111 protein-coding genes and 1 pseudogene (2 of these 112 cut by a window edge) are annotated in these 114,293 nt (G+C 69.1%); 30 read left to right on the top strand and 82 right to left on the bottom strand.

The window, feature by feature from the left end:
- From BJ972_RS01900 to BJ972_RS01890, 3 genes are all read left to right on the top strand, one after another.
- A protein-coding gene (locus BJ972_RS01900; RefSeq protein WP_129174912.1) for a thiolase family protein crosses the window boundary here: on the top strand, positions 1-522 show its end. It extends 681 nt beyond the left edge of the window; the window shows 522 of its 1,203 coding nt (coding positions 682-1,203); the start codon falls outside the window, past its left edge; it ends in the stop codon at positions 520-522.
- Between the two features lie 2 nt (positions 523-524).
- Entirely contained in the window at positions 525-2,663 is a 2,139-nt protein-coding gene (locus BJ972_RS01895) for a 3-hydroxyacyl-CoA dehydrogenase NAD-binding domain-containing protein (RefSeq protein WP_129174910.1), read from the top strand.
- A gap of 96 nt (positions 2,664-2,759) precedes the next feature.
- On the top strand, positions 2,760-3,305 hold the full coding sequence (locus BJ972_RS01890; protein WP_129174908.1) for a dihydrofolate reductase family protein: 546 nt from the start codon (positions 2,760-2,762) through the stop codon (positions 3,303-3,305).
- Between the two features lie 38 nt (positions 3,306-3,343).
- Here BJ972_RS01890 and dxs read toward each other — a convergent pair whose 3' ends face one another.
- From dxs to dut, 5 genes are all read right to left on the bottom strand, one after another.
- On the bottom strand, positions 3,344-5,290 hold the full coding sequence (dxs, locus tag BJ972_RS01885; protein WP_129174906.1) for a 1-deoxy-D-xylulose-5-phosphate synthase: 1,947 nt from the start codon (positions 5,288-5,290) through the stop codon (positions 3,344-3,346).
- 123 nt (positions 5,291-5,413) lie between these two features.
- Complete coding sequence (gene acnA / locus BJ972_RS01880) at positions 5,414-8,224, bottom strand: aconitate hydratase AcnA (protein ID WP_129174904.1); 2,811 nt, start codon at positions 8,222-8,224, stop codon at positions 5,414-5,416.
- A gap of 156 nt (positions 8,225-8,380) precedes the next feature.
- Complete coding sequence (locus tag BJ972_RS01875) at positions 8,381-9,136, bottom strand: DUF3159 domain-containing protein (RefSeq protein WP_129175330.1); 756 nt, start codon at positions 9,134-9,136, stop codon at positions 8,381-8,383.
- 4 nt (positions 9,137-9,140) lie between these two features.
- Entirely contained in the window at positions 9,141-9,773 is a 633-nt protein-coding gene (locus BJ972_RS01870) for a DUF3710 domain-containing protein (RefSeq protein WP_241830805.1), read from the bottom strand.
- Positions 9,770-10,228 (bottom strand): dUTP diphosphatase, encoded by a 459-nt coding sequence (dut, locus tag BJ972_RS01865; RefSeq protein ID WP_129174902.1) that lies wholly within the window; start codon positions 10,226-10,228, stop codon positions 9,770-9,772. Before dut ends, BJ972_RS01870 begins: the two co-directional genes overlap by 4 nt.
- Positions 10,229-10,266: 38 nt before the next feature.
- Between dut and BJ972_RS01860 the strand changes: the two genes are divergently transcribed.
- Complete coding sequence (locus BJ972_RS01860) at positions 10,267-10,731, top strand: DUF3093 domain-containing protein (protein WP_129174900.1); 465 nt, start codon at positions 10,267-10,269, stop codon at positions 10,729-10,731.
- Here the strand turns inward: BJ972_RS01860 and BJ972_RS01855 are convergent.
- A complete protein-coding gene (locus tag BJ972_RS01855) occupies positions 10,728-11,021 on the bottom strand; it encodes a DUF4193 domain-containing protein (RefSeq protein ID WP_129174898.1) in 294 nt (97 codons plus the stop codon). The genes BJ972_RS01860 and BJ972_RS01855 overlap by 4 nt on opposite strands.
- A 179-nt stretch (positions 11,022-11,200) precedes the next feature.
- On the opposite strand from BJ972_RS01855, the gene sepH reads away from it, so the two are divergent.
- Complete coding sequence (gene sepH / locus BJ972_RS01850; RefSeq protein ID WP_129174896.1) at positions 11,201-12,304, top strand: septation protein SepH; 1,104 nt, start codon at positions 11,201-11,203, stop codon at positions 12,302-12,304.
- Between the two features lie 101 nt (positions 12,305-12,405).
- Here the strand turns inward: sepH and BJ972_RS01845 are convergent, their stop codons facing one another.
- The 6 genes from BJ972_RS01845 to dapB form a co-directional block, all read right to left on the bottom strand.
- Positions 12,406-13,557 (bottom strand): benzoate/H(+) symporter BenE family transporter, encoded by a 1,152-nt coding sequence (locus BJ972_RS01845; protein ID WP_241830818.1) that lies wholly within the window; start codon positions 13,555-13,557, stop codon positions 12,406-12,408.
- Between the two features lie 38 nt (positions 13,558-13,595).
- Complete coding sequence (clpX, locus tag BJ972_RS01840; RefSeq protein WP_129174891.1) at positions 13,596-14,873, bottom strand: ATP-dependent Clp protease ATP-binding subunit ClpX; 1,278 nt, start codon at positions 14,871-14,873, stop codon at positions 13,596-13,598.
- Positions 14,874-15,006: 133 nt separating this feature from the next.
- Positions 15,007-15,675 carry an ATP-dependent Clp protease proteolytic subunit gene (locus tag BJ972_RS01835; protein ID WP_129174889.1) on the bottom strand — a complete coding sequence of 223 codons (669 nt, stop codon included), beginning with the start codon at positions 15,673-15,675 and terminating at the stop codon, positions 15,007-15,009.
- Between the two features lie 26 nt (positions 15,676-15,701).
- Positions 15,702-16,289 carry an ATP-dependent Clp protease proteolytic subunit gene (locus BJ972_RS01830; protein WP_129174887.1) on the bottom strand — a complete coding sequence of 196 codons (588 nt, stop codon included), beginning with the start codon at positions 16,287-16,289 and terminating at the stop codon, positions 15,702-15,704.
- A gap of 81 nt (positions 16,290-16,370) precedes the next feature.
- Positions 16,371-16,814 carry a hypothetical protein gene (locus tag BJ972_RS01825; RefSeq protein ID WP_164989932.1) on the bottom strand — a complete coding sequence of 148 codons (444 nt, stop codon included), beginning with the start codon at positions 16,812-16,814 and terminating at the stop codon, positions 16,371-16,373.
- The gene (gene dapB / locus BJ972_RS01820) at positions 16,811-17,575 is read right to left on the bottom strand and encodes a 4-hydroxy-tetrahydrodipicolinate reductase (protein ID WP_129174885.1); all 765 of its coding nucleotides are present in this window, start codon (positions 17,573-17,575) and stop codon (positions 16,811-16,813) included. Before dapB ends, BJ972_RS01825 begins: the two co-directional genes overlap by 4 nt.
- A 41-nt stretch (positions 17,576-17,616) precedes the next feature.
- On the opposite strand from dapB, the gene BJ972_RS01815 reads away from it, so the two are divergent.
- Positions 17,617-18,102, top strand: a complete 486-nt coding sequence (locus BJ972_RS01815; protein ID WP_129174883.1) for a GNAT family N-acetyltransferase — start codon at positions 17,617-17,619, stop codon at positions 18,100-18,102.
- Between the two features lie 7 nt (positions 18,103-18,109).
- Here the strand turns inward: BJ972_RS01815 and BJ972_RS01810 are convergent, their stop codons facing one another.
- The 8 genes from BJ972_RS01810 to BJ972_RS01775 form a co-directional block, all read right to left on the bottom strand.
- Positions 18,110-18,712: a histidine phosphatase family protein gene (locus tag BJ972_RS01810; protein WP_129174881.1), complete on the bottom strand. Its 603-nt coding sequence runs from the start codon at positions 18,710-18,712 to the stop codon at positions 18,110-18,112.
- Positions 18,713-18,742: 30 nt separating this feature from the next.
- Positions 18,743-20,128: a M16 family metallopeptidase gene (locus BJ972_RS01805; RefSeq protein ID WP_129174879.1), complete on the bottom strand. Its 1,386-nt coding sequence runs from the start codon at positions 20,126-20,128 to the stop codon at positions 18,743-18,745.
- Between the two features lie 366 nt (positions 20,129-20,494).
- The gene (locus tag BJ972_RS01800; RefSeq protein ID WP_129174877.1) at positions 20,495-21,487 is read right to left on the bottom strand and encodes an aldo/keto reductase; all 993 of its coding nucleotides are present in this window, start codon (positions 21,485-21,487) and stop codon (positions 20,495-20,497) included.
- 75 nt (positions 21,488-21,562) lie between these two features.
- On the bottom strand, positions 21,563-22,387 hold the full coding sequence (locus BJ972_RS01795) for an HpcH/HpaI aldolase/citrate lyase family protein (protein WP_129174875.1): 825 nt from the start codon (positions 22,385-22,387) through the stop codon (positions 21,563-21,565).
- Positions 22,384-22,872, bottom strand: coding sequence for a MaoC family dehydratase (locus tag BJ972_RS01790; RefSeq protein ID WP_129174873.1), 489 nt, complete (start codon positions 22,870-22,872; stop codon positions 22,384-22,386). The genes BJ972_RS01795 and BJ972_RS01790 overlap by 4 nt, the downstream gene beginning before the upstream one ends.
- Positions 22,873-22,883: 11 nt before the next feature.
- Positions 22,884-24,050 (bottom strand): acyl-CoA dehydrogenase family protein, encoded by a 1,167-nt coding sequence (locus tag BJ972_RS01785; protein WP_129174871.1) that lies wholly within the window; start codon positions 24,048-24,050, stop codon positions 22,884-22,886.
- Between the two features lie 2 nt (positions 24,051-24,052).
- Complete coding sequence (locus BJ972_RS01780; RefSeq protein ID WP_129174869.1) at positions 24,053-26,047, bottom strand: acetyl/propionyl/methylcrotonyl-CoA carboxylase subunit alpha; 1,995 nt, start codon at positions 26,045-26,047, stop codon at positions 24,053-24,055.
- Positions 26,048-26,052: 5 nt separating this feature from the next.
- The gene (locus tag BJ972_RS01775; RefSeq protein ID WP_129174867.1) at positions 26,053-27,660 is read right to left on the bottom strand and encodes a carboxyl transferase domain-containing protein; all 1,608 of its coding nucleotides are present in this window, start codon (positions 27,658-27,660) and stop codon (positions 26,053-26,055) included.
- A gap of 175 nt (positions 27,661-27,835) precedes the next feature.
- Here BJ972_RS01775 and BJ972_RS01770 point away from each other — a divergent pair, with 175 nt between their 5' ends.
- Together BJ972_RS01770 and BJ972_RS01765 are read left to right on the top strand one after the other, a co-directional pair.
- Positions 27,836-28,432: a TetR/AcrR family transcriptional regulator gene (locus BJ972_RS01770; protein WP_129174865.1), complete on the top strand. Its 597-nt coding sequence runs from the start codon at positions 27,836-27,838 to the stop codon at positions 28,430-28,432.
- Entirely contained in the window at positions 28,411-28,893 is a 483-nt protein-coding gene (locus BJ972_RS01765) for a GNAT family N-acetyltransferase (protein ID WP_129174863.1), read from the top strand. Before BJ972_RS01770 ends, BJ972_RS01765 begins: the two co-directional genes overlap by 22 nt.
- Positions 28,894-28,916: 23 nt before the next feature.
- On the opposite strand, the gene BJ972_RS01760 is transcribed toward BJ972_RS01765, so the two are convergent.
- Genes BJ972_RS01760 through pdhA form a run of 4 tightly spaced genes read right to left on the bottom strand, consistent with a single transcriptional unit; the run spans position 28,917 to position 32,745 of the window.
- On the bottom strand, positions 28,917-29,210 hold the full coding sequence (locus tag BJ972_RS01760; protein ID WP_129174861.1) for a 4a-hydroxytetrahydrobiopterin dehydratase: 294 nt from the start codon (positions 29,208-29,210) through the stop codon (positions 28,917-28,919).
- 60 nt (positions 29,211-29,270) lie between these two features.
- Positions 29,271-30,620 carry a dihydrolipoamide acetyltransferase family protein gene (locus tag BJ972_RS01755; RefSeq protein WP_129174859.1) on the bottom strand — a complete coding sequence of 450 codons (1,350 nt, stop codon included), beginning with the start codon at positions 30,618-30,620 and terminating at the stop codon, positions 29,271-29,273.
- Positions 30,620-31,630, bottom strand: coding sequence for an alpha-ketoacid dehydrogenase subunit beta (locus BJ972_RS01750; RefSeq protein WP_129174857.1), 1,011 nt, complete (start codon positions 31,628-31,630; stop codon positions 30,620-30,622). Before BJ972_RS01750 ends, BJ972_RS01755 begins: the two co-directional genes overlap by 1 nt.
- Positions 31,627-32,745, bottom strand: a complete 1,119-nt coding sequence (gene pdhA, locus BJ972_RS01745; RefSeq protein WP_129174856.1) for a pyruvate dehydrogenase (acetyl-transferring) E1 component subunit alpha — start codon at positions 32,743-32,745, stop codon at positions 31,627-31,629. Before pdhA ends, BJ972_RS01750 begins: the two co-directional genes overlap by 4 nt.
- Positions 32,746-32,910: 165 nt before the next feature.
- Here pdhA and BJ972_RS01740 point away from each other — a divergent pair, with 165 nt between their 5' ends.
- Complete coding sequence (locus BJ972_RS01740; protein ID WP_129174855.1) at positions 32,911-33,372, top strand: Lrp/AsnC family transcriptional regulator; 462 nt, start codon at positions 32,911-32,913, stop codon at positions 33,370-33,372.
- A gap of 74 nt (positions 33,373-33,446) precedes the next feature.
- Here the strand turns inward: BJ972_RS01740 and BJ972_RS01735 are convergent, their stop codons facing one another.
- Together BJ972_RS01735 and BJ972_RS01730 are read right to left on the bottom strand one after the other, a co-directional pair.
- Positions 33,447-35,744 carry a polyribonucleotide nucleotidyltransferase gene (locus tag BJ972_RS01735; protein WP_129174854.1) on the bottom strand — a complete coding sequence of 766 codons (2,298 nt, stop codon included), beginning with the start codon at positions 35,742-35,744 and terminating at the stop codon, positions 33,447-33,449.
- Between the two features lie 282 nt (positions 35,745-36,026).
- Positions 36,027-38,033 carry a glycosyltransferase gene (locus BJ972_RS01730; RefSeq protein ID WP_129174853.1) on the bottom strand — a complete coding sequence of 669 codons (2,007 nt, stop codon included), beginning with the start codon at positions 38,031-38,033 and terminating at the stop codon, positions 36,027-36,029.
- Between the two features lie 168 nt (positions 38,034-38,201).
- On the opposite strand from BJ972_RS01730, the gene BJ972_RS01725 reads away from it, so the two are divergent.
- Complete coding sequence (locus BJ972_RS01725) at positions 38,202-38,390, top strand: DUF5302 domain-containing protein (RefSeq protein WP_129174852.1); 189 nt, start codon at positions 38,202-38,204, stop codon at positions 38,388-38,390.
- Between the two features lie 62 nt (positions 38,391-38,452).
- On the opposite strand, the gene BJ972_RS01720 is transcribed toward BJ972_RS01725, so the two are convergent.
- Both BJ972_RS01720 and BJ972_RS01715 read right to left on the bottom strand, forming a co-directional pair.
- Positions 38,453-39,076, bottom strand: a complete 624-nt coding sequence (locus tag BJ972_RS01720; protein ID WP_129174851.1) for an FMN reductase — start codon at positions 39,074-39,076, stop codon at positions 38,453-38,455.
- A complete protein-coding gene (locus tag BJ972_RS01715) occupies positions 39,073-40,236 on the bottom strand; it encodes an LLM class flavin-dependent oxidoreductase (RefSeq protein ID WP_129174850.1) in 1,164 nt (387 codons plus the stop codon). Before BJ972_RS01715 ends, BJ972_RS01720 begins: the two co-directional genes overlap by 4 nt.
- A 129-nt stretch (positions 40,237-40,365) precedes the next feature.
- Here BJ972_RS01715 and BJ972_RS01710 point away from each other — a divergent pair, with 129 nt between their 5' ends.
- On the top strand, positions 40,366-40,788 hold the full coding sequence (locus BJ972_RS01710; protein ID WP_129174849.1) for a thioredoxin family protein: 423 nt from the start codon (positions 40,366-40,368) through the stop codon (positions 40,786-40,788).
- Here BJ972_RS01710 and BJ972_RS01705 read toward each other — a convergent pair.
- Positions 40,775-41,383 (bottom strand): hypothetical protein, encoded by a 609-nt coding sequence (locus tag BJ972_RS01705; RefSeq protein ID WP_129174848.1) that lies wholly within the window; start codon positions 41,381-41,383, stop codon positions 40,775-40,777. The two genes, BJ972_RS01710 and BJ972_RS01705, sit on opposite strands and share 14 nt — an antisense overlap.
- Before the next feature lie 9 nt (positions 41,384-41,392).
- Entirely contained in the window at positions 41,393-42,394 is a 1,002-nt protein-coding gene (locus BJ972_RS01700) for an EamA family transporter (protein WP_129174846.1), read from the bottom strand.
- A gap of 53 nt (positions 42,395-42,447) precedes the next feature.
- On the opposite strand from BJ972_RS01700, the gene BJ972_RS01695 reads away from it, so the two are divergent.
- Positions 42,448-42,993 (top strand): CGNR zinc finger domain-containing protein, encoded by a 546-nt coding sequence (locus BJ972_RS01695; RefSeq protein ID WP_129174844.1) that lies wholly within the window; start codon positions 42,448-42,450, stop codon positions 42,991-42,993.
- Positions 42,994-42,997: 4 nt separating this feature from the next.
- Here BJ972_RS01695 and BJ972_RS01690 read toward each other — a convergent pair whose 3' ends face one another.
- The 4 genes from BJ972_RS01690 to BJ972_RS01675 all read right to left on the bottom strand — a co-directional run bounded on the left by BJ972_RS01690 (position 42,998) and on the right by BJ972_RS01675 (position 45,872).
- Positions 42,998-44,185 (bottom strand): trans-sulfuration enzyme family protein, encoded by a 1,188-nt coding sequence (locus BJ972_RS01690; RefSeq protein ID WP_129174842.1) that lies wholly within the window; start codon positions 44,183-44,185, stop codon positions 42,998-43,000.
- Between the two features lie 161 nt (positions 44,186-44,346).
- Complete coding sequence (gene rpsO / locus BJ972_RS01685; RefSeq protein ID WP_129174840.1) at positions 44,347-44,616, bottom strand: 30S ribosomal protein S15; 270 nt, start codon at positions 44,614-44,616, stop codon at positions 44,347-44,349.
- 127 nt (positions 44,617-44,743) lie between these two features.
- Positions 44,744-44,974, bottom strand: coding sequence for a hypothetical protein (locus BJ972_RS01680; RefSeq protein ID WP_129174838.1), 231 nt, complete (start codon positions 44,972-44,974; stop codon positions 44,744-44,746).
- A gap of 55 nt (positions 44,975-45,029) precedes the next feature.
- On the bottom strand, positions 45,030-45,872 hold the full coding sequence (locus tag BJ972_RS01675) for a CPBP family glutamic-type intramembrane protease (protein ID WP_129174836.1): 843 nt from the start codon (positions 45,870-45,872) through the stop codon (positions 45,030-45,032).
- Between the two features lie 49 nt (positions 45,873-45,921).
- Here BJ972_RS01675 and BJ972_RS01670 point away from each other — a divergent pair, with 49 nt between their 5' ends.
- Both BJ972_RS01670 and BJ972_RS01665 read left to right on the top strand, forming a co-directional pair.
- The gene (locus BJ972_RS01670) at positions 45,922-47,049 is read left to right on the top strand and encodes a M4 family metallopeptidase (protein ID WP_129174834.1); all 1,128 of its coding nucleotides are present in this window, start codon (positions 45,922-45,924) and stop codon (positions 47,047-47,049) included.
- Positions 47,050-47,058: 9 nt separating this feature from the next.
- The gene (locus BJ972_RS01665) at positions 47,059-47,364 is read left to right on the top strand and encodes a protealysin inhibitor emfourin (protein WP_129174832.1); all 306 of its coding nucleotides are present in this window, start codon (positions 47,059-47,061) and stop codon (positions 47,362-47,364) included.
- On the opposite strand, the gene BJ972_RS01660 is transcribed toward BJ972_RS01665, so the two are convergent.
- From BJ972_RS01660 to BJ972_RS01645, 4 genes are all read right to left on the bottom strand, one after another.
- The gene (locus BJ972_RS01660) at positions 47,270-47,995 is read right to left on the bottom strand and encodes a lysoplasmalogenase (RefSeq protein WP_129174830.1); all 726 of its coding nucleotides are present in this window, start codon (positions 47,993-47,995) and stop codon (positions 47,270-47,272) included. The genes BJ972_RS01665 and BJ972_RS01660 overlap by 95 nt on opposite strands.
- A gap of 11 nt (positions 47,996-48,006) precedes the next feature.
- On the bottom strand, positions 48,007-48,378 hold the full coding sequence (locus tag BJ972_RS01655; RefSeq protein ID WP_179419909.1) for an FKBP-type peptidyl-prolyl cis-trans isomerase: 372 nt from the start codon (positions 48,376-48,378) through the stop codon (positions 48,007-48,009).
- A gap of 182 nt (positions 48,379-48,560) precedes the next feature.
- On the bottom strand, positions 48,561-49,709 hold the full coding sequence (locus tag BJ972_RS01650; protein WP_164989931.1) for a PrsW family intramembrane metalloprotease: 1,149 nt from the start codon (positions 49,707-49,709) through the stop codon (positions 48,561-48,563).
- The gene (locus tag BJ972_RS01645; protein WP_129174826.1) at positions 49,706-51,112 is read right to left on the bottom strand and encodes an FAD-binding oxidoreductase; all 1,407 of its coding nucleotides are present in this window, start codon (positions 51,110-51,112) and stop codon (positions 49,706-49,708) included. The genes BJ972_RS01650 and BJ972_RS01645 overlap by 4 nt, the downstream gene beginning before the upstream one ends.
- Before the next feature lie 73 nt (positions 51,113-51,185).
- Between BJ972_RS01645 and BJ972_RS01640 the strand changes: the two genes are divergently transcribed.
- On the top strand, positions 51,186-52,667 hold the full coding sequence (locus BJ972_RS01640; protein WP_129174824.1) for a DNA-3-methyladenine glycosylase 2 family protein: 1,482 nt from the start codon (positions 51,186-51,188) through the stop codon (positions 52,665-52,667).
- A 9-nt stretch (positions 52,668-52,676) separates the two neighbouring features.
- Positions 52,677-53,552: a fumarylacetoacetate hydrolase family protein gene (locus tag BJ972_RS01635; RefSeq protein ID WP_129174822.1), complete on the top strand. Its 876-nt coding sequence runs from the start codon at positions 52,677-52,679 to the stop codon at positions 53,550-53,552.
- Positions 53,553-53,561: 9 nt separating this feature from the next.
- On the opposite strand, the gene BJ972_RS01630 is transcribed toward BJ972_RS01635, so the two are convergent.
- From BJ972_RS01630 to BJ972_RS01620, 3 genes are all read right to left on the bottom strand, one after another.
- Positions 53,562-55,034, bottom strand: coding sequence for an aspartate ammonia-lyase (locus BJ972_RS01630; RefSeq protein WP_129174820.1), 1,473 nt, complete (start codon positions 55,032-55,034; stop codon positions 53,562-53,564).
- A gap of 202 nt (positions 55,035-55,236) precedes the next feature.
- A complete protein-coding gene (locus BJ972_RS01625; protein WP_129174818.1) occupies positions 55,237-55,539 on the bottom strand; it encodes a DUF4190 domain-containing protein in 303 nt (100 codons plus the stop codon).
- 103 nt (positions 55,540-55,642) lie between these two features.
- Positions 55,643-57,100, bottom strand: a complete 1,458-nt coding sequence (locus BJ972_RS01620; protein WP_241830804.1) for an NCS2 family permease — start codon at positions 57,098-57,100, stop codon at positions 55,643-55,645.
- A gap of 119 nt (positions 57,101-57,219) precedes the next feature.
- On the opposite strand from BJ972_RS01620, the gene BJ972_RS01615 reads away from it, so the two are divergent.
- The gene (locus BJ972_RS01615) at positions 57,220-58,494 is read left to right on the top strand and encodes a uracil-xanthine permease family protein (RefSeq protein WP_129174814.1); all 1,275 of its coding nucleotides are present in this window, start codon (positions 57,220-57,222) and stop codon (positions 58,492-58,494) included.
- Positions 58,495-58,644: 150 nt separating this feature from the next.
- Here the strand turns inward: BJ972_RS01615 and BJ972_RS01610 are convergent, their stop codons facing one another.
- The 4 genes from BJ972_RS01610 to BJ972_RS01595 form a co-directional block, all read right to left on the bottom strand.
- Positions 58,645-58,983 (bottom strand): peptidase, encoded by a 339-nt coding sequence (locus BJ972_RS01610; protein WP_129174812.1) that lies wholly within the window; start codon positions 58,981-58,983, stop codon positions 58,645-58,647.
- Complete coding sequence (locus BJ972_RS01605; protein ID WP_129174810.1) at positions 58,980-60,179, bottom strand: inorganic phosphate transporter; 1,200 nt, start codon at positions 60,177-60,179, stop codon at positions 58,980-58,982. The genes BJ972_RS01610 and BJ972_RS01605 overlap by 4 nt, the downstream gene beginning before the upstream one ends.
- A 299-nt stretch (positions 60,180-60,478) precedes the next feature.
- A complete protein-coding gene (locus tag BJ972_RS01600; RefSeq protein WP_129174808.1) occupies positions 60,479-61,507 on the bottom strand; it encodes a 6-phosphofructokinase in 1,029 nt (342 codons plus the stop codon).
- A 71-nt stretch (positions 61,508-61,578) separates the two neighbouring features.
- A complete protein-coding gene (locus BJ972_RS01595) occupies positions 61,579-63,696 on the bottom strand; it encodes a DEAD/DEAH box helicase (protein ID WP_129174806.1) in 2,118 nt (705 codons plus the stop codon).
- A 340-nt stretch (positions 63,697-64,036) separates the two neighbouring features.
- Here BJ972_RS01595 and BJ972_RS01590 point away from each other — a divergent pair, with 340 nt between their 5' ends.
- Positions 64,037-64,315, top strand: a complete 279-nt coding sequence (locus BJ972_RS01590) for a metal-sensitive transcriptional regulator (RefSeq protein WP_129174804.1) — start codon at positions 64,037-64,039, stop codon at positions 64,313-64,315.
- A 9-nt stretch (positions 64,316-64,324) separates the two neighbouring features.
- Here BJ972_RS01590 and BJ972_RS01585 read toward each other — a convergent pair whose 3' ends face one another.
- The 12 genes from BJ972_RS01585 to truB all read right to left on the bottom strand — a co-directional run bounded on the left by BJ972_RS01585 (position 64,325) and on the right by truB (position 75,604).
- Positions 64,325-65,254 carry a glycerophosphodiester phosphodiesterase gene (locus BJ972_RS01585; protein WP_129174802.1) on the bottom strand — a complete coding sequence of 310 codons (930 nt, stop codon included), beginning with the start codon at positions 65,252-65,254 and terminating at the stop codon, positions 64,325-64,327.
- Between the two features lie 46 nt (positions 65,255-65,300).
- Positions 65,301-66,809, bottom strand: coding sequence for an SDR family oxidoreductase (locus BJ972_RS01580; RefSeq protein WP_129174800.1), 1,509 nt, complete (start codon positions 66,807-66,809; stop codon positions 65,301-65,303).
- Positions 66,810-66,853: 44 nt separating this feature from the next.
- Positions 66,854-67,078, bottom strand: a complete 225-nt coding sequence (locus BJ972_RS01575) for a hypothetical protein (RefSeq protein ID WP_241830803.1) — start codon at positions 67,076-67,078, stop codon at positions 66,854-66,856.
- Between the two features lie 4 nt (positions 67,079-67,082).
- Positions 67,083-67,943 (bottom strand): aldehyde dehydrogenase family protein, encoded by an 861-nt coding sequence (locus tag BJ972_RS01570; protein WP_129174798.1) that lies wholly within the window; start codon positions 67,941-67,943, stop codon positions 67,083-67,085.
- The gene (locus BJ972_RS01565) at positions 67,940-69,499 is read right to left on the bottom strand and encodes an aldehyde dehydrogenase family protein (protein WP_129174796.1); all 1,560 of its coding nucleotides are present in this window, start codon (positions 69,497-69,499) and stop codon (positions 67,940-67,942) included. Before BJ972_RS01565 ends, BJ972_RS01570 begins: the two co-directional genes overlap by 4 nt.
- 7 nt (positions 69,500-69,506) lie before the next feature.
- Positions 69,507-70,514 (bottom strand): deoxyribose-phosphate aldolase, encoded by a 1,008-nt coding sequence (gene deoC / locus BJ972_RS01560; protein ID WP_129174794.1) that lies wholly within the window; start codon positions 70,512-70,514, stop codon positions 69,507-69,509.
- 19 nt (positions 70,515-70,533) lie between these two features.
- Positions 70,534-71,478, bottom strand: a complete 945-nt coding sequence (locus tag BJ972_RS01555) for a sugar-binding transcriptional regulator (RefSeq protein ID WP_129174792.1) — start codon at positions 71,476-71,478, stop codon at positions 70,534-70,536.
- Positions 71,479-71,726: 248 nt separating this feature from the next.
- Positions 71,727-72,935 (bottom strand): CynX/NimT family MFS transporter, encoded by a 1,209-nt coding sequence (locus BJ972_RS01550; protein ID WP_129174790.1) that lies wholly within the window; start codon positions 72,933-72,935, stop codon positions 71,727-71,729.
- Positions 72,932-73,861, bottom strand: a complete 930-nt coding sequence (locus tag BJ972_RS01545; RefSeq protein WP_129174788.1) for a bifunctional riboflavin kinase/FAD synthetase — start codon at positions 73,859-73,861, stop codon at positions 72,932-72,934. The genes BJ972_RS01550 and BJ972_RS01545 overlap by 4 nt, the downstream gene beginning before the upstream one ends.
- Complete coding sequence (locus tag BJ972_RS01540) at positions 73,858-74,313, bottom strand: hypothetical protein (RefSeq protein ID WP_129174786.1); 456 nt, start codon at positions 74,311-74,313, stop codon at positions 73,858-73,860. The genes BJ972_RS01545 and BJ972_RS01540 overlap by 4 nt, the downstream gene beginning before the upstream one ends.
- 29 nt (positions 74,314-74,342) lie before the next feature.
- Positions 74,343-74,711, bottom strand: coding sequence for a hypothetical protein (locus BJ972_RS01535; protein ID WP_129174784.1), 369 nt, complete (start codon positions 74,709-74,711; stop codon positions 74,343-74,345).
- Complete coding sequence (gene truB, locus BJ972_RS01530) at positions 74,708-75,604, bottom strand: tRNA pseudouridine(55) synthase TruB (protein ID WP_129174782.1); 897 nt, start codon at positions 75,602-75,604, stop codon at positions 74,708-74,710. The genes BJ972_RS01535 and truB overlap by 4 nt, the downstream gene beginning before the upstream one ends.
- 64 nt (positions 75,605-75,668) lie before the next feature.
- Here truB and BJ972_RS01525 point away from each other — a divergent pair, with 64 nt between their 5' ends.
- Positions 75,669-76,682 carry a ketopantoate reductase family protein gene (locus BJ972_RS01525; protein WP_129174780.1) on the top strand — a complete coding sequence of 338 codons (1,014 nt, stop codon included), beginning with the start codon at positions 75,669-75,671 and terminating at the stop codon, positions 76,680-76,682.
- Here BJ972_RS01525 and BJ972_RS01520 read toward each other — a convergent pair.
- Entirely contained in the window at positions 76,673-77,323 is a 651-nt protein-coding gene (locus BJ972_RS01520; RefSeq protein ID WP_129174778.1) for a nucleoside/nucleotide kinase family protein, read from the bottom strand. The genes BJ972_RS01525 and BJ972_RS01520 overlap by 10 nt on opposite strands.
- Before the next feature lie 33 nt (positions 77,324-77,356).
- Here BJ972_RS01520 and BJ972_RS01515 point away from each other — a divergent pair, with 33 nt between their 5' ends.
- Both BJ972_RS01515 and BJ972_RS01510 read left to right on the top strand, forming a co-directional pair.
- Entirely contained in the window at positions 77,357-78,235 is an 879-nt protein-coding gene (locus tag BJ972_RS01515) for an iron-sulfur binding domain-containing protein (RefSeq protein WP_129174776.1), read from the top strand.
- A 19-nt stretch (positions 78,236-78,254) separates the two neighbouring features.
- Positions 78,255-79,490, top strand: coding sequence for a hypothetical protein (locus tag BJ972_RS01510; RefSeq protein ID WP_129174774.1), 1,236 nt, complete (start codon positions 78,255-78,257; stop codon positions 79,488-79,490).
- 69 nt (positions 79,491-79,559) lie between these two features.
- Here the strand turns inward: BJ972_RS01510 and rbfA are convergent, their stop codons facing one another.
- The 5 genes from rbfA to BJ972_RS01485 all read right to left on the bottom strand — a co-directional run bounded on the left by rbfA (position 79,560) and on the right by BJ972_RS01485 (position 86,204).
- Positions 79,560-80,018: a 30S ribosome-binding factor RbfA gene (rbfA, locus tag BJ972_RS01505; RefSeq protein WP_129174772.1), complete on the bottom strand. Its 459-nt coding sequence runs from the start codon at positions 80,016-80,018 to the stop codon at positions 79,560-79,562.
- Positions 80,019-80,088: 70 nt separating this feature from the next.
- Positions 80,089-82,950 (bottom strand): translation initiation factor IF-2, encoded by a 2,862-nt coding sequence (infB, locus tag BJ972_RS01500; protein ID WP_179419908.1) that lies wholly within the window; start codon positions 82,948-82,950, stop codon positions 80,089-80,091.
- A gap of 40 nt (positions 82,951-82,990) precedes the next feature.
- Entirely contained in the window at positions 82,991-83,254 is a 264-nt protein-coding gene (locus tag BJ972_RS01495) for a YlxR family protein (RefSeq protein ID WP_129176727.1), read from the bottom strand.
- Positions 83,255-83,326: 72 nt separating this feature from the next.
- On the bottom strand, positions 83,327-84,322 hold the full coding sequence (nusA, locus tag BJ972_RS01490; RefSeq protein WP_129176725.1) for a transcription termination factor NusA: 996 nt from the start codon (positions 84,320-84,322) through the stop codon (positions 83,327-83,329).
- Between the two features lie 121 nt (positions 84,323-84,443).
- Entirely contained in the window at positions 84,444-86,204 is a 1,761-nt protein-coding gene (locus tag BJ972_RS01485; RefSeq protein WP_129176723.1) for a proline--tRNA ligase, read from the bottom strand.
- A gap of 48 nt (positions 86,205-86,252) precedes the next feature.
- Between BJ972_RS01485 and pcp the strand changes: the two genes are divergently transcribed.
- Positions 86,253-86,891 (top strand): pyroglutamyl-peptidase I, encoded by a 639-nt coding sequence (gene pcp / locus BJ972_RS01480; protein ID WP_129176721.1) that lies wholly within the window; start codon positions 86,253-86,255, stop codon positions 86,889-86,891.
- A gap of 36 nt (positions 86,892-86,927) precedes the next feature.
- On the opposite strand, the gene ispG is transcribed toward pcp, so the two are convergent.
- The 4 genes from ispG to BJ972_RS01460 form a co-directional block, all read right to left on the bottom strand.
- Positions 86,928-88,058, bottom strand: a complete 1,131-nt coding sequence (gene ispG / locus BJ972_RS01475; protein WP_129176753.1) for a flavodoxin-dependent (E)-4-hydroxy-3-methylbut-2-enyl-diphosphate synthase — start codon at positions 88,056-88,058, stop codon at positions 86,928-86,930.
- A gap of 69 nt (positions 88,059-88,127) precedes the next feature.
- Complete coding sequence (locus tag BJ972_RS01470; protein WP_129176719.1) at positions 88,128-88,865, bottom strand: hypothetical protein; 738 nt, start codon at positions 88,863-88,865, stop codon at positions 88,128-88,130.
- A 113-nt stretch (positions 88,866-88,978) separates the two neighbouring features.
- Positions 88,979-89,623, bottom strand: coding sequence for a CoA transferase subunit B (locus tag BJ972_RS01465; protein WP_129176717.1), 645 nt, complete (start codon positions 89,621-89,623; stop codon positions 88,979-88,981).
- 1 nt (position 89,624) lies between these two features.
- Positions 89,625-90,398 carry a CoA transferase subunit A gene (locus tag BJ972_RS01460; RefSeq protein WP_129176715.1) on the bottom strand — a complete coding sequence of 258 codons (774 nt, stop codon included), beginning with the start codon at positions 90,396-90,398 and terminating at the stop codon, positions 89,625-89,627.
- Positions 90,399-90,571: 173 nt separating this feature from the next.
- Here BJ972_RS01460 and BJ972_RS01455 point away from each other — a divergent pair, with 173 nt between their 5' ends.
- Positions 90,572-91,756: an acetyl-CoA C-acetyltransferase gene (locus BJ972_RS01455; protein ID WP_129176713.1), complete on the top strand. Its 1,185-nt coding sequence runs from the start codon at positions 90,572-90,574 to the stop codon at positions 91,754-91,756.
- A gap of 43 nt (positions 91,757-91,799) precedes the next feature.
- Here the strand turns inward: BJ972_RS01455 and BJ972_RS01450 are convergent, their stop codons facing one another.
- Entirely contained in the window at positions 91,800-93,200 is a 1,401-nt protein-coding gene (locus BJ972_RS01450) for a M50 family metallopeptidase (protein WP_129176711.1), read from the bottom strand.
- Positions 93,201-93,248: 48 nt separating this feature from the next.
- Entirely contained in the window at positions 93,249-94,331 is a 1,083-nt protein-coding gene (locus BJ972_RS01445; protein ID WP_129176709.1) for a 1-deoxy-D-xylulose-5-phosphate reductoisomerase, read from the bottom strand.
- A gap of 78 nt (positions 94,332-94,409) precedes the next feature.
- Between BJ972_RS01445 and BJ972_RS01440 the strand changes: the two genes are divergently transcribed.
- The 3 genes from BJ972_RS01440 (at position 94,410) to BJ972_RS01430 (ending at position 97,213) form a co-directional block, all read left to right on the top strand.
- Positions 94,410-95,195 carry a lysophospholipid acyltransferase family protein gene (locus BJ972_RS01440; RefSeq protein ID WP_129176707.1) on the top strand — a complete coding sequence of 262 codons (786 nt, stop codon included), beginning with the start codon at positions 94,410-94,412 and terminating at the stop codon, positions 95,193-95,195.
- Between the two features lie 35 nt (positions 95,196-95,230).
- Positions 95,231-96,124 carry a hypothetical protein gene (locus BJ972_RS01435; RefSeq protein WP_129176705.1) on the top strand — a complete coding sequence of 298 codons (894 nt, stop codon included), beginning with the start codon at positions 95,231-95,233 and terminating at the stop codon, positions 96,122-96,124.
- A 114-nt stretch (positions 96,125-96,238) separates the two neighbouring features.
- Positions 96,239-97,213: an acetylxylan esterase gene (locus tag BJ972_RS01430; RefSeq protein WP_129176703.1), complete on the top strand. Its 975-nt coding sequence runs from the start codon at positions 96,239-96,241 to the stop codon at positions 97,211-97,213.
- Here BJ972_RS01430 and BJ972_RS01425 read toward each other — a convergent pair.
- Entirely contained in the window at positions 97,180-97,689 is a 510-nt protein-coding gene (locus tag BJ972_RS01425) for an OsmC family protein (RefSeq protein WP_129176701.1), read from the bottom strand. The two genes, BJ972_RS01430 and BJ972_RS01425, sit on opposite strands and share 34 nt — an antisense overlap.
- A 52-nt stretch (positions 97,690-97,741) precedes the next feature.
- Here BJ972_RS01425 and gabT point away from each other — a divergent pair.
- Positions 97,742-99,120, top strand: a pseudogene (gene gabT / locus BJ972_RS01420) (4-aminobutyrate--2-oxoglutarate transaminase).
- Positions 99,117-100,112, top strand: a complete 996-nt coding sequence (locus tag BJ972_RS01415) for an asparaginase (protein WP_129176699.1) — start codon at positions 99,117-99,119, stop codon at positions 100,110-100,112. The pseudogene gabT and the gene BJ972_RS01415 overlap by 4 nt, the downstream one beginning before the upstream one ends.
- A 14-nt stretch (positions 100,113-100,126) precedes the next feature.
- On the opposite strand, the gene BJ972_RS01410 is transcribed toward BJ972_RS01415, so the two are convergent.
- The 6 genes from BJ972_RS01410 to BJ972_RS01385 all read right to left on the bottom strand — a co-directional run bounded on the left by BJ972_RS01410 (position 100,127) and on the right by BJ972_RS01385 (position 107,740).
- Complete coding sequence (locus tag BJ972_RS01410; protein ID WP_129176697.1) at positions 100,127-102,994, bottom strand: FtsK/SpoIIIE domain-containing protein; 2,868 nt, start codon at positions 102,992-102,994, stop codon at positions 100,127-100,129.
- A gap of 93 nt (positions 102,995-103,087) precedes the next feature.
- On the bottom strand, positions 103,088-103,663 hold the full coding sequence (locus BJ972_RS01405) for a zinc ribbon domain-containing protein (RefSeq protein WP_129176695.1): 576 nt from the start codon (positions 103,661-103,663) through the stop codon (positions 103,088-103,090).
- Between the two features lie 53 nt (positions 103,664-103,716).
- Positions 103,717-104,553: a PP2C family protein-serine/threonine phosphatase gene (locus BJ972_RS01400; protein WP_129176693.1), complete on the bottom strand. Its 837-nt coding sequence runs from the start codon at positions 104,551-104,553 to the stop codon at positions 103,717-103,719.
- Between the two features lie 3 nt (positions 104,554-104,556).
- A complete protein-coding gene (locus tag BJ972_RS01395; RefSeq protein WP_129176691.1) occupies positions 104,557-105,483 on the bottom strand; it encodes an FHA domain-containing protein in 927 nt (308 codons plus the stop codon).
- Positions 105,484-105,547: 64 nt separating this feature from the next.
- Positions 105,548-106,693: a DUF4192 domain-containing protein gene (locus BJ972_RS01390; RefSeq protein WP_129176689.1), complete on the bottom strand. Its 1,146-nt coding sequence runs from the start codon at positions 106,691-106,693 to the stop codon at positions 105,548-105,550.
- 84 nt (positions 106,694-106,777) lie between these two features.
- The gene (locus BJ972_RS01385) at positions 106,778-107,740 is read right to left on the bottom strand and encodes an aldo/keto reductase (protein WP_129176687.1); all 963 of its coding nucleotides are present in this window, start codon (positions 107,738-107,740) and stop codon (positions 106,778-106,780) included.
- A 119-nt stretch (positions 107,741-107,859) separates the two neighbouring features.
- Here BJ972_RS01385 and BJ972_RS01380 point away from each other — a divergent pair, with 119 nt between their 5' ends.
- Positions 107,860-108,354, top strand: a complete 495-nt coding sequence (locus BJ972_RS01380; protein WP_129176685.1) for a methylated-DNA--[protein]-cysteine S-methyltransferase — start codon at positions 107,860-107,862, stop codon at positions 108,352-108,354.
- Positions 108,351-108,992 carry a DNA-3-methyladenine glycosylase I gene (locus BJ972_RS01375; protein ID WP_129176684.1) on the top strand — a complete coding sequence of 214 codons (642 nt, stop codon included), beginning with the start codon at positions 108,351-108,353 and terminating at the stop codon, positions 108,990-108,992. Before BJ972_RS01380 ends, BJ972_RS01375 begins: the two co-directional genes overlap by 4 nt.
- A 26-nt stretch (positions 108,993-109,018) precedes the next feature.
- Here the strand turns inward: BJ972_RS01375 and BJ972_RS01370 are convergent, their stop codons facing one another.
- The 6 genes in view from BJ972_RS01370 to atpA are tightly spaced (at most 55 nt apart) and all read right to left on the bottom strand, a layout consistent with a single transcriptional unit that may run on beyond the window.
- The gene (locus BJ972_RS01370; protein ID WP_129176682.1) at positions 109,019-109,774 is read right to left on the bottom strand and encodes a YaaA family protein; all 756 of its coding nucleotides are present in this window, start codon (positions 109,772-109,774) and stop codon (positions 109,019-109,021) included.
- Positions 109,775-110,302 carry a P-loop nucleotide/nucleoside kinase family protein gene (locus BJ972_RS01365; RefSeq protein WP_241830888.1) on the bottom strand — a complete coding sequence of 176 codons (528 nt, stop codon included), beginning with the start codon at positions 110,300-110,302 and terminating at the stop codon, positions 109,775-109,777.
- Positions 110,303-110,357: 55 nt separating this feature from the next.
- Positions 110,358-110,618 carry a F0F1 ATP synthase subunit epsilon gene (locus tag BJ972_RS01360; protein WP_129176680.1) on the bottom strand — a complete coding sequence of 87 codons (261 nt, stop codon included), beginning with the start codon at positions 110,616-110,618 and terminating at the stop codon, positions 110,358-110,360.
- A gap of 2 nt (positions 110,619-110,620) precedes the next feature.
- Complete coding sequence (gene atpD, locus BJ972_RS01355; RefSeq protein WP_129176678.1) at positions 110,621-112,084, bottom strand: F0F1 ATP synthase subunit beta; 1,464 nt, start codon at positions 112,082-112,084, stop codon at positions 110,621-110,623.
- Positions 112,085-112,114: 30 nt separating this feature from the next.
- On the bottom strand, positions 112,115-113,011 hold the full coding sequence (locus BJ972_RS01350; RefSeq protein WP_129176676.1) for a F0F1 ATP synthase subunit gamma: 897 nt from the start codon (positions 113,009-113,011) through the stop codon (positions 112,115-112,117).
- 41 nt (positions 113,012-113,052) lie between these two features.
- Positions 113,053-114,293, bottom strand: the 3' portion of a protein-coding gene (atpA, locus tag BJ972_RS01345; protein WP_129176674.1) for a F0F1 ATP synthase subunit alpha. The gene runs 397 nt beyond the window's last position; 1,241 of the gene's 1,638 nt are visible here — the last part of the coding sequence; the start codon falls outside the window, past its right edge — the gene reads right to left on this strand; it ends in the stop codon at positions 113,053-113,055.

Here is a 114,293-nt window from a genome sequence, read left to right as displayed (position 1 = left end):
CTCAAGACCCCGTTCCGCCCGCACGGCCGGGTCACCGCGGGCAACGCGTCCGGCCTCAACGACGGTGCGACCGCGGCGCTCCTCGCGAGCGGCGACGCCGTCAAGGAACTCGGCCTGCAGAAGAAGATGCGGCTCGTGAGCTTCGCCTTCGTGGGTGTCGAGCCCGAGATCATGGGCATCGGCCCCGTGCCGTCGACCGAGAAGGCGCTCCGCAAGGCCGGTCTCTCGATCACCGACATCGGACTCTTCGAGCTCAACGAGGCCTTCGCCGTGCAGGTGCTCTCGTTCCTCGACCACTTCGGGATCGACGACGACGACCCGCGCGTGAACCCGTGGGGCGGCGCCATCGCGATCGGACACCCGCTCGCGTCGTCCGGTGTGCGGCTCATGAACCAGCTCGCCCGCCACTTCGAAGAGCGCCCCGCCGTGCGCTACGGCCTCACGGCGATGTGCATCGGCCTCGGCCAGGGCGGAACCGTCATCTGGGAGAACCCCCACCACAAGAAGTTCGGAAAGGCGTAGAGATGACCGACTACACGACGATCGATTTCAGCGACCTCGCCGAAGCCTCCGCCGACGAGGTCATCACCCACTCCTTCGTGCGCGACATCCCGCTTCCGAGCGGCAAGACGCTCGCGCTCGTGACCCTCGACAACGGTCGCGACCACACGAGGCCGAACACCCTCGGACCGAACACGCTCCTCGAGTACGCCTCGGTGCTCGACACCCTCGCCGTACGCGCCGCCGCCGGTGAGATCGACGGCGTCGCGGTGACCGGCAAGCCGTTCATCCTCGCGGCCGGCGCCGACCTCAGCAAGGTCGGCGACATCACCGGCGTCGACCTCGCGCGCAAGATGGGCCAGCTCGGCCACTACGCGCTCGGCAAGATCTCCGAGGTCGGCGTGCCGTCCTTCGCGTTCATCAACGGGCTCGCGCTCGGCGGCGGCCTCGAGGTCGCCCTCAACGCCGACTACCGCACGGTCGACGCGGGCGTTCCCGCCGTCGCCCTTCCCGAGGTCTTCCTCGGCCTCATCCCCGGCTGGGGCGGCGCGTACCTGCTGCCGAACCTCATCGGCATCGAGAACGCGCTCAAGGTCGTCATCGAGAACCCGCTCAAGCAGAACCGCACACTCAAGGGCAAGGACGTGCTCGAGCTCGGCATCGCCGACGCGATGTTCGACTCGGTGAACTACCTCGAGGACTCGATCCGCTGGGCCGACGGCGTGCTCTCGGGCACCGTCACGGTCAAGCGCCCGCACGCCCCCGGCAAGCTCGAGAAGCTCGCGAAGTGGGACGTCGCCATCGGCATCGCGACGAAGACGCTCAAGAGCCGCATCGGCGAGGTCGCGCGTGCGCCCTACCTCGCCCTCGAGCTGCTCAAGGCCGCGAAGAGCGGCACGAAGGCCGAGGCCTTCGAGCGTGAGGACGACGCCCTCACCGAGCTCATCTCGGGCGACCAGTTCCAGGCGAGCGTCTATGCGTTCAACCTCGTGCAGAAGCGCGCGAAGCGGCCGGCCGGAGCCCCCGACAAGGCGCTCGCGAAGCCCGTCACGAAGGTCGGCGTCATCGGCGCCGGCCTCATGGCGAGCCAGTTCGCACTCCTCTTCGTGCGTCGCCTGCGCGTGCCCGTCGTCATCACCGACCTCGATCAGGCCCGCGTCGACAAGGGACTCGCCTACATTCGCGACGAGATCGCGGCGCTCGAGTCGAAGGGCCGCATCTCGCCCGACGAGGCGAACCGACTGCGTGCGCTCGTCTCGGGAACGACCGACAAGGCCGACTTCGCCGACTGCGACTGGGTCATCGAGGCCGTCTTCGAAGAGCTCGGCATCAAGCAGGACGTCTTCGCCGAGATCGAGAAGCACATCTCCCCCGAGGCCGTGCTCGCGACGAACACGTCCTCGCTCTCGGTCGAGAAGATCGGCGCGAAGCTCGAACACCCCGAGCGACTCGTCGGCTTCCACTTCTTCAACCCGGTCGCGGTCATGCCCCTCATCGAGGTCGTGAACACCCCCGCGACGAACGACGAGACGCTGTCGACCGCGATGGTGGTCGCCGGCAAGCTCAAGAAGACGGCCGTCATCACGCGGGACACCCCCGGCTTCGTGGTGAACCGCGTCCTCGCGAAGGTGCTCGGCGAGACGATGCACGCCGTCGACGAGGGAACCCCCTTCGAGGTCGTGGATGACGCCGTCAAGCCGTTCGGCCTGCCCATGGGCCCCTTCGAGCTGCTGGAGCTCGTCGGCCTGAAGGTCGGCGCGCACGTGCTCGACACGCACCACGCGGCCTTCCCCGACCGCTTCTTCGAGAGCAAGAACCTGCACGCCCTCGCCGAGCACGGCCGCATCCTCGACCGCGACGGCAAGGGCCGCATCACGGGCTTCGACAAGGGTGCGCTGAAGATCGTGAAGGGCGGCACCAACCCGCAGACCGCCGAAGAGATCCGAACGCGCCTCGAGACCGGGCTCGCCGATGAGATCCACCGCATGCTCGAGGATGACGTCGTGCACGCCGCGGAGGACATCGACCTCTGCATGGTGCTCGGTGCCGGCTGGCCCTTCCAGATGGGCGGCGCGACGCCCTACCTCGACCGCGTCGGCGCGAGCGAGCGTGCGTTCGGCGACACGTTCCACCACCCGCGCATCGCGGGAGCGGGCGACTGAGCCCGACTCCGCACTGACCGGGGGCCTCCGACGCAGTCGGGGGCCCTCGGTGTCGGTGGGCGCTCGGTGTCGGTGGCCCCTCCTACCGTGGAGGGTATGACCGACTCCACCGCTCCCCTGTTCCAGTACTACGTCGCCGCGAGCGTCGACGGATTCATCGCCGACCGCGACGGATCGATCGACTGGCTCCTCGCCTTCGGGATGGACGAGTTCACCGCGGGGTACGAGTCCTTCATCGCCGGGGTCGGCGCGGTGGTCATGGGGTCGTCGACCTACGAATTCCTGCTCGGCGAGGGTCCCGACGCGTGGAGCTACGACATCCCGGCATGGGTGCTCACGACGCGCGAGCTCGAGACGATCCCGGGCCGCGACATCCGGTTCCTCTCGGGCGACGTCGCGACGCACCGCGACGACATCGTGGGGTCGGCTGCCGGCAAGAACGTGTGGATCGTGGGCGGCGGCGACGTGGCCGCCCAGTTCTCTCGCGCGGGTCTCCTCGACGAGCTGCAGCTGACCGTCATGCCGCTCGTGCTCGGCGCCGGGGCGCCGCTCCTCTCCGTCGATTCACTGCGCTCGCTCGAACTCACGGGATCGACTCCGTTCCCGAGCGGAGCGATCGAACTCCGCTACCGCGTGCGCTGAGGAAGGCGTCCCGGCGGGGCCGCTACCTCGGGCGGGGCTCAGCTGTCGATGCTGCGGAGATCGACCGGGGTATCGGCGTCGCTCGCGGCGGGGCGGGCGTGCGGCAGCTTCGAACCGAGCACCATCGCGGTGACGTCACGGGCGATCTGCTGCGGCGTGAGCCCGACGCTCTCGAGGATGTCGGCGCGCGAGCCGTGGTCGAGGAACTCGTCCGGCAGGCCGATCTCGGTCACCGCGGTATCGACGCCAGCCTCGCGGAGGTCTTGACGCACCCGGGTGCCGATGCCTCCCACGCGGATTCCGTCCTCGATGCACACGACGATGCGGTAGTCGGCCGCGAAGTCGATGACGCTGCGTGGCACGGGAACCACCCAGCGGGGGTCGACGACGGTCGCACCGATGCCCTGGGCTTCGAGGCGCGCGGCGACGTCGAGGCCGAGCGTCGCCATCGCGCCCACGGTGATGATGAGCACGTCTTCCCGGGGTGACTCGCGCAACACGTCGACGCCGTCGTCGGTACGCCGCTCAGCGACGATCTCCGGGCCGACGTTGCCCTTCGGGAACCGGACGACGGTCGGAGCATCGGTGACGGCGACGGCCTCACCCAGCTCCTCGACGAGTCGCTCGGCGTCGCGCGGGGCGGCCAGACGGATGCCGGGGACGACCTGCAGGATCGCGAGGTCCCAGACTCCGTGGTGACTCGGACCGTCGGGCCCCGTCACTCCCGCCCGATCGAGTACGAACGTGACGCCGGCGCGGTGCAGCGCGACATCCATGAGAACCTGGTCGAAAGCCCGGTTGATGAAGGTCGCATAGACGGCGACGACGGGGTGCAGCCCACCGAACGCGAGGCCCGCCGCCGAGGCGACGGCGTGCTGCTCGGCGATGCCCACATCGAGCACGCGGGAGGGAAAGCGCTCGGCCATCTTGTGGAGGCCGGTGGGGCGGAGCATCGCCGCCGTGATTCCGACGAGGGTCTCGTCGACGGCGGCGAGGCGCACGAGCTCGTCGGCGAAGACGCCCGTCCATGACTGCTGCGCCGAACGGTCGAGGGACTGACCGGTCTCGGGGTCGATCTGGCCGACGGCGTGGAACTGATCGGCGACGTCGAGGAGGGCGGGCGCATAGCCACGGCCCTTCTCGGTGATCGCGTGCACGATGGCCGGCGCGCCGTAGCCCTTCGCCTGCCGCAGCGCCTCTTCGAGTGCGGCTTCGTCATGGCCGTCGATCGGGCCGATGTACTTGATGTCGAGGTTCGAGTAGAGCGCGTCGTTGTTGGTGAAGCGGCTGAGGAAGCCGTGCGTGCCGCCGCGCACTCCGCGGTAGAAGGCACGCGCCGGAGCGCCGAGTCGATCGAACGCGCGCCAGCTCGACTGCTGCAGGGTGCGGTACGACTCCTTCGTGCGCACGTTGTTGAGGAACCGCGCCATCCCGCCGATCGTCGGCGCGTACGAGCGTCCGTTGTCGTTCACGACGACGACGAGCCGGCGATTGTTGTCGTCGGAGATGTTGTTGAGGGCCTCCCACGTCATCCCTCCCGTCAGGGCCCCGTCGCCGACGACGGCGACGACCGTGCGGTCGCTCTGCCCCGTCATCGAGAAGGCGCGGGAGATGCCGTCGGCCCACGAGAGCGAGCTCGACGCGTGGGAGCTCTCGACGATGTCGTGGACCGACTCGCCCCGCTGCGGGTAGCCCGCGAGGCCGCCCGTCTGCCGGAGCGTCGAGAAGTCCTGTCGCCCCGTGAGGAGCTTGTGCACGTAGGACTGGTGACCCGTGTCGAAGATGATCGCGTCGCGCGGAGAGTCGAAGACGCGGTGGATGGCGAGGGTGAGCTCGACGACGCCGAGGTTCGGCCCGAGGTGACCACCCGTCTTCGCGATGTTCGCGACGAGATGCTCGCGGATCTCGGCGGCGAGCTGCTCGACCTCGTCGCTCGAGAGCGCATCGAGATCTCGGGGGCCGTGGATCGTCTCGAGAACAGTCATCCGAACCGCCTTTCCTACTTCGTCGAGTCTACGTCGGAGGGCCGGAGCCGCGATCCGCCGCGCGGTACGCGAACGGGCGGCGCACCCGGAGGTGTCGCCGCCCGTTCAGGCGTCATGCAGTGCTCAGACGAGCGAACGCAGCACGTACTGCAGGATTCCGCCGTTGCGGTAGTAGTCCGCTTCACCCGGGGTGTCGATGCGGACGACCGCGTCGAACTCGACCGTCTGCTTGCCGGCGGCGGAGTGCTCGCTCGGCGTCGCGACGACGTGCACCGTCTTCGGGGTGCGGCCCTCGTTGAGCTCTTCGATGCCCGTGATCGAGACGATCTCGGTTCCGTCGAGTCCGAGTGAGTCGGCGCTCTGGCCCGCGGGGAACTGGAGCGGGACGACACCCATGCCGATGAGGTTCGAGCGGTGGATGCGCTCGAAGCTCTCGGTGATGACGGCCTTGACGCCGAGCAGGTTAGTGCCCTTCGCCGCCCAGTCGCGGCTCGAACCCGAACCGTATTCCTTGCCACCGAAGATGACGAGCGGGATGCCGGCGTCCTGGTAGTTCTGCGAGGCGTCGTAGATGAACGCCTGGGGAGCGTCGGCCTGCGTGAAGTCGCGCGTGTAGCCGCCCTCGACGCCGTCGAGGAGCTGGTTCTTCAGGCGGATGTTCGCGAACGTTCCGCGGATCATGACCTCGTGGTTGCCGCGACGCGAGCCGTAGGAGTTGAAGTCCTTGCGGTCGACGCCGTGGTCGGCGAGGTAGCGGCCCGCGGGGCTGTCGGCCTTGATGTTTCCGGCAGGGCTGATGTGATCGGTCGTGACCGAGTCGCCGAGCTTCGCGAGGACGCGAGCGCCCTGGATGTCGGTGACGGGGGTCGTCTCCATCGTCATGCCGTCGAAGTACGGGGGCTTCCGCACGTAGGTCGACTTCTCGTCCCACTCGAAGATCGCGCCCGTGGGCGTCGGAAGCGTCTGCCAGCGCTCGTCGCCGTCGAAGACGCCGGCGTACTGCGTGGTGAACATGCCCTCGTTGATCGACGAGTCGATCGTCGACTGGACCTCGGCCGCGTCGGGCCAGATGTCCTTGAGGAACACGTCGTTGCCCTCGGTGTCGGTGCCGAGCGCGTCGGTCTCGAAGTCGAAGTTCATCGAACCGGCGAGCGAGTACGCGATCACGAGCGGGGGGCTCGCGAGGTAGTTCATCTTCACGTCGGGGTTGATGCGGCCCTCGAAGTTGCGGTTTCCGGAGAGGACGGCGGTGACGGCGAGGTCGTTCTCCTGGATCGCGGCCGAGACCTCTTCGATCAGGGGGCCCGAGTTGCCGATGCACGTGGTGCAGCCGTAGCCGACGGTGTAGAAACCGAGGGCCTCGAGGTCGTCGGTGAGGCCGGCCTTCTCGTAGTAGTCGGTGACGACCTTCGAGCCCGGCGCGAGGGTCGTCTTGACCCACGGCTTGGCCTTGAGGCCCTTCTTGACCGCATTGCGGGCGAGGAGGCCGGCGGCGAGCATGACCGACGGGTTCGACGTGTTGGTGCACGACGTGATCGCGGCGATCGTCACGGCACCGTGGTCGAGCGTGAACTTCGCGCCGTCGGCGAGCTCGACCTTAGTCGGCTTGGACGCCGAACGCGGAGCGTGGCTCAGGTGGTGGTGCTCGTGGTGGTTGTTCTCGTCCTCCGGCGTCGATCCGGGCGGGTCGGACGCGGGGAACGACTCGCTCGTCATGAGGTCGACGAGGTCGTGGTCGATCGAGGTGTAGTTCGTGAGGTCGCTCTCGAACTGCTCCTTGGCCTCGGTCAGCACGATGCGGTCCTGCGGACGCTTCGGGCCGGCGATCGAGGGGACGACCGTCGAGAGGTCGAGCTCGAGGTATTCGCTGAACTCGGGCTCGACGTCGGCGTCGTGCCAGAGCTTCTGCGTCTTCGAGTACGCCTCGACGAGGGCGATCTGCTCGTCGCTGCGGCCCGTGAGGCGCAGGTAGTCGAGGGTGACGTCGTCGATCGGGAACATGGCGGCCGTCGAGCCGAACTCGGGGCTCATGTTGCCGATGGTGGCACGGTTCGCGAGCGGCACGGACGCAACACCCGAGCCGTAGAACTCGACGAACTTGCCGACGACACCGTGCTTGCGCAGCATGTCGGTGATCGTGAGGACGACGTCGGTCGCGGTCACACCCGTGGGGATGGCGCCGGAGAGCTTGAAGCCGACGACCTTGGGGATGAGCATCGACACGGGCTGGCCGAGCATCGCGGCCTCGGCCTCGATGCCTCCGACGCCCCAGCCGAGCACGCCGAGGCCGTTGACCATCGTCGTGTGCGAGTCGGTGCCGACGCACGTGTCGGGGTAGGCGCGGAGCACGCCGTTGACCTCGCGCGTGAAGGTGACCTTCGCGAGGTACTCGATGTTGACCTGGTGGACGATGCCCGTTCCCGGGGGGACGACCTTGAAGTCCTCGAACGCCGTCTGGCCCCAGCGGAGGAACTGGTACCGCTCGCCGTTGCGCTCGTACTCGATCTCGACGTTGCGCTCGAGGGCGTTCTCGGTGCCGAAGAGGTCGGCGATGACCGAGTGGTCGATGACCATCTCGGCGGGAGCGAGGGGGTTGATCTTGTTGGGGTCTCCGCCGAGCGACTCGACGGCCTCACGCATGGTGGCGAGGTCAACGATGCACGGGACACCCGTGAAGTCCTGCATCACGACGCGAGCCGGCGTGTACTGGATCTCGGTGTCGGGCTCGGCCTTCGGGTCCCACGAGCCGAGTGCGCGGATGTGCGACTCGGTGATGTTCGCGCCGTCCTCGGTGCGAAGCAGGTTCTCGAGCAGCACCTTGAGGCTGAACGGAAGCTTCTCGTGACCCTCGACGGAGTCGATGCGGAAGATCTCGTAGTCCTTCTCGCCGACGCGGAGCGTGTCCTTCGCTCCGAAACTGTTCACTTGAGACACGGGGTCCTCTCCTTCGCCGGTGCGACCGCGGCACAGCGGTACGCCCCATTCTGCTGCGCGGGCACCCGCTCGCTCCAGCAAGGCTCACCTAAGTGGACGGGTCGCGCACCGCCCGCGGTGGCGGGCTCAAACTATCTTGATGTCGAGATAACTCTATCACTCGGCCGTGGCGGGGCGAGACGGGTAGACCGCCCGCACGATGAGCCACGAGACCACGAGGAGGATGGCGTAGAGCGGCACGCCCATGATGAGCTTCGTCGCCGCGAGCGCTTCGACGTTGTTCGCGAAGTAGAGCGGGGCCTGCACGGCGAGGCGCGCGACGAAGAGGCCGAGCCAGGAGATCGTGAGGATCTGCATGGCGCGGTAGCGCCGCCGGTCGTTCCGCCACTTCACGCCGTCGTTCATGAGGAAGCCGACGGCGAGACCGATGACCGGCCAGCGCACGAGGAGCGAGATGAGGATCGCGACGGCGTAGGCGACGTTCGTCCACAGGCCGATCACGAAGTTGTCGCGCCCGTTGCCCGTCCACAGCGCGAGCGCGGCCGACGCGCCGACCGCGACGAGACCGGCGATCGCCTGCGAGGGCTGGCTGCGGGTGACGAGGCGGATGACGGTGAAGACGACAGCGAGACCGACGGATGCCGCGAGGGCGACGAAGAGCCCCTGGTCGGTCTTCGGGCTCAGCGTGTAGACGACGAGGAAGACGAGGCCCGGCACGATGGCCTCGGCGAGGCCGCGGAAGCCTCCGAGAGCACCGAGCAGCTCGCCCGGCTTCAGCTCGTCGCCGCGGGCGATCGCACCGAGTCCGGCACGATCGGCCGCACCGGCCAATCCCGTTCCGAGAGCGGTCGCGGGATCGACCTCGGGGGTCGTCGTCTCGTCGCGGCGCTCCGCACCGTCATCCGTCGCCATCGGCTCAGGCCGGTGCCGCTTCGGCACTGCCCGCAGCGGCGGGCATGCGCAGGGGGATGAGGTCGCGCGGCGGCATCGGGGTCGAGCCGCGCACGACGACGATCGAACGGAAGAGGTCTTCGATCTTCTCGGCCGCGGACGGCTCGACAGCGGCTGCTCCGGCGATCACGCCGCGGAGGAACCAGCGGGGGCCGTCGACGCCGATGAAGCGCGCGAGGCGCATGTGGCCGGCCGAACCATCGGTCGACGCCACGGGGATCTGCGCGAGCAGCTCGGGGCCGAAGGCTCCCTCGCGCACCGTCGTCGTTCCGCCCTGACGCGAGATCTGCTCCGCGATCTGGTCGCGGATCTCGTGCCACAGCCCGCTCGAGCGCGGCGCGGCGAACGGCTGCACCTGCAGGGTCGAGTTCGCGTAGTCGAGGCCCACGGCGACGACACGCTTGGAGCCCTCTTCGACCTCGAGGCGGAGGTGCAGGCCCTCGCGCGGGAGGACCTTCACTCCGCCGAGGTCGACGTACGGGCGGACCGGGTTCGCCTCGGAATCGTCGAGCGGACCGGCGGTCTCGCGGTCTTCGGGGGCCGACTTCGGGTACTCGACGGGCGCGTCGGACACGCCCTCGTTCTCAATCTCGCTCACGCTGAAACTCCTGACTTGCTCTCACTGAATCCGGTGGAGCCGAATCCGCCCTCGCCGCGCTCACTGCCCGGCAGGCGATCGACGGGCACGAAGCGTGCGCGGCTCACCGGCATGACGATGACCTGGGCGATGCGGTCGCCGACGCTGATCGAGTAGGCCTCACGCGCATCGGTGTTGAGCAGCGAGACCTTGATCTCACCGCGATAGCCGGCATCGACCGTGCCCGGCGCGTTCACGATCGTGATGCCGTGCTTGAACGCGAGGCCGCTCCGCGGGACGACGAACGCGACATAGCCGTCGGGGAGGGCGATCGAGACGCCCGTTCCGACGGTCGCGCGCTCACCGGGCTCGAGCACGAGCGACTCCGCGGCGTGCAGGTCGGCCCCGGCATCACCGGGGTGCGCATAAGAAGGGAGGCGGTCGGCCGTGATGAGGACGTCGACGGATTCGGTCACGTGACGAGGTTAGTGCAGAAGTCTGATCGAATAGACCCATGCCTGATTACCGCGAGCGACTCTGGGCGACGCCCTGGATGTTCATCATCACCGGACTCCTCATCCCTGCGAGCATCCTCGTCCTCGCCCCCATCAGCCTGCCCGCGGGCATCATCACGGGGGTCGTGCTGTACCTCGGCGTGGCCGGGCTGCTGCTCCTCGCCTCCCCCGTCGTCGAGGTGTCGGGCGGTGAACTGCGTGCCGCGAAAGCGAGCATCCCGCTCGAGTTCACGGGCGAGGCCGTGGGCTTCGCTGGCACCGAGGCGAGCGCCGAACGCGGACGCCGTCTCGACGTCCGCGCCTTCCTGATGATCAGGGGCTGGGTGAGCGACGTCGTGCGGGTGGAGATCGTCGACCCGAAGGATCCGACGCCCTACTGGCTCATCTCGTCGCGGAAGCCCAACGAATTGGCCGCCGCGATCAATGGATCGCGACGGCCAGAGTCGAGTGCGGGGAACGCCTAGGCGGCGCACTCCAGGCAGATCGCCCCGAGCTTCGTCTCGTGGTCGATCTGCGAGCGGTGCTTCACGAGGAAGCAGTTCACGCAGGTGAACTCGTCGGCCTGCGGGGGCAGCACCACGACGTCGAGCTCGACGTCGGAGAGATCTGCGCCCGGAAGGTCGAATCCACCCGGGTTGTCGGCGTCGTCGACATCGACCACACCCGACATCTTGTCGGGAACACGCTCCTTCAGAGCCTCGATCGACTCGGAGTCGTCGTCGGTCTTACGGGGGGCGTCATAGTCGGTTGCCATTACCATCCATTCCATCTGAGCCGAAGATCGGCGGCCATAGTCTGCATCAATCACCGGGGAATAGCAAACCCCGTCGACCGCGCTCACATGCAACTTCCGGCGCGCCCGGTCTATTCCCCGTCCGGGGGCGTTCGGCATGACATCCTGGCGGCAGAAGAGACCGAGAAGGGGCTTCCGCGATGCAGGAGTTGAAGGTAATCGGAGTCGAAAACGGCGCGCTCGTCGCGGCGTCCGATGAAGGCGCGCGATTCCGGATCGCCATCGATGAAGTGCTGCAGTCGCGGCTTCGTCAGGCGAAGACGGACAAGAGCCATGGGCCGCGGCTCTCACCGCGTGAGATCCAGGCGCACATCCGCGCCGGACTCTCCGCCGAGGAGGTCGCAGCGGTGACGGGAGCGGATGTCGAGGACATCGAACGCTTCGAGGGCCCGGTGCTCGCCGAACGCGAACACATGGTGACCTCGGCGCTCGGCGTGCCCGTGCACGTCGGCCACGACATCGACCCGGCCGACGACTCGTCGACGTTCGGCACCGTCATCCGCGAACGACTGGCCCGTCTCGACGCGTCGGGCGAGCGCTGGGCGAGCTGGAAGGACGAGGAGCGCGGCTGGATCATCAAGCTCGAGTTCACGGCCGACGAGATCGACCACGACGCACGCTGGGGCTTCGAGCCGCGGAAGAACGCCCTCCAGCCCATCAACTCCGAGGCGATCACGCTCTCTCAGCAGGGCGACGTCAAAGGAGGACTGATCCCCCGCCTGCGCGCGGTGGGCTCCGACGGATCGTCGGACGAGTCGCGTTTCGACAGCGGCGCGTTCACCTTCGCCGACGATGAGAGCTCCGCCTCCGACACGGCGCCCCAGTTCGAGCCGATCCCCTACGGCCGCAGCTCGACCAACGCCGCATCGGATGCCGCGATCAAGCGCGCCGAAGAGCCCAAGCAGAACCTGAGCGAGACCGCCGACCTGCTCGAGGCGCTCCGCCGTCGCCGCGGTGAGCGCGAGGCCCTCACGCCCGCCGTGCACACGCCCGCCACGCCTGCCCAGACCACGACCGAGGTGCCGCTCGACACGTTCGACGACGAGACTCCGTCGACCGAGGAACAGGCTCCGACGGCTCGCCAGGCGTCTGCCGCGCTCTGGGGCGGCAAGGGCGTCTCGGCGAGCTCGACCGACCCGGCGGCGTCGTCCTCGCCTCGCGCAGCGGCACGCAAGGGTCGCGCCTCGATGCCGAGCTGGGACGAGATCGTCTTCGGCGCTCGCACCGACGACGACCTCGCCTGAGCATTCGCTTCACCGACGATCGCCGTTCGTGTCGAGAGTCGCCACTCTGACGGCGATTCTCGACACGAACGGCGATTGTCGATGCGTCGAGGGTCGACGCGTCAGGCGTCTGGCTCTGTACGGGGGCGTCGCGTCGTCCACAGCATGACGATCCCGCCGACGACGAGGCCCCAGAACGCCGAACCGATGCCCGCCACGGCGACGCCGGACGCCGTGACGAGGAACGTCGCGATCGCCGTCAGACGGTGGCGGGCGTCATCGAGCGCGGCACCGATCGAGGTCGTGAGCGCGCCGAGCAGGGCGAGACCCGCGACCGCCGTGATGATGATCGGCGGCGACGCGGTCACGAGGGCCGTCGCGACGCCGGCGCCGAGCCCCAGCACGATGTAGCCGACGCCGCTCGTCAGGGTTGCGACCCAGCGCTTCGCCGGATCGGGATTCGCCTCGGGGCTCGCCATGATCGCCGCCGTGATCGCGGCGAGGTTCACCGCGTGGCCGCCGAAGAGGGCACCGCCGACGGTCGCCGCGCCCGACGCGAGGAGCACGGGTCGCGGAGCGGGCGAGTAGCCGAACGTCGAGAGGACGGCGAAGCCCGGCACGTTCTGCCCCGCCATCGTCACGATGAAGAGCGGAACACCGAGGCTGACGATCACGAACGGGTCGAAGACCGGTGCGACGAACTCGAGTCGCGGCACGATGGCGTCGCCCGTGAAGGCCGAGGGGCCGGCGATCACGCCGATGCCGATCGCGGCGACGAGCATTGCGGCGGGGACCGCCCACCGCGGCGCGAGCCGGACGAGCAGGAGCCACACCAGGATCATCGGGACCGCGACCCACGGCTGCTCGATCGCCGCCGTCACCGGCGCGAGGCAGATCGGGAAGAGGATGCCGGCGAGCATGGCACTCGCGATGGGCTTCGGGATGCGCGTGATGGCCCGCCCGAGGGCCGGCCACAGCGCACACACGACGATGAGGGCGCCGCAGACGAGGAAGGCGCCGATAGCGGCTCCGAAGTCGCCCGTCGTGCCGGCCGCCGCGACGAGGAGCGCGGCACCGGGCGTCGACCAGGCGAACGAGACGGGCACACGCAGCCACAGGGGCAGCACGATGCAGACGACACCCACGACGAGGCACAGGGCGAAGAGCCCCGAGGAGGCCTGGGCGTCGGTCGCGCCGACGGCGTGCAGGCCCGCGATGACGAGTGCGAACGAGCTCGCGAAGCCGGTGATCGCGGCGATGACGCCGGCGACGATGGTCTGGAGGATGGTCGGGACCGGGAGTGCGGCGGCGCTTAGGCCGACTTCTCTTCTCGACGCTGCTGGATCGGCACGATCGTCGGCGCGGCGTTGTCGAGCACGCTCGCCCGCGTCACGACGACGCGAGCGACGTCGTCACTCGACGGCACCTCGAACATGATCGGTCCGAGCACCTCTTCCATGATCGCTCGGAGACCGCGGGCACCCGTCTGGCGTAGCACCGCGAGGTCGGCGATTGCCTCGATCGCCTCACGATCGAACTCGAGCTCGACGCCGTCGATCTCGAACATGCGCTGGTACTGCTTGATGAGGGCGTTCTTCGGCTCGGTCAGGATCTCCATGAGAGCCTCCTGGTCGAGCGGTGTGACGGTCGTGACGACGGGAAGGCGACCGATGAACTCGGGGATGAGACCGAACTTGTGCAGGTCTTCCGGGAGGACCTCGCTGAAGATGGTCGCCTCGTCTTCTTTGTTGTGCAGGGGGGCACCGAAGCCGATGCCGCGCTTGCCCGCCCGCGACGAGATGATGTCTTCGAGACCCGCGAACGCACCGGCGACGATGAACAGCACGTTCGTCGTGTCGATCTGGATGAACTCCTGATGCGGGTGCTTGCGACCGCCCTGCGGCGGCACCGAGGCGACCGTTCCCTCGAGGATCTTGAGCAGCGCCTGCTGCACGCCCTCGCCCGAGACGTCGCGAGTGATCGACGGGTTCTCGGCCTTGCGGGCGATCTTGTCGACCTCGTCGATGTAGATGATGCCCGTCTCGGCACGCTTGACGTCGTAGTCGGCGGCCTGGATGAGCTTCAGGAGGATGTTCTCGACGTCTTCACCGACGTACCCGGCCTCGGTGAGCGCCGTCGCGTCAGCGACGGCGAACGGCACGTTGAGTCGCTTCGCGAGCGTCTGGGCGAGATACGTCTTGCCGCACCCCGTCGGCCCGATGAGGAGGATGTTCGACTTCGCGATCTCGATGTCGTCGCGCACCGCTTCGGCGGGGCCGAGCGCTGCGCGAGCGCGAACACGCTTGTAGTGGTTGTAGACCGCGACGGCGAGAGCGCGCTTCGCGGCCTCCTGGCCGATGACGTACTCGCCGAGGAAGGAGAAGATCTCTTTCGGCTTAGGAAGGTCGAACTCGCTCGTCGCCTCTTCGCCGGCTTCGGCGAGTCGCTCTTCGATGATCTCGTTGCACAGTTCGACGCACTCGTCGCAGATGTACACGCCGGGCCCGGCAATGAGTTGTTGCACCTGCTTCTGGCTCTTTCCGCAGAACGAGCACTTGAGCAGGTCGGCGCTCTCACCGATTCGAGCCATCTGAGCCTCCCAGGATGTGCAGTACTCCGAGCCTAACCCGTGATACCGACACCGGGGCGTGATGGGCGGCTACCGGCGCGGCGGACGACGAAGGCGGATGCCGCAGTAAGCGACATCCGCCTTCGACGAGGACCTACTTGACGAGGGCCGGGACGCTCTTACGCGACGAGAGGACCTGGTCGATCAGACCGTACTCGAGCGCCTCCTGAGCGGAGAGGATCTTGTCGCGATCGATGTCGGAGTTGACCTGTTCGACCGAGCGGTTCGAGTGATTCGAGAGCGTCTGCTCGAGCCATCCGCGCATGCGCATGATCTCGGCCGCCTGGATCTCGATGTCGGAGGCCTGGCCGCGCCCCGCCTCGCCCACCGCGGGCTGGTGGATGAGGATGCGGGCGTTCGGGAGAGCGAGACGCTTGCCCGGCGTGCCCGCGGCGGCGAGCACGGCTGCAGCGGAGGCGGCCTGTCCGAGCACGACCGTCATGACGTGCGGGCGGATGTACTGCATCGTGTCGTAGATCGCCGTCATCGCGGTGAACGAACCACCGGGCGAGTTGATGTACATGATGATGTCGCGGTCGGGGTCCATCGACTCGAGCACGAGCAGCTGAGCCATGATGTCATCGGCCGACGCGTCGTCGACCTGCACACCGAGGAAGATGATGCGGTCTTCGAAGAGCTTCGCGTAGGGGTCCTGGCGCTTGTATCCGTAGGCCGTGCGCTCTTCGAAGCTCGGCAGGATGTACCGCGAGCTTGGTGCCTCGGCGCCGTTGAAGGCGGTGCCACCGAAGGAGGGGATGTTCATTCTCTGTCTTCTCTCTTCTCTCGCGCCTACGCCTGCTCGGTTCCGCCGCCGCCGGCGACGTCGCTCGCCGACTCGCGGATGTGGTCGACGAAGCCGTACTCGAGCGCCTCCTGCGCGGTGAACCAGCGGTCGCGGTCACCGTCGGCGTTGACCTGCTCGACCGACTTGCCGGTCTGAGCCGCGGTGATCTCGGCGAGCCTCTTCTTCATGTCGAGGATGAGCTGCGCCTGGGTCTGGATGTCGCTCGCGGTTCCACCGAAGCCACCGTGCGGCTGGTGGAGGAGGACGCGTGCGTTCGGGGTGATGTATCGCTTGCCCTTCGTGCCGGCCGTGAGGAGCAGCTGCCCCATCGAGGCCGCCATGCCGATGCCCACGGTGACGATGTCGTTCGGGACGAACTGCATCGTGTCGTAGATCGCCATGCCCGCGGTGATCGAGCCACCGGGCGAGTTGATGTAGAGGTAGATGTCACGCTCCGAGTCCTCGGCGGCGAGGAGGAGGAGCTTCGCCGCGATCTCGTTCGCGTTGTCGTCGCGCACCTCGGAACCGAGCCAGATGATGCGGTCCTTCAGCAGGCGGTCAAAAACACTGGGCGTCAGTGTCGGTTCGGCCATGTCGTGCTCCGTTTCGTTGTCGCGTTGTGACGAATCTATCCGAGCAGAGCAGCCCGAATGCCGGTGTTCGCCCTGGGCAGATCAGGCCGACGCGCGGTCGAGTTGGATCGCACGCCGAACGGCGGCGCGAGCACGACGGCGGTCGCCCGACGCGTCGTAGGCCAGACCGAGGCGGAGCCAGGCCCGCCAGTCGTCGGGGTGCTCCTCGACATCCGCTCGTCGAGCCGGGAACGCGGCGTCCGATGCCGCGCGCTCGGGTCGCCCGCTCGGCAGTCGCGGGAGGTCGGCGAGGGCCGGACCTTCCTCGGCCTCGAGGCGACGGACGAGCCTCGTCGACGACATGCCGAAGATGATCTCGCGGCCCACGAACCAGACGGCGATGACGGGCAGCACGACGAGGGCGACGCCCATGCCGATCGCGACGGGCTCACCGGTCGCGACGAGCTGCACGGCGCGCCATCCGACGAGGACGAGGTAGATGCCGAGGAGCGCCGCCATGACGGCGACGAGGATGCGAGTCGTCACGCGGGGTCCGAGCCTCGGGGGCCGATCGCGTCGAGGCCGAGCAGCCGGTCGAGGCCGACGACGACCCCCGTCTCGTTCCGCGCCGCTGCGAGGGCGAGGAGGATGCCGGACTCGTACGAACTCGCCGAGAGCGTCGAGTGCGTGATCGTGAGGGTCTCCCCCGTGCCGCCGAAGACGACGTCCTGCCGGGCGAGCACGCCCGCGAGCCGCATGCTGTGCACGGGTACGCCCGACACCTGCTGACCGCGAGCGCGCTGGTCGGTGTGCGGCGCCGCGACGGGGCCGACCCCGGAGCGGGCCTCGCCGATGCGCTCGGCCGTGCGCACGGCCGTGCCCGAGGGAGAGTCGATCTTGCCGGCGTGATGCGCCTCGAGGATCTCGATCGAGTCGAAGTAGGGGGCGGCGAGTGCCGAGAGGGTCGTGCCGAGCACGCTGCCGACCGAGAAGTTCGGGATGAACAGCACCCCGGCCGAGGACTCGGCAGCACGACGACGCGCTTCGATCGTCGCGATGCGGTCACGCGACCAGCCCGACGTGCCGACCACGAGGGGGATGTCGTGGTCGACCGCGAACTCGACGACGGCCTGACTCGCGCCGGGGTGGGTCAGATCGATGACCACATCGGCACCGAGCATCTCGTCGAGAGAGCTCGTCGACCGCAGTCCGGCGTGGAGGGAGAGGTCGTCCGACCTCTCGATGAGGGCCTCGACGAGGCGGCCCATGGTGCCGGTGATGCCGACGACGGCGATGGAGGTGGTCACCTGGAAACCCTAGCAACCGCGCCGCGGCCTAGGCTGTCGGCATGCTGCGATTCGAGAACCGACCAGTCGACGACCCGGTCGTGCAGGAGCTGCTGGGCGCCTACTTCGCCGAACGCGCGGCGGGCTTCCCGGCGTCCCAGGGCGCCTACTCCCCCACCTACCCGGCGCCCGCGCAGTTCGTCCCTCCCGCCGGGGTCTTCCTCGTGGCATCGGACGACGACTCACCGACGGCCGGGTGCGGCGGCGTGCGCCGCGTGCAGCGCGCCGACGACTTGCTCGTGCGCTTCGAGGTCAAGCACCTCTGGGTGCACCCCGACTCGCGCGGCCGCGGCTACGGCCGCCTGCTGCTCGCCGAACTCGAGCGTCGCGCGCGATCGCTCGGCGCCGAGTTCGTCGTGCTCGACACCAACGAGAGCCTCGCCGCGGCGGGAGGGCTCTACCGCTCGACCGGCTACGCCGAGATCGAGCCGTACAACGCCAACCCCAACGCCACCCACTGGTACGGCAAGCGGCTCGCGGCGGACTGAGGCCCGATCAGAAGGCGAGCTTCTCCGGCATGCCCGTCCGCATCTCGGGCGGAAGGTGCGCGAGGTCGTTGTGCACGACGAGGTTCCACGGGCGGCCCGGCTTCTGGTGGAGCACCGTGAGTCCGCAGTTCGCCTGATTGATCGATACCCAACGCCAGGCGGGCGCTCCGAGCATCTCGCGCACGAACCACGCGATGACGAAGTTGTGGGTGATGAGGAGGTCGTGGCGCTCCTCACGGTGCGATCGGAGGAACTCGCCGACGGCGTCCTCCATCTGCGCACGACCGGCCTCGAACTCCTCCTCCGTGAAGGAACCGAAGAAGGGGTCGTAGACCGATGGCGTCTCCGGGGCGGGCCCGGAGGGGATGCAGTCGAAGAGCAGAGCCGACGGCTCGGGTGTGAGCGCGGGCATCTTCTCGGCGATGATCGCCGCCGTCTCGCTCGCCCGCTGCAGGGGCGAGTGGTAGGCCGCGTCGAAGGGCACGCCGCCGAGTCGTTCGGCGAGGTACTGCGCCTGGCGTCGCCCGCGGGGCGAGAGCGGTCCGTCGGGCAGGCCGTGCTCGGCGTCGAGCTGCTCGCCGTGACGGACGAGGTAGAGGTAGTGGGGCACGATGACCCTTTCCTGTCGTTCGACGCCCGGTCAGGCGGCGTCGTCTGTCGGCGTCGCAACGTCGACGACGTTCGCGAAGACGTCGGCGCTCGTGGCACCGACTGCGGCGAGGGAGAACGGTCGGTCGACGATGCTCTGCGCGAGCGCACGCACGTCGTCGGGGGTGACGCGAGCGATCCGGCGGAGTCCTTCGTCGAGATCGGCGAACTCGCCGAGCGTGATCTCGGCGCGGCCGAGCCGAGACATGCGCGTGTCGCTGTCTTCGAGGGCGAGGGCGGATGCGCCTCCGAGTTGCCCCGCTGCTCGCTCGATCTCGAGGGGCGTCACTCCGTCGCGGGCGAGGGTGCGCAGCTCGTCGAGCATGAGTTCGGCGACCTGCCCGGCCTTCGCCGGGGCACACCCCGCGTAGAGACCGAAGAGCCCCGCATCGGAGTAGGCCGGGGCGAAGGAATAGACCGAGTACGCGAGACCGCGCCGCTCGCGGATCTCCTGGAAGAGGCGCGACGACATGCCCGCGCCGAAGATGGCGTTGAGGACGCTCATCGTGACGCGACGTTCGTCGGTCGCGACGAGACCCGTCGTACCGAGATAGAGGTTGACCTGCTCGATGGGCTTCTGCGTGATCGAGATGGCCGAGCCGCGCACGATGTCGGCGGGCTGGTTGTTGCGGCGGGGCACGGGCGAGGCCGCGATGCCGAGGTCCCAGCCGGCCCCCTCGAGGTGCGTGGTCACGGCGGCGACGAGCGCATCGTGGTCGACGGCGCCCGCGACCGTGACGACGAGGTCGTTGGGTCGGTAGTTCTCGCCGTAGTGGTCCCACACGGCGTCGCGCGTGACCGCGCGGATGGTCTCGGGACTGCCGCCGATCGGGCGCCCGAGCGGGTGGCCGCCCAGCACGGCTTCGAAGAAGCGCTCGTTGGCGGCATCGGCGGGGTCGTCGCCCGCCATGGCGATCTCTTCGAGGATGACGTCGCGCTCGTTCTCGAACTCGTCGCGATCGAGGAGCGACGATGTGAACATGTCAGCGAGCACCTCGACGGCCATCGGGAGGTCGCGGTCCTGCACCTTCGCGTAGTAGCAGGTGTACTCCTTGGCCGTCATCGCGTTGTGTTCGCCACCCACGGCGTCGAACGAGACGGCGATGTCGAGCGCGGTGCGCTTCTGCGTGCCCTTGAAGAGGAGGTGCTCGAGGAAGTGCGTCGAACCGAAGGTCGACGGGTGTCGCGCGTCGGCCGGCTGCTCGTCGCGGGAGCCCACGGCGACCCAGAAACCGATGGTCGCGCTCCTCGCGCCGGGCACCTGCTCACTGAGGATACGGACCCCGCTCGGGAGGACGCTGCGACGAACGAGCGAATCGCCCGCCGCACGGAAGGAGAGCTCTGCTCTCTCGAGTGGAAAGTCGACGGCGCCGTTCATCCTGTCCACCCTATGCCAGCCCGACAGGAGAGGCGCCGAGGCAGTGAAATCCGAAGTCGATACTTCCTCAGAAATGCTGGACAGCCCCTCATATGCCGGTGCTATAGTCGGCATGTCGTTACCCGTGACGTCCCCAAAACACTGGTAATGACACCGGGGGCTGCAGGGCTCGCATGGGCCTGACCCCTCCTCCCCGGTTGGCACGACGGAGTTCATCTCCGGTCGGTCGGCCGGTGAAAAAACAGCCGGTGAACCCTAGCACCGACGATCCCGAAGGCGCTCAGCGCCCGTCGGAGTTGGCCGGATGGTCGTCAAGAAGGATTCGACTATCCGGCCAACACTGTCGGAGCCGGAATTCGTGCCGCGCTAAGCCGAGGCGCGATCCAGGTCGACCATGTCGCCACGCGTCAGTCGGATCATCGCAGCGCCGAGCAGTGCGTCGGCGTGCGCGGGTCGCGTGGCGTTCATGACGGGCGCGTAGACCGCGCGGCGGGCCAGGAGCCACGCGAGAGCGATGGATGCCGGCGCGACACCGCGATCGTCGGCGATACGAGCCACGGCGGCCCGCACGCGGTGACCGCGGCGCCCCGGGTGCCGGGCGAGTCGTTCGGCGTTCGGGTCGATGCGAGCGGCGACGCGGTCGCGTTCCGGGCCGGCGAGATATCCCCCGGCGAGCGGGAAGCTCGCGAACACGGGCAGGTCCTGACCGCGCGCGACGAGTTCGAGCTCGCCCTCGAAAGCCCGACGCTGGACGAGGTTGTACCGCGTGCGCAGTGCGTGGAATCGCGGGAGGCCGACCGACGCCAGGATGCGTGCCTCCAACAGACGGTCGGCCGTGAAGTCGGCCGCCGCGATCAGTCCGACCTTGCCGGCGGAGATCAGCCGCTCGGCCTCGCCGAGGCTGTCTTCCAGCGGGACGTTCACGTCGTCGCCGAGGAAGAGGATGTCGATGCGGGAGACACCGAGGCGCGCGAGCGAGCCGTCGACGGCGCTGCGGAGCGCGGCGGGGGTCGCGGCACCGTTGCGGCCGGCGCGCGTCGAGACGATGACGTGATCGCGGCGCTCTCGCGAGCGGAGCCACGCTCCGACGATGAGTTCGGCGCGCCCGGCGACGCTGTCGTGGGCGATGTCGATCGCGCTTCCGCCGTTGGAGAGGAAGCGGTCGAGGATGTCGACGGCCGCGTGCGAGTCGAGTGCGGTTCCGAACATGTTCGTGCCGAGCACGAGCGGCGCGAGGAGCGGGGGCAGATCGCCGCGTCGGCGCGGCGCGGGCACGGAGATCGGACCCGAGAGGGGGTTGGTCTCGACGAGGACGGTGTCGCGAGTGCTCGCGGACTGCACGGTGCGCGATTCCGTCATCGATCCACTCCTTCCCCCCGGATGTGTCGAGAGTAGAACCGCGAAGCGACCGGTTCGGAACGGCGCGGTGAACCGTTACCGAATCGTTGGGGTTCCTGCCCGATGCACGACCGTGTGCGCGTGGCGGAGCACGGGCGCGTCGACCATCGTTCCCCGGAATCGGAAGGCGCCCGTCATGCCCTCGGCCGCGGCGAGGAGCTCTCTCGCGCGTTCGATCTCGTCGACGCTCGGACGATACGCGTCACGGATGATCCCGACCTGGGCGGGATGGATGCACGCCGTCGCGACGAACCCGAGCGCCGCGGCGTCGGCGGCTTCGGCGGCGAGCCCGTCCGCGTCGTCGATGTCGAGGTGCACGGTGTCGATCATTCCGACACCGTGCGCGGCTGCGGCGAGCGCGACCGCCGATCGTGCGTGACGGACGACGTCGCGGTACGCGCCGTCGCCCGTGCGACTCGATGTGCCGCCGAGGGAGACCACGAGGTCTTCCGCTCCCCACATGAGGGCGACGACAGCGGGCGTGCTCGCGATCTCGGCCGCGGCGAGCACACCGGCGGCCGTCTCGCAGAGGGCGATCGTGGGCCAGGGCGACAGCAGCTCGAGGTCGGCTCGGGACTCGGCCTTCGCGAGCATGGCGTATCGGTAGTGGCTCCGAGCGAGAGCGTCGACGTCGGCAGAGTGGTCGGGGCTCGTCGCGGGGTTCACCCGCACAATCACCCGGTCGGGGTCGAGGCGCGATCGGACGACCTCCTTTCTCGCCTCGGCGCGACGGCTCGGCTCGACGGCGTCCTCCAGGTCGAGGATGACGGCATCGGCACGCTCGAGCGCCGTGGCGTATCGGTCGGGTCGATCCGCCGGGCAGAAGAGCAGAGCCGGTCCCAGAGCGAATGCGGCCGTCATCCGTTCTCTCCCTCCACCCGCACGAGCACCGCGCGACGTGCGACGACGACGACGTCGCCGTGCTGGTTGCGCCCCGTGTGCTCGAGAGTGACGACGCCCTCACCGGGTCGAGAGGACGACAGGCGCTTCTCGACGACGGTCGACTCGGAGTAGAGGGTGTCGCCGTGCAGGAGGGGGTGAGGGAATCGCACGTCGCTGAACCCCAGGTTCGCGACGATCGTCCCTTGGGTCAGCTGGGCGACGGAGGAGCCCACGACGGTCGACAGCGTGAACATCGAGTTGACGAGCCTCTCGCCGAAGGGCTGCGTCTCGGCCCACGCCGCGTCGAGGTGCAGGGCCTGCGTGTTCATCGTGAGCGTCGTGAAGAGCACGTTGTCGGCTTCGGTCACGGTGCGCCCGGGCCGATGCACGTAGACGACGTCGCTCTCGAACTCGTCGAACCACAGACCGCGCTGAACGACGCGGCGTCGGCTGTCGTCACTCATCTCTCGTCTCCCTACGCCGCGAAGCCGAGTTCGCGCGCGATGATCATGAGCTGCACCTCGGTCGTGCCCTCGCCGATCTCGAGGATCTTCGAGTCGCGGTAGTGGCGGGCGACCGCGTTCTCGTTGAGGAACCCGTAGCCGCCCCAGATCTGCGTCGCGGCACGCGCGTTCTCCATGGCCGCCTCCCCCGCGACGAGCTTCGCGATCGACGCCTCGGTCTTGAAGGGGCGCCCGGCGACGAGCTTGCGCGCGGCGTCGTGCCACGTGAGCCTGGCGCTCTGCACGCGCGCCTGCATGCGCGAGATCGTGAAGGCGATGTGCTGGTGCGACCCGATGGGTGATCCGAAGACGTTGCGCGTCTTGGCGTAGCGCACGGCCTCGTCGAGGCAGCCCTGTGCGGCGCCCGTCGCGAGGGCCGCGAACGCGATGCGTCCCTCGTCGAGGGACTGGAGGAAGTCGGCGTAGCCGCGCCCGCGCTGGCCGAGCAGGTTGCTCGCCGGCACGCGCACGTCGGTCAGCGTGAGCGGATGCGTGTCGGACGTGTGCCAACCGACCTTGTCGTAGGGGGCGCCGACGGTGAACCCCGGGGTGCCCGTCGGAACGATGATGCTCGAGAGCTCCTTCTTCGTGCTGCCGTCGGCTCGCGTCGACTCCCCCGTCACCGCGGTGATCGTCACGAGACTCGTGATGGGCGTTCCGGAGTTCGTGATGAACTGCTTCGAGCCGTTGATGACCCACTCGTCGCCGTCGAGCACGGCGGTCGTCTTCGTCGCGCCGGCGTCGGAACCGGCCTCGGCCTCGGTGAGCCCGAAGCCCGCGAGTGCGCGACCCGCGACGAGGTCGGGCAGCCACTCGGCGCGCTGCTCGTCGGTGCCGTTCCGGTAGATCGGCATGATACCGAGACCGACGCCCGCTTCGAGCGTCACGCCGATCGACTGGTCGACGCGGCCGAGCGCTTCGACGGCGAGGCAGAGCTGCATGTAGTCCTTGCCCTGACCGCCGTACTCGACGGGGTAGGGCAGACCGAAGAGCCCCATCTCGCCCATCTGCGCGATGATCTCCATCGGCAGGCGGCGCTCGGTGTCGTAGTCGTAGGCGGCGGGCGCGACGACGGTGTCGGCGAAGTGGCAGACGTCGTCGTAGAGCCGCTGCTCGTCGTCGCTCAGCAGATAGTCCATGGTCAGCTCCCTGTATCGGTGGTCGGTGAGTCGGGTGTCGGCGGGGTGGGCGATGGTTCGATCTCGGCGACGATCTGCGCGCGGTCGACGCGATCGCCGACGGCGACGCGCAGACGGATGACGCCGGAGATGCTCGCACGCACGGGGTGCTCCATCTTCATCGCCTCGATGGCGAGGACGGTGTCGCCGGTCTCGACCCGTGCACCGTCGGCGACGAGGAGGGCGACGACGGTTCCCGGCATCGACGAGCGCAGTGCCGGATCGGCGAGGACGTCCTCCGGGGCACGGGCGGCCAGTTCGCGGGCGAGTCGTGCCTCGCGGGTAAGCGGTTCGAGTCGGGCGGTCGTGCCCTCGGCGTGAACCCAGATCGCTCCGTCGGGCGAGCGCACGGCGATGACGGAGGTTCCGCTCTCAGCGGTTCGATCAGAGGCGGTGCGATCGGAGAGCACCCTGCCGGAGACGACGCGACCCGCGGCGTCGACGAAGTCGTGGTGCACGGGGCGGTGTTCGCCCACGCGCCACCCCGATCGCGACGACCACAGTGCGGATGCCGGTCGGCGATGCTCCGGCGAGACCGCGCCTGCCGTCGTGCGTTCGGCCTCGAGCCACGTCGCCGCGGCATCGACGACGCTCGCGGGCACGGCGGCGACCTCGCGGCGCTCGAGGCGACGACCGATGAGGCCCGTGTCGAGGCGCCCCTCACGGACGTCGGGGTCGGCGAGCAGCTCACGGAGGAAGCCGACGTTCGTGGTGACTCCCGCGAGGACGGTCTCGGCGAGCGCGACGTCGAGTCGCTCGATCGCCTCGGCCCGCGTCGAGCCGTGAGCGATGATCTTCGCGAGCATCGGGTCGTACGACGTCGAGACGACCCCGCCCGTGGCGATACCGGAGTCGACGCGGATTCCGGCGCCCTCGGGCTCGTGCCACAGCAGGATCTCGCCCGCGGACGGCAGGAAGTCGTCATCCGGGTCCTCGGCGTACACGCGCGCCTCGATGGCGTGCCCCGTGACCGTGGGCGAGCCGATCGCGAGCGCCTCGCCCGCGGCGATGCGCACCTGCTGCTCGACGAGGTCGACGCCCGTGACGAGCTCCGTCACGGGGTGCTCGACCTGCAGTCGGGTGTTCATCTCGATGAAGAAGAAGTCGTCGGGCGCGTCGGCCGAGACGAGGAACTCGACCGTTCCGGCCCCACGGTAGTCGACGCTCCGCGCGACCTCGACGGCGGCTGCACCGAGACGCGCGCGGGTGTCATCGTCGAGAGCCGGCGACGGCGCCTCCTCGATGACCTTCTGGTGCCGGCGCTGCAGCGTGCACTCGCGTTCGCCGAGGGCGACGGTCGTGCCGACGGCGTCGGCGAGGACCTGCACCTCGATGTGGCGCGGTCGGTCGATGAGACGTTCGAGGAGCAGCGAGTCGTCTCCGAAGGCGGCGCTCGCGATGCGACGCGCGGCCCGCAACGCCTCGGGAAGGCCAGCGGTGTCGCGGACGATCTGCATACCCTTGCCGCCTCCCCCGGCGGCGGGCTTCACGAGGAGGGGGAACCCGACCTCGTGCACTCGCGCGAGGAGGTCGTCATCGCTGCCGCCCTCGATGCCCGGGACGACCCGCACACCCGACCCGGCGACGTGCGCCTTCGCGCGGATCTTGTCGCCCATGACGTCGAGCGCGAGTGCGCCCGGCCCGATGAGGACGATGCCCGCCGCGTCGCACGCCCTCAGCAGCTCGATGCTCTCGGAGAGAAAGCCGTAGCCGGGGTGCACGGCGGAAGCGCCCGTCTGGGTCGCGGCCCGCACGATGCGCGCCGGGTCGAGGTAGCTCTCGCGCGCATCGGCGGGGCCGATCCTCACGGCGACGTCGGCGAGCGAGACATGCGGAGAGTCGATGTCGGCATCGCTGTAGACGGCGATCGATCGGATTCCGAGTCGGCGGAGGGTGCGGATGATGCGCACGGCGATCTCGCCGCGATTGGCGACGAGCACGGAGTCGAAGAGGGGCATCGCGCTCACATCCGGAAGAGGCCGAAGGCCGGGTCGGGAAGAGGTGCGCGGGAACACACGTCGAGGGTCAGCCCGAGGACGGTGCGGGTGTCGGCGGGGTCGATGACTCCGTCATCCCACAGCCGTGCGGAGGAGTAGTACGGGCTGCCCTGGTGCTCGTAGCGCTCGCGGATGGGAGCGCGGAAGGCGGCTTCGTCGGCGGCGCTCCACTCGTCTCCCCGCGCCTCGATCTGATCGCGCTTGACCGTCGCGAGAACGGATGCGGCCTGCTCGCCGCCCATCACCGACGTACGCGCACCGGGCCAGAGGAACAGGAACCGCGGCGAATAGGCACGCCCCGACATCGAGTAGTTGCCGGCTCCGAACGATCCGCCGATGACGATCGTGATCTTCGGTACGCGCGTCGTCGCCACTGCCGTGACCATCTTCGCGCCGTGCTTGGCGATACCGCCCGCCTCGGCTTCGCTGCCGACCATGAACCCCGAGATGTTCTGGAGGAACACGAGCGGGATGCCGCGCTGATCGCAGAGTTCGATGAAATGGGCGCCCTTCATCGCCGACTCGCTGAAGAGCACGCCGTTGTTAGCAACGATGCCCACGGGGTGGCCGTGGACGTGGGCGAAGCCCGTGACGAGGGTCGTTCCGTACTCGCTCTTGAACTCGTGGAACTCGCTGCCGTCGACGATGCGCGCGATGACCTCTCGCACGTCGTACGGCTGCTGGACGTCGACCGGCACGGCACCGTACAGGGTGGACTCGTCGACGGCGGGCGCGACGACGTCGGCGACATCCCAGGCCGGCTCCTCGGGCGACGGGAGCGTCTGGACGATGTCGCGGACGATCTGCAGGGCGTGCACGTCGTTCTCCGCGAGGTGGTCGGCGACGCCCGAGATGCGGGCGTGCACGTCGCCGCCGCCGAGCTCCTCGGGCGAGACGATCTCACCGATCGCGGCCTTCACGAGGGGCGGGCCCCCGAGGAAGATTGTGCCCTGACCGCGCACGATGACCGATTCGTCGCTCATGGCGGGCACGTAGGCGCCACCCGCTGTGCAGGAGCCGAGCACCGCGGCGATCTGCGGGATGCGCTCGGCCGACAGCCGCGCCTGGTTGTAGAAGATGCGCCCGAAGTGGTCGCGGTCGGGGAACACCTCGTCCTGCATCGGCAGGTACGCGCCGCCGGAGTCGACGAGATAGACGCACGGCAGCCGGTTCTCGCGCGCGATCTCTTGTGCGCGCAGGTGCTTCTTGACCGTGAGCGGATAATACGTGCCGCCCTTGACCGTGGCGTCGTTGCAGACGACCATGACGGCGCGCCCGTGCACGAGACCGATGCCCGCGATGGCACCCGCGCCCGGGGTGTCGTCGTCGTAGACGCCGTCGGCGGCGAGAGGAGCGATCTCGAGGAACGGGCTGCCCTCGTCGAGCAGTCGGTCGACCCGATCACGCGGCAGCAGCTTGCCCCGCGCGACGTGACGTTCGCGCGAGGCCTCGGGCCCGCCGCGCACGACGCGAGCGAGACGCTCGCGGAGGTCGGCGACGAGCGCGGCCTGATCGCGGTCGTTGTCGCGGAAGGCCTCGCTCGACGGCGAGATCGCGCTCGTCAGCGTCGGCATGGTTCGGTCTCCATCGGTCGCCCCTTCGTCGCGGCGGAGTTCGTCACTTCAGTGAGTGATTCGTAACTGGAAGCAATGTTAGTGATCACTAACTCGAAAAACAACGAGCGCCGACGTATTGCCGCTCGGCATCAGCTCGGTTAGCATGCACTAACCGTGATCGAAAGAAGCTCCCGTGCCCGAAGTGCTCACCGAACGCAGTCGAGCGAAAGCCGACCGACGTGACGCGCTCTTGACGGCGGCCACCCGCCTCTTCGCCGAACGCGGCTTCGCGAGCGTCTCGATCGAAGACCTCGGCGCATCCGTCGGAGTGAGCGGGCCCGCCGTCTACCGGCACTTCGCCGGCAAGCAGGCCGTACTCGCCGCGATCCTGCGAGACGCGAGCACGGGGTTGCTCGACGGGGGTACCCGAGTCGTCGACGACGCGGCCGACACCGATTCGGCCCTCGCCGCGCTCATCCGCTTCCACGTCGACTTCGCACTCGCCAACGCCGACGTGATCCTCGTGCAGGATCGCGACATGTCGAGCCTCTCCGAGACCGACCGGCATGACATCCGGCGGCTGCAGCGGCGCTACGTCGAGACGTGGGTGGGTGTGCTCGCCCGCCTCCGACCCGACCAGGCCGAGTCGGAGCTGCGCATCCGCGCCCACGCCGCCTTCGGTCTGCTCAACTCGACCCCCCACAGCGCGCGCGTGCACGGGCGCGCACCGGCCGACCGCGTGGTCCGGAAGATCTTGGAGGACATGGCATGGAGAAGCCTGACGTCGTGACGCTACGGGCGACGACGCCCGCCGACCTCGACGACCTCTTCCGCTTCGGGCAGGACCCCGAATCGATCCGCCTCGCCGCGTTCACCGCGGCCGATCCGGGCGACCGTGACGCGTTCGACGTCCACTGGGCGCGGCTCCTCGCCGATCCTCGTGTCGACGCGCGCACGATCCGGGCCGACGGCGCACTCGTCGGGAGCATCGCGCGCTGGTTCGAGGACGGCGATCCGGAGATCACGTACTGGATCGACCGACGGCACTGGGGCCGAGGGATCGCCACTCGCGCCGCCCGCCTGTTCATCGCCTCGGTTCCCGAGAGGCCCCTCCGAGCACGAGTGGCGGTCGACAACGAGCGATCGATCCGCGTGCTCGAACGGCTCGGGTTCCGGGCCGGGTCGACGTCGCGAGACTTCGCTGCGGGCCGCGGCGCCGAGACCGAGGAGCGCCTGTACCGCCTCGAGTGAGGCCCGTGGCCCGCTGCCGTGACTCAGCCGGCTTCGGCGATCTCCTGGATCCGGCGGGCCAGCTGGAGGTCGCGTGCCGTCACGCCACCGACGTCGTGGGAGGACACGAAGAAGGTGATCGAACCGTAGCCGAGACGCACGTCGGGGTGGTGGTTCATCTCCTCGGCGATGGGGGCGACGGTGTCGAGCACGCGGACGGCACCGAGGAAGTCACCCGTGTCGAACGTCGCGACGAGGTGGTCGCCCGCGTACTCGAACGCGGTTCCCGCGAGGTCGCCCGCCGTCTCGTCGGCTGTGAGGATCGTCGAATCAGACATCTCTGTCTCGCTTTCCGGCGGACGCGGCGCCCGCTCGCGGCCGATCCTACCCACCGTGCTTCACATCATCGTGAGTGCGAGGCCCGGCTCCCGCAGGAGCGCTCCGACGTCGGCGAGGAAGCGGGACCCCTCGGCGCCGTCGACGACCCGATGGTCGAAGGAGAGACTGAGCGTGCAGACGGACCGGAGGGCGACGGCGTCCTGGTGCTCCCACGGTCGACGCTGCACGGCGCCGACGGCGAGGATCGCCGCCTCACCCGGGTTGAGGATCGGCGTTCCGGCATCGATGCCGAAGACCCCGATGTTCGTGATCGAGATCGTGCCGCCGGTGAGTCGGGCGGGGCTCGTCTTCCCCGAGCGCGCCGTCACGGCGAGGTCGCGGATCGCCTCGGCGAGCTCGCCGAGCGTCATCGTGTCGGCCCGCGGGATGTTCGGGACGAGGAGACCGCGTTCCGTCGCGGCCGCGATGCCCAGGGTGACGTAGTCGAACTCGATGATCTCGCCCGACTCCTCGTCCCACCGCGCGTTGACGGCGGGCGTGCGGCGCACGGCGATGCAGACGGCCTTGGCGACCACGGCGAGTGGGCTGATCTTCACGTCCGACGCCGCGAGCGTGTCGATCAGTCGCATCGTCTCGGTGACGTCGACCGTCAGGAACTCGGTGACGTGGGGTGCGGTGAACGCGCTCTGCACCATGGCGGCCGCCGTCGCCCGCCGGACGCCGCGGACGGGGATGCGCCGCTGCCCGTCGCCCGTGGGCGTCTCCGAGCCGCTCGAATCCGACGTCTCGATGGCGGGCCGAGCCGCGGCCTCGACGTCGGAGCGCGTGATGAGTCCGCGCTCCCCCGTGCCCTCGATGCTCTCGAGGTCGACGCCGAGCTCGCGCGCGAGTCGCCGCACGGGTGGCGTCGAGCGCGGCCGCTCGGTGCGCGGAGTCGAGCCCGTCGAGGATGCCGCGGGCGGCTCGCTCGCGGAGGGCCGGGGCGGCTCCCCGGCGAGCGTGGCGGCATCGGCATCGGCATCGGCATCGGCGACCGTGGCGCGCCGCGCTCGGCGGCGCGGGCCGACGACATCCTCGGCCGCACCGTACCCGACGAGGGTCGGCCCGCGTTCCTCGGTGACGGGCTCGGGTGCGGGCTCGGGTGCGGTCGTGGCGTCGCCCGCGTTATCCGTGTCGACCGAGAGGAGGGTCGCTCCGACGTCGACGGTCTCGCCCTCGGCCGCATGGAGGGCGGTGACGAGCCCCGCGAACGGCGACGGCAGCTCGACGACGGCCTTGGCCGTCTCGACGTCGGCGATGATCTGGTTGAGGGTCACGCGATCGCCGACCGCGACGCGCCAGGCGACGACCTCCGACTCGGTGAGTCCCTCACCGAGATCGGGCAGGACGAACTCTTCGATGTGCGACATCAGAGCTCCACCCCCGACAACGAGTTCGGCCGGCCGAGCGCTCGATCGACGCCGTCGAGGATGCGATCGAGGTCGGGGAGGTGGTGCTTCTCGAGCTTGGCGGCGGGGTACGGGATGTCGTGACCCGTGATGCGCACGGGAGCCGCCTCGAGGAACTCAAAGCACCGCTCGACGACCGACGCCACGATTTCGGCGCCCAGTCCGCCCTGCTGCTGAGCCTCGTGCGCGATCACGAGACGACCGGTGCGGCGCACCGACGCGGCGACCGTCGCGTAGTCCACGGGTGCGAGCGAACGCAGGTCGATCACCTCGATCGACACCCCGTCCTCCTGGGCAGCAGCAGCCGCATCGCGCGCCGTCTGCACAAGCGCCCCGTAGGTGACGAGCGTCACGTCGGAACCGGCCACGACGGTCTCGGCGACCGTCAGCGGTCGGGCGTCGGCCAGGTCGCTCGACTCGTCGACGTCGCCCTTCACGTGGTAGCGGCGCTTCGGCTCGAAGAACAGCACGGGGTCGTCGCACGCGATCGCCTGTTGAATGCTCACGTAGGCGTCGGCCGGGTTGGAGCAGGCGAACACGCGGAGACCCGCCGTGTGCGCGAAGTACGCCTCGGGAGATTCCGAGTGGTGCTCGGCCGCTCCGATGCCGCCTCCGAAGGGCACACGGATGGTGATGGGCAGCCTCACGCGGCCGCGAGAACGGTAGTGCAGCTTCGCGAGCTGCGTCACGATCTGATCGAACGCGGGATAGATGAACCCGTCGAACTGGATCTCGACGACGGGACGGAAGCCGCGGTACGCGAGCCCGATCGCCGTGCCCACGATGCCGGCCTCCGCGAGGGGCGTGTCGATGACACGCTGGGCGCCGAACTCGGCCTGCAGCCCGTCGGTGACTCGGAACACTCCCCCCAGCGCGCCGATGTCCTCGCCGAGCAGCACGACCTTCTCGTCGTTCGCGAGCGATGCTCGGAGCCCTGCGTTGAGGGACTTCGCGAGGGTCAGTGTCGTCATGATCCGACCTCCTCGAAACCGTCGAGATAGCGGCGGTAGTGATCGCGCTGACGTTCGAGGGTCGCGTGCGGTTCGGCGTAGACGTGATCGAACACGCTGAGCGGTTCGGGGTCGGCGAGTTCGATGCACGCCGACCGGAGCTCGGCGGCCTCGGCATCGGCACGTGCGGCGACCGCAGCCGCATCGGACTCGCCGAAGTGGCCGAGCGCCGTGAGGTGGGCCTCGAGCCGCGAGATCGGATCGCGTTCGCGCCACAGCGCGAGCTCGTCCTCCGAGCGATAGCGGGTGGGATCGTCGGCCGTCGTGTGCGGACCCATGCGGTACGTGACGGCCTCGATGAACGTCGGCCCGCCGCCCGTTCGTGCCCGTTCGAGTGCGATGCGCGTCGCCGCCATGACCGCGAGGACGTCGTTTCCGTCGACGCGCATCGACGGCACGCCGAAACCGCTCGCGCGATCGGCGAGGGCGTGGCGCGATTGGACGCGCACGGGCTCGGAGATCGCGTACTGGTTGTTCTGGCAGAAGAACACGACGGGCGCACGGAAACTCGCGGCAAAGACGAGGGCCTCACTGACGTCGCCCTCGCTCGTCGCGCCGTCGCCGAAGTAGGCGACCGAGACGTCGTCGCCGCCGTCGGCCGTGACCCCCATCGCGTAGCCGACCGCGTGGAGCGTCTGCGAGCCGATGATGATCTGGAGAGGAGCCATGGTGATCTCGTACGGGTCCCAGCCCGAGAGCCCCGTGCCGCGCCACATGCGCAGGACGTCGACGGCCCGCACCCCCTTGCACCAGGCGACGGCGTGCTCGCGGTAGCTCGAGAAGACGAAATCGCCGGGGCGGAGCGAACGAGCCGACCCGATCTGCGCGGCCTCCTGGCCGAGGAGCGGGGGCCAGAGACCCAACTGGCCCTGGCGCTGCAGGGCCGTGGCCTCGGCGTCGATGCGCCGCACGACGCTCATGTCGGAGTGGAGGGCGAGGAGCTCGGCGGGGCCGATGTCGGCGACCCACTGGTCGTAGCCGGGAGCGCTCCGGCGCCGCCCGTCGGAACTCAGGAGTTGGATGAGCTCGCCCGTCTCGGTCAGAACGGCGGCTTCGGAATCGTTGGTGGGCGTCATCGCCGACCTCCACGTGTTCGTGCCGGTCGGCCTCGTGAGCGTAGCGGCGGAGCGTCTTTGCTTACCTGGAGGGTACGCGACGGCAGCAGCCCGCTCAAGCATTCACCCGCGCACTGAGCATGTTGCACAACACCGGCCATCGGCACGCGACTACCATCGAGCGGTATGAGCAGCTACGACGCCCTCGACCGTGAACTCCTCGTCGCCCTCGCCGACGACCCGCGAGCCACGGTCGTCGCTCTCGCCGACCGACTCGGCCTCTCGCGCAACACGGTGCAGGCGCGCATGAGCCGCCTCGAGGCATCCGGCGCTTTTCTGAGCTTCGCCCGCAGCATCGACCCCGGCCCGCTCGGATTCCCCCTCGAAGCGTTCGTCTCGGTGCACGTGCAACAGAAACGGCTCTCGGCCGCCGTCGCCGAGATCGCCGAGATCCCCGAGGTCATCCAGGCGCACGGCCTGAGCGGCCCCGTCGACCTCCTCGTGCGCGTCGTCTGTCGCGACGCCCACGACCTCTTCCGCATCGACGGACGCATCCTCGCCGTCGAGGGCGTCGAACGCACCGAGACCGCTCTGTCGATGGGCGAACTCATCCCCTATCGACTCGCACCGCTGCTCGCGGAGCGCTGATCGCGGCGCCTGCCGAGGAGACGACGAATGCCCGCCCCGAACGAATCGGGACGGGCATTCGGTCACTGATCAGATCAGATGTCGGCGCCTTCGGCGGGGGCCTCAGGGCCCTCGCTCGCGGCGTCGCGTCCGTGCGTGTCGGCCTCATCAGCCACGACCGGAGCGAGCGAGAGCTTGCCGCGGTCGTCGATCTTCGTGATCTCGACGAGGATCTTCTGGCCGACTCCGAGCACGTCTTCGACGTTCTCGACGCGCTTTCCACCGGCGAGCTTGCGCACCTCCGAGATGTGGAGGAGGCCGTCCTTGCCAGGGAGGAGCGAGACGAACGCACCGAACGTCGCGATCTTGACGACGGTTCCGAGGAACTGCTCGCCGATCTCGGGGTTGGTCGGGTTGGCGATCGCGTTGACCTGCGCGCGAGCGGCCTCGGCCGAGGGGCCGTCGACAGCGCCGATGTAGACGGTGCCGTCTTCCTCGATCGAGATGTCGGCGCCGGTCTCGTCCTGGATCGCGTTGATCGTCTTGCCCTTCGGGCCGATCAGCTCGCCGATCTTGTCGACGGGGATCTGGACGCTGATCACGCGGGGCGCGGTCGGTGCCATCTCGTCGGGAGCGTCGATCGCGGCGTTCAGCACGGCGAGGATCGTCGTGCGGGCGTCCTTGGCCTGGTTGAGCGCGCCGGCGAGGACCGAGGCGGGGATGCCGTCGAGCTTCGTGTCGAGCTGGATGGCCGTGACGAAGTCGCTCGTACCGGCGACCTTGAAGTCCATGTCACCGAGCGCGTCTTCGGCACCGAGGATGTCGGTGAGGGCCGCGTAGCGCGTCTCGCCGTTCACGGTGTCGGAGATGAGGCCCATGGCGATACCCGCGACGGGTGCGCGCAGCGGCACACCGGCGTTGAGCAGCGACAGGGTCGACGCGCAGACGGAGCCCATCGACGTCGAACCGTTGGAGCCGAGAGCCTCGGACACCTGGCGGATCGCGTAGGGGAACTCTTCACGCGTGGGCAGCACCGGCACAAGAGCGCGCTCGGCGAGTGCGCCGTGCCCGATCTCGCGACGCTTCGGCGACCCGACGCGACCGGTCTCACCGGTCGAGTAGGGCGGGAAGTTGTAGTTGTGCATGTAGCGCTTCTTGGTGACCGGGCTCAGCGAGTCGATCGACTGCTCGAGCTTCAGCATGTTGAGCGTCGTGATGCCCATGATCTGCGTCTCGCCGCGCTGGAAGATCGCGGAGCCGTGGACGCGCGGGACGACCTGGACCTCGGCGTCGAGCGGGCGGATGTCAGCGAGACCGCGGCCGTCGATGCGCACGCCCTCGTCGAGGACGCGCGAGCGCACGACGAGCTTGGTGACCGACTTGTACGCGGCCGACACCTGGCCGAGAGCCGACTCGGGAAGCTCGCCGGCGGCGACCTTCTCGGCGACGGCATCCTTGACGCGAGCCTTGAGCGCGTCGTCGGCGTCCTGACGGGCGACCTTCTCGGCGATCTGGTAGACGCCCTTGAGCTCGTCGTAGGCGAGGCCGGCGACGACGTCGTAGGTCTCCTGCGCGTACGCGGGGAAGACCTTGTAGTCACCGGTCGGCTTCGACGCCGACGCAGCGACCTGCTTCTGCGCCTCGACGAGCTGCTTGATGAACGGCTTCGACGCCTCGATGCCCTGCGCGATGACCTCTTCGTTGGGCTTGATGGCGCCGCCCTGGATGAGCGTCCACACGTTGTCGGTGGCCTCGGCCTCGATCATCATGATCGCGACGTCGTCGGCACCCGACGCGTCGGTCACGACGCGTCCCGCGACGACCATGCTGAACACGGCGTCGTCGAGCTGCGAGTGCTTCGGGAAGGCGACCCACTGGCCACCGCCGTTGCTCTCGGGAAGGAGGGCGACGCGGACGCCGCCGATCGGGCCCGAGAAGGGGAGGCCGGCGATCTGGGTCGACATCGACGCGGCGTTGATCGCGAGGACGTCGTAGAGCTCGTCGGGCTCGATCGCGAGGACGGTCACGACGACCTGGATCTCGTTGCGGAGACCGTCGACGAACGACGGGCGCAGGGGACGGTCGATGAGGCGGCACGTGAGGATCGCCTCGGTCGAGGGACGACCCTCGCGACGGAAGAACGAGCCCGGGATGCGACCCGCGGCGTACATGCGCTCTTCGACGTCGATCGTGAGGGGGAAGAAGTCGAAGTGGTCCTTCGGCTGCTTGGAGGCGCTCGTCGCGGAGAGAAGCATCGTCTCTTCGTCGATGTAGGCGACGGCAGAGCCCTGGGCCTGCTGAGCGAGACGGCCGGTCTCGAAGCGGATGGTGCGGGTGCCGTACTTGCCATTGTCGATGACGGTTTCGGCGAAAATGATTTCAGGACCTTCCAAGAGGTCTGTCTCCTTTGTTTTACGTCGCACCCCGTGTGGGCACGACTCGTACAGAGGAGCAGGGAACAGGCAGTTTCGACCGCATCAGGATGACGCGTTCACGCTGGCCACCAGTAGAAGCCCACCACTCGCTCGTGCGATTGGTGATCCACCACAGGGGACCAGCTTCCTGCCGGCCTGCTCCGTGCGCTCACAGAAATGAGCAGTCACAGTCATGTGACGATGCCGATACTACCAGTCCACCCTGCGGAAGCCCGGTGAGAGGCGGAATCGACACGCGGATCAGTCGAGCACCCCCTGTCTCGAGCGCCGCTCGCCCGGGCCGACGGGCACGAGGGAGTCGTGCTTCGCGACGCGGCCGTGACCGGCCGTGCGCCCACGCATCCGGCGCCCGAGCCACGGCAGAGCGTGGATACGCACCCAGGCCGAGGTCGACAGGGTCGGCGCCGCGGCCTCCGCCTCCTCCTCGTGCAGACCGAGGTCGAGGTTCGCGAGCTCGTCGGCGTGCGGCACTCCGAGCAGGATCGCGGCGCGATACGAGAGCGTCCGATGACCGTGCGGGCTCAGGTGCACGCGATCCTCCGACCACATGCGCGCGTCGAGGAACTCGGGGTGGTGCCAGAAGTCGAGCGTCATGACACCGCTGCCCGCGAGCCTCGACTGCAGCCGCCGGTTGAAGCGCCCCGCGCGCTCGTGCAGCGTGCCGAGGAACGGCCGTGGGGGCACGAAGGGCGTGACGAGCAGGACGTCGACGCCGCGCTCGCGCACGCCGAGGAGGGCCTCGGCGAGGGTGTCGGTGAGACGCTCGGGCCGTGCCCCGGCCTTGACGAGGTCGTTGCCGCCGACGAGCACCGCGACGAGGTCGGCGTTCAGTTCGAGGGCGCGCGGCAGCTGCTCGCCGACGACGTCGGCGATCCGGCGACTGCGCACACCGAGGTTCGCATAGAGGAGCGATTCCCTCTTCGAGTGCGCGAGGAGCAGAGCGAGCCGATCGGCCCAGCCGCGGAACTGCCCCGGCGCCTGACGCGAGTCGTCGGAGAGGCCCTCGGTGAGCGAGTCGCCGACCGCGACGACGCGACGCCATCGCGGACGCGCGTCCCGGTGCGCGTCGAGCGCGGTCTCCGACGCAGCCGGCACCGAGCGGTCGGGCAGCCCCGTGAGCACGTGCGCCGCTCCCGAGCGGCGGAGCTCGACGGCCTCGGCGTAGTGCCCGACGAGCTCGTCGCCGAGGCTCTCCCAGCTGCGGCCCGCGACCGACTCCCGCGCCGCGACGGCGAAGGCCGCGCGCTTCGCGGCGTCGCCCGCGAGGTCGGCGACGCGCTCACGCAGGTCGTCGAGGTCGCCGGGACGGTACAGCCAGCCGGTGCGACTCGACTCGACGAGGTCGAGCGGACCGCCGCGACCGGTCGAGACGACGGGAACACCGCTCGCGAGCGCCTCCTGGATCGTCTGGCAGAACGACTCGTTCTCGCCCGGGTGCACGAAGACGTCGAGGCTCGCGACGGCCTCGGCGAGCGCGTCGCCCGACTGGAAGCCGAGGAACGCGGCATCCGGGAGGAGCCTTTCGAGGCCGGCGCGGCTCGGGCCGTCGCCGATGATGACGAGACGGATGCCGGGCACGGAGCCGAGCACGCGCACGTGCTCGACCTGCTTCTCGGGAGCCAGCCGACCGACGTAGCCGACGAGCACCTCGCCGTTCGGGGCGAGCTCGGCCCGGAGCTCGGCGCTCCGCCGTGAGGGCTGGAAGCGCACGGAGTCGACGCCGCGTCGCCAGAGCCTCAGCCGGTCGACTCCGGCCTCGGCGAGCTGACTCATCGCCGCGGTCGACGGCGCCAGCGTGAGGGTCGCCCGGCGGTGGATGCGGCTGACGTGCTTCGCGAGGAACGGTGCGGCGCTCGGCACGCCGTAGCGCTCCGCGTACCCGGGGACGTCGGTCTGGTAGATCGCGACGGTCGGCACGCCGCGCGCATCCGCAGCGCGGAGCCCCTGCCACCCGAGCACGAAGGGCGACGCGAGGTGCACGACGTCCGGGCGGAAGTCGTCGACGAGCGAGCCGAGGTAGCGGGAGCTCGCGACGCTGACCCTGACGTCGGGATAGGACGGAAGCGGGACGGAGCGCACGAGCGCGGCGTCGGCTCCGTAGAGGTCTCTGTCGATGGGGCCCGACCTCGGTGCGACGACGAGTGCCTCGTCGCCTCGGCGCTCGAGGTGCCGCAGCACCTGGAGCAACGAGTGGGTGACCCCGTTCATGTGCGGGAGGAACGATTCGGCGAAGAGGAGGACTCTCACGCCCTCATGCTCGCTCCCCCGGTGGTCGTTCGTGAGCGAATCGGGGCCCGCGGAGCGACGTTTCACCGATCGGACGCCCGCTGTTCGCCTGATCGGTGCCCACGCGTCATCCGTCGACCGCGAATCCGACGGTCACCGGTGTCGGCCGCGCTGCATAGACTGCGGGGTATGAGTTCCGACAATGAGACCAGCACCGGAGCAAGCGACGAGATGAAGCGGAAGTTCCGCGAAGCGCTCGATCGCAAGAAGAAGAACCAGGAAGGCAAGGGCGAGGCCCACCTCGACGGCGAGTCGGCCATTCACAATGCGCAGGGTCCCGTGGACCACAAGAGGGAGTTCCGCCGCAAGAGCGGTTGATGAGCAGTCGAGACGAACGGCGGGCCTGCGATGCAGGCCCGCCGTTCGCGTTCGTCCGGGCGCTACTCCCCCGTGAGCCCTCCGAGCAGGTGCCCGAAGGGGCGGTCGAGCGCGAAGGGATCGTGGACGACCCGCTCGGTCGTCTGGACGAGGGATGCCAGTTCGCGGGCGCCGCGCCCGATGCGCGCCGGCAGCGCCTTGACCGTGTCGCCTCCGTCGCCCCAGTCGGCCGACGCCGCGAAGACACCCGTCGTGACCGGCTGCGCGTGCAGGTAGGCGAAGAGCGGGCGGATCGCGTAGTCGATCGCGAGCGAGTGGCGGGCGGTGCCGCCGGTCGCGCCGATCAGCACGGGCAGCCCGTCGAGCGCCTGGGGGTCGATGACGTCGATGAACGACTTGAACAACCCGCTGTAGCTCGTCGTGAAGATCGGCGTGACGGCGATGAGGCCGTCGGCGCCCGTGACCGTCTCGAGCGCGCTCGCGAGGGCGGGGGCCGGGAATCCCGTGAGGAGATTGTTGGTGATGTCGTGCGCGAGGTCGCGCAACTCGATCGTCGTCACCTCCGCATCGACTCCCTGCGTCTGGAGCTCGGCGACGGTCGCGTCGGCAAGCCGGTCGGCGAGCAGGCGAGTCGAGCTCGGCTGGCTGAGACCCGCCGAGACGACGGCGATGCGCTTGGTCGTCATCGTGAGGCTCCCGTCACGCCCGCGAGACCGAAGGCGGCACCGGAGTGTGCTCCGTCCGTGTCATCCGTCGCCGCGCTCGCGATCGCCGCGTCGCGGGCCGCGACGAGCGATGCGTGCGTCGGGGCGTCGGGCACGTGGGCCGGGCGGTCCTTCGCGAACTCGGCGCGGAGGGCGGGGACGACCTCGCCGCCGAGGATGTCGAGCTGCTCGAGCACGGTCTTGAGGGGCAGGCCCGCGTGGTCCATGAGGAAGAGCTGACGCTGGTAGTCGCCGAAGTACTCGCGCATCGAGGCGTAGCGGTCGATGACCTCCTGCGGGCTGCCGACGGTCAGCGGGGTCTGCGCCGTGAAGTCCTCGAGGCTCGGGCCGTGACCGTAGACGGGCGCGTTGTCGAAGTACGGACGGAACTCGTCGATCGCGTCCTGCGAGTTTTTCCGCATGAAGACCTGACCGCCGAGTCCGACGATCGCCTGGTCGGCGCTGCCGTGGCCGTAGTGCTCGAAGCGCTGACGGTAGAGGCTGATGAGGCGCATGTAGTGCTCCTTCGGCCAGAAGATGTTGTTCGCGAAGAAGCCGTCGCCGTAGTAGGCGGCCTGCTCGGCGATCTCGGGGCTCCGGATCGAGCCGTGCCAGACGAAGGGGGCGACGCCGTCGAGCGGGCGCGGGGTCGACTGGAAGCCCTGCAGGGGCGTGCGGAACTGCCCCTCCCAGTCGACGAAGTCCTCGCGCCACAGCCGGTGGAGGAGGTTGTAGTTCTCGAGGGCGAGGTTGATGCCCTGGCGGATGTCCTTGCCGAACCACGGGTACACGGGGCCGGTGTTGCCACGGCCCATCATGAGGTCGACCCGACCGCCCGAGAGGTGCTGGAGCATCGCGTAGTCTTCCGCGATCTTGACGGGGTCGTTCGTCGTGATGAGGGTCGTCGCCGTCGAGAGCTGGAGCGTCTCGGTCTGCGCGGCGATGTAGGCGAGCGTCGTGGTCGGCGACGACGACCAGAACGGCGGGTTGTGGTGCTCGCCGAGGGCGAAGACATCGAGCCCGACGTCTTCGGCGTGCTTCGCGATGGTGAGCGTCGCCTGGATGCGCTCGGCCTCGGTGGGGGTCCGGCCGGTGGTCGGGTCCTCGGTGATATCGCTGACGGTGAAGATTCCGAATTGCATGGCGGCCTCCTGGCCCGAGTCGTGGTGACGTTTTGCTCTATGCATTTGCATATAAATGGCACAACGGATGACGCGGCAAGACTATTCCCACCCGGCGCGACCCCCGTTCCGGTCGCTTAGGCTGGTGCGATGGCCACCGTCGCATTGACCAGATCCGACTTCGAGAGCACGATCACCGAGGGCGGAATCGTCCTCGTCGACTACTGGGCCGCCTGGTGCGGACCGTGTCTGCAGTTCGGCCCGATCTACGATGCGGCCGCCGAGGCGAACCCCGACATCGTGTTCGGCAAGGTCGACACCGAGGCCGAGCAGGAGCTCGCGCAGGCGATGCAGATCACGTCGATCCCGACGATCATGGCGTTCCGCGACGGCATCGGACTCTTCGCCCAGGCGGGAGTGCTGCCGCGGCACGCCCTCGACGACCTGATCACTCAGATCCGCGGACTCGACATGGACGAGGTGCGGAAGGAGATCGGCCGCGCCGAGGCCGAGCGCGAAGCGGAGCGTGAGACCGAGCAGACGGTCGAGTCGTCCGCGCTCACCGAGAGCTGAGTTCGCCCTCATCGAGCTGGGCGAGCCCGGCGAGCTCGAGATCGACCCCGAATGGCCGCGTCGTTCCCGTAATACGCGCAGGGACCGAGACGTAGACCCCGCGTGCGCGAAGCTCGTCGAGCGGTGATGCGAACCGCTTCTCGGCCGCTTCCGGCAGGAAGCCGGCGCGTCGCACGCGGTCGCCGGCGACGAGTTCGACGCCCACGCGGTACCGGCGCCCGAGCCAGCGCGTCGCCCGCGGCACGAGGACCGCGCGATCGCCCTCGTGGATTCGGATGAGATCGATCTCGGGCTGATGCCGGCCCGATTCGGCGACCGTCGTCACGGGAGCCCCGGCCTGGCCCTCGATCTGCCTGATCTCGAGGCCGGCGAGCGAACTCAGTTCGCCGTTGCCGTTGGGGTTCGATTCGCGAAGCCGACGCTCACGCGCGAGCGACAGGATGAAGTAGACGAGCGCGAGCGCCGCGACGGGCGCAACGCTCCAGAACACGACGGGCAGCGAGTCGGGTCGTGCCGTCGAGAGCGCGAGGGCTGCGACGAAGAGGACGATGTACGGCAGCGGCTCCCACGCGAGAAGGGGCTTCGAGCGGGGCATCCGGTCAGTCTATCGAGGCTGCGTGATGGCACCCGTCGTCGGCACGGGCTCGACCCCGAGCTCGATCGCCGCGCCGTTCGACAGCGCGGGGCGCTCGAGCCTGATGCAGATGATGCCCGCGAGGATCAGCACCCCGCCGAGGATCTGGATGACGCTGAGCACCTCGCCGAGGAGGATCCATCCGATGATCGCGGCGAAGACGACCTCCGAGAGGCCGAGGAACGACGCGAGGCGCGTGCCGAGGCGAGCGATCGCGGCGATGCCGGCGACGTAGGCGAATGCCGTCGAGATCAGACCGACGATGAGGACGGGCACGAACCACGGCACGCTCATGCCGAGGAGTTCGACGGGCGACCACTCCACCTCGAGCGGGAGGAGGCCCGTGAAGCCGACGGCGGCGAGCACGATCGCACCGATGACGAAGCCGGCTGCGGCGAGAGCGACGGGCGGGAGGTCCTCGTCGACGCGCGCACCGACGACGTAGTACACCGCGACGCCGACCATGGCGATGCCGGCGTAGAGGAGTCCGAGCACGTCGAGGTCGCCGCCCGGGCCGATGACGAGCACGAGCCCGGCGAGCGCGAGCACCGAGCCGCCGAGGACGACGCGTTGGGGGCTGCGCCGCGTGCGGAGCCACACCACGACGACGAGCAGGATCGGCGCGAGGTACTCGATGAGGAGGGTCATGCTGACGGGGATGCGTGCGATCGAGGCGTAGAAGGCGACCTGGGTTCCGACGATCGCGAGGCACGAGTACAGCAGCACCGTCCACTTCGCGCGCCAGAGCGGGCGCAGGTCGAATCGGAGCGCGACGAGCCCCGGGACGACGAGCACGAGGGCCGCGACGCTGATGCGCGCGAGCACGGCCGCCGCGGGCGACCACCCCGCTTCGAGGAGCGGCTTGATGAAGACGCCGCCCGCTCCGAACGCCAACCCTGCTGCGAGTCCGAGCACGACGCCCGACGCCCCGCGACTACCCGTGACCGACACGGCCGCCACCTCTGATGTCATGAGTGAAAGTGATTATGATCGTGACAGTAGTGCGCCGCCACGTCAGGAGTCAAATGCTTTTCACCCATGACACGCAATCGGCGCTGAGCTTCGCCGCCGCACTCGTCGACACCGAGCCCGCCGCCTCCGAGAGCGGTGCCGACGAGCTCGCCGAACCGAGCGATCTCGCCGAGCTCCTCGACACGTGGGAGTACTCCGGTCGACGCGACGGCGACGCGGCCGAGCTCGACGAGGTGCGCGCGGCGCGCGGGCGACTCCGGGCCATCTGGACCCTCGAACGCGACGATGCCGTCGAGCCCGTGAACGCGATCCTCGCCGAGGCCGCCGCGCTCCCCCGGCTCGTGCGCCACGACACCCTCGACTGGCACGTGCACGCGACATCCCTCGACGCCCCGCTCGCCGAGCGGATTCTCGTCGAAGCCGCGATGGCGTTCGTCGACGTCATCCGCTCCGATCAGATGGACCGCTTGCGCGACTGCGAGGCCGACGACTGCACGGGACTCTTCGTCGACCTGTCGAAGAACGCCTCGAAGCGCTACTGCAGCGTGCGCTGCGGCAACCGGATGGCGGTGCGCGCGTACCGCTCACGCGCGACCTGACCCGTCAGGAGACGGCGTCGAGAGCCTGCGCGAGGTCGGCGATGATGTCGTCGGCGTCTTCGAGACCGATCGAGAAGCGCAGATGCCCGAGCCGCTGGAACTCCGGCGGGTAGAACGCGACGCGAGGGCCGCTCGTTCCGACGTGGACGATGAGGGACTCGTCGTGACCGAGAGAGACGGCCGATGTGACCACCCGGAGGGCTGCGACGAAACGGTTCTGCAGATCGGGGTCGCCGTCGAGGGCGAATGCGATCATGCCGCCGAATCCGTCGAACTGCGCACGGGCGAGCTCGTGCTGCGGGTGATCGGCGAGACCGGGGTACGCGACGAAGGCGACCCGCGGGTCGGCGGCGAGGAACGTCGCGACCCGCTCGGCCGTCGCGAAGGTCTGACGCAAGCGGAGCGGCAGCGTCACCGAGCCGCGCGTGATGAGCCACGCGTTGAACGGGCTGATCACTCCCCCGACGTCGACCATCGCCTCGTGCTTGATGGGGGTGATGAGTTCGCGCCGGCCGATGACCGCACCGCCCATCGCGTCACCGTGTCCGTTGATGTACTTCGTGAGCGAGTGCACGACGAGGTCGGCTCCGTGCTCGAGGGGGCGGAAGGACGGCGGCGGGGTGAACGTCGAATCGACGCTCACGAGCGCGCCGGCCTCGTGCGCGATCGCGGCGACACCGGCGACATCGGTCACCTTCGTCGTCGGGTTGGCGATCGCCTCGATGTGCACGAGCTTCGTCTCGGGCCGGATCGCCGTCCGCACAGCCGCGAGGTCGCTCGTGTCGACGAACGTCGCCTCGATGCCGTACTTCTGGGGCAGCAGCTCGGCGAAGAGCCGATAGATGGCCTCGTACGAGACGTCGCTCACGACGACGTGGTCACCCGAGCGCAGGTGGGTGAAGAAGACGGCGTGCAATGCCGCGACGCCGCTCCCGAGCACGACGGCGTCGTCACCGCGTTCGAGGGTCGCGAGCTTCTTCTGCAGGGCGATCTGGTTCGCGCCCGAGTTCCGCGTGTAGAGCGGCTCGTCGGTGCCCGACCAGCTCATCGTCGACGGGTCGTCCGGCAGCGCGTACGAGTTCGCCATGATGATCGGCGTGCGGATCGCACCGCTGCCCTTATCGATCGCATTGCCGGCGTGCACCGCCTGGGTCGAGTCGAGGAAGCCGGTCCAGTCGTCGTTCGCGCTCATATCTCAACGCTACGACGACGCGGGCACTCGTCATCGCCTCATGACGCGCGGGGTCGGCCCCGCGTCATCCACCCGGCTCTCACGGCCCGAGCGGCGCCGGGAAATGACGAAGGCCCCCGCCGGAGCGGGGGCCTTCGCAAGAAGTTCGCGGTGTCTATCGACTAGCGACGCAGTCCGAGACGCTCGATGAGCGAACGGTAGCGGTTGATGTCGACGTCGGCGAGGTAGCCGAGAAGTCGACGACGCTGACCGACGAGGAGGAGCAGGCCACGACGCGAGTGGTGGTCGTGCTTGTGCTCCTTCAGGTGCTCGGTGAGGTCCTTGATGCGCTTGGTGAGGATCGCGATCTGGACCTCGGGGGATCCAGTGTCACCGGGGTGCGTCGCGTACTCTTCGATGATCGCCTTCTTGACGTCTGCTTCGAGTGCCATAGATGGGATCCCCTTTCTTCTCGTTGCGCGCTGCCCGGGGCCTGATGCCTGGGCTCTCTTAATGCGCGGCCGTCAGACGGCAACCTTGGAAGTTTAGCAGAGCTCGGCGCGGAGCGCGCCCGCTCACTCAGCCGCGCTTGTCGGCGAGGGCGAGGTAGTTGTCGAGGCGCACGATGAAGTCCTTCGGCGGCACGTACGACGGGTCGGCCGATGACTTCTCGAACTCGGCCTGGGCCTCTTCGATCGCGCTGTCGATCTCGAGCTCGGCGAGCGCGCTCACCTGCACCTGATCGAGCGCCACGAGGATGCCGATGGCACGGTCGATGTCGGCGGGGCCGTTGAAGGCGTAGTCGGGCATGGTGAACCTCTCGTCGTCGAGGCTCCAGACTATCGAGCCGCGGGCGCACCGGGCATCACGGCGCGAGCAGGAAGATCGGCGGCCAGCCGTTGTGCGCGTAGACGATGACGAGGAAGACCACGAGGTCGAAGAGGAGGTGCACGGTCAACACGTAGGTGAGCGACTTCGTGAGGGTGAACGTGTAGCCCTGGATGAGCGCGAACGGGATCGTGAGGAGCGGCCCCCAGCTCTGGTAGCCGAGCTCCCAGAGGAACGACACGAAGACGATCGTCTGTAGGAGGTTGGCCTGCCACACGGGGAAGTGCCGCCGCAGCAGGGCGAAGATCGTGCAGATGAAGAACAGTTCGTCCCACGTGCCGACGGCGTTCACTCCGACGAAGAGGCGGGCGAACTCGTCGAACTCGGTGACGGTGGGCCAGTTGCGGTAGACGCCGGACGTGATGAAGTAGAACGGCAGCACGAGCCATCCGACGAACGTCACGCCGATGAGGTAGGTCCACTGCACGCGGGTCCAGCGCTTCCCCGTGCGCCAGGGGAAGCGGATCGCGTGATCCCGGTAGACGTAGCGGGAGATGACGTACGGCACGGCGACCGCGAGGGCGAGGACCGTGCCCATGAGCGCCATGTTGCCGTAGCTGATGTCGGCCTCGACCGAGATCGTCGAGACGATGGCCTGCCCGATCGCGATGAGCAGCAGGTCGCGGGCGAGTCCCTCGGTGCGCCCCGAGCGGTCGAGGAGGTAGGCGATTCCGACGCCCACGACGAGGAGCGCGTAGCCCGGCAGGGTGACCTGGAGTCCGAAGAGGAGGATCGCGGCGCCGCAGACCAGGACGGCCGGCACGAGGCCCCAGGAGAGCGCGCGTCGGGCGGGGGCATCGACCGTACCGGGGAGGCTCACTCCCCCAGCATCCCACGCGGATGTCGGCGGACCGTGACAGGATGCCCGCATGAACCGGCTGCGAGACCTCTCTGACCCCGCCCGTGACGACGTGACCCCGCCGCGTCGCCGTTCGATCGTGCCGCCCTACCTGCTCTCGCGTATCGCCGAGATCGACGATCCCCGCTTCACCGGGGCGGCGGAAGCCGCGCGTCGCTCGCTCCTCCACGACGGCCCGTTCCGGGAGCCGCGGCGAAGCGACGTGCGACCCGTGCTTCCGCACCGAGAGGCCCGACCGGGTGCGAGTCGCGGCGTGGTCCACCGCGTGATCTCCGACGCCGAATCCGCCGAGGTGCTCCCCGGTCGCACCGTGCGCGTCGAAGGCGAACCGCCGACGAGCGACGTCGCCGTGAACGAGGCGTACGACGGGCTCGGCGACACGTACGAGCTGTTCTGGAACGCCTTCGGCCGCGACTCGATCGATGACGCGGGGCTCGCGCTCGATGCCACGGTGCACTTCGGCCGTGACTACGACAACGCCTTCTGGGACGGCGAGCGCATGGTGTTCGGCGACGGCGACGGCGAGGTCTTCCAGCGCTTCACGCTCTCGCTCAGCGTCATCGGCCACGAGCTCGCCCACGGCGTGACCGAGCGCACCGCGAACCTCCGCTACGAGGGCCAGTCGGGTGCGCTCAACGAGCACGTCTCCGACGTCTTCGGGGCGCTCGTCGAGCAGTACACCCTGCGGCAGACCGCCGAGGAGGCGTCGTGGCTCATCGGCGCAGGTCTCTTCACGGCCGAGGTCGAGGGCGCTGCGCTCCGCTCGATGAAGGCCCCGGGCACCGCCTACGACGACGACGTGCTCGGGCGCGACCCGCAGCCCGCGCACATGGACGACTTCATCGTGACGACCGACGACAACGGCGGCGTGCACCTGAACTCGGGCATCCCGAATCGCGCCTTCTGCCTCGCCGCGATCGAGATCGGCGGCCCCGCGTGGGAGCGTGCCGGTCTCATCTGGTACGACGCGCTCACGAGCGGCGAACTCGCCGTCGATGCGGACTTCGAGCGGTTCGCCGCGGTGAGCATCGGAGCGGCCGAGGCGCGTTACGGTGCCGACTCGCGCGAGGCCCGCGCCGTCGTGTCGGGGTGGACGAGCGTCGGTATCGCCGTGTCGGGCGCGCGCGGGGGCGAGTAGCATCGCGGCATGAGGCTCATCGTGACGCGCACCGGCGGATTCGCGGGGCTGCGCTCAGAGTGGGACATCGACATCGAGGAGCAGCCCGACTCGACCGAGTGGGAGATCCTCATCGACACGCTGCCGTGGGACGACGCCGCAGCCCTGCCGCCGGAACCCGACCGCTTCATCTACCAGATCCGCTGCGCGCCGCGCGAGGTGACGCTCGCCGAGCGGCAGGTCACCGGTCCGTGGCGGGAGCTCGTCGACCGTGTGAGGCAAGCGGGTGAGCCGTCGTCCCGGCGCCGAAGCGACGGAGCAGACCCCACGCGATGAGACCCTGAGCCGCGATGTAGGTCGTCATGACGATGAGGTCGTGCGCGGGGATGGCCGCGTCGGGCAGGAACCGCATGATCGCGAGCACGGTGTCGGAGACGACGAAGAGCGCACCGCCGAGTGCGACGACGGTGCCGAGTCGGAGAGCGGCGACGGCCATGGCGCCGAGCACCACTCCATAGATCGCGACCGGCGCGAGGAAGACGCCGAGGCTCGGTGCGAGGACCGCGAGGAAGACGGCGAACCACACGGCGTAGACGAGCGCCACGGCCCGTGGCATCCGGAGGCCGGTAAGCCGGACGAAGAGCACGAGATACGCGACGTGCGCGAGCAGGAACCCCCCGAGGCCGACGACGAAGCCGAGGTCGCCCGGAACGTTGAGAGCGATGTCGCCGACCCACGACAGCCCGATGGCCGCGATGAGCCACACCGTGAGGCGCCGCGACCCGAGCTCGCCGCTCACGACGACGGCAGCGGCGAGCGCCGGCATGAGCAGCGCCTTCGACACCGAGACGATCGGACCCGTCGTCGTCGCGAGCGCGATGAGGTGCACCGCGCCCACGACGAGGTACGGCAGGAACGACACGAGCGGGAGCACGCGAACTCGCGCGCTCCCGCTCGTGGGGATCATCGATCGGTCGTTCAGCTGACGCCGAGCAGGTCGATCACGAAGATGAGGGTCTGACCCGAGAGGCGGTGTCCGCCGCCGGCGGGGCCGTAGGCCTGGTGCGGGGGCACGATGAGCTTGCGGCGACCGCCGACCTTCATGCCCGGGATGCCTTCCTGCCAGCCGGCGATGAGCGAGCCGAGGGGGAAGTTGATGGACTGGCCGCGGCTCCACGACGAGTCGAACTCGTCGCCGGAGTCGTACTCGACGCCGAGGTAGTGCACGTTGACGGTCGCGCCGGGCGTGGCCTCGGCGCCGTCGCCGACGACGATGTCCTCGATGACGAGGGTGTCGGACGCGGGGCCCTCGGGAGCGTCGACTTCGGGCTTGCTGTTCAAATCAGTCATGAGCCCATCCAAGCGGATGAGGCATACGGCTGCAATCGAGGACACCCGTCCACGACCCTCTTGCGCTAGAGGCGAACAGGGGGCAATGTGTTACCCCTAAGGCTCGTCGCCCCGGAGAGCTGTCGGCAGTGCCACACCTCGGGGCGACGAGTTCTTTCCGTCTCCGGGCACGTGCGCGCCATTCAGCCGAGCAGGACGGCGCGGTCCTCGTTGATCTGACGGAGCAGCAGGTGCTCGTCGACCGGATGACCGATGTCGGCGCGACCGGTCGCGATGCGTTCGCGCGTGAACGCGAGGTGCGTGGCATCCCTGATGAAGGCGCGCATCGAGGCCCGCCGGGCCGGCGGTTGCGTCCTCGCCCAGGCGCGCGCCTGACGCCGCCCGGCGGGTGTCGCGAGCATGACGACCTCGTCGGCGGTGAACCACCCCGCGTCGGCGTACTCCTGCAGTCGCGTGCGCGTCACCTGCATCTCGCTGCGTCGGAGCGCGAGGGTGACGATGATCGCGAAGACGAAGAGCGGAACCTGGACGAAGAGGTAGTAGACGACGACGTCGGGCACGAAGAAGAAGGCGCCGTTCCACAGCGCGTGCAGCGCGATGGCCCCGACGAGGCCGACCACGAACCAGAGGAGCGCCGACACCGAGCGGCCCCGGCGCGCGGCGAGACCGAGCGCGAGCCCCGTGCAGGCCGTGAACATCACGTGCGCGAACGGCGAGAAGATGCCGCGCACGACGAACGTCGCGCCGAGACCCGCGGCACCCTCGTCGGTGAGGGCGGAACCGAAGTAGAGGATGTTCTCGGTGAACGCGAACCCGGCTGCGACCGTCGCCGCGTAGACGAGACCGTCGACCGGTCCGTCGAAGTGCGATCGCGCCGACGCGAAGAGGATGAGGACGCCGACCCCCTTCGCGACCTCCTCGACGAGCGGCGCCTGGATGACGGCGCTCACGAACGGATCGACGCCGGGCGTACCCGTCGCGATCGTGCCGGCGAGTTCGACACCGAAGCCGACGAGCAGCGCGACGGCGACCGACACGGCGGCGCCCCAGAGGAACGCGAACCAGAGGGCCGCCCTCGGCTCGGGCTCCCACCGATCGATCCAGCGGATGACGAGGAGCACGACCACGAGCGGGAGGAAGGCGAGCACGCTCGCGACGAGGAGCACGGGGATGCCGAGGAGCAGGGCGAGAAAGCCGATGACGGCGAGTCCCACGAGGCTGCCGATGACGATGCCGATGATCGCGACGACGTTGACACCGTCGCGCGACGTTCGAGGGGCTGTCCAGACGGTTCTCGCGGCCGCGGGTGCTCGGTCGATCGGATCGCTCACGAGACCTGCTCCCCGGCCCGGGCGAACATCACGCCCGGGTTCAGCAGACCGAGCGGATCGAAGACCGCCTTGATGCCGCGCTGCAGCTCGAACGAGTCGTCTCCGACCTCGTCGGCGAGCCAGCGCTGTTTGAGAAGGCCGACGCCGTGCTCGCCCGTGAGCGTTCCGCCGAGCTCCCTGGCCGTGCGGAACAGCTCGTCGGCGGCCCGCCAGACCGACTCCGGAACCTCGTCGGCGTCGAAGACGAAGTTGGGGTGCAGGTTGCCGTCGCCCGCGTGCGCGATCGTCGGGATCTCGAGTCCCGAGCGGGCAGCGATGCCCTCGATCGCCCGGAACATCGCGGCCATGCGGGAACGCGGCACCGCCACGTCCTCGATGAGGACCTGACCGCGTGAGGCGAGGGCTCCATGGAAGGCGCGACGGATGGCGAGGAGACGTTCGCCGCTCGCGTCATCCGTCGATCGGACCACCCGCGCACCCGACGCCTCGAGGACGCCCTCTACGTCATCCGCCTCGGCGGCGGCCGCCGCTCCATCGGTCTGAGCGAGCAGGAAGGCGGCTCCGGGGGCGATCGTCTCGAGCGGGGTTCCGGCGAGCGCGTCGGGGCCGAGATACTCGGCGACGCGCGCGACGGAGGCGGCGTCCATGAGTTCGAGAACGGCGGGGCGCACGCGAGAGGCCGTCACCGCGGCCGCGGCGGATGCGGCCGACTCGATGTCGGGGAACGCGGCCGCGAGCGTCACGGTGGCACCCGCGACGACCGGGCGCACGCGCACCGTCGCTTCGACGATGATGCCGAGGGTGCCCTCGGAGCCGGTGAGGAGGGCGGTCAGGTCGTAGCCGGTGACCCCCTTGACCGTGCGGCGACCGGTGCGGAGGAGTCGTCCGTCGGCGAGCACGACAGCGAGGCCGAGCACGGCCTCGCGGGTCACACCGTACTTCGCGCACAGGAGGCCGCCGGCGTTCGTCGCGATGTTGCCGCCGATCGTCGAGATCGCCTTGCTCGCGGGATCGGGCGGGAACCAGAGCCCATGAGGAGCGAGTGCGCGGTCGAGGTCGTCGTTGATGACCCCCGGCTCGACGACGGCGAACTCGTCGCTCGTGTCGATCTCGAGGATGCGATCCATGCCCGACACGTCGACGACGATCGCCCGGTCGCGCCCGATGGCTCCCCCGGCGAGCCCCGTGCCTGCACCGCGCGGGACGACCGGGGTCGAGGTGGCGGTCGCGATGCGCATCGTCGCCTGCACGTGCTCGACGGATGTCGCGTGCACGACGGCGATCGGCGGAGTCGCGCTGCGCCACCCCGAGCGATCGTCGCGCGTCACGTCGAGCGCCGCGGCATCGAACGATACGACATCGCCGAGTTCTGCGCGGAGGCGCGCGATCACGTCGACGGTCATGGATCAACGATAGCCGCGTGGCCGTGTCTGAATTCCGCTAGGCGGTCGTCTCGACCGGTGCGAGGCTGGATGCATGCCCTCCTCGCTCTCCGCTCCCGCCGACGAAGCGCTCTTCGGCGAGCGCTACCGCGCGATGAGCTCACGCGACGCGCGCTTCGACGGCCAGTTCATCACGGGCGTGCACTCGACCGGCATCTACTGCCGGCCCAGCTGCCCGGCGATGACCCCGAAGCCGGGGAACGTGCGCTTCTACTCGACGGCGGCGGCCGCGCACGAGGCGGGCCTCCGCGCGTGCAAGCGGTGCCTGCCCGACGCCGTGCCCGGGTCACCCGAGTGGAGTCTCCGCGACGACCTCGCCGCGCGCGCCATGCGGCTCATCACCGATGGCCTCGTCGAGCGAGAGGGGGTTCCCGGTCTCGCCCGTGCTCTCGGGTACACGCCGCGGCACCTGACCCGGGTGCTCACACAGGAGCTCGGCGCCGGCCCTCTCGCGCTCGCACGGGCGCATCGAGCGCAGACCGCGCGGGCCCTCCTCGTCGGCTCCGACCTCCCGACCGCCGACGTCGCGTTCGCCGCGGGCTTCGGGAGCGTTCGACAGTTCAACGACACCATCCGCACGGTGTACGAGCGCACCCCGAGCGAACTGCGCGCGAGTGCCGCACTCCGGCCGAACGCGGCGACGACCGGCACCGTCTCCCTCCGCCTGCCGGCGCGGGCGCCCTTCGACTCGGCGGGAGTGTTCGCCTGGCTCGAGACACGGGCGCTGACGGGCGTCGAGCGTGCGCTGCCGGGCGACTACACGCGAGTCCTGCGACTGCCGCACGGGCCCGCGCTCGTGAGGCTCCGCGCCGTTCCGGGCGAGGCCGCGCTCGACTGCGAGGCGATCCCGAGCGATCTCGCCGATCTCGCACCGCTCGTCGCTCGCGTGCGTCGGCTCTTCGACCTCGACGCCGACTCGTGGGCGATCGACGCGGCACTCCGTGACGACCCCGCCCTCGCCGGATCGGTCGCGGCGTCTCCCGGTCTTCGCGTGCCGGGCTGCGTCGATCCGCACGAACTCGTGTTCCGCGCGCTCATCGGGCAACAGATCTCGGTCGCTGCGGCTCGAACGGCTCTGACCCGCCTCGCCGATCACCTCGGCGAGCGCGTGGAGATCGGCGGGGAGCAGTGGACGTGCTTCCCCGATGCCGCCACGATCGCCGAGCGCGGCGCCGAGGTGCTGCGGGGGCCGGCGGCGCGCATCCGCACGATCCTGCGCGTCGCGGCCGATCTCGCCGAGGGCCGACTCGTCGTCGACACGGGCGTGGGTCGCGCGGAGCTCCGCGCCGACCTGCTCGCGATCCCCGGCATCGGGCCGTGGACCGCGGGCTACGTATCGATGCGGGCGACCCGCGACCCCGATGTGCTCCTCACCTCCGACCTCGTACTGCGTCAGGGCGCCGGACGCCTGGGGCTGCCGACGGACGCTCGATCGCTCGACGCGCGCGGAAGCCGCTGGGCGCCGTGGCGCAGTTACGCGTCGATGCACCTGTGGGCCGCCGCGAGCGCCCACTAGCCTGAAGAGGTGAGATTCGCACACCTCAGAGTCGAAGGCCGATCGATCCCCCGCCTGGCGGTCGTCGAGGGCGACTCCGCGCTCTTCCTCGACGAGCTCGACCCCGACGCGCCCACCGATCTGCAGGAACTCATCGATCGGGGGCCTGCCGCCCTCGATCGGGTACGTGAACTCGTCGACGAAGCGCGCGCCGCCGGCATCCCGACCCACGCGGTCAGCGAGCTGCGACACTCCTCGGCCGTGCTTCGTCCTCCCCACATCCTCGCGATCGGTGCGAACTACGCGGCGCACGCCTCCGAGCTGAAGCTCCGCTCCGAGAGCGCCATGACGGTCTTCTCGCTCTGGCCGAACTCCCTCACCGCACACGGCGCCACGACGACGTGGCCGGAGGACCTCTCGACCCAGGTCGACTACGAGGCCGAGCTCGGCGTCATCATCGGTCGGCCCGCCCGCAACGTCTCCGTGCGCGACGCGCTCGACCATGTGTGGGGCTACACCGTGGTGAACGACATCACCGCGCGCGACCTGCAGTTCAGCGAGGCGCAGTGGTCACGGTGCAAGTCGTTCGACGGATTCACCCCGACGGGGCCCGTCGTCGTGACGGCCGACGAGGTCGCCGACCCGCAAGACCTGTGGCTCACGACCAACGTCGACGGGCGACTCCTGCAGGACGCGTCGACGGGCGACATGGTGCGCTCCGTCGCCGAGATCATCTCGTACCTCTCGAAATCGGCGACGATCCCCGCGGGCACCCTCATCTCGACGGGGAGTCCGGGAGGCGCGGGCTACTCTCGCACTCCCCCGGTGTTCCTTCGCGACGGCTCCACCGTCACCGTGTCGATCGTCGGGTTCGGCTCGCTCACGACCCACTGCCGGGTCATCTGACCCGGCGGCTCATTCGCTCGGCTCGGCCTGCAGGTCGATGACGGGGATCGCCGTCGTCACGGGCTGGATGCCCGACAGGCGCTTCGGCGAGAGCTGACGCACGACAGCCTCGCGTGTCATGAGTCCCGACTCGACGACGAGATCGGCGACCGGTCGGCCCGTCGCGAGGGCGATCTTCGCGATCGCCGCGGCCTGCGCGTACCCGATGAACGGGATGAGGGCCGTGATGACTCCGACGCTCGACGCGACCATGCCCTCGAGCCGTTCGACGTTCGCCGTGATGCCGTCGATGCAGTTGACCCTGAGCGTCCAGCACGCCTGACGCATCCAGAGGATCGACTGCAGGAGCGAATGCGCGATGACGGGCTCGAACGCGTTGAGCTGCAGTTGCCCGGCCTCGGCCGCCATCGTCACGGTGACGTCGGCGCCGGCGATCGCGTAGGCGACCTGGCTCACGGCCTCGGGGATGACGGGGTTGACCTTCCCCGGCATGATGCTCGATCCGGCCTGGCGCGGCGGGAGGTTGATCTCGCCGAACCCGGCCTGCGGGCCCGACGAGAGCAGGCGCAGGTCGTTGCAGATCTTCGAGAGCTTGATCGCCGAGCGCTTGAGCGAGCCCGAGAACGACATGAACGCGCCGGCGTCGCTCGTCGACTCGATGAGGTCGGGCGCGGTCTCGAGGCTGAGGCCCGTGATCTCGTTGAGGTGGCGCACGGCGGCAGCCGCGTAGCCCGGGTCGGCCGTGATGCCCGTGCCGATCGCGGTCGCTCCGAGGTTGATCTCGGAGAGCAGCCAGATGGTCTCCGTGAGCCGCGCGTGGTCTTCGCCGAGCGTCGTCGCGAAGCCGTGGAACTCCTGCCCGAGGGTCATCGGCACGGCGTCCTGCAGCTGGGTGCGGCCGACCTTCAGGATGTCGCGGAACTCCTCGCCCTTCGCGTTGAAGGAGCGCCGCAGCAGCTCGAGCTCCTCGAGGAGCGTCTTGAGCGACAGCGCGAGCGAGATCTTGAGGGCCGTCGGGTAGGTGTCGTTGGTCGACTGACTGCGATTGACGTCGTCGATGGGGTGCAGGACGTCGTAGCGGCCCTTCGGGTAGCCCGCGAGTTCGAGGGCGAGGTTCGTGATGACCTCGTTGGCGTTCATGTTGGTCGAGGTACCCGCACCGCCCTGGATGACGCCGACGACGAACTGCTCGTGCTTGTCGCCGTCGATGATGCGCTGACACGCCGCGTCGATCCACTCCGCCTTCTCGGCGCTCAGTGCGCCGACGTCGCGGTTGGCGCGGGCCGCGGCGGCCTTGACCGAGGCGAGCGCGATGATGAGCTCCGGATACACCGAGATCGGCCGCTTCGAGATGGGGAAGTTCTCGAGCGCTCGCGCCGTGTGAACACCCCAGTACGCGTCTCCCGGCACCTCGACGCTGCCGAGCGAGTCGGTCTCGAGTCGCGGTGCCACGGCTTCGTCGATCGCGGTGGATTCGTGCATGGAAGGCCTCCCGGTCGTCGCCCGGCGGGGATCGACGACGTCGGGGTTTCGACGCGGCATCCTCGCCACTCTCGCCGCCCGGTTCGGCGACGCTCCTCCGAGCCTAACGAACCGGCCGGGTGACGCGGAGTGTACGCGGCGGCGAATGCGGACAGCGCGCTCGCCCGAGGGGCGAACGCGCTGTCGGTGAGGCGTCGAATGATCAGAGGAAGGCGAAGGGCAGCATCGCGAGGCCGAAGACGACGGCGCCGAGGCCGGCGATGACGGTCGCGACGAGCATGAGGCCCGAGAGCACGATTCCCCAGATGGCGAACGTGCGGCTCGCGGTCTCGCGTCGCAGCGCCATGATGCCGAGCACGAGGCCGACGATCGGAACGACGAACGTGTATCCCGCGAAGAGCGAGACGAGTCCGATCACGAAGCTCGCAATGCCGAGTCCGCGCGATTCGGCGACCGCGGTCGGTGCACTGGTCTCGGGCGCGTAGCTCGGGCTGGTGGTGGTCATGGTGTCCTCCTGGTCGTGGTGTACCCACCACGTTACGGACGACTCCTCCGCCGCAGAATGGGGTTATCCCCCGCGTTGCGTCGGCGGACACCCTCCCCGGAACTCAGCCGAGGAGCGCCTCGACGGGCCCGCGCGCGAAGTAGACGAGGAACCCGGCCGCGACGATCCAGAGCAGCGGGCTGATCTCCCGCGCCTTGCCCGCGAGGGCGCGCACGATGACCCAGCTGATGAAGCCCGCGCCGATGCCGTTCGCGATCGAGTACGTGAGCGGCATCACCGTGACCGTGAGGAAGACCGGCAGGAGCACCGAGAACTCGCTGAAGTCGATGTCCTTGATCTGCGCCATCATGAGCGCACCGACGATCACGAGGGCCGCGGCGGCGACCTCCGTCGGAACGATCGAGGTGAGCGGGGTGAAGAACACCGCGGCGAGGAACAGGAGACCGGTGACGACGTTCGCGAGTCCCGTGCGGGCGCCCTCGCCGATACCGGAGCCCGACTCGATGAAGACGGTGTTCGACGAGCTCGAGGTGAATCCGCCGGCGACAGCGCCGACGCCCTCGACGACGAGGGCCGACTTGAGCCGCGGGAAGTCGCCCTTCGCGTCGGCGAGGCGCGCTTCCTTCGAGAGACCGGTCATCGTGCCCATGGCGTCGAAGAAGTTCGTGAACACGAGGGTGAAGACGAGCATGAGCGCCGCGAGCACACCGATGCGCTCGAAGCTGCCGAAGCTCACCTGACCGATGAGCGAGAGATCGGGCAGGCTCACCCACTGCGTCGGGAGCGCGGGAACCGAGAGGCCCCAGCCGCCCGGGTTGTCGACGCTCGAGCCGAGTCCGGCGATCGCCTCGACGATGACGGCGACGACGGTTCCCGTGAGCAGGCCGATGAGGATCGCGCCCTTGATCTTCCGGGCGACGAGGATCCCGGTGATGAGGAGCGTGAACACGAAGATGAGGGTCGGTACGGTCGCGACGGAGCCGTCGACGCCGAGCCCGACGGGCGGCGAACCGACCCCGGTAGCACGCACGAAGCCCGCATCGACGAATCCGATGAAGGCGATGAAGAGGCCGATTCCGACGGTGATCGCGAGCTTCAGCTGCAGCGGCACCGCCGTGAAGATCATGCGCCGGAGGCCCGTCACGGCGAGGAGGACGATGATGAGGCCGTTGATGACGACGAGCCCCATCGCCTCGGGCCAGGTGACCTGGCCGACGACGGAGACGGCGAGGAACGAGTTGATGCCGAGGCCGGCCGCGAAGGCGAACGGCAGTCGGGCGACGACGCCGAAGAGGATCGTCATGACGCCCGCGGTCAGCGCCGTGACCGCCGCGACCTGCGGGAAGGCGAGCTCGTCGCCCGCGACGTCCGCCGACCCCGAGAGGATGATCGGGTTGAGGATGACGATGTACGCCATCGTCACGAAGGTCACGATGCCGCCGCGCACCTCGGTCGAGATGTTCGATCCGCGCGCGGTGATCTCGAAGTAGCGGTCGATGAAGCCCTTCGGTGCGCCTGGGGCCGAAGCCACCGGTCCCTGCTCCTCGGTCGTGCGGCTCACTCGTGCTCCTTGTTTCTCGGTCGATCCAGCCCATCGAGCATACGACTCCCGCGCGGCCCCGCACACCGACGGCGGCGAGTCGCTACGATCGGCGAGATCCCACCCTCGAATGGAGCACGATGGCATTGCCCTGGACCCTGCACGGTGACGGAAAGACAGTCGAACGAGACGCGATCGTCGCGCCCGGCGAACGACTGAGCTGGCCGCGCACGATCGGAATCGGCGCGCAGCACGTCGTCGCCATGTTCGGCGCGACGTTCCTCGTGCCCCTCATCACCGACTTCCCGCCCGCGACGACCCTGCTCTTCTCGGGCATCGGCACACTGCTGTTCCTCGCGATCACGAAGAACCGCGTGCCGTCGTACCTCGGCTCGTCGTTCGCGTTCATCGCCCCGATCACGGCGGCGACGGCCACGGCCGGGATGGGCAGCGCGCTCTTCGGAATCGTCGCCGTCGGCATCCTGCTCGCCCTCGTCGGCGCGATCGTGCAGTGGACGGGAACGCACTGGATCAACGCGCTCATGCCGCCCGTCGTCTCCGGTGCGATCGTCGCCCTCATCGGTTTCAACCTCGCACCGGTGGCGAAGGCGAACTTCACCGAGGCACCGCTCACGGCGCTCATCACGCTCAGCGCCGTCATCCTCTCGACGGTGCTCTTCCGCGGAATCCTCGGCCGACTCTCGATCTTCCTCGGAGTCATCGTGGGCTACATCGCCGCCGTCATCCAGAGCGAGGTGAACTTCGACGGTGTCGCCGATGCCGCATGGATCGGCTTCCCCCAGTTCACGCTTCCGGCGAACCCGTTCGAGACGGCCGCGGTCTGGGGCGTGCTGCCCGCGTTCCTTCCCGTCGTGCTCGTGCTCATCGCCGAGAACGTCGGCCACATCAAGGGCGTCGCCCAGATGACCGACCCCGCGGTCAACCGCATGACGGGCCGTGCCCTCTTCGCCGACGGCGTCGCGACGACCCTCGCCGGCTTCTTCGGCGGCTCCGGCACGACGACGTACGGCGAGAACATCGGCGTCATGGCCGCGACCCGCGTGTACTCGACCGCCGCCTACTGGGTCGCGGGCATCTTCGCCGTGCTGCTCGGACTCTCGCCGAAGGTTGGCGAGGTCATCGCGACGATCCCCGCGGGTGTGCTCGGCGGCGTGACGACGGCGCTCTACGGACTCATCGGCGTCATCGGCGTGAAGATCTGGCTCGATAACAAGGTCGACTTCCGGAAGCCGGTCAACCAGTTCACCGCTGCGACGGCCCTCATCATCGGAATCGCCGACTTCACGTTCAACGCCGGTCAGGTGAGCTTCAACGGCATCGCCCTCGGTACCGTCGCCGCCATCCTGATCTACCACGTCATGAACACGATCGGCCGCTGGCGCGGTACCGACTGATGCACTGCTGCGGCGTCGGGCTCTGCTCCGGCGCCGCAGGGCGTGTGTCCGTTGTGGCGGACGCCCGCGAGGACACGCCCGCCCGCGGCATCCCTCACCGGCGCGCCGCGCCGCGGATCCGCCGGAACGGCCGCGAGACGGCTCCGCGGATCAGCCGAGCGCGTGGAGCGCCGGAACGATCAGGTAGATGCCGAAGAGAACCGCGAGAGCGCTGAGCGTGAAGAACGCGCACGCCCCGACGAAGGCCGCCTTCTTCTGGCCCTCGGTGAGCGGGCTCTTCCGCGCGGCCTTCGCCGCACGCTTCTCGGCCTGAGCGATCTCCGACGGCGTCATGATCGTGATCGCGTCGGTGAACTCGGCCGGAGTGACGATCGGCGTGCGACCCGAGAGGGTCAAGAGACGGATGCCGAAGGAGAACGCCGCGACGACGATCGACGCACCCGCGAGGGCCGAGACGAGCACGATGACGAAGGCGAGCCAGTCGATCACTTCTGCACCTTCTTCGTACGCGACTCGCGCTTCGGCTTCGGGTTGCGCTTGATCTTCACGGCGAGGCCCGAGTCGGCGACCTCGCTGATGACGTTGTGGGGGTTGACCGCGTCACGTCGCGACCACAGGAAGATGAAGACGATGATGCCGACGCCGACGATGGCGTCGATGACGATGCCGACGAAACCGAAGTTGTGCGCGACGAGGGCCGCGGCGGCGCCGACGGCCGCAGCCGACGGAAGGGTCAGGAGCCAGCCGATGCCGATGCGGCCGGCGGTGCGCCAGCGCACCTTCGAGCCGCGACGGCCGAGGCCCGAGCCGATGACCGAGCCCGAGGCGACCTGCGTCGTCGAGAGCGCGAAACCGAGGTGGCTCGACGCGAGGATCGTCGCTGCGGTCGAGGTCTCGGCGGCGAAGCCCTGGGCGGGCTTCACGTCGGTGAGGCCCGTGCCGAGCGTCTTGATGATGCGCCAGCCGCCCATGTAGGTGCCGAGGGCGATCGCGACAGCGCAGACGACGACGACCCAGAACTCGGGGCCCGTTCCGACGGCCTGGAAGCCGACGGCGATGAGCGTGAGCGTGATGACGCCCATCGTCTTCTGCGCGTCGTTCGTGCCGTGGGCGAGGGCGACGAGGGAGCTCGAGAAGATCTGCGCGAAGCGGAATCCCCCGCGCCCGTCGGGCTTGCCGTCGTAGCGACGCGTGATTCCGTAGGCGATCTTCGTCGCCGTGTAGGCGATGAGACCAGCGGTGAGCGGCGCGAGGATCGCCGGCAGGATGACCTTCGAGAGCACGACTCCGAAGTCGATCGCCGCGACGCCGAAACCGACGAGGGCCGCGCCGATGAGGCCGCCGAAGAGGGCATGGCTCGAGCTCGACGGAAGGCCGAGCAGCCACGTGAACATGTTCCACACGATCGCGCCGATGAGACCCGCGAAGATCAGTTCGGGGGTGATGAGCACTCCCCCGTCGCCCTCGCGGATGATGCCGCCCGAGATGGTCTTCGCGACCTCGGTCGAGAGGAAGGCGCCGACGAGGTTCAGCACCGCCGCGACGGCGACGGCGACCTTGGGGCGCATCGCACCGGTCGCGATGGGCGTGGCCATCGCGTTCGCCGTGTCGTGGAACCCGTTCGTGAAATCGAAGAAGAGCGCGAGCACGATGACGAGCACGACTATCAGAAGGGTGGGATCCACCGGCGTCTTTCTGTGGGAGGCGTAAGCGGTGAAGAGTTCACCGAAGATTCACGAGATGACAGTTGCGCGGAGGCTCCTCCCTCGTTCCGAGTCGATACTTGCACGCGGAACGCCGTAATTCAAACCCTCGAATCGAGCGTGTTCCCGGCGCCCTGCAGGGGCGCGGAACTGCGCAGGATCGGAGCATGCACGCACGCCGGCATACGCCGGAATCGCGGCTCTCGTCGACCGGAAGACGCCTCGGTCGACCTCACTCACCCCGCCGGCGCGCTCTGACGCACCCGGCGGGAATCACCGGCTCAGCCGAAGAGGATCTTCGCCTCGTCGTACCGGCTCTGCGGAACGGTGTTGAGTCGGCCGACGGCCTCGGCGATCGAGACGGTGCGAATGTCGGTGCCGCGGAGGGTCACCATCGAGCCCCACGCGCCGTCGTATACGGCGTCGATCGCGGCCATGCCGAGGCGGGTCGCGAGCACGCGGTCGTACGCCGACGGCGCTCCGCCGCGCTGGATGTGACCGAGCACGGTGTCGCGCGACTCGATGCCCGTGCGGGCTTCGATCATCGGCGCGAGACGCTCGGCGATGCCGCCGAGACGAGGACGGTTGAAGGCATCGAGGCCCTTGTGCGAGTGCGCCTCTTCCATGTCGTCGAGGTGGAAGCCCTCGGCGACGACGACGAGCGGAGCACGGCCGCGGTCGCGAACGGACTCGACCCACTCGCAGATCTGCTCGATGTTGGTGGGCTGCTCGGGGATGAGGATCGCGTGCGCGCCGCCGGCCATGCCGGAGTGCAGGGCGATCCAGCCCACGTGGCGGCCCATGACCTCGACGACCATGCAGCGGCCGTGCGACTCGGCCGTCGTGCGGAGGCGGTCGATGGCCTCGGTCGCGATCTCGACGGCGGTGTCGAACCCGAACGAGTAGTCGGTCGCGGCGAGGTCGTTGTCGATCGTCTTCGGGACGCCGACGATCTTGAGGCCCGCGTCGGTGAGTCGACGTGCGGCCGTGAGCGTGCCCTCGCCGCCGATGGCGATGATCGCGTCGATGCCGTTCTCGTCGAGCATGCGCTGGATGTTCTCGGGGCCACCGCCCTCGCCCTCGAAGGGGTTGGTGCGACTCGAGCCGAGGATCGTGCCGCCCTGCTTCGAGAGGCCGCGCACGTCGTGACGGTGCAGGGGGCTGAACTCGCCCTCGACCACGCCGCGCCAGCCGTTGCGGAACCCGACGAACTCGGCTTCGTGCGAGATGACGCCGTTCAACACGGCGCCGCGGATGACCGCGTTCAATCCGGGGCAGTCGCCACCGCTCGTGAGAATACCGATCTTCATGGCTCTGGACTCCTGGTGCATGCGGGAAGGGAGACGGCCGGGTGCGCGAGCCGCCTGCGGCAGTCTATCGACTACAGACGGCCGTCGAGTGCCTGCCGGATGAGGTGCTGGAGCGCGTCGAGCTGAACCGAATCGGCCGAACCCGGCTCGACGTCGGCACCGTCGAGCGCCCGAGCCGCGAGGCCCTGCTTCGAGTCGATGAGCTCGGCGATGCGCGCGTCGATCGTGTGCGCGGCGATGATGCGCCACGCTGTGACGGGCTCCTCTTGCCCGATGCGGTGCACGCGGTCGATCGCCTGCGTCTGCTCGGCAGCCGTCCAGCTGAGCTCGGCGAGCACGACGTTCGACGCCGCCTGCAGGTTCACGCCGACACCGGCAGCCGTGAGCGAGCAGACCGCGATGTGCACGTCGGGATCGTTGTTGAACGCGTCGATGGCCGACTGCCGCGCGACGGCCGACTGGTCACCGCGGATCGACACCGTGCGGAGGTCGTTCGCGGCGAACGCCGCCTCGGCGGAGTCCATGACATCGATGTGCTTCGCGAAGAAGACCACCTTGCCGGCCGAGCGCGCGAGCTGGGCCGCGTAGTCGGCCGCGAGGCCGGCCTTCGCCTGACCGATGCGCCGCACCATGGTGAAGACGTTGTCGCCCGACTTCGACGACTTCGACTCCTCGAGCTCCGACTTCGCGACCGCGCGGATGAACGCATCGCGCTGGTCGTCGTCGAGGTCGCCGACGCGCAGGTCACGAGCGGCGACGAGTGCGCGGAAGCGATCGGCGAGACGGTGTCCGAGTTCACGCTCCGCCGCGCGGATCGAGCGGCCGAACTCGTCGTCGAGCTCGACGGGCAGGTCGGCGATGCGCTTCGCAGGCAGATCGGAGGCGACGTCGACCTTCCGTCGACGCACGATGCCGAGGTCGATCACGGTGCGTCGGGCGGCGGCGTAGAAGCCCGTGTCGGCCGGCGTCAGTCCGTTCTCCTCGAGTTCCGCGAGGAGGGCGGAGGATGGTTTGTCGCCGTCGATCCAGCCGAGGAACTTCCAGATCGCCCGGAAGTCGTCGATGTCGTTGATGAGCGGGGTACCGGTGAGAGCGAGCATGAGCGGGTCGCGCGTGCCGCGACGGATGCTCTCGGCGAGCGCGAGCACGTTCTTCGAGCGCTGCGACTGCAGGTTCTTGATGAAGTGCGCCTCGTCGACGACCATGCCCTTGAAGCCGAGCGTCGAGAGCCAGTTCATGTGCCGATCGAGCACGTCGTAGTTGACGATGACGACGTCGGCGAAGGCGTCGAGGGTCGCGCCGTCGCCGTGGATGACGGTCGCGCGGCGATGCGGTGTCCACCGCTCGACCTCACGCGCCCAGTTCATCTTCACGACGTTCGGCACGACGGCGAGGAGCGGATACGCATCGGCGACGGATGCCGCGAGGACACTCTGCGCGGTCTTGCCGAGACCGGGCTCGTCGGCGAGCAGGAACTCGCGGTGACCGTGACGCACGGCCTCGACGAAGCTCGCCTGGTGCTTCATGATCTCGAGGCCGCGGGGCGCGAGCCGGTCGATGCGCGGCGCGTCGGGCAGCTCCATCGAGGCGGCCTGACCGCCGGCGCCGTACTCGAACGACTTGAAGAGGGGGCCGAGGAGCTCCCAGTTCGCGAGACGACGCACGGGCGCCGATGAGGGCGCAGGGGGCGTGAGGTCGGGCGCGAGGAAGGGGTTCGCGAGCTGGCGCGACTTGACCGACGGCGGCACGACCTGGTTCTCGGAGAGCACGGGGGCGGGCGCTGCTTCGCGCGTGATGATGAGTTCATCGGGGCTGAGCTCGGCGCCCGACTCGAGCAGCCAGTCACGGCGGAAGCGCTGAGCCACGGTCGAGACCGATGCGTCGGGCTCGAGGAGCGCGATGAGGCTCGTGTCGCGCGCGGCGGTCTTCGCGAGGATCTGCGCGATGCCGTCGAGGCGCTTGAGGAGTTCGGCACGCGTTCCGTCGTTGATCTCGGTGTCGGCCTTGACCCGAGCACGCTCTTCGCGCATGAGGAGCGCGATGACCTGGAACTTGGTGCGGTTCGTGGGGCCGACCTTGCCGCCCTGCGCCTTGGCCTCGACCTCGCGGACCTTGCGCGCGAGGATCGGGATGATCGGTGCGTCGTCGTCGCGAGAGCGGGTGCGCTGACGCTTGGTGGTCTGGGCCAATGATCCTCCAGTTCTCAGCCCGCCGACTCGGTCGTCGGGCGTGTCCGGCGCTCGATCGTCTCGATCGATGGAGCCGGGCGCCGAACCCCGAACCGAGCAAGGCGAGAGAACGATGAGGTCTCTGCACCGTCGGTGCGAAAAGCGGATTCGCGTGGCGCTACGTCCATTCTACGTCAGACATCGCCCTCGCCCCACCTGTTCGCCATTCAGGGCGCGCGCCGTGTCGACGGCCGCCGTGGCCACTCGCTCCTGGCCGCTCGCCGCTCCGCTCCTGAATTGCGGACAGAGGAACGCGGCGAGATACCCCGGGAGGGTACGCCGAAGGGCGGTACTCTGAGGTGTGATCGACGACATCCAGAAGCGCGCTCTGCACCGCACCAAGATCATCGAGGGTCAGGTGCGCGGCATCGAGAAGATGATCGAGAACGAGGACTACTGCATCGACATCATCACCCTGTCGCTCGCTGTGCAGAAGTCGCTCGCGAGCCTCAACAAGCTCCTCGTCGAGAACCATCTGCGCACGCACGTGACCCACATGTTCGAGCAGGGCGGCGACAAGCACGACGAGGCCGTCGCCGAACTCGTCCGCATCTTCGAACTCGCCAACAACCGCGGCTGATCCGCGACCTTACGTCCCCGGTGCCGTCACGGCGAGCCACGCGTCGAGTTCACCCGGCTCGTCGGTGATGATGCCGTCGACGCCCAGACCGATGACCTCGGCCCAGGAGTCCTGCGTGTTGAGCGTGTAGCAGAGCACGCCGATGCCCGCGTCGTGCAGGGCCTCGAGCGCGGCGGGCTGAGCCGCGGCCGACCGGGCCGTCGTGCCGAATCCGATGATGCCGAGTCGCGACGCGAGCGGCAGCGGATCGGCGGGCAGCTCGCGGATGAGCAGGATGCGCGCATAGTGCGGGGCGAAGCGCTGCAGCGAGTCGAGCGTCTCGAGGCTGAAGCTCTGGAGGACGACGCGGTCACGGAGACCGAAGCGCTCGAGGAGCGCGATCACGGGGCGGACGTCGTCGATGCTCCACGCCGCCTTCAGTTCGATGAGGGCGCGCGCATCCGTCTCGCGGAAGGAGTCGAGGAACTCCTCGAGGGTCGGGATCGGCGTCCCCCGGAAGTCGGCCCCGAACCACTCACCGGCGTCGCGCTCGCGCACCTCGGCGAGAGTGAGGTCGGAGATGCGCACCGACTCCCCCGTGATGCGTTCGAGGTCGACGTCGTGGAAGAGCACGGGCACGCCGTCGCTCGTCAGCTGGACGTCGGTCTCGACGAATCCCTTGGGCCCCGTCATCCCGAGTTCGAGGGCGGGCATCGTGTTCTCGGGGGCCTGGCTCCGGTCGCCGCGATGGGCGACGATGAACGCCGGCTCCCCGGGGGCGCGGAGCGCACCGAAGACGTCGACGGCGAACACGCGCGGCGGCGACGTGCTCACGAAGAGGACTCCCACGAGTGTCGTGACGACGGCGCTCGCGATGATGACACGCACGGCGAGTGACGGGCGGGTGGTGAGGCGATCGATGAACGCGGTCGTTCGATCGCCCGGGAACGGGTGACGCACAGCGGGCCTTCCTGCCGCGACGGCGCCATTGCCCCCGCGTTGACGGCTACCCTATCAACTCCGTTACCGTTCCGTTACCTTCGCTCACCGCGTGTGTCGCGGCGGCCTCGGTCGTGATGCGCTCCGCCATGCCCGCGAAGATGATGCCGTGGAACGGCACGATCGCCCACCAGTACAAGCGACCCGCGAGCCCCCGGGGGAAGAACACCGCGCGCTGCCGGTAGAGCGATCGCGTGCCGTCGGATTCCGCCGACATCTCGAGCCACGCACGACCGGGCACCCGCATCTCCGCGCGAAGTCGGAGGAACGACCCCCGCTCGATCTCCTCCACCCGCCAGAAGTCGACCGCGTCACCGGGACGCAGCGCGCTCGGATCGCGGCGGCCGCGACGCAGGCCCACTCCCCCGACGAGCTTGTCGATCCAGCCGCGCAGCGCCCACGCGAGCGGGAACGAGTACCACCCGTTCTCTCCGCCCACGCCCTCGATGACCCGCCAGAGCTCGCCGACGGATGCCTGCGACGCGCGTTCACGCTCGTCGACGTAGACCGTGTGCCCCGTCCAGTCGGGGTCGCTCGGCAGCGGATCGCTCGGCGCACCGCTGACCGCGGTGTTCCGCCAACTGGTCTCGACGGCGCCCGTGCGTTCCCGTTCGAGCGCGAGGCGGACGGATCGTCGGTAGCCGGTCAGCCCGCCCTCGGGCGGAGGGATGACGGCGTCGATGTCGTGCTCGCCGACGACGCAGTCGAACTGCAGCGACTCGATGATCGGCACGGCGAGTCGCCTCGGGATCGGCGTGACGAGGTTGACCCACTGCGAGGCGAGCCACGGAGTCAGCACGGGCAGCGCCGCGATCGGCCGCTGGCGGAGGCCCGCCTCGAGCGCGTAGCCGTTCATGAGCTGCCCGTACCGGAATACGTCGGGGCCACCGATGTCGAAGGTCCGATTGAGCTCGCCGGGCGCTGTGGCGGCCGCGACGAGGTAGTGCAGCACGTCGCGGATCGCGATCGGCTGGATGCGGTTCCGCACCCATTTCGGCGCGGGCATGTACGGCAGAACTTCGGTCAGGTGACGGATCATCTCGAATGAGGTCGACCCCGACCCGATGACGACGCCCGCCTGGAAGACGATCGTCGGCACGCCCGACTCGAGCAGGATGCGCCCGACGGCCTCGCGTGAACCGAGGTGCCGCGACAGCCGGTCGGATTCGGGGTGCAGGCCGCTCAGGTACACGATGCGGTGCACGCCGGCATCCGCCGCCGCGCGTGCAATGTTCCGCGCGATCGTCTCTTCGAGTTTCTCGAAGTCGCCGCGCCCGCCCATCGAGTGCACGAGGTAGTAGACGACGTCGACCCCGTCGACGGCCCGAGCCGCGACATCCGCCTCGGTCAGGTCGCCCTCGACGACATCGACGTCGTCGAACCACGGCACGTCACGGAGACGATCGGCATCGCGCACGACGACGCGTACGTCGTGGCCCGCTTCGAGGAGGCGCGGCGCGAGACGCCCTCCGATGTAGCCGGTCGCTCCGGTGACGAGGATGCGCTGAGGTGTCATCCGGCCGACGGTAGTGCCCGGCCCTGTGCGTTGCCCGTGCCGGTTCAGCGTCGCTCGTTGCCGCGCTTGTAGTTGCCGGTGACCCGCGCGAGCAGCAACTGCTCGGTGCGGTCATCGGCGACGGCGAGTGCCGCGGCGAGCTTCGCCGCCGAGGAACCGCCGACCGTCACGACCGGGCGGCCGCCGCGCGACACGACGACGCCCCCGGCCTGCGTCAGTCGATAACTGAAGGGGTCGGACTCGAGCATGCCGCGAGCGTCCACCGTCATGGCCTCAGATGAGCGACTTCGTGTGCCACACCGTCTTCGTCTCCGTGAACGCCGTGATGCGTCCGAGTGACGGAGCCGCGGCCCCCGCACCCTGCTCGGGCGGGAGGACGCGCTTGAGCGTCTCGGCGGCGAGGATCTCGAGGTCGACCCAGTCGAGTGCCGCAGCCCCCACGAGGTCGAGCGCGTTGACGTCGGCGTGACTCGCGAGCCACGGTGCGATCTCGGCGGGCGAACCCGTGAGGACGTTCACGACGCCCTTCGGCACGTCGCTCGTCGCGAGCACCTCGGCGAGGCTGATCGCCGAGAGCGGCATGCTCTCGCTCGCCACGATCACGACGCTGTTTCCGGCGACGAGCGCCGGAGCGAGGGCCGACACGAAGCCGAGGAGGGCCGAGTCCTGCGGTGCGATGATCGCGACGACGCCGGTCGGCTCGGGAACCGAGATGTTGAAGTACGGGCCCGAGACGGGGTTCGCGTTGCCCGCGACCTGGGCGTACTTGTCGGCCCAGCCCGCGTACCAGACCCACCGGTCGATGGCCTCGTCGACCTCGGCGCCGGCGACGGCGCGGGAGACGCCCGAGACCGCGACGATCTCGTCGACGAACTGCGCGCGACGGCCCTCGAGCACCTCGGCGATGCGGTAGAGCACCTGTCCGCGGTTGTACGCGGTCGCGCCCGACCACGCCGACACGGCGGAGCGTGCGGCGACGACCGCGTCACGGGCGTCCTTCCGGCTCGCGAGCGACGCGTTCGCGAGGAACTCGCCGTCGGCGCGACGGATCTCGTAGACACGACCCGACTCCGATCGGGGGAAGGCCCCGCCGATCGCGAGCTTGTACGTCTTCGGAACACTCAAGCGGCTCACGATGCTGCACCCTTCTTCGCGGTGCGAGGCTGTCGCGCCGTCTTCTTCGTGGCGCGCGGCGCCTCCGTGATGGCGTCGCTCGCGTCATCCGTTGCCGCGGGCAGAGCGCGCGGGGCCGCCGTCGCCGACTCGAGGTAGGCGGCGAGGCCGTGGCGGCCGCCCTCGCGGCCGTAGCCCGACTCCTTGTAGCCGCCGAAGGGCGACGCGGGGTCGAAGCGGTTGAACGTGTTCGCCCAGACGACGCCGGCGCGCAGCTTGTCGGCGACCGCGAGGATGCGCGACCCCTTGTCGGACCAGATGCCGGCCGAGAGACCGTAGGGCGTGTTGTTAGCCTTGGCGATCGCCTCGGCGGGAGTGCGGAACGTCAGAACCGACAGCACGGGCCCGAAGACCTCTTCGCGGGCGATGCGGTGGCTCGCCTGCACGTTCGTGAAGATCGTCGGCGCGAACCAGAACCCGTTCTCGGGGATGGCGCAGTCGGCGGTCCAGCGATCGGCGCCCTCGGCGACGCCGACGTCGGACAGCGTGCGGATGCGCTCGAGCTGTGCGCGCGAGTTGATCGCGCCGATATCGGTGTTCTTGTCGAGCGGGTCACCGAGACGAAGCGTCGAGAGGCGCGACTTCAGGCGATCGACGACCTCGTCGTGGATGTTCTCCTGCACGAGCAGACGGCTGCCGGCGCAGCAGACGTGACCCTGGTTGAAGAAGATGCCGTTGACGATGCCCTCGATGGCCTGATCGATCGGAGCATCGTCGAACACGATGTTCGCGGCCTTGCCGCCGAGTTCGAGCGAGAGCTTCTTGGGCGTGCCCGCGACCGACTTCGCGATGCGTCGGCCGACGGCCGTCGAACCCGTGAACGCGATCTTGTCGACGCCGGGGTGGTCGACGAGCGCCTGCCCCGTGTCGCCCGCGCCCGTGATGATGTTGACGACTCCGGGCGGGAGGTCGGCCTGCTGGAGGATCTCGGCGAAGATGAGGGCCGTGAGCGGCGTCGTCTCGGCGGGCTTCAGCACGACCGTGTTGCCGGCCGCGAGCGCGGGCGCGATCTTCCAGGCGAGCATGAGCAGCGGGAAGTTCCACGGGATGATCTGCCCGGCGACGCCGAGCGAGCGCGGCGAGGCGCCGAGACCCGCGTGGTCGAGCTTGTCGGCCCAGCCCGCGTAGTAGAAGAACCAGGCGGCGACGAGGGGGACGTCGGTGTCGCGGCTCTCCTTGATCGGCTTGCCGTTGTCGAGGCTCTCGGCGACGGCGAGCTCACGAGCGCGCTCCTGCACGAGGCGCGCGATGCGGAAGAGGTACTTGCCGCGGTCGCGGCCGGAGAGCTTCGACCAGACCCGGTCGTGTGCCCGGCGGGCGGCGGCGACGGCGTCGGCGACATCCGCCTCGTTCGCGGAGGAGATCGTCGCGATGTGCTTCTCGGTCGCGGGAGAGATGGTGGCGAACGACTCACCGCGGCCGTCGACGAACTCGCCGTCGATGAAGAGGCCGTACTCGTTCTTGAGGTTCAGGAGCGCCGTCGACTCGGGAGCGGGCGCGTAGTCCAGGAAGGTCATGGGTTCCTCAGTCGATCGTGACGTAGTCGGCACCGGAGTAGTGGCCGGTGGAGAGCTTCTGACGCTGCAGCAGCACGTCGTTCAAGAGGCTCGACGCCCCGAAGCGGAAGAGGTGCGGCTGCAGCCACTCCTCGCCCACGGTCTCGGCGACCGTGACGAGGTACTTGATGGCGTCCTTCGAGGTTCGGATGCCGCCGGCGGGCTTCACTCCGATGCGGCCGCCGGTCATCCGGTGCCAGTCGCGCACGACCTCGAGCATGAGGAGCGTAACGGGGAGCGTCGCGGCGGGGGCGACCTTGCCGGTGGACGTCTTGATGAAGTCGCCGCCCGCGAGGATCGAGAGCCACGATGCGCGGCGCACGTTGTCGTACGTGTTGAGCTCGCCCGTCTCGAGGATGACCTTGAGCGAGGCGTAGCCGCCGTCGGGGCGCCGGCAGGCCTCCTTCACGCGTGCGATCTGGTCGAAGACCTCGCCGTAGCGACCCGCGAGGAACGCGCCGCGGTCAATGACCATGTCGATCTCGTCGGCGCCGGCGGCGACGGCCTCGGCCGTGTCCTGGAGCTTCACGGCGACCGACGACCGGCCGCTCGGGAACGCCGTGGCGACGGCCGCGACCGAGACGAGACCGTCGTCGGGGTCGCCGTGGGCCGTGCCGAGGGCGGCGACCGCGGCAGGGACCATGTCTCCGTAGACGCACACCGCGGCGACGCGGGGCGTCTGGGCGTCGGAGGCGTCGGGCGTCAGGGCCTTGGCGACGAGCGAGCGCACCTTGCCGGGGGTGTCGGCGCCCTCGAGGGTCGTCAGGTCGATGAGCGAGATGATGCGATCGAGCGCCCACGCCTTCGACGTCGTCTTGATCGAACGCGAGCCGAGCGACGCGGCGCGCTGCTCGAGCCCGACGGCGTCGACGCCGGGGATGCCGTGGAGGTAACGACGCAGGGTCGCGTCATCGGGTTCGCCGCCGAGGATCGCGAGTGCGCGCTCCTGGGCCGAGGCGAGCTGGGTGCCTGTCATGGTTGTCACTTCCTGGGTGTCATGCGTCGAGCAGGTGGAGCGCGGTCTCTTCGTCGGTGACGAGCACCGAGCAGAGTCGGCTGCCGACGACGGCATTGGCGACGGGGTGCTTCGAGCGCCCCGAGATGACGGCGATGCACCGGTCGGCGGTGCGCAGCTCGTCGAGGGTGAGCCCGACGGTCCGACCGTCGAGCGAGGGATCGACGATATTGCCGTCGGAGTCGATGTAGCGGCCGACGACGTCACCGACGGCGCCCTTGCGGACGAGTTCGTCGACGTCGGCCGGCGAGAGGTAGCCGCTCTCGAGGTGCACCGACGAGTGGTCGGCGGCGCCTGCGCTGAAGAGGTAGGCGTTAGCCGAGCGCGCGAGATCGAGCACGCCCGCGACGACGCGGTCGGATTCGATGGCGTTCTTCGTCTCGAGCCGCTCGAGGATCGCGGGGCTCGGCAGCAGGGTCGCCTGTCCCCCAGCCTTCTGCGCGATCGTGACGGCCGTGGACGCCGCGGTGCCCGAGCGCCGGTTGAGGCTCACACCGCCGTTGATCTGCACGACGTTGACGCCCGTCGCCCATCCCTTCCGCAGGTGTTGGGAGACCTCGTGGAGGGTGCGACCCCAGCTGACGCCGAGGGTGCGCGGAACGGGTCGGAGCGTCGTGAGGTAGTCGGCGGCGGCCTGCGCCGTGCGCGCCTGCAACTCTTCGGCGCTCTCGACGCCCGCACCCGAGACCACGATCGCGTCGACGAGGCCGCGTTCGTCGCGCAGACGTCGCTCGAGGGGCAGCCTCCGCGCGCGCGGGTGCACGATCTCGATGCGGATGAACCCGTTGGCCTTGGCCTGCGAGAGGAGACGGCCGACCTTCCACCGCGTCAGACGCAGCACCTGACCGATCTCGTCTTGCGTCTTGTCTTCCTCGTAGTAGAGCTCGGCTGCTCTGATCGAGAGCAGTTCGTCGTTCTCGCCCACAGCGCTCCTTCCGTCTCGTCCAGGCTACGCGTCAGAAGCGCACCGATCTACACTCGTAGCCTTTTCTGCTCATATGAGCAGAACGGCCGCGTGCGCTTCCGCGCGTGTTGCCGGTTTCGGCCCGTGCGGAGGGCGCCGCACGGGCCGAAAGCGGCAACACACCGAGCGGGGTGGGCAGGGGCAGGCGGGCGGATGACGCGGGCGGCGGTCACGCGGCAACCAGGCAGGGCAGGCTGGCCGCGCCGGGATCAGCGCGCGGGCTCGTCCTCGAGGAAGCGGCGGCGCCCGGCGACAGGGCCGGCGATCGCCGCGAGGGCGACCGAGGCGAGCAGCAGCACGAGCGCACCCGACCAGGATCCGGTCGTCTCGTGGATGACGCCGACGAGCAGCGGCCCGATGGCAGCGGCGAGGTAGCCGACGCTCTGCACGAACCCGCTGAGCGCGACCGCTCCTTCGTGCGTCCGCGTGCGCAGGTTGATGAGCACGAGCGTCAACGGGAAGAGCAGCGGCCCCGCGCCCGCGAAGAACACCCACAGCCACGGCAGAGTCGTCGGCGCGAACAGGAGGCCCGCGTACCCGACGACGAAGCACGAGATGCCGATGACGATGAGCGTGCCCACGCGGTGGTAGCGCGCGGCGATGATCGGCACGACGAGCGACGCGGGGAGGCCGACGCCCGCATAGATCGAGAGCAGGATGCCGGCCTGCGCGGGCGTCACACCGGCGATGTCCTCGAGCATCGTCGGCAGCCACGCGAAGATCGAGTAGGCGTTGAACGACGACGTGAAGAAGATCGCGGTGAGCGCCCAGGCGATCTTCGACCGCCAGATGCGCGCGACGAGCGCAGGCTCGCCCTCTTCGGGGAGCACGGTCGCCACCCCGCGGCGCGGCTTCACGACGAGCACGATCCACGGCACGAGGGCGGCGAGCGCGAAGACCGACCACAGCGCGAGCGAGGTGCGCCAGCCCGCCGCCTCGGCGACGGGTACCGCGATGAGCGGGGGCACGAGCGTCGAGAGCGAGAGGATCGTCGCGTACATCGTCGTCAGGAGACCCACGCGATCGGGGAAGTACTTCTTCACGAGCGGCGGCAGCACGACGTTGCCGACGCCGATGCCCGCGAACGTCGCCGCACTCGCGATGAGGAGCCACCAGGCATCGGGAGCGAGCCCCCGGCCGACGAGGCCCGCCGTGAGCACGACGAGGGCGGTGATGAGCACGCGCTCGAGCCCGAAGCGGCGGGTGAAGGCGGGTGTCGCGATGCCGAACACGGCGAAGCAGAGCGGCGGCACCATGCCGAGTGCGCCGAGCAGCACGGCGGGGAGCGGGATGTCGGCCGAGATCGTCGTCGCGATCGGCGAGAGCGACGCGACGGCGGTGCGGAGGTTGAGCGCGACGAGCAGGATGCCGACGAGCGCGAGTGCGCGCCCCTTCCAGAGCGGCGCGGCGGCGCTCACGTGAGCAGCGATCGAACGGTATCGACGTCGGCGCTCATCTGACGGATGAGGGCGTCGATTCCCTCGAAGGCGACCATGCCGCGAATGCGCGTGACGAACTCGATCGCCACCTCGTGCCCGTAGAGGTCGATCTCGCGGTCGAGCACGTACGCCTCGACCTGCTTCTGCGGCACGCCCTCGAAGGTCGGGTTGTTGCCGACCGAGACGGCGGCCGGGTAGCGCTCGTCGCCGTCGACGAGCCAGCCCGCGTAGACGCCGTCGGCGGGGATGAGCCCCTCCGACGACGGAGAGAGGTTCGCGGTCGGGAAGCCCAGTTCGCGGCCGCGGGCGGCGCCGTGCACGACGACGCCTCGCACGGTCGGGGTGTGCCCGAGCAGTCGCGCCGCCGAGGCCACGTCGCCCGCCTCGAGCAGTTCGCGGATCCACGTCGATGAGACGCGCCGACCGTCTTCCGGGCGCACGTCGTCGATGACCCGCACCTCGAAGCCCAGCACGGGCCCCATGCGCTCGAGCAGCCCGACATCGCCGGCACCTCGGCTGCCGAAACGGAAGTCGGCACCGACGAAGACGACCTGGGCCCGGAGGCGTCCGACGAGGATGTCGCGCACGAACGCTTCGGCGGGGATCGACGAGAGCGTCTCGTCGAAGCGCAGCACGAGCGCGGCGTCGACACCCGTCGTGGCGAGGAGCTCGATCTTCTGCGGGGTGCTCACGAGTTGCTCGGGGCACTTCTCGGGGGCGAGGAAGGCGAGCGGATGACGGTCGAACGTCACGACGGTCGACGTCAGTGATTCGGCGTCGGCGATCGCGAGCAGGTCGGCGATGACGGCACGGTGCCCGGCGTGCACGCCGTCGAACTTGCCGATGGTGACGACCGACGGACCAAAGTCGGCGGGAACGTCGCCGAGGCCGGTGAAGAGCTTCACGCGGCCCCTCCTTCGACACGCGGGTCGCGGGACGGCGGGTGCTTGGCGAGCCACCACATGCCGAGCACGGGGAGCACGAGCGGGATGAAGACGTAGCCGCGGCCGAAGTACGACCAGACCGATTCGTGGGCGAAGAATTCGGGCACGGTAAGGCTCAGCACACCGACCGTGAGCACGCCGACGAACTCGAAGACGATCGTCGCCCATGCGACGCGGTACCAGATGACTCCGCGCGCGACGAGGGCGATCGTCGCGATGATGTAGACGACGGCGGCGACCGCCGAGAGCGAGTAGGCGACGGGCGCCTCGTCGAACTTGAAGATGACCTGCACGGCCGATCGGCCCGTCGCGCCGACGGCGAGGATCGCGTAGACGGCGATGAGGACTTGACCGATTCCGCTGATGCGTCGCTTCGGACGGGCGGAGGTGGAGGCGTGCTTCAGGTCAGTCATGGCTCATCGATTATCGCGCACCCGGGGGCTCACGCCTGCTGCACTGTCCAGATCTGCAACATGCGGTAAAGCATCACGGCGACCGAGAGCGCGGCGACGCCCAGGACGACGGTCGACCAGCGCGTGCGCTCGAGGAGCGCCCAGAATGCGGCCGCGGGCGGGATGAGAGCCGCGGCGATGAGGTACGCCCAGAACTCGGGGAGGAACCCCGTCGGCTCGTTGCCGACGGTCGGGGCGATGATCGCGACGACGATCTGGGCGATGAGGAGCACTTCGACGATGACGAGCGAGCCCATCGAGACGTCATTCGGCGACTTGCCGCCGAGGCCGAGTCCGAGGCACAGGAGCCCCGCGACCACCGCGATGGCGACCTGCACGTAGGTGAACCACTCGATCACGATGCGGGTCCCTCCTGCGGGAAGCCGGTGACGACCTTCAGCGTGTCTTTCCGCGTCTCGAGAATCGCGATGAGTTCGCCCGCGGGGTCGATCGCCGCGAGGATGCCGCCGGCGATGTCGTCGGGGCGGGCGATGCGCTTGCCGTGACCGATGTCGCGAGCGTCGTCGGCCGAGACCGAGAGCGTGTCGAGGGTGAGGTCGGCGGCCGCGGCGGGGTGCAGGAGCGCGGCGGCGACGTCGAGATCGTCGAGCGTCGACGCGTCGGCGACGTCGAACGCGCCGATTCGCGAGCGTCGGAGGGCGGTGAGGTGACCGCCGACCCCGAGTCCCGCCCCGAGGTCGCGAGCGAGCGCCCTGATGTACGTGCCCGTCGTGCATTCGACGCGCACGTCGAGGTCGATGTGCGCACCCTCGCGACGCTGGTCGAGCACGTCGAAGGCCGAGACGGTCACGCGCCGAGACGAGAGCGTCACCTCTTCGCCCTCGCGGGCGAGCGCATACGCACGCTTGCCGTTGACCTTGATGGCACTCACCGTGCTCGGGACCTGTTCGATCTCCCCCGTCAGCGCTCCGATGCCGGAGGCGATGGCGTCATCGGACACGGCGTCGATCGCGGCGATCGTGGCGGTCTCGGTGATCTCGCCCTCCGCGTCATCCGTCGTCGTCGCGCTGCCGAGTCGGATCGTCGCGGTGTACTCCTTGTCGAGACCGACGATGTAGTGCAGGAGCCGGGTGGCCGAGCCGAGGCCGAGCACGAGGAGGCCCGTCGCCATGGGGTCGAGGGTGCCGGCGTGACCGACCTTGCGTGTGCCGGCCGCTCGTCGCACGCGCGCGACGACGTCGTGACTCGTGAGTCCGCCGGGCTTGTCGATGAGGAGGATGCCGCGGGTCACGTCGATCAGGCTATCAGCGGCTCAGGGAGCAGGCCCCCCGTGGCGACGGCCGTACGCTCGTCGTATGAGGATCGCGATCATCGGCGCCGGAGCGCTCGGGGGCACCTTCGCGGCGCTGCTCTCCCGCGACGGCCACGACGTCACGGTGACCGCGCGAGGTGCTGGGCTCGAGGCGATCCGCGATCGAGGACTCCGTCTCACGGGCGGCTACGGCGACGTGACCGCCGTCGTCGACGCGCGGACGACGCTCGCCGAGACCCCCGACCTCGCGCTCGTCTGCACGAAGGCTCACGACGCTCGCGATGCGATCGCGGCGAATGCGGCGCATCTCGACGGCATCCCCGTCGTCGTCGTGCAGAACGGCCTCGCGGGCGTCGAGGCCGCCGAGGAACTCCTGCCCGGCTCCGAGTGCTTCGGCGCCCTCTCGATCATCGCCGCGAACTACACCGAGCCCGGTCTCGTGCGCGTGACGACGACCGCCGCGACCTATCTCGGGCGCGGTGAGGGCGACGTCGACGACGCGACACGGGCCCTCGCCGAGGTTCTGGGTCGCGCCGTGCCCGTCGTGCCGATCGCGAACTTCCGCGGCGCGCAGTGGACGAAGCTCGTCGTCAACATGCTGAACGCGCTGCCCGCCGCGACGGGACTGACCGTGCAGGAGACGATCGCCGATCCGCGCACGCGACGCATCCTCACGGCGCTCATGCGCGAGACCGTCCGCGTGGGCATCGCCCGCGGCATCCGTTTCGGGTCGATCCAGGGCCTGAGCGACGGTCGCCTCCGCTTCTTCGCCGCGCTTCCCCTCGCCCTCGGTCAGCTGCTCCCCCGCTCGATGGGGGTGCGGATGGGCGCCGTGCCGAACCTCGGGTCGACGCTGCAGAGCATCACGCGCGGCCAGGCGACCGAGGTCGACTTCCTGAACGGCGCGGTCGTCGGCGAAGCCGCGCGCGCGGGTGTCGAGGCCCCCGTGAACGCTGCGCTCACGGCGCTCGTGCACGAGGTCGAGACGTCCGGCCGCTTCCACTCGATCGATGCCGTCGTCGCCGCCGTCGGCGCCCTCGGACGACGTCAGCAGTAGTCGACGAAGAGTCGGAGCGGCTGCAGGGGATCGCTGTCGTCGATGACGATTCCCGCCGCGCGACGCGGTGACGCCTCACGCTCGTAGATCGCGTGACCGCCCGCGTGTCGTTCGCGGGCCGCGTCCGACTCGTCGCTCTCCGCGAGGAGCACCTCGGGACGCACGTCGAGCCGCGCCGCCGCGTTCCACAGGCCGCGGAGTTCGGGGCGGAGGAGGAAGACGCCGTCGACGAGCAGCACCGTGTCGGGCGCCGCGGGTCCCGCCGCACTCCCGCCGATGCCGTCGGTCGGGGCGGTGCCGTCGGTCGGGGCGGTGCCGATCGACGTCACGAACGCGTCGCCGAGCCGGAACGGTTCGACGAGTTCGGCTCGGAGCCGCTCCTCGTCGAACGAATCGCGGTAGTAGCCGATCGCGGAGTCCTCACCCCGCGCGTAGCGTTCGGCCGGCGGCCGGTGGAAGCCCTCGTGGCTCGCGCGCACGACGGGCCGGCCGGACGAGGCGATGACGATCGCGAGCTCGTCGGCGAAACGGGTCGTCCGGCGGGCGTCGATGCCGTCGATCGCGACCGCGACCCGGCCCCGCGGGTGGTGCTGCAGGAGCTCGTCGGCGACGGCGAGCAGGAGATCGGATCGGGCGGTCATGCATCGAGCCTACGGCGACGTACCCTGGAGCGGATGTCCCGAGAATCCCCGATCGCACCGGTGCTGAACCGCTGGTTCGCCGAGAACGCCCGCGACCTGCCGTGGCGCGATCCCGACTACGGCGCGTGGGGCATCCTCGTGAGCGAGTTCATGCTGCAGCAGACTCCCGTCGTCCGCGTCATCCCCGCGATCACCGCGTGGCTCGACCGCTGGCCGACTCCCGCCGACCTCGCCCGCGTGCCGCCCGCCGAGGCCGTGCGGGCGTGGGACCGGCTCGGCTATCCGCGCCGCGCGCTCTGGCTGCATCAGGCGGCCGTCGAGATCGTGGAGCGCCACGGTGGGGTCGTCCCGAGCGATGTCGACGACCTTCTCGCCCTCCAGGGAGTCGGCGACTACACGGCGCGCGCCGTCTCGGCGTTCGCCTACGGGCATCGGCACCCCGTCGTCGACACGAACACGCGACGCGTGATCGCACGCGCGGTCGCCGGGCAGGCGGAGCCCGCTCCCCCGGCCAAGCGCGACCTCGCCGACATGGACGAGCTCCTCCCGACGGATGACGCGGAGGCGCGCGTGTTCAACGCCGCCATCATGGAGCTCGGCGCCGTCGTCTGCACGGCGCGAGCGCCCCGATGCGACGACTGCCCGCTGCGCGAGTCGTGCGCATGGCGTGCCGCCGGATACCCCGCCTACGACGGGCCGCGCAAGGCCGTGCAGAAGAAGTTCGAGGGCTCCGACCGGCAGGTGCGCGGGCTCATCATGCGCGAACTGCGCGCGGCCCACGGACCGGTGACGATCACCGAGATCACCTCGCTCTGGGCGGATGACGCGCAACGCGAACGAGCACTCTGCGGCCTCATCGCGGATGGTCTCGCCGTCGGCGACCGGGAAAGCGGATTCACACTCCCGTCCTGACGATCGATAGCGTGGAGCGGTGATCCGTCTCCTCTTCGTCGCCGTGCTCGGAGCGCTTCTCGCGTCGCTCACCGCTGCTCTTCTCTCCGGTGACGACGGCTGGACGTCGATGATCCTGCCGTGCGCCATCGCGCTCAGCGTCCTGCTTCCGGTCGTGCTGATCGCGAAGACGATGAGCGGACTCCGGCTCACTCGCTCACCGGACCCCTCGGCGCTCGCGCGCGCCGAGGCGGAAGGCCGCCTGGCGCTCGCGCGCATCCTCCGCATCCGGCGCACGGGCACCGAGATCAACGATCAGCCCGTCTGCGACATCGACCTCGTCGTCGCGCCGTCGAGCGGCGCGGCGTTCGAGGTACGGGTGCGACGGATCGTCGACATCCTCGAGATCCCGCGTCTCCAGCCGGGCAACGTCGTCGTCGTGGCGCTCGACGGTCAGGCGCCCTCGAACGTGGCGCTCGTCCTCGACCCGCCTCCCGCCTGGGCGGAGCGCGCTCGCGAGGACGACGACATCCGTCGGGTGAGCCCGTCGTCGGTGTTCGAGGCGCCCGCGGCACGGAGCAGCATCCGCCGCATCCCCGCACCGTTCTACGCCGTCGCACTCGCGCTCGGCGTCATCCTCGCCCTCATCCCCGCCTACCCGACGATCGCCGCGCTCATCGCCGGCGAGACGACCCTCGATGACGTGCGCTACGAGAGCTCGTACGAGGGGCGGTCCGAGCGGGAGCAGTCCGAGCGGCTCGCCGAGGAGGCCGCGGCGAACATGTTCGCGGGCGACAACGCGCAGAAGGCCCTCGACGTTCTCGCCGCCGAGATCGGCGGCACGCAGGTCGACTCGCTCACATTCTGGGGCACGCGTCTCTCGGCGACGGCGCCGTCGGCACCGGGCGCGACCACCTACGACGACATCTCGCTCGATCGCGGCGAGGTCACGAACCGCACGGCGACGTCGATCCAGCCCGACCCGGCGGATGTCGCCGGGAAGCTCTTCGACCTGAGCGCACTCGACCCGTCGATGATGCCGGGCCTCATCGCGCAGGCGAAGGAGCTCACGGGCCTTGAGGGCGATCCGCTCAGCGAGCAGTGGGTCTACGTGTCCGTGCGATACGTCGCCGGCACCGACACGCGCGTGCCCATGTTCTGGATCCCCATCGACGACGACTACTACGACGGCGACGTCTACTTCACGTTCGACGGAGCGGTCGTCTCGATGGACGGCGGAGCGCCCGGGTCGGCCGCCTTCGAGGCGAGCGAGTAGGCGGCTGCGGAGAACGAGAAGGCGCTGCGCGGATCGCGCAGCGCCTTCGTCACGGTCGACCGATCGAGGTCAGGACCGCTCGTCGCCGTCCTCGTCGTCATCCTCGATCTCTCGCGGCTTGACGTACGGGTCGGCCTCGCCCGCGTACTGGGCGCCGCTCGCGAGCTGCGCCGTCTGGGCGTCGTGCTCTCGAGCTTGCTTGAGGAGCTCCTCCATGTGGGCGCTCGTGTCGGGGAGCGCGTCGAGGATGAACTCGAGCGTCGGGGTCAGGCGGGTGTTGATGTTCCGACCCACCTCGGTGCGGAGCATGCCCGTCGCAGCCTTGAGAGCTGCGGCGGAGTCGTCACGCTCCTCATCGGTCCCGTAGACCGTGTAGAAGATGCTCGCGTGCTGCAGGTCGCCCGTCACACGGACTTCGGTCAGGGTCACGAACCCGAGACGCGGATCGCGGATGCCCTTCTCGAGGCGCTTCGCGACGACCTCTTTGATGCGATCGGCGAGCTTCCTCGCGCGTGCCGGATCAGCCATGTCTTTTCCTCACTCACCTTCGATGGGACGGGTACGGGGCCCTCGCCTGAGCGAGGGCCCCGTGACCGGATTATGCGCGGGGCTTCTCCCGCATCTCGATCGTCTCGATCTCGTCGCCGACCTGGATGTCGTTGAACTTGCCGAGACCGATACCGGCCTCGAAGTCCGTACGCACCTCGGTGACGTCGTCCTTGAATCGACGGAGCGACTCGATGGCGAGGTTGTCGCCGACGACGACGCCATCGCGGATGACGCGCGCCTTGGCGTTGCGCGTGATCGTTCCCGACCGCACGATGACACCGGCGATGTTGCCGAACTTGGAGGAGCGGAACACCTCGCGGATCTCGGCGACACCCGACTGGACCTCTTCGTACTCGGGCTTGAGCATGCCCTTGAGTGCGTTCTCGATGTCGTCGATCGCGTTGTAGATGACCGAGTAGAAGCGGACATCCACACCCTCGCGGGCGGCACGCTCGCGCGCCTTGACGTCGGGCCGCACGTTGAAGCCGATGACGATGGCGTTGTCGATCGTCGCCAGGTCGATGTCGGACTCGGTGATGGCACCCACACCGCGGTGCAGGATGCGCAGCTGGACCGAGTCGTCGACCTCGATCTTCATGAGCGACTCCTCGAGAGCCTCGACGGCACCCGACACGTCACCCTTGATGATGAGGTTGAGCGCCTCGACCTTGCCCTCTTCGAGCGCACGAGTGAAGTCCTCGAGCGAGATGCGCTTGCGAGCCTTGGCGAGCAGAGCGTTGCGCTCGGCCGCTTCACGCTTCTCGGCGATCTGACGGGCGGTGCGGTCCTCCTCGGTGACGAGGAAGGTGTCACCAGCGCGAGGCACCGACGAGAGACCCTGGACCTGCACGGGGCGCGACGGGGTCGCAGCGAGCACGGGGTCGCCGTTCTCGTCGGCCATCGCACGGACACGTCCGTAGGCGGTTCCGGCGACGATCGCGTCTCCGACGCGCAGCGTTCCCGACTGGATGAGCACGGTGGCGACTGCACCACGGCCCTTGTCGAGCTTCGCTTCGATCGCGACACCGCGGGCGTCCTTGTTCGGGTTCGCACGCAGGTCGAGACCGGCGTCGGCCGTGAGGAGCACGGCGTCCAGGAGGTTCTGGATTCCGATGTTCTCGCGAGCCGAGACGTCGATGAACATGACGTCTCCGCCGTACTCTTCGGCGACGAGCCCGAACTCGGTGAGCTGCTGACGGACCTTGGCCGGGTTGGCGTCGGGCTTGTCGACCTTGTTGACCGCGACGACGATCGGCACGTTGGCCGACTGCGCGTGGTTCAAGGCCTCGATCGTCTGCGGCATGATGCCGTCATCCGCCGCGACCACGAGGATCGCGATGTCGGTGACCTGCGCACCACGAGCACGCATGGCCGTGAAGGCCTCGTGACCCGGGGTGTCGATGAAGGTGATCGCGCGCTCGATGCCCTCGTGCTCGGTGTGCACCTGGTAGGCACCGATGTGCTGGGTGATGCCACCCGCTTCACCGGCGACGACGTTCGCATTGCGGATCGCGTCGAGGAGTCGCGTCTTACCGTGGTCGACGTGTCCCATGACCGTGACCACGGGAGGACGCTGCTCGAGGTCTTCGTCGGTCTCGTCCTCGAGCTCCTGGTCGAGGTCGATGTCGAAGCCCTCGAGGAGCTCGCGGTCCTCGTCCTCCGGAGAGACGACCTGGATCTTGTAGCCGAGCTCTTCGCCGAGCACCTGGAAGGTGGCCTCGTCGAGGGACTCGGTCGCGGTCGCCATCTCACCGAGGTGGAAGAGCACCGTGACGAGCGAGCCGGGGTTCGCGTCGATCTTGTCGGCGAAGTCGGAGATCGACGATCCACGACGCAGACGGATGACGGTGTTGCCGTCTCCGCGGGGAACGCTCACGCCGCCGAGCGACGGGGCCTCCCGCATCTCGAACTCTTGACGCTTCGTACGCTTCGACTTGCGCGCCTTCGACTTGCCGCCACCGCGACCGAACGCACCAGCGGTTCCACCGCCGGGGCCACGGCCACGACCGCCGCCGCCCGCGGGACGCGGACCGCCGAAGCCACCGGCTCCGGGAGCACCGCCGCCGGGGCGCTGGAAGCCACCGCCGCCGCCACCGGGACGTGCGCCACCGGCACCGCCGGGACGCTGGAAGCCACCGCCGGCTCCACCGGGACGCGGAGCACCCGGACGGGGCGCGCCCGGACGGGGTGCGCCGGGGCGGGGAGCCGCGGGGCGCGGGATGTTGCCGGGGCTCGGGCGCTGGCCCATGCCCTGGGCGCTCGCGAACGGGTTGTTGCCGGGACGGGGCTGAGCGGGCCGCTGACCCATGCCCTGCGAGCTCGCGAAGGGGTTGTTGCCGGGTCGCGGGGCGCCCGGACGGGGTGCGCCGGGGCGCGGGATCGACGAGTCGCCGGGCTTCGCCTCGGCGGACGCGGCCTCAGCTGCGGGCGCGGGCGCCTCGGCTGCGGGCTCGGCGGGCTTCGCCGCGGCAGCCTTCTCTGCGGCCTTCTGCTCGGCAGCGGCCTTCTCGGCTGCGGCCTGGCGCTCGGCGACGCTGAGCGGTGCAGCCGGTCGAGGCGCATCGTCGGCGGCGGGAGCGGCCGGAGCTGCGGGCGCCGCGGGCGCGGGCGCAGCAGGGGTCGGACGCTGGGGTGCGGGCTTGGCCGCAGCGGGCTTCGCCGGGGCGGCGGGAGCCGCGGGCGCGGCAGCGGCGTTCGTCGCGGCGCCGGCCGCTTCGAGCGCGGCCTTCAGACGGCGCGCGACGGGCGGTTCGATGCTCGACGACGGGCCCTTGACGTATTCGCCCATTTCTTTGAGCTTCTCGAGCGCGACCTTGCTGTCGACGCCGAGCTCATTCGCGATCTCGTGTACGCGTGGTTTGGCAGCCACAATTCTCCTGTTCCGGGTCTGCACCCGGACAGGGCAGACCATTAATAGCGGACGGGACTCATTTCGAGCCACTCATTAGTCGTCACTCATTAGTGATCACTGTGCCGTTCAGCCTGTTCTCTACATGGGTGGCTTCCAGCTCACCGGTTACGCGAAGTGCACGCCCGAAAGCGCGCCTGCGAACCGCGAGTTGAAAGCACTCGAGCGTCGGATGCAGCCACGCGCCGCGCCCGGGCAATGTCGCAGAAGGATCTGCGATCAACTGGGATTCCCGGGTGACGACCCTCAAGAGCGAGGATCGCGGGGCGCGCGAACGGCATCCGATGCACGTTCTGACAGCTTCCATCGTACACCTCCACCGCTCGAAGCTCGACGACTCCCGCTGCGGCCGGCCGCAGCGGGAGGGCGTGTCGTGGGCTCAGCCCTCGAGGATCGAGTCGGGCTGGATGTCGATCTTCGCGCCCGTGAGCTTCGCGGCGAGGCGGGCGTTCTGGCCCTCCTTGCCGATCGCGAGCGAGAGCTGGTAGTCGGGCACGAGGGCCCGGACGGCCTTGATCGACTCGTCGATGACGAACGCGCTCGTCACCTTCGCGGGCGACAGGGCGCTCGCGACGAAGGTCGACAGGTCGTCGGAGTAGTCGACGATGTCGATCTTCTCCGCGCCGAGCTCGGCGGTGACAGAGCGCACGCGCTGGCCGAGTTCGCCGATGCACGCACCCTTGGCGTTGATGCCGGGCTGCGTCGCACGCACGGCGATCTTCGTGCGGTGGCCGGCCTCGCGGGCGAGCGACACGATCTCGACGGCTCCCGAAGCGATCTCGGGCACCTCGAGTGCGAAGAGCTTGCGGACGAGCGAGGGGTGCGTGCGCGACACGGTGATCGACGGGCCCTTGAGGCCCTTCGAGACGCTCGTCACATAGACACGGATGCGGGCTCCGTGCGGGTAGTCCTCACCGGGCACCTGCTCCTCGGGAGGCAGGATCGCCTCGACGGTGCCGAGGTCGATGTGCACCATGCGCGGGTTCGGGCCCTGCTGGATGACGCCGGCGACGATGTCGCCCTCGCGCCCGCGGAACTCGCCGAGCACCGCGTCATCCGCGATGTCGCGCAGTCGCTGGTTGATGACCTGCTTCGCCGCGAAGGCGGCGATGCGGCCGAAGTCGCTCGGGCTGTCCTCGGCTTCGCCGATGACGTTGCCCTCGTCGTCGAGCTCGGGCACGTAGACCGACACGTGGCCGGTCTTCCGGTCGAGGTGCACGCGGGCGTTGTCGGGGTTCGCGCTTCCGTGCGAATCGGGGTGGGTGTGCTTGAGGTAAGCGGTCAGGATGGCCTGCTCGATGATCCGCACCAACTCGTCGAAGGGGATTTCCTTCTCGCGTTCCATCAGTCGCAACACGCCGAGGTCGATATCCACAGCCGGCCTCCTCTATTCAGATCTCGCCGTCGCGGGAATGCGCAACGGACCACCCGCCTACGTTACCCGATGCCGCGCCCTCCGTCATCCGCGCGGAGGGCGCTCGAACCTCTGAATCTGCTCAACGCAGAGCGGAGAGCACCTCGTCGATGGCGACCGGCGTGCGTTCGCCCGTCGCGCGATCCCAGACCTCGACGACGCCGTCGGCGACGCCGCGACCGGCGATGACGATCTTCGGCACGCCGATGAGTTCGGCGTCACCGAACTTCACTCCGGGCGAGACCTTCGGGCGGTCGTCGAAGAGCACCTCGAGCCCGTTCGACTCGAGCGTCGCGACGATCGACTCGGCGGCCTCGAAGACGGCCGCGTCCCGGCCCGTCGCGACGACGTGGACGTCGAACGGTGCGACCGAGGCCGGCCAGATGAGGCCCTTGTCGTCGTTGCCGAGCTCGGCGATGATCGCGAGAATGCGCGTCACACCGATGCCGTACGACCCCATCGTGACGGTGACGAGCTTGCCGTTCTCGTCGAGCACCTTGAGCCCGAGGGCCTCGGCGTACTTGCGGCCGAGCTGGAAGACGTGACCGATCTCCATGCCGCGAGCGAGTTCGACCGGGCCCGATCCGTCGGGAGCGGGGTCTCCGGCGCGCACCTCGGCGGCCTCGATCGTGCCGTCGGCGGTGAAGTCACGACCGGCGACGAGGCCGAAGACGTGCTTCTGGTCGACGTTCGCTCCCGTGATCCACTCGGTGCCGTCGACGATGCGGGGGTCGACGAGGTAACGGATGCCGGTCGCGGACTCCTCACCGAGCACGGCGCCGGTCGGCGACCAGGGGCCGATGTAGCCCTTCACGAGCGAGGGGTGCGCGAGGAAGTCGGCCTCCGTCGCCGCCTCGACGTCGGCGGGCGCGACGGCGACTTCGACGCGCTTGAGGTCGACGTCACGGTCGCCGGGCAGGCCCACGATGACGAGCTCGCGGCGACCGTCGGGGTGCACGAGCGCGAGCACGACGTTCTTCAGCGTGTCGGCCGCCGTCCACTCCCGGTCGGGGCGGGGGTGGTTCGCGTTGGCGAGATCGACGAGTGTCGCGATCGTCGGTGTGTTCGGCGAGTCGAAGACGGATGCCTCGGGCAGGCCGTCGAACGGGATTGCCTCGGGCACGATCGTCGTGAACGCCTCGACGTTGGCGGCGTAGCCGCCGGCCGAGCGCACGAAGGTGTCTTCGCCGACGGGAGTGGGGTGCAGGAACTCCTCGCTCTTGGAGCCGCCCATGGCGCCGGCGTCGGCCTTCACGATGACGTACTCGAGACCGAGACGCGTGAAGATGCGCTCGTAGGCGTCGCGCTGCGCCCGGTAGGACGCGTCGAGACCGGCATCCGTGTAGTCGAAGGAGTAGGCGTCCTTCATCGTGAACTCGCGGCCGCGCAGGAGGCCCGCGCGGGGGCGCGCCTCGTCGCGGTACTTGTCCTGGATCTGGTAGATCGAGAGGGGCAGGTCTTTGTACGACGAGTACAGGTCCTTCACGAGGAGGGTGAAGACCTCTTCGTGGGTGGGCGCGAGCAGGTAGTCGGCACCCTTGCGGTCCTGCAGGCGGAAAAGCGCGTCGCCGTACTCCTCCCACCGGCCGGTGACCTCGTAGGGCTCGCGCGGCAGGAGTGCGGGGAAGTGCACCTCGTGGGCCCCTGCGCGCTCCATCTCGTCGCGGACGATCTTCTCGATCTTCGCCTTCACCCGCAGGCCGAGCGGCAGCCAGGCGAAGACGCCCGGGGCCTGGCGGCGGATGTAGCCCGCGCGCACGAGGAGCCGGTGGCTCGCGACCTCGGCGTCGGAGGGGTCTTCGCGGAGAGTCCGCAGGAAGTAGTTCGAGAGGCGTGTAGGCACCCGCACAGTTTACGGGGAGCTCGGCGAGTGCTGACGTAGCCTGGACCGGTGACGACCGTGCTCCTGACTGGCTTCGAGCCCTTCGGCGGCGATGCCGCGAACCCCACCGCCGATCTCCTCCCCCTCGTCGAGCGTGCGTGGGAGAGACCGGAACGGCTCGTCACCGCCGTGCTGCCGACCGAGTTCGACGGATCGACCCGTGCACTCGAGGCGCTCCTCGACGAGCACCGCCCCGCTCTCGCCGTCTCGCTCGGACTCGCGGGCGGCCGCACGGAGATCACCCCGGAACGCGTAGCGGTCAACATCGATGACGCCCGCATCCCCGACAACGCGGGCGCTCGCCCCATCGACGTGGCCATCGCCGACGACGGTCCGGTCGCCTACTTCTCGGGCCTGCCGATCAAGTCGATCGTGGCCGCGCTCGACACGGCGGGCATCCCGGCCTCGGTGTCGTCGACCGCGGGCACGTTCGTCTGCAATCACGTGTTCTACCTGCTCGCCCATCGAGCGGCATCCACGCCGGTGCTCCGCACCGGATTCATCCACGTGCCGTGGTCGGACGAGACCGCGCCCGCCGGCTCGCCGGCGCTCCCGCTCGCCGACCTCGCGCGCGGCATCCGTCTCGCGCTCGAGACGAGCCTCGATCGCGTGACCGACGAGCGGCGGCCGGGCGGGTCGATCCACTGAGCGGCGGCGCGATCGGCCGACCGCGATGGCGACGACCTACGCGGTGACGACCTCGGGGCTGCCGACGGGAGCGTCGGCGCCCATCTCGTCGGCGAGACGGTTGGCCTCGGCGATGAGGGTCGCGACGATCTCGGACTCGGGGACGGTCTTGATGACCTCGCCCTTGACGAAGATCTGACCCTTGCCGTTGCCCGAGGCGACACCGAGGTCGGCCTCGCGAGCCTCGCCCGGGCCGTTGACGACGCATCCCATGACGGCCACGCGGAGCGGAACGCTCATGCCCTCGAGACCATCGGTGACGTCGTTCGCGAGCTTGTACACGTCGACCTGCGCGCGGCCGCATGACGGGCACGACACGATCTCGAGCTTCCGCTCACGGAGGTTGAGCGACTGCAGGATCTGCAGGCCGACCTTGACCTCTTCGACGGGCGGAGCGGAGAGCGACACGCGGATGGTGTCGCCGATCCCCTCCGAGAGCAGGATTCCGAACGCGGTGGCCGACTTGATCGTGCCCTGGAACGCGGGGCCGGCCTCGGTCACACCGAGGTGGAGGGGCCAGTCGCCGCGCTCGGCGAGGAGGCGGTAGGCCTTCACCATGACGATGGGGTCGTTGTGCTTGACCGAGATCTTGAAGTCGTGGAAGTCGTGCTCCTCGAAGAGGCTCGCCTCCCAGACGGCCGATTCGACGAGGGCCTCGGGCGTCGCCTTGCCGTACTTCTGCAGGAGACGCGGGTCGAGCGAACCGGCGTTCACGCCGATACGGATCGAGACGCCCGCTTCCTTCGCACGACGGGCGATCTCTCCGACCTGGTCGTCGAACTTGCGGATGTTCCCGGGGTTCACACGCACGGCGGCGCACCCGGCATCGATCGCCGCGTAGACGTAGTTCGGCTGGAAGTGGATGTCGGCGATGACCGGGATCTGGCTCTTCTTCGCGATGATCGGAAGCGCTTCGGCATCGTCACGGCTCGGCACAGCGACGCGCACGATGTCGCAGCCCGAGGCGGTGAGTTCGGCGATCTGCTGCAGCGTCGCGTTGATGTTCGGTGTCGGCGTCGTCGTCATCGACTGCACGCTCACTTGCGCGCCGCCACCGACGAGGACCTTTCCGACCTTGATCTGACGGGTCTTACGGCGCGGGGCCAAGACCTCCGGCACGGAGGGCATTCCGAGATTCACAGCGGGCACGTCGTCAGTCTATGTCCGCCCACTGCGGGTGGGCTGAGTGCCGAGAGCTCACACGCAGCCGTCAACAAGCATGACGGGCGCGCGGACTTCGGATACGACGTCGGTGGCCGTCCACGTGTTCGTCGAAGGATCATACGATTCGTTCACGATCGCGGTGGTGACAGTCTGAATGAACGTCGTGCCGTCCGGTTGCTCGACCTCGCCGAGTTCGATCGAGTCGATGGGAGTTCCCGTACACGTGAAACGGCTACCGGAATCGATTGCCGATGATGCCGCCACAGCCCAATCATCGCCCGGTATGACTCCGACCCCCGAGCTGAATGCGATGCCTTGCTGCTCTGCGGTGCCGATGATCAGCATGAAGCTCGGCCGATCGTAGGAGTAGTTGCCAGCGTGGTCCGCCCACATATCGACGAAGTGCGACTCGATGATCTCGATGTCGCCCCAGGCGTACAGGGTGCTGGGAGGGTAATGGTACGAGCCGTCGTCTTCATCGGTATACGTCTCAGCCCCGAGCAAATCACGGAAGGCAAGGATTGCCGCTTCTGCCTCCGTTGCATAGTCGAACGATGCCGCCACTCCCCCGGCAGCGTCACGGAACTCGACGTGGGTCGGGAGGACGACGACCGACGCGACCGACGCCTGGGCCGGTTCTTCCGAAGCCGTCGGAGTCGGCGACGCGATTTGGCCAGGGGTTGCGGTCGACGTCGACGTTGCGGGCGGCGACGACGTCGCGACGGCACCCGGCGAAGCGCACCCCGACAGCCCGATGACGAGTGCTGCCACGACCGAACAGCCGATGAATGAACCCCGCATGATCGCCCCCGATTCCGTGAGCGGCATATGCGCCGCTCACGCTCAGGATGGCAGATCAGGGGCGGCTTCGATCCCCGTGGTTCCTAACGTTTCGGCAACGCGATCGCGAGGGGCGCGCCTGTCGCTTCGACGACCTCGTCCACCGTGACGCCCGGCGCCAGTTCGACGAGCTCCAGACCCGTCTCCGTGACGTCGATGACGGCGAGATCGGTGATGATGCGATCGACGACCCGGCGGCCGGTCAGAGGCAATGAGCACGACTCGACGATCTTCGCCGATCCGTCCTTCGCGACGTGCTCCATGAGCACGATGACGCGGCGCGCGCCGTGCACGAGGTCCATGGCACCACCGGGCCCCTTGACCATCTTTCCCGGGATCATCCAGTTCGCGAGGTCGCCCGTCGACGACACTTGCATGGCGCCGAGGATCGCAGCATCGATCTTTCCCCCGCGGATCATCGCGAAGCTCGTCGCCGAGTCGAAGTACGCCGCTCCGGGCAGTACGGTCACCGTCTCTTTGCCCGCGTTGATGAGGTCGGGATCGACCTCGGCCTCGGTCGGGTACGGCCCGACGCCGAGGATGCCGTTCTCGCTCTGCAGGACGACGGTGACGCCCTCCGGAACGAAGTTCGGTACGAGGGTCGGCAGACCGATGCCGAGATTGACATATGACCCGTCGGTGAGTTCGCGTGCGGCTCGAGCCGCCATCTCGTCGCGTGTGAGAGCCATGTCAGTTCACCTCTCGAACGGTCCGGCGCTCGATGCGCTTCTCGACGTCGCGCCCGACGACCACGACACGGTCGACGAAGATGCCGGGTAGGTGAATGGCATCGGGATCGAGATCGCCGACGTCGACGAGCTCTTCGACCTCGGCGATGCACACGCGGCCCGCCATCGCGGCGAGCGGCGAGAAGTTCCGCGCCGACTTGTCGAAGACGAGATTGCCGTGGGCGTCGCCCTGTGCGGCGTGCACGAGGGCGAAGTCGGTCGTGATCGCTTCCTCGAGGACGAACTCACGCGGCTCCCCGCGCACGGTGAACGTCTCGACGCGCTTCGGTTCTGAAGCGACGAGGACGCTGCCATCGGCGGCATGACGCTGCGGCAGCCCTCCCTCGGCGACAGCGGTGCCCACGCCCGTCTGCGTGAAGAATGCGGCGATACCCGCTCCCCCGGCTCGCAGCTTCTCGGCGAGCGTGCCCTGTGGCGTGAGTTCGAGTTCGAGCTCACCCGTCAGGTACCGCCGTGCGAACTCGCGATTCTCGCCGACGTACGACGACGTCATCTTGCGGATGCGCCCGGCCGCGAGCAGGAGCCCGAGGCCCCAGTCATCCACCCCGCAGTTGTTCGAGACGACCGAGAGTTCGTCGGCGCCCTGCGCGAGGAGCGCATCGATGAGCACCATCGGGATGCCGCAGAGCCCGAAGCCTCCCACCGCGAGAGCTGCTCCGTTCGGGATGTCGGCCACGGCATCGGCCGGCCTCTGAACGACTTTGTCGAGAGTCACGCTCGTACCTCCTGGGTTCGCGTCGATCGCGCCGGAGGTCGCTCGTGACGACTCCGGCACGTTCCTTCATCTTGGCAGGCGCACAGCACGACGTGAAGGGGGTGGCCTCGACGGCTCTCGGTAGAATCGACGGAGGCGAGATCCGCCGCACATCCGACGAAGGAGTCCCCCGTATGAGTTCGACTGAGGTCGTCATCCTCGCCGGAGCGCGCACCCCCCAGGGCCGCATCAACGGAGCGCTCGCGTCGCTGTCGGCCGTCGAGCTCGGCACCATCGCGATCCGCGGCGCCATCGAGAAGTCCGGAATCTCCGCCGATCAGGTCGACGCCGTGCTCATGGGTCAGGTGCTCCAGGCCGGTGCCGGCCAGAACCCGGCCAAGCAGAGCGCGAACGCCGCAGGGATTCCCTGGCGAGTGCCCGCCATGACCCTCAACAAGGTCTGCTTGTCGGGTCTCGCCGCCGTCGTCGACGCCGCGCGGCTCATCCGCCTCGGCGAGGCGCAGGTCGTCGTCGCCGGCGGCCAGGAATCGATGACGAACGCTCCCCACCTCCTGCCCGGCTCTCGTCGTGGCTGGACGTACGGAAGCGTGACGATGATCGACCACGCGGCGTTCGACGGTCTCACCGACGCCTTCGACGGCGTGTCGATGGGAGCGTCGACCGAGACGGTGAACGGTCGCCTCGGCCTCGGCCGCACCGAGCAGGACGAGATCGCGGCGGCGTCCCACCGGCGCGCGGGCGTCGCGGCCGCGTCGGGCGTGTTCGCCGACGAGATCGTCCCCGTCGAGATTCCGCAGCGGAAGGGCGACCCGATCGTCGTCACGGCCGATGAAGGCGTCCGGCCCGACTCAAGCGTCGAGACCCTCGCGCGTCTGCGTCCCGCCTTCGCGGCCGACGGCACCATCACGGCGGGCAACTCGTCGCCGCTGAGCGACGGAGCCTCGGCGCTCGTCGTCACGAGCCGAGCCTTCGCCGAGGAGCACGGACTGCCGTGGCTCGCCATCGTGGAGGCATCGGGCCACGTCGCCGGCCCCGACAACTCCCTCCACTCGCAGCCCGCGAACGCGATCAACGCCGCGCTCTCCCGTCAGGGCTGGACGGCCGACGACCTCGATGTCGTCGAGATCAACGAGGCGTTCGCCTCGGTCGCCCTGCAGTCCACGCGCGAGTTGGGTATCGAACCCGCCATCGTGAATGCGAACGGCGGCGCCATCGCGCTCGGCCACCCCATCGGAGCGTCGGGTGCGCGACTCGCACTGCACGCCGCCCTCGAGCTCTCGCGACGAGGGAGCGGTAAGGCCGCGGTCGCACTCTGCGGCGGCGGCGGACAGGGCGACGCGCTCCTCCTCCGCCGCTGACCGGACGACGAGCAGGTGCGGGCGCACACGCGCCCGCACCCACTCAGAAGAACGAGATCGGCTTGACGATGTCGGCGTAGATGAGCAGCGCGCTCATGGCGCCGATGACGATGACGACGGCGAACGTGATCGGCATGAGCCGCGCGATGTCGACGGGCCCGGGGTCGGGCCGACGGAACAGCTTCGCGAAGAAGCGGCGGATTCCCTCCCACAGCGCGCCGGCGATGTGACCGCCGTCGAGCGGCAGGAGCGGGATCAGGTTGAACACGAAGAGCATGACGTTGAGCGAGGCGACGATGCCGATGAGGCTCGCGGCCTTGCTCTCGATCGGCACGCCCTCGAAGGCGGCGATCTCCCCCGCGACACGACCGACTCCGACGACGCTCATCGGGCCGTTGGGGTCGCGCTCCTCGGGGCCGAAGGCCGCCTGCGCCGTATCGATGAGGCGCTGAGGCAGGTTGAGGATGACGTTGGCGACCGCCACGATGTTGTCTCCGACGGCCGGCAGCACGCTCGTGGCCGGCTGCGGCACGAGGACGGTCGACGGGCCGATCCCCACGAACCCGTAATCGGTCGTGACCGGCTCGCCCGCGTCATCCGTCACGACCTTTCCCTCGTCGTCGACGGCGAAGCGCTCCGAGAGGAGGGGCGTGACCGTGAGGTCGAGCATCTCGCCGTCGCGTTCGACGACGACGGGGAGCGGCGTTCCCGCGCTCTCGCGGATGATCGCGGTGGACTGCTCCCAGGTCTCGATGGGCGTACCGGAGATCGAGACGATCCGGTCGCCCGGCTCGAGACCCGCTGCTGCGCCCGGTGCCGCCGTGTCGCCCGGTTCGCACGTCTGCCGCTCGCTCGTCGCGGGAAGCACGCACTCCGACACGGACGCGATCGTCGTGGAGGACTGCGCCGTCCCGAACCCCATGAGGAGCACGGCGAACAGCACGACCCCGATGAGGAGGTTCATGAACGGGCCGCCGAACATGACGATGATGCGCTTCCAGACGGGAAGCAGGTAGAAGGCGCGGCTCTCGTCGCCGGGCGTGATCGACTCGGCGCTCACCTCGCGGGCATCGGTGGCGAGGTTCTGGAAGAAGCCGGTGCTGCCGGCTCGTGCCGCGACGGGTGCTGCGGTCTTCTCACCGATCTCGGCGACCTCGAGTGACCCGAACTCGGTCGCGCCGGCCTCGGCCGGATGATTCTTCTCGGGCGGGAACATGCCGATCATCGAGATGTAGCCGCCGAGCGGGAGCGCCTTGACGCCGTACTCGGTCTCACCGCGACGTCGCGAGAAGAGCGTCGGGCCGAACCCGATCATGTACTGCGTGACCTTGACGCCGAAGAGCTTCGCGGGCACGAGGTGCCCGATCTCGTGCAGCGCGATCGAGATGGCGAGTCCGAGCGCGACGATGAGCACGCCGAGCGCGAAGGCGATGACCGAATCCACCTGGCCAGGCTAGTCCGCTCTGTCTGCGAGTGGACTGTGGCGAAGCTGTCAGGCGCCGATGAGAGCCGTCGCCGCGCGGCGGGCGGCCGCCTCGGCTTCGAGGAGCACGGGCACGGAGAGGACGGCATCGGGGGCTTCGTGCGACTCGACGACGCGGCGCACGACGTCGACGATGTCGAGGAAGCCGATCCGCCCCGCGTGGAAAGCCGCGACCGCTTCCTCGTTCGCCGCGTTGAAGACGGCGGGGTACGTGCCGCGCGCGCGACCGACCTGCTTGGCGAGCGCCACCGCCGGGAAGGCGACCTCGTCGAGCGGCTCGAACGTCCATTCCTGCGCACGCGTCCAGTCGAGCGGTCGGCCGACCGCAGCGACGCGGTTCGGCCAGTCGAGCCCGAGCGAGATCGGCAGGCGCATGTCGGGTGGGGATGCCTGTGCGATCGTCGACCCGTCGACGAACTCGACCATCGAGTGCACGACTGACTGGGGGTGCACGACGACGTCGATGTCGTCGTAGCCGACGTCGAAGAGGAGGTGCGCCTCGATGACCTCGAGACCCTTGTTGACGAGGGTCGCCGAGTTCGTCGTCACGACGAGGCCCATGTCCCACGTGGGGTGGGCGAGCGCCTCGGCGGGCGTGACGGAGGCGAGGGAGTCGCGTGAGCGGCCGCGGAACGGCCCGCCGGATGCCGTGAGGACGAGACGCGCGACCTCGGCGTCGGTGCCCGACCGGAGGGCCTGGGCGATGGCGGAGTGCTCCGAGTCGACCGGCACGATCTGGCCGGGGGCCGCGAGGCGGGTCACGAGGTCGCCACCGACGATGAGCGATTCCTTGTTGGCGAGCGCGAGGGTCCTCCCCGTCTCGAGCGCGGCGAGGGTCGGACCGAGACCCACCGATCCCGTGATGCCGTTGAGGACGACATCCGCCTCGACGTCGCGGACGAGCTGCTCGGCCTCGATGATGCCGACCGCGGTGTCGTCGACGTGGAAGTCGTCGGCCTGCTGCTCGAGCACCGCACGATTCGAGCCGACGGCGAGCCCGACGATCTCGAATCGATCGGGATTGGCGCGGATGACGTCGAGCGCCTGCACACCGATCGACCCTGACGAGCCCAGCACGATCACTCTCTTCATTCCTCCACCCTAGGCTTCGCCGAACTCACCGTTCTCGACATTCCACGATCCGCATACGGTCGGGTCTAGGGTCTTACCGTGACTTCCTCCGACGCGGTCGACCCCCACGAGACGAGCGAACCCGCCGAGACGGCTGTGGCTCCGAAGCAAGGACCGCTCTATCGCGTCATCCGCTCGGTGCTCCGCCCCCTGACGCTTCTGACGTTCCGACCGACGATCACGGGCACGGCACACGTGCCGATGACCGGCCCCGTCATCTTCGCGAGCAATCACCTCTCGTTCATCGACTCCGTGGCGATCCCCATCGCGTCTCCGCGACCCGTGCAGTTCCTCGCGAAGTCGCACTACTTCACGGGCACCGGCTTCCGCGGCTGGGTGTCGCGCACGTTCTTCAGCTCGATCGGCGCCGTGAGCGTCGAGCGCGGTACGGGTGCCCAGGCGCAGGCCGCCCTCGATCAGGGTCGCCGCATCCTCGAGTCGGGCAACGCGTTCGCGCTCTACCCGGAAGGCACTCGGTCGGTCGACGGCCGCCTCTACCGTGGTCGCACGGGCGTCGCCTGGCTCGCGCTGACGACGGGAGCGCTCGTCGTACCGGTCGGACTCGTCGGAACCGAGGAGATCCAACCGGTCGGAGCGAAGCGCCCGCGCATCCGCCCCGTCTCGGTGCACTTCGGCGAGCCGCTCGATCTCTCGCACCACGGACCGGCGTCGTCGGGCCGAGCCCGCCGTCACGCGACCGATGAGCTCATGGCCGCGATCGCCGAGCTGTCGGGTCAAGAGGTCGCCGACCGGTACAACGAGACGCCTCCGTCGAATCCCGTCGCCCGCGCCGTCGATCGGGTGCTCCCGCGCGAGCGACTCTGAGCCGACGTCCGGGTGCGCCCGGTATCGTCTCGGGAGTGAAGATCAGCCGCACCGTCCTCGCGGCGTTCGCCGTCGTCGCCCTCGGTGGGCTCCTCGCCGGGTGCGCTCCGTCGCAACCGACCGTTCGGCCCGCCGAGACCGAGAGCGCTCCCGTGTCGACCGACGCCTTCGAGCCCGGACACATCGTGAGCGACGACAGCTTCTACAACTCGGGCTCGATGAGCGCCGACGCCATCCAGGAGTTCCTCGAGGACACGACCTGTCGACCCGTCGACGGAGTGCCTTGCCTCGCGGACTACACCGAGGACACGCGCACCGAACCCGACCAGGGGGTCGGGCACTGCGCCGAGTACCGCGGCCACACCGACGAGAGCGCGGCCGAGATCATCGAGCGGGTCGGCGTCGCGTGCGGCATCAGCCAGCGCGCGCTGCTCGTGCTCCTGCAGAAGGAGCAGTCGCTCCTCACCCACCCGAGCGAGCGCGGCTATCTGCGCGCAACGGGCTACGGGTGCCCCGACACCGCGGACTGCGACCAGAAGTACTTCGGATTCTTCAACCAGGTCTACAACGCCGCCTGGCAGTTCCGTCAGTACACGGTCGAGCCCGACCGCAAGTACCGCATCGGCGCCGTCGACGTCGGCTACAACCCGGATGCCGGTTGCGGGGCGAGCACGGTCGAGATCGAGAACCAGGCGACCGCGAACCTGTACAACTACACGCCGTACCAGCCGAACGAGGCGACGCTCGCCGATCCCGACACGGGCGACAGCTGCTCGGCGTGGGGCAACCTCAACTTCTGGATCCTCTGGAACCGCTGGTTCGGCGACCCGACGGCCGAGCGCTACCCCGGCTACGCACCGCCGTGCCAGAACCTCGTCGGCGGACGCCCGTGCACCGTTCCCATCTGGGACGAGATCGAATCACGCTGACCGGCAGACGACTCGCGGTGTCATCGACCCTCGCGCGCGCCCACTCTCGGGCACGATGGACGAACCGCGCGAGTCTCGCACGGACATCGACCTTCTGAGCCCCGGAGCAACCTCGTGCCGCTGACCGACCTGCCCCTCGACGCCCTCGTCGACTTCCGCCCCAACGTCGCCGAGCCGGCCGACTTCGACGAGTTCTGGGCGCGGACCCTCGCCGAGTCGCGTGCGGCCGGCGGCTCGGTCGTCGTCACCCCCGTCGCGACGCCGTTCACCGATCTCATCGTCGAAGATCTCACCTTCCCCGGCTTCGCGGGTGAGCCGGTCAAGGGCTGGATCACCCGGCCCCTGCGCTCGGAGAGCGAACGCCTTCCCGTCGTCGTCGAGTACCTCGGCTACAACGGCGGTCGAGGCCTCCCCGGCGAGCGCCTGCAGTGGGCGGCCGCGGGCTACGTGCACGTGCTCATGGACACGCGCGGTCAGGGCAGCGGATGGGGCACGGGCGGCGACACCCCCGACCCGCACGGCTCGGGTCCCGCCGTCGCGGGGTTCATGACGCGCGGCATCAGCTCGCCCGACACGTACTTCTACCGTCGTGTCTTCACGGATGCCGCGCGGCTCATCGACGCTCTCTCCGAGATCCCGTCGGCCGACACCGACCGCATCGCCGTCACGGGCGGCAGCCAGGGCGGCGGCATCTCGCTCGCGGCCGCCGGGCTCTCCCCCGCCGTGCGCGCCGTGCTGCCCGACGTGCCGTTCCTCTGCCACTTCCGGCGCTCGGCGGCGCTCACCCCGAAGGCCCCGTTCACCGAGATCACGCAGTACCTCGCCACCCACCGCGACACCGAGGACACGGTCTTCACGACGCTCTCGTACTTCGACGGAGTGAACTTCGCCCGCAGGATCAGCGCACCCGCCCTGTTCTCGGTGGGGCTCATGGACGACGTCGTGCTGCCGTCATCCGTCTACGCCGCCTACAACGCGCTGACCGTGGAGGATCGTGAGATCGTCGCCTACTCGTACAACGGGCACGAGGGCGGGCAGCTGCGGCAGTGGACGCGTCAGGCGGAGTGGCTTCCGCCACGGCTCGGCTGAGTCGCCGCCGCGAACGTCTCGGGTTCGTGGTGCACGGGGAAGTTGACCGACGCGCCGATGAAGCACAGTTCGGCCGCGCGCGCGTGCAGGCTCTGGGCGAGCTCGATCGTCGCGGGGTCGGCGACCTCGACGCGTGGCCGCAGAGTCACTTCGGTGAAGGCGCCGCCGCCGCGTCCGTCCTCCCGCATGGTGCCGACGGCGTCGTCGTCGTAGGCGGTCACGACGACACCGTTCGTCGTCGCGACGTGCAGGTACGACAGCATGTGGCACTGCGCGAGGGCTGCGAGGAGGAGCTCTTCGGGGTTCCACCGATCGGCGTCTCCGCGGAAGGCGCGGTCGGACGAGCCGAGGATGTCGTGGAGCTTGCCGTCGGTGCTCACCGTGTGGTCGCGCCCGTAGTCGCGGTAGCCCGTCGTGCCCGCCCCGCGGGCTCCCGTCCACTCGATCTCGACGCGGTAGCCGTGCTCGGTCTTCATGCCCCGATTCTCACACGAAGCGCGTGAGGCCCCGCGTTAGGCTGGAGACATCATGACTGACTCCCTCGCTCCGTCGAGTTCACCCTCACCCGCCGCGGCTCGGAATGTTCCACAAGAGCGCCGAATCGTGACCGCGATCCCCGGCCCTCGTTCGGAGGAGCTCCACGCGCGGCGTCTGGCCGTCGTTCCGGTCGGCGTCTCGTCCGTGCTCCCCGTCTACATCGAGCGCGCGCACGGCGCCATCCTGGTCGACGTCGACGGCAACCAGTTCGTCGACTTCGGCGCCGGCATCGGCGTGACGACCATCGGTCATACCGATGAGAACGTCGTCGCCGCCGCGACGGCTCAGCTGCAGGACGTCGTGCACACGCTCTTCACGATCACCCCGTACGAAGAGTACGTCCGGGTCGCCGAACTCCTCGCCGAGCACACGCCCGGTACGTGGGCGAAGAAGTCGGTGCTCGTGAACTCGGGCGCCGAGGCGGTCGAGAACGGCGTGAAGATCGCCCGCAAGCACACGGGTCGTCGCGCGATCGCGGTGCTCGACCACGCCTACCATGGCCGCACGAACCTGACGATGGCGATGAACTACAAGGCCGCACCGTACGCGACCGGATTCGGTCCCCTCGCGGGTGACGTCTATCGGGCGCCGAGCAGCTATCCGTATCGTGACGGACTGAGCGGTGCCGACGCCGCGGCGCGCACGATCGCTACCTCGCGAAGGTCGTCGGTGCCGCCGATCTCGCGTGCCTCGTCGTCGAACCGATCCAGGGAGAGGGCGGATTCATGGTGCCCGCAGGCGGCTACCTCCCCGCCCTGCAGACCTGGTGCACCGAGAACGGCGTCGTCATGATCGCCGACGAGATCCAGAGCGGCATGGCCCGAACGGGCCGTTACTTCGCGAGCGAGCACTTCGGGTGGGAGCCCGACCTCGTGCTGAGCGCGAAGGGCATCGCCGGCGGCCTGCCGCTCGCGGCCGTGACGGGTCGTGCCGAGATCATGGATTCCGCACAGCCGGGTGGACTCGGCGGAACCTTCGGCGGAAACCCCGTCGCGTGCGCGGCCTCGATCGCCGTCTTCGAGACCATCGAGCGGGACGGACTCCTCGCCGAGGCCGACCGCATCGGTGCCCGTCTGAGGAGCGGCCTCGAGCGTCTCGCCGCGAGGTTCGACATCATCGGCGACATCCGCGGCCACGGCGCCATGATCGCGATCGAACTCGTCGAGTCCGGCACCGCGGCGACGTCGAAGCTCCCCCACCCCGACGCCGTGCCGAGGCTGACCGCCTTCGCCGCGCAGCACGGCGTCCTCTTCCTCTCGGCCGGAACCTTCGGAAACGTCCTCCGATTCCTGCCGAGCCTGGCCATGACCGATGAGCTCATCGACGACGCCCTCGTTGTGCTCGACGACGCTTTCTCCTCCCTCGCATGAGCGCGGCAGAGGTGATCGGCGTCGCTGACGCGGTAGAACTGGCGGTCGTCGAACGGAGTGGATTCGTGGAATCACGTCATTCAGGCACAGCCATCGTGCTCTCACCCGACGGGCAGGTCGTTCGATCGCTCGGCGATCCCGAGGCTCCGCTCTTCCCGCGGTCATGCCTCAAGCCCTTCCAAGCTGTGGCCGTCATGGCCTCGGGCGTCGCACTGCGCGGCGAAGACGCGGCCATCGCGACGGCGAGCCACACGGGCACGGCGGGACACGTCGCACTCGTCCGCGGTCTGCTCGATCGCGCCAACATCTCGCCGGCCCGCCTCGGCTGCCCTCCCGCCATGCCGAGCGATCGTGCCGCACGCGAGCAGCTCATCCGTGACGGCAACGGGCCCGACCGCCTGTACATGAACTGCTCGGGCAAGCACGCGGCGATGCTTCTCGCGTGCGTCGCCAACAACTGGCCGCTCGAGGGGTACCTCGACCCCCGCCACCCGCTGCAGAAGCGCATCCTCGACGTCATCGAGCGTCTGACCGGTGAGAAGCCGGTCGCGACGGGCATCGACGGCTGCGGTGCTCCCGTGCACGCGATCACTCTTCGCGGCCTCGCGCACGGTGTGCAGCGCATCACGACGTCGTCCGCATCGTCGCCGTTCGCCCTCTACCGTGAGGCAGGCGCGCTCACCGAGGCCGTTCGTGAGAACGGCTGGGTGATCGCCGGGCCGGGTCAGCCCGATTCGATCGCGATCGATCGACTGGGAGTCTTCGCGAAGGCCGGAGCCGAGGGCGTCATGATCATGACGGCCCCCGACGGCACGAGCGTCGCCCTCAAGGTGCTCGACGGCAGCTCGCGCGCATCGGCGATCGTCGCGCTTCGCCTCCTCGTCTCGGCGGGCGCCCTCGACTCGGCAGCGGTCGACGCCGTCGCCGCCGAGCTCGACCTCTGGGTCTCGGGCGGCTCCGGGCGCGTCGGCGAGATCCGCGCGACCGTCTAGCCGGGCGATCACCGTCACCGCGTCGGCCACGTTCGACGTTCGACAGCGCCCCCGACCTCGATCACCCAGACGTCGTCAGGACCGAGCGGTGGCGGAAGCGCGCGATCTCGTGTGACGGAACGGTAGTCGGAGAGGCTCCCGTCGATGACGAGAGTCGTCGCGGGTGCCCCGCCGCCGCTTCGGGCTCGCACCGCATTCCATGTCTCGATGTCGGAGACGAGGACGAGTGGCCGCACGGAGGGAGCGGCTCGCCGCGCCGCTCGTGTCGGTGCCGATGCCCGTGCCGAAGCCGACGGCACCGGCGCATTCGTCGCCGTCGCCGGGGTGTCGACGCTGAGCGGCTGCACCTCGACCTCGGGGAAGGCCCGGCGAACCCGTCCGGCCGCCCGTGCGGGCGTTCGCGACACGAGAACGGTCAGCGGCGTCTCCAGCGCGAGAGCGCGATGCCCGATGACCGCTCGGCGCCCGGCCGCGCTCCTGTCACTCCGCCCCGGTGTCGGAGCGATGACCTGGATGCGTCGACCGCGCCATTCGCCGCGCCCGGCGACGACGCGGTTCTGCCAGAGGTCGGCCGGAGCACCGGACTGCAGATGCTCGGCCCGAGTAGGAAATCCCAGGCGAAGCGCGCAGGAGAACCTCTCGGTGAGTCCGCGCACACCCGTCGAGGAGTGCGAGCCGACGAGGAGCGCCACACCGTCGGCCGGCCGCAGGGTCGCGAGGTACCCGAGCCGCTCCACGGCGCGCTGCCGGTACTCGACATCGAGGCCGGCGGCCAGGAGGTCCACGTCGTCGACGACGATCACGGCGGGAGCGGCGGGGTCGGGGCGGAACGCTTCCAATGCGTCGACCGTCTGCACGGCATCGCCGCCGAGTTCGAGGCAGAGCGCGAAGTCCTCGCGCACACGGCTCGTGATCGTCGCGAGCGTCTCGGTGACTCCCGAGAGCGGCCCGCCGATGACGAGGAGGTGACCGTCGGTGCGCGGCGCCCACGCGAGAGGGAGCATCCGCTGCTCCTCGGGAGCATCGATCAGTCCGAACCACGCCGACCGCGATGCCGGCCCGCTTCCCGTCTCGCCATCCCCTGTCGCAAGCCTCGCTCGGGCGTCATCCTCCCCGAGGACCGCGGGTAGGGGTTCGGCCCAGGGCCGTCGGGGCGGGGCCGCGTCGTCGTCTCGCGGAATGCGCGCGACGTCCGCATCGGACACCGAGACGACCCGTCCGGGGTCGACGATTCCGCCCCCTCGGCGGATGAGACAGGAACCCGGGCGATCGAGGGGAAGGGCGAGTGCGGCATCCGAACCGATCATGGTCTGGCTGTCCGCTCGATCGAGCGTGCGCAGAACGATGCGCAGCGGAGTGTTCGCCAGGATCGACTCACGGACGGTGCCGCCGAGCCGTTGGGTCGCGAGCACGAGGTGGACTCCGAGCGAGCGTCCGCGCGCGGCGATGTCGCTGAGCGTCGAGTGCAGCTCGGGATGAGCCGAGAGCATCGCCGCGAACTCGTCGATCACCACCACGAGACGCGGGAGCACGACCGCGCGATCGAGGTGCACGAGATCCGAGACGCCCGCCGAGCGCAGCACGCGCTCCCGGTGACGGAGCTCCGCATCGAGGCTCGTGACCGCGCGCCGTGCGGCGTCGTCCTCCAGGTCGGTGACGAATCCGACGACGTGCGGAAGGCGCGCGACCCGCGCGAACGTCGCCCCGCCCTTGAAGTCGACGAGGAGGAACGAGACCTCCTCGACTCCGCGTGTGGCGGCGAGAGCCGTGATCCACGTCACGAGCAGCTCGCTCTTGCCGCTCCCCGTGGTTCCGACGACGAGCGCGTGCGGACCGTCGGCGACGAGGTCGACCATCGTCGAGCCGCTGCCGAGCACGACGGCGAGGGAACGACGGAAGGGCCCGGGCGCGGGGTGTTCGAGGTCGGCGAATGCCGGATCACGGTGCTCGCTCACGAGGCCGAGCTGATCCGCAGCCTCCTTCTCGCCGCGCGCCCACGACCGCGCCTCGACGAGTCCCACGAGATCGGGGCGGAAGGCGCGCCCGCGGCCGCTCCCCCGCGTCACCCGCGCTCGTGCCGGACCATCGACCTCGATGACGTTCCTGCACTCGACGGGGAGAGCCGCGACCGACGTCGCCTCGGCGAGGATGACGGTCGATACGCCCGTCGCTCGCGGAACGAGACCGACGCCGACGCCGACGCCGACGACGATCGCGCGCCCATCGCGGTGAGGCAGTTCTTCGACCCAACTGCCCGCTCCCGCTTCGATGGCGAGACGTTGCGGTCCGAGCGCGTGCGAGATCTGCACGACGAGGGCGCGCAGCAGCGGTGCCGTCAGGAGCGCAGGACCGACGACCCCGATTCCCCCGTCGAACGGAACCCGGATCGGTGCGTTCTCGAGGGAACGCGCCGCCCGGACCACATCACGCGCACGGTCATCCTGCGCCTTCCCCGCGAGAGCCACCGCGCTCCTCACCGGCCCCCGACCGACGACGATCTCGCCGGGGGCCTCCTCCTCCCAGCGCTCGCGGTGCGGGAGCGCGATGACCTCGGGTGCTCCCGCACGCTCGAGAGCGGCACGCTCGAGGGCGTGAGCGGCGGCGATGCTGCTCGCGAGAGCATCGAGTTCCTCGTCGTACCGGCGGCGTTCCGCGCGCATCTGCCGTCGACGGGTGCGCCGGGCATCGATCATCGTCGCGATGGCGATGACCGGCCCGAGGAGGGCGAAGACGATCGCGTAGGGAGAGCGTGTGAACGCCCAGAGAGCACCGGCAGCGGCGATCGGCGCCAGGAGCGAGACGACGGGGAAGCCGGGTCGCGGCGGCTGCACGGGCGGCGAGGGGATGTCGAACGCGAGCGCGTCAGGAGGCAGTGAATCCACTCGCCCAGTCCAGCGGACCGCTTCCGCGCCGGGAAGACGCGCTACGCGACGTGGGTGGGAACCGACTCGGCCTCCGCCTGTGGAGGAGAGGCGTCAGCTGACGACGAACGACTGTTCGGCGAGTTCGACGCGTGAGCCGCGCGGCACGAGATAGCGGCGGCCCGGTTCGCACCGCACAGCCGTGCCATCGAGATGACGCACGATCGTGCCGTTACCCGAGAAACGGTCGGCGACCCACAGAGTGCCCTCGTGCTCTCCGAACTCGACGTGGGTCTTCGAGACCGAGAGCGAGCGGTCGGCGATCTGGACGAGGTGATCGAACCGCTCGCCGGGCGCACCGAGAGGCCGGCGGCCGATGAGGCCCGTTCCGAACACCGTCACCTTCTCACCCGTGCTGAACTGCAGGGCGAACCGAGGCGAGGTGGTCGAGTCGGCGTCGGACAGAGGCGTGGCGTCGTCCGCAGCGGGCTCCTCGGGTATCGGCACGGAATCGACGGCGACACTGATGATGCCGGTCGTGACGGGCACGAGGCGTTCGACGACGCTCGTGTCGGAGGGGCGCGGGTCGGGCCGACGACGTGATGCCGCGGTCGCCTGGACCGAGCTTCCGCACTCGCCGCAGAACATCGCTCCGGGGTGCAACGGCGTGCCGCAGATCTGACAATTCACGCGCGATGATCCTCTCGGTCGTCCGTGACCATTCTAGGCAACCGGTAGCGGCGTCAGTCGCGGGGCACGTCGCCCGTGCGCTCGACGATTCCCGTGTCGGCGTCGGCGGGTGCCGTGACGTCGACCACGTCGACGATGACGACCGTGACGTTGTCACGCCCCCCATTGCCGAGCGCCGCATCCATCAGCTGTCGCGCGGCTGACTGCGGGCGCGGGTTGGCGAGGAGGAAGTGACGGATGCCGTACGGCGTGAGTTCCTTCGTGAGACCGTCGGAGCAGACGAGGATGCGCGAACCCGCTTCGAGGGGAATCGCACGGTAGTCGGGCACAGGTGCCTCGTGAAAGCCGACGGCGCGCGTGATGACGTTCGCGTGGGGATGCGTGTCGGCCTCTTCGCGCGTGATCTGCCCGGCATCGACCAGCTCCTGCACGATCGAGTGGTCGACGGTGAGCTGTTCGAGCTCGCCTCCGCGCAGGCGATACACCCGCGAGTCTCCGATGTTGAACACGAGGAACGCCGCCCGCCCGCCGACGACGGCGACCGCGACGCCCGTGACAGTGGTGCCGCTTCCCTCGTCGGTGACGCCCGCGCCGCGGCGCATGTCGTCGACCGCGGCCCGGAGCGACGCATCGATCTCGCTCGTACCGACGATCGACTCGCCGACATGCGACGCGAGTCGAGTGACCACGGCCGCGCTGGCGAAGTCGCCTGCCGCGTGGCCGCCCATGCCGTCGGCGACGGCGAAGATCGGCGAGTCGGCGATGAAGCTGTCTTCGTTGACTTCGCGACGGAGTCCGGTGTCGGTGAGTGCGGCCCACGCGAGTTCTACACGCGTGCCGTCAGGCAGGTGCAGCGTGTGCCCGGCGTTGCCGTGGCCGATCTGTGTCACTGCTCAGGCCTTCTTCTCACTCGGCCCCCCGGCTGGATCCGCATCAACGGGGAGGATTTCGACGATAGCACCGTCACCGAGGTCAAGCGTGGCACCGACACCGAGGGTCTGCGGCTCGCCCGGGACGAGAGGGCGCCGAGTGCCCCCGATGGCGGCGATCGTTCCATTGGTCGACGACAGATCGGTCGCCACGATGCGCGAGCCATGCCGGCGCAGTTCGAGGTGGGTGCCCGATACCGTCGACGCCGGCGATTCGAGTGTGATGAGCGCGACGACGTCGTCGCCGTCCTCCGCCCGGCGTCGGGGCCGGCGTCCGATCAGTGCCGTGCCGTCGAGCGAATAGAGCACATCTCCCGCCTTGAACCACGGCACGCCGACGGGCCGCGGCAGCGTGCGCGCGACGATCGCTGCGTCGGTCTGCTCGGTGTCGGCGGACTCAGCGCCCTCCCGCAACCACTCGAGCCTCGTGGCGCGGATCCGACGAGACCGGAGGTCGACCGCTCGCCCGGGGGCATGCGCGTCGAGAGGCTCATGTCGCGAGGCGAGGGCGAGTCCGGTGACGGCTGTGAAGTCGGCGAGATGCCACGGTCTGATTCCGCGGTCGTCGAAGCGACGCGAGCCGCCCGGGGAGTGGATGTCGATGGCAGCCGTCCCGCGCACGATGGCGGTGATCCTCCGGTCGCTGCCATCCGCTTCGCCCGGCGCAGGGAACGAGACGAGGCCGAACGATTCGACCGCGTCCTCGCCGGCCAGCGGGATCACCCCGACGATCCGCTCGATCGTCGCGTCGGGGTCATCGACGAGCGCGAGGAGGCGCGAGACGACGCCTTCCGGCGCGGGCTCACCCACCCCCACGATGAAACTCTGCCCGATGACGAACACCCACGAGGGCTTGTGCGCATCGTCGGAGGCGCGAATGACCGACGGCATCCCCCCAGTCTTCCACCCGCCGCCCCGTGGAGCGTGAAGGGTGTGAGCGCATGTCCGAGGGCCGTCAGGTCACGGGCGCCTCGCCGGAAGCCTCGGCGAACGCCCACTCCGGGAGAACCGCCGAACCCAGGAGGGTGTGCAGCGCGCGGGCCATGCCGTAGTCCGGGTCGATCGACAGCGCCGTTTCGATGACGCGTGCCGCAGCACTCCCCCGCCCGAGCGCCCACAACAGCCACCCGAGCATGCAGAGCGGCGCCGGTCGATCGTCACGCGGAGCACTCGCGACGAGGAGTCGGAGCAGTTCGACGGCGGAACGTGTTCGCTGAACGTCCGGCCGCATCACGCATCTCCCGAGCAGGATCTCCGCGACCGTCTCGTCGAGGTCGTCGTCGGCCCCGTAGTCGACACCGGACTCCCATTCCTCCTGATCGGCGACCGCGGCGAGTCCGGCGAGCTCGCCGAAGGCGAACTGCACCATGGCCTGGTCACGCGTCGGCGGAGACTGGATCAGCTCGAGCAGCCAGGCGCGGGCGACCGGAGGAAGGTCGCCGACAGCCGTCGTCGCACAGAACTCGACCCACGGAACGGGCGACGGATCCGCGAGAGCGAACACCTGAGCGATCACACGAGGCTCCTCGTCGCCGCTCAACTCCCGGCGCAATCGAGAGAGCACCCGCTCGAAGCGATGGCGCTCCCGATCGTCGACCTGCGGAAGGATGCCGGGCGAGTCGACACCGGCGAGCTCGTCGCCGTTCCTGATCGCAGTGGCCGCGGCCGAGAGCTCGCTGCCGGCGATGAGATCGAGACTGCGGCCTCGGGTCGGGCACTCGGGATCGAGATACGAGCCCCACGCATCGGCTGCGTGACACAGTGCGTCTCTCACGAGGAACCCGTTCTCACCGAGCACCTCGACCATTCGATCGGCGAACCTCGCCCGGGGGATGCCGGTGTCGGCGAACGTCGAATCGGTGTAGATGACCGGGACGGCCGCATCGACCTCGGGTAGGCGGCAGAGGAGGCCGACCACGGCGTCGATGACGGCGCGCTCACCGCGCCCGTCGCCGGGTGCGGGTAGATCGACTCGGAAGGCGGCAGCCGTGCGATTGCCGCGGAAGGCGACGCAGACGATGCTGTTCTCGGAACGGTAGCCCGTGAGCGTCGGAACGAGGGCCAGGAAGTCGTGCGCGGCGGAGGCGCGAAGGATCGTCATGCCTCCATGATTCGATCCCCCGCGTCATCCGTCGCTCGGCGTCGACCGTTCTGTGGACGACTCCGGGCTGTGCAGGAGGAGTCGTCAGGCGAAGATCGCGTCGATGCGGGCGATGTCCTCCGCCGTGGCATCCCAGGCGCCGGCCGCCGCCGCGTTCTTGGCGACTTGCTCGGCCGACGTCGCGCCCGCGATCACCGACGAGAGCGAGGGCTGAGCGAGCATCCACGTGAACGTCGCGTCGAGCATCGACACGGAACGCTCGGCGCAGAAGGCCTCGTACTCCTCGATGACATCCCACGGGGCATCCTCGGCCACGTGGGGGCGCTGCCGCATGATGCGGGAGTCGGCCGGACCGCCCGAGCGCGAGAACTTGCCCGTCAGGAGCCCGTTGTAGAGAGGGAAGTACGGGAGGAAGCCGAGCCCGAAGTGACGCACGGCGGGCAGCACCTCCTTCTCGGCGCCGCGGGAGAGCAGGCTGTACTCGTCCTGCGCGGAGATGAACGCCTCGGTACCCACGAGCTGCGCTGCGAGGTGCGCCTCGGCGATCTGCCAGCCGGCCAGGTTGGAGTGCCCGATGTAGCGCACCTTCCCCTCGGTGACGAGCTCGTCGAGTGCAGCGAGCGTCTCTTCGATCGGCGTGTTTGGGTCGGGAGTGTGCAGCTGGTAGAGGTCGATCCAGTCGGTCCGAAGACGTCGCAGCGACCGCTCCACGGCGAGCCGCACGTATCGACGTGAACCGCGGGCGCCCCACGACGGGATCGGCGACGATGCCCCGGAGTGGCCGAACTTCGTCGCGAGGACGATGCGATCGCGACGGCCGACGAGCGCCTCGCCCATGAGCGTCTCGCTCAGGCCGAACTCGCCGCCGTACATGTCCGCGGTGTCGAAGAGCGTGATCCCGGCATCGATCGCCGCGCCGATGACGGCGTCGGTGCCGGAAGCGGTCTCCGTCGCCGTTCCGGGGCGCCCGAAGTTGTTGCAGCCGAGGCCGACCGCCGAGACGCGAAGTCCGGAGCGGCCGAGTGAGCGGTATTCCATGTCTGCCATTCCTCCAGCGTAGGCCGGTGACATCGACCTGTCCTCCCCACCGACCCGACGCCGACGACTGTCCGCATGGTGTCCGATTTCCGCGAGGGGCGGCGGATGACGCGGGCTACTCTCGACCCATGACCGAATCCCTCCGACTCATCCGCCTCGACAGTCCGATCGGCAGAATCGAAGTCCGCGGCACCGACGACCTCATCACCGGCCTCTCCATCGAGCGGGCGGGAACCCTCCCCCACGACGACCTCGCCGAGAACCCGACGCCCGCGCTCCGTGCCGCGAAGGAGCAGCTCGAGGAGTACTTCGCGGGCGTTCGACAGCGCTTCGACCTTCCGCTCAGCCTTCCGGGAACGCCGTTCCAACAGTCGGTGTGGCGGGAACTCGATCGACTGGGCTGGGGCGAATGCGTCTCGTACGGCCAGCTCGCCGAAGCCGTCGGTCGCCCCGGTTCGGCTCGGGCGATCGGCGGTGCCGTCGGAGCCAACCCCATTCCGCTCCTCGTCGCGTGTCACCGCGTGCTCGGCTCGAACGGAGCCGTCACGGGCTACAGCGCCGGTGAGGGCGTGGCGACGAAGCTCTGGCTGCTCGGCCACGAACAGATCATCATCGCCGCATGAGCGACGCCGCAGGAACGACCATCGTCACTGCCACCCCACCGGCGCGCGCCTCACTCATCGTCGGTGACGACGGGCGTGCGCGCTGCGCGTGGTCGGGCAACGACGACGAGTATCGCCGCTATCACGACGACGAATGGGGTCGAGCGCTCCGCGACGACCGCCGACTCTTCGAGAAGATCAGTCTCGAAGGCTTCCAGGCGGGCCTGTCGTGGATCACGATCCTCCGGCGTCGGGAGGCGTTCCGTTCGGCATTCGACGGGTTCGACGTCGCTCGAGTCGCCGCGTTCACGACGGCCGATGTCGATCGGCTCGTCCTCGACGCCTCGATCATCCGCCATCGCGGAAAGATCGAGGCGGTCATCAGCAATGCACGAGCGACGCTCGCTCTCGACCGCCCGCTCTCCGAGGTGTTGTGGCAGTTCGCGCCTCCGCCCGGGCCGCGCCCGAAGACGTTGGGCGATGTCCCCGCGACGACCGAAGAATCCGCGGCCATGAGCAAGACGCTGCGAAAGCTCGGCTTCCGATTCGTCGGTCCGACCACGATGTACGCGCTCATGCAGTCGACGGGGATGGTCGACGATCATGTCGTCGGGTGCTTCCGCGCCGAGAACGCCGACGGAACGGCATCGCCGAGCTGAACCGGCTCGATGGGGTCGCGAGCGCGTCAGTGGGCGGCGACGACGAGTTCGAGCTCGCCCGGATCGCTCGAGCGTTCGAGTCTCCAGCCCACCGAGCGTGCTCCGTCGATCGCGTCGTCGACGGTGTCGAACGCTGCACCCTGCTGCAGCACGGCGCGAGTGAACTCGCCCTTGGCCTTCTTGTTGAAGTGGTTGAGGGCGCGCCTGCGCCCATCATCACCCTCCGAGACGACGCGCACGAACACGGAGTCGTCGCGCTTCGGGCGCGGGCCGAGAGCCGCGTATCCCTCTGAGCGGAGGTCGAGGACGAGGCCGTCGTGAGCGGCGATCTGCGCCGCGACGGGAGCAGCCCAGTGTGAACGGAGCGACACACCCGGCAGACGAGAGTTGTGGGAGAGCCGATAGGCAGGAACCGAATCGAGTGCGGAGACCGGGCCGAGCAGTGCGGAATGGATGAGCACGTGTTCGCCGGCGAAGGAACGCTCCGCCTCGGTCAAGGTGTGCGCCTCGAGACCGTCGAAGAGCACCCCCGTGAAGCGATCGATCGCGGGCATCGTGGGCGACGTCGTGAATGACCGGTTGCGCGCGAGCTCATGAGACTGCTGCGGGCCGAGCTTGAGCGCTCGCGCGCTCTCGTCGTCGTCGCGGGCGAGCTCGCGCAGGGCCTTCACGACGACGCGACGCTCCGGCGCGAGGCGAGGGAACGCCAGCGACGTGACGTCGAGTCGCGGCGCTCCGCCGCCATCCCTCTTCGTCTCGGAGGGAGGGAGAAGTATCAGCACCTACGCGCCGATGAACGCGAGCGCGATGTCGACGTTCACGCCGAGCGGCTGCGTCGAGTCGACGGTCACGCGCGGCAGCGCAGAACTCGGACCCGTCCAGGACGCGTAGCCCTCGAGGCTCTGCTCGACAGCGCGCCACGTCAACTCGGCGAGGTGCGGGAGAGTGCTCTCGCGTCGCTCGAGTCGCTCGCGGTGTACGGCCTCGTCGGAGCAGAAGACCTCGATGACCTTGAGTTCGACCTGGCTGCGCTCAGCGAGGTCGCGCCACTGGAGGCGGGCGGCCTCGACGGCGTTCACCGCATCCACGACGACGGATCGGCCGGAAGCCAGGACCGTCGACGCGATCTCTTCGGCGACGAGATAAGCCGCCAGACCGGTCGGCTGATCCGCGTCGATACCGGCGCGCAGGATCGCCGACTCGATCGGATCGACCGAGACGACCTGCGCACCGAGGCGGCTGCCGATGATCTCACCGATCGTCGACTTGCCGGATCCGGGCAGACCCGCCATGACGATCAGGCGGGTCACGCTCAGATCACCGAACTGACGTTCCGTGAGCTCTCCCCCGAGCGACGACATCGGCTCAGACCAGCTCTGCCTGCGAGGCCACCACCTGGACGGTGTTGTTCTCGACCGAGAGGAAACCCTCGGAGGCGTCGGCGACGATCTTCTCGCCACCGGCAAGGGTGATGCGAACTTCACCACTGCCGAGGATGGCCAAGAGCGGTTCGTGCCCGGGCAGGATACCGATCTCGCCCTCGACGGTCGTGGCGACGACCATGTTCGCCTCGCCCGACCACACTTCGCGGTCGGCCGAGACGACACTCACGGAGAGGACAGCCATGCTCAGCCGTTCTCCTTCTGGATCTGAGCCCACTTCTCTTCGACGTCGGTGATCGGGCCGACGTTGAAGAACGCCTGCTCGGCCACGTGGTCGAAATCGCCGCGAGCGATCGCGTCGAACGACTCGATGGTGTCCTTGAGCGGAACGGTCGAACCCTCGACACCGGTGAACTTCTTCGCCATGTAGGTGTTCTGCGAGAGGAACTGCTGGATACGGCGCGCACGCGACACCGTGATCTTGTCTTCCTCGGAGAGCTCGTCGACACCGAGGATGGCGATGATCTCCTGCAGTTCCTTGTTCTTCTGGAGGATCTGCTTGACCGTCGTGGCGACGCGGTAGTGGTCCTCGCCCAAGTAACGGGGGTCGAGGATGCGCGACGTCGACGTCAGCGGGTCGACGGCCGGGTACAGACCCTTCGACGCGATCTCACGGGAGAGCTCGGTCGTGGCGTCGAGGTGCGCGAACGTCGTCGCGGGAGCCGGGTCGGTGTAGTCGTCAGCAGGGACGTAGATGGCCTGCAGCGACGTGATCGAGTGACCGCGCGTCGAGGTGATGCGCTCCTGGAGGATGCCCATCTCGTCGGCGAGGTTCGGCTGGTAGCCGACCGCGGAGGGCATACGACCGAGAAGGGTCGACACCTCGGAACCGGCCTGCGTGAAGCGGAAGATGTTGTCGATGAAGAGGAGGACGTCCTGCTTCTGGACATCGCGGAAGTACTCGGCCATCGTGAGGGCCGAGAGTGCAACGCGAAGACGCGTTCCCGGCGGCTCGTCCATCTGGCCGAAGACGAGGGCCGTCTTGTCGAAGACACCGGCCTCTTCCATCTCGTGGATGAGGTCGTTGCCCTCACGGGTACGCTCACCGACACCGGCGAACACCGACACACCACCGTGGTCCTGGGCGACGCGCTGGATCATCTCCTGGATGAGGACCGTCTTTCCGACACCGGCACCACCGAACAGACCGATCTTTCCACCCTGCACATACGGGGTGAGGAGGTCGATGACCTTGATGCCGGTCTCGAAGAGCTGCGTCTTCGACTCGAGCTGGTCGAAGTTCGGCGGACGACGGTGGATCGGCCAACGCTCGGTGATCTCGATCTTCTCGCCGGGCTCGGCGTTCAGGATCTCGCCGATGACGTTGAAGACCTTGCCCTTGGTGACATCGCCGACGGGCACGGAGATGGCTGCACCCGTGTCGGTGACCTCCTGGCCACGGACGAGACCGTCGGTGGGCTTGAGGGCGATGGCGCGAACGAGGTCGTCGCCGAGGTGCTGAGCGACCTCGAGCGTGATCTCGGTGGACTCGTCGCCGATCGTGATCGTCGTCTTGAGCGCGTTGTAGATCTCGGGGATCGAGTCGTGCGGGAACTCGATGTCGACGACGGGGCCGGTGACGCGAGCGATGCGTCCGACGGCGCCGGCCGTCGTCTCGGCCGCGGCCGGAACGGTGGCGGTGTCAGTCATGTTCTCTTCCTTCTGGTACGAGTCTGAAAGTTACTTGGAGGAGAGCGCGTCAGCGCCGCCCACGATTTCTGCGATCTGCTGCGTGATCTCGGACTGGCGGGCCTCGTTGGCGAGTCGCGTGTAGTCCTTGATCAGCTTGTCGGCGTTGTCGGTGGCCGACTTCATGGCCTTCTGCGTCGCTGCGTGCTTCGCGGCAGACGACTGGAGCATGGCGTTGAAGATACGGCTCTCGATGTAGACGGGAAGGAGCCCGTCGAGCACGCTCTCGGGATCCGGCTCGAACTCGTAGAGCGGGAGCACATCCTTCTCGCCCGGCTCTTCGACGCCCTCGACGACCTCGAGAGGCAGCAGACGCACGACTTCGGGAACCTGCGTGATCATCGACACGAAGCGGTTGTACACGACGTGGATCTCGTCGACACCACCCTCGTCGGCGTCACGGAGGAACGTCTCGAGGACGGCGTCGCCGATTTCCTTCGCCGTCTCGAACGTCGGATTGTCGGTTCCACCGATCCACTGACGCTCGGACGCACGGCGACGGAACGCGAAGTAGCCGACCGCCTTCCGTCCGACGAGGAAGTAGACGACCTCTTTGCCCTGTTCGCGGAGCAGCTCAGAGAGCTGTTCGGCCTCTCGCAGCACCTGCGAGTTGAACGCACCGGCCAGACCGCGGTCCGACGAGAAGATCAGGATCGCGGCGCGCTCGATCTTCTCCGGCTCGGTCGTCAGCACGTGATCGACGTTCGAGTAGGTCGCGACCGCCGAGACGGCGCGCGTGATCGCTCGCGAGTACGGCGTCGACGCTGCGACGCGCGCCTGTGCCTTCTGGATGCGTGATGCCGAGATCAGCTCCATGGCGCGAGTGATCTTCTTGGTCGTCTGGGCAGACCTGATCTTCTGCCGGTAGACCCGAAGTTGCGCTCCCATGTCTCTCCTGTATTCCTAGGTCCGGTCGTCTTCGTCGCTTGTTAGCGACGACCCTTGACGATCTTCTCCTGGTTGACGTCTTCTTCGGCGATCGCTTCGAACTTCTCGGAACCGACGGAGGCGAGCGGCTTGCCCTCGCCCGTCTGGAACTCGAGCTTGAAGCGATCGACAGCACCAGCAAGATCCGCAACGGTCGCGTCGTCGAGGACGTTCGTGTCGCGCAGCGTGGTGAGCACCGTCGTGTTGCGGGCGAGGTAGTCGAGCAGCTCGCGCTCGAAGCGCAGGATGTCTTCGACGGGGACCTCGTCGAGCTTGCCGTTCGTACCGGCCCAGATCGAGACGACCTGCTCCTCGACGGGGTACGGCGAGTACTGCGGCTGCTTGAGCAGCTCGGTCAGACGAGCACCGCGCGCCAGCTGGCGACGGCTCGTCGCGTCGAGGTCGGATGCGAACATCGCGAACGCCTCGAGCGAACGGTACTGAGCGAGCTCGAGCTTCAGCGTTCCCGAGACCTTCTTGATCGACTTGACCTGAGCGTCTCCACCGACACGCGAGACCGAGATACCGACGTCGACGGCCGGGCGCTGGTTCGAGTTGAAGAGGTCGGACTGGAGGAAGATCTGGCCGTCGGTGATCGAGATCACGTTCGTCGGGATGTACGCCGAGACGTCGTTGGCCTTGGTCTCGATGATCGGCAGACCCGTCATCGAGCCGGCGCCGAGCTCGTCGGAGAGCTTCGCACAACGCTCCAGCAGACGCGAGTGCAGGTAGAACACGTCACCGGGGTATGCCTCACGTCCCGGCGGACGACGCAGGAGCAGCGAGACGGCGCGGTAGGCCTCGGCCTGCTTCGACAGGTCATCGAAGATGATGAGGACGTGCTTGCCGCCGTACATCCAGTGCTGGCCGATGGCCGAGCCGGTGTAGGGGGCGAGGTACTTGAAGCCGGCGGGGTCGGAGGCGGGAGCCGCGACGATCGTCGTGTACTCCATCGCTCCTGCGTCTTCGAGGGCGCCCTTCACCGAAGCGATGGTCGAGCCCTTCTGGCCGATGGCGACGTAGATGCAGCGGACCTGCTTGTTGACGTCACCCGACTCCCAGTTGGCCTTCTGGTTGATGATCGTGTCGATCGCGATGGCCGTCTTACCGGTCTGGCGGTCGCCGATGATGAGCTGACGCTGGCCACGGCCGACGGGGATCATGGCGTCGATCGCCTTGATGCCGGTCTGGAGCGGCTCGTGCACCGACTTGCGCTGCATGACGCCGGGAGCCTGGAGCTCGA

The organism is Agromyces atrinae (assembly GCF_013407835.1).
GTDB classification, from domain to species: domain Bacteria; phylum Actinomycetota; class Actinomycetes; order Actinomycetales; family Microbacteriaceae; genus Agromyces; species Agromyces atrinae.
The sequence above is the reverse complement of the archived record's forward strand: the minus strand, read 5'-3'. Positions and strand labels throughout refer to the sequence as shown.

Coding starts and splice junctions, on each gene's coding strand:
- BJ972_RS01760 (WP_129174861.1), bottom strand. CDS start 29,210: ATGTCTGATTCGACGATCCTCACAGCCGACGAGACGGCGGGCGACCTC.
- BJ972_RS01830 (WP_129174887.1), bottom strand. CDS start 16,289: ATGGCCGAACCGACACTGACGCCCAGTGTTTTTGACCGCCTGCTGAAG.
- rbfA (WP_129174772.1), bottom strand. CDS start 80,018: ATGGCTGATCCGGCACGCGCGAGGAAGCTCGCCGATCGCATCAAAGAG.
- rpsO (WP_129174840.1), bottom strand. CDS start 44,616: ATGGCACTCGAAGCAGACGTCAAGAAGGCGATCATCGAAGAGTACGCG.
- dxs (WP_129174906.1), bottom strand. CDS start 5,290: ATGACTGTTCTCGAGACGATCCACGGCCCCCGAGATCTCGATGCGCTC.
- BJ972_RS01445 (WP_129176709.1), bottom strand. CDS start 94,331: ATGAAGAGAGTGATCGTGCTGGGCTCGTCAGGGTCGATCGGTGTGCAG.
- BJ972_RS01415 (WP_129176699.1), top strand. CDS start 99,117: ATGAGCGCGGCAGAGGTGATCGGCGTCGCTGACGCGGTAGAACTGGCG.
- BJ972_RS01835 (WP_129174889.1), bottom strand. CDS start 15,675: ATGAACATCCCCTCCTTCGGTGGCACCGCCTTCAACGGCGCCGAGGCA.
- BJ972_RS01680 (WP_129174838.1), bottom strand. CDS start 44,974: ATGCCCGACTACGCCTTCAACGGCCCCGCCGACATCGACCGTGCCATC.
- BJ972_RS01455 (WP_129176713.1), top strand. CDS start 90,572: ATGAGTTCGACTGAGGTCGTCATCCTCGCCGGAGCGCGCACCCCCCAG.
- BJ972_RS01375 (WP_129176684.1), top strand. CDS start 108,351: ATGAGCGACGCCGCAGGAACGACCATCGTCACTGCCACCCCACCGGCG.
- BJ972_RS01600 (WP_129174808.1), bottom strand. CDS start 61,507: ATGAAGATCGGTATTCTCACGAGCGGTGGCGACTGCCCCGGATTGAAC.
- BJ972_RS01790 (WP_129174873.1), bottom strand. CDS start 22,872: ATGAGTGACGACAGCCGACGCCGCGTCGTTCAGCGCGGTCTGTGGTTC.
- BJ972_RS01695 (WP_129174844.1), top strand. CDS start 42,448: ATGCTTTTCACCCATGACACGCAATCGGCGCTGAGCTTCGCCGCCGCA.
- BJ972_RS01890 (WP_129174908.1), top strand. CDS start 2,760: ATGACCGACTCCACCGCTCCCCTGTTCCAGTACTACGTCGCCGCGAGC.
- BJ972_RS01380 (WP_129176685.1), top strand. CDS start 107,860: ATGACCGAATCCCTCCGACTCATCCGCCTCGACAGTCCGATCGGCAGA.
- BJ972_RS01815 (WP_129174883.1), top strand. CDS start 17,617: ATGCTGCGATTCGAGAACCGACCAGTCGACGACCCGGTCGTGCAGGAG.
- BJ972_RS01710 (WP_129174849.1), top strand. CDS start 40,366: ATGGCCACCGTCGCATTGACCAGATCCGACTTCGAGAGCACGATCACC.
- infB (WP_179419908.1), bottom strand. CDS start 82,950: ATGGTCTGCCCTGTCCGGGTGCAGACCCGGAACAGGAGAATTGTGGCT.
- BJ972_RS01785 (WP_129174871.1), bottom strand. CDS start 24,050: ATGGACTATCTGCTGAGCGACGACGAGCAGCGGCTCTACGACGACGTC.
- BJ972_RS01715 (WP_129174850.1), bottom strand. CDS start 40,236: ATGCAATTCGGAATCTTCACCGTCAGCGATATCACCGAGGACCCGACC.
- BJ972_RS01580 (WP_129174800.1), bottom strand. CDS start 66,809: ATGACACCTCAGCGCATCCTCGTCACCGGAGCGACCGGCTACATCGGA.
- deoC (WP_129174794.1), bottom strand. CDS start 70,514: ATGACAGGCACCCAGCTCGCCTCGGCCCAGGAGCGCGCACTCGCGATC.
- BJ972_RS01700 (WP_129174846.1), bottom strand. CDS start 42,394: ATGACATCAGAGGTGGCGGCCGTGTCGGTCACGGGTAGTCGCGGGGCG.
- clpX (WP_129174891.1), bottom strand. CDS start 14,873: ATGGCTCGAATCGGTGAGAGCGCCGACCTGCTCAAGTGCTCGTTCTGC.
- BJ972_RS01395 (WP_129176691.1), bottom strand. CDS start 105,483: ATGCCGTCGGTCATTCGCGCCTCCGACGATGCGCACAAGCCCTCGTGG.
- BJ972_RS01495 (WP_129176727.1), bottom strand. CDS start 83,254: ATGGAAGCTGTCAGAACGTGCATCGGATGCCGTTCGCGCGCCCCGCGA.
- sepH (WP_129174896.1), top strand. CDS start 11,201: ATGCAGGAGTTGAAGGTAATCGGAGTCGAAAACGGCGCGCTCGTCGCG.
- BJ972_RS01525 (WP_129174780.1), top strand. CDS start 75,669: ATGAGGATCGCGATCATCGGCGCCGGAGCGCTCGGGGGCACCTTCGCG.
- BJ972_RS01625 (WP_129174818.1), bottom strand. CDS start 55,539: ATGACCACCACCAGCCCGAGCTACGCGCCCGAGACCAGTGCACCGACC.
- BJ972_RS01655 (WP_179419909.1), bottom strand. CDS start 48,378: ATGACTGATTTGAACAGCAAGCCCGAAGTCGACGCTCCCGAGGGCCCC.
- BJ972_RS01670 (WP_129174834.1), top strand. CDS start 45,922: ATGAACCGGCTGCGAGACCTCTCTGACCCCGCCCGTGACGACGTGACC.
- BJ972_RS01515 (WP_129174776.1), top strand. CDS start 77,357: ATGTCCCGAGAATCCCCGATCGCACCGGTGCTGAACCGCTGGTTCGCC.
- BJ972_RS01665 (WP_129174832.1), top strand. CDS start 47,059: ATGAGGCTCATCGTGACGCGCACCGGCGGATTCGCGGGGCTGCGCTCA.
- atpD (WP_129176678.1), bottom strand. CDS start 112,084: ATGACTGACACCGCCACCGTTCCGGCCGCGGCCGAGACGACGGCCGGC.
- BJ972_RS01645 (WP_129174826.1), bottom strand. CDS start 51,112: ATGACCGTCGACGTGATCGCGCGCCTCCGCGCAGAACTCGGCGATGTC.
- ispG (WP_129176753.1), bottom strand. CDS start 88,058: ATGCCCTCCGTGCCGGAGGTCTTGGCCCCGCGCCGTAAGACCCGTCAG.
- BJ972_RS01360 (WP_129176680.1), bottom strand. CDS start 110,618: ATGGCTGTCCTCTCCGTGAGTGTCGTCTCGGCCGACCGCGAAGTGTGG.
- BJ972_RS01725 (WP_129174852.1), top strand. CDS start 38,202: ATGAGTTCCGACAATGAGACCAGCACCGGAGCAAGCGACGAGATGAAG.
- BJ972_RS01740 (WP_129174855.1), top strand. CDS start 32,911: ATGAGCAGCTACGACGCCCTCGACCGTGAACTCCTCGTCGCCCTCGCC.
- BJ972_RS01350 (WP_129176676.1), bottom strand. CDS start 113,011: ATGGGAGCGCAACTTCGGGTCTACCGGCAGAAGATCAGGTCTGCCCAG.
- BJ972_RS01465 (WP_129176717.1), bottom strand. CDS start 89,623: ATGGCTCTCACACGCGACGAGATGGCGGCTCGAGCCGCACGCGAACTC.
- BJ972_RS01765 (WP_129174863.1), top strand. CDS start 28,411: ATGGAGAAGCCTGACGTCGTGACGCTACGGGCGACGACGCCCGCCGAC.
- BJ972_RS01855 (WP_129174898.1), bottom strand. CDS start 11,021: ATGGCAACCGACTATGACGCCCCCCGTAAGACCGACGACGACTCCGAG.
- BJ972_RS01565 (WP_129174796.1), bottom strand. CDS start 69,499: ATGACCTTCCTGGACTACGCGCCCGCTCCCGAGTCGACGGCGCTCCTG.
- BJ972_RS01780 (WP_129174869.1), bottom strand. CDS start 26,047: ATGCCCCTCTTCGACTCCGTGCTCGTCGCCAATCGCGGCGAGATCGCC.
- BJ972_RS01775 (WP_129174867.1), bottom strand. CDS start 27,660: ATGCCGACGCTGACGAGCGCGATCTCGCCGTCGAGCGAGGCCTTCCGC.
- BJ972_RS01795 (WP_129174875.1), bottom strand. CDS start 22,387: ATGACGGCCGCATTCGCTCTGGGACCGGCTCTGCTCTTCTGCCCGGCG.
- BJ972_RS01805 (WP_129174879.1), bottom strand. CDS start 20,128: ATGAACGGCGCCGTCGACTTTCCACTCGAGAGAGCAGAGCTCTCCTTC.
- BJ972_RS01705 (WP_129174848.1), bottom strand. CDS start 41,383: ATGCCCCGCTCGAAGCCCCTTCTCGCGTGGGAGCCGCTGCCGTACATC.
- BJ972_RS01895 (WP_129174910.1), top strand. CDS start 525: ATGACCGACTACACGACGATCGATTTCAGCGACCTCGCCGAAGCCTCC.
- BJ972_RS01520 (WP_129174778.1), bottom strand. CDS start 77,323: ATGACCGCCCGATCCGATCTCCTGCTCGCCGTCGCCGACGAGCTCCTG.
- BJ972_RS01860 (WP_129174900.1), top strand. CDS start 10,267: ATGCCTGATTACCGCGAGCGACTCTGGGCGACGCCCTGGATGTTCATC.
- BJ972_RS01690 (WP_129174842.1), bottom strand. CDS start 44,185: ATGAGCGCGAACGACGACTGGACCGGCTTCCTCGACTCGACCCAGGCG.
- BJ972_RS01630 (WP_129174820.1), bottom strand. CDS start 55,034: ATGCACGAATCCACCGCGATCGACGAAGCCGTGGCACCGCGACTCGAG.
- BJ972_RS01660 (WP_129174830.1), bottom strand. CDS start 47,995: ATGATCCCCACGAGCGGGAGCGCGCGAGTTCGCGTGCTCCCGCTCGTG.
- BJ972_RS01750 (WP_129174857.1), bottom strand. CDS start 31,630: ATGACGACACTGACCCTCGCGAAGTCCCTCAACGCAGGGCTCCGAGCA.
- BJ972_RS01875 (WP_129175330.1), bottom strand. CDS start 9,136: ATGGCGACGGATGACGGTGCGGAGCGCCGCGACGAGACGACGACCCCC.
- BJ972_RS01575 (WP_241830803.1), bottom strand. CDS start 67,078: ATGACGGTGGACGCTCGCGGCATGCTCGAGTCCGACCCCTTCAGTTAT.
- BJ972_RS01425 (WP_129176701.1), bottom strand. CDS start 97,689: ATGAAGACCGAGCACGGCTACCGCGTCGAGATCGAGTGGACGGGAGCC.
- BJ972_RS01755 (WP_129174859.1), bottom strand. CDS start 30,620: ATGTCGCACATCGAAGAGTTCGTCCTGCCCGATCTCGGTGAGGGACTC.
- BJ972_RS01800 (WP_129174877.1), bottom strand. CDS start 21,487: ATGACGGAATCGCGCACCGTGCAGTCCGCGAGCACTCGCGACACCGTC.
- BJ972_RS01390 (WP_129176689.1), bottom strand. CDS start 106,693: ATGACGATCCTTCGCGCCTCCGCCGCGCACGACTTCCTGGCCCTCGTT.
- BJ972_RS01385 (WP_129176687.1), bottom strand. CDS start 107,740: ATGGCAGACATGGAATACCGCTCACTCGGCCGCTCCGGACTTCGCGTC.
- BJ972_RS01540 (WP_129174786.1), bottom strand. CDS start 74,313: ATGACTGACCTGAAGCACGCCTCCACCTCCGCCCGTCCGAAGCGACGC.
- BJ972_RS01720 (WP_129174851.1), bottom strand. CDS start 39,076: ATGACGACCAAGCGCATCGCCGTCGTCTCGGCGGGTCTCAGCCAGCCG.
- pdhA (WP_129174856.1), bottom strand. CDS start 32,745: ATGACGCCCACCAACGATTCCGAAGCCGCCGTTCTGACCGAGACGGGC.
- BJ972_RS01615 (WP_129174814.1), top strand. CDS start 57,220: ATGGCATTGCCCTGGACCCTGCACGGTGACGGAAAGACAGTCGAACGA.
- BJ972_RS01640 (WP_129174824.1), top strand. CDS start 51,186: ATGCCCTCCTCGCTCTCCGCTCCCGCCGACGAAGCGCTCTTCGGCGAG.